The sequence below is a fragment of the Amycolatopsis thermalba genome (assembly GCF_003385215.1).
GTDB classification, from domain to species: domain Bacteria; phylum Actinomycetota; class Actinomycetes; order Mycobacteriales; family Pseudonocardiaceae; genus Amycolatopsis_E; species Amycolatopsis_E thermalba.
Map to the genome: position 1 here is coordinate 1 of NZ_PQHW01000008.1, position 112,357 is coordinate 112,357.

Consider the following 112,357-nt stretch of genomic DNA (forward strand, 5'->3'; position numbering starts at 1 on the left):
GCCGGCGCCGAGAACGTGGTGACCTGCAAGCTGCCCAGCGATTCGACCACCAGCGGCCGGTCCGTCATCTACTACGAGGGCATGTCGTTCGACGAGTTGAAACCGGGCGTCGAGTCCCAGATGGACGGTTCGGACGGCACCCTCGACGGCACCTGGAGCGGTGCCGGGCTGAGCGGCCGGTACCTGTCGGGCACGGCGATCGGGATGGGCATCATGCTGTTCGGCGCGGACGACGCCGAGATCTGCGGCCTGCTGGTGTGGATCGACTTCGGCGGGAGCGGCCCGACACCGCAGGAGATGGTCGACTACTTCGAGCAGAGCCTCAAGCCCGGCGCCTGATCTGGAACAGTGGTAGCCGTGCGGGTGGCACTGCTCGGCCCGGTCCGGGCCCAGGCGGACGACGGCACGCCGATCGACATCGGCGGCCCGCGCCTGCGCATGCTCCTGGCCCGCCTGGCGCTCGACCCCGGCCGCGCGGTCGGCACCGGCGCGCTGATCGACGGCCTGTGGGGCGCCGACCCGCCCGCGGACGCGGCGAACGCCCTGCAGTCGCTGGTGTCCCGGCTGCGGCGGGCGCTGGGCCGCGCGGGCGCCATCACCTCCGGTTCCGGCGGCTACACCCTCGACGCCGACGTGGACGCCCAGCGGTTCGAGGAGCTGGCCGCCCGCGGACGGCGGGAACTCGCCGCCGGACGCCCCGGCGAGGCCGCCGCGGTCCTCGGCGAAGCGCTCGCGTTGTGGCGCGGCGGCGCGCTGGCCGACGTGCTCGACGCGCCGTTCGCGCAGGCCCCGGTCGCGCGGCTCAATGACCTGCGGATCGCCGCGGTGGAGGACCGCTTCGAGGCCGAGCTGGCGCTCGGGCGGCACGCCGAGGTGCTGGCGGACCTGGACGCCGCCGGGCAGGCGCACCCGCTGCGGGAACGGCTGGCGTCGTTGCGGATGCGGGCGCTGGCCGCGAGCGGCCGCCAGGCCGACGCCCTCGCCGTGTTCGAGCGGATCCGCGCCACGCTGGCCGAGGAGCTGGGCGTCGACCCGTCGGCCGAACTCCGCGACGCGCACCTGAAGGTCCTGCGCGGCGAGGTCGCGCCGCCGCGCGCCGAACCTGCGCTGCCGGTGCGGCTGACCAGTTTCGTCGGCCGGGAGCGGGAACTCGACCAGGTCGCGCGGGCCCTGTCGGCGTCGCGGCTGGTCACGCTCGTCGGCCCCGGCGGGGCGGGCAAGACCCGGCTGGCGACCGAAGCGGCGGAACGCCACCCGGCGCGCGCGTGGTTCGTCGCGCTCGCGGGTGTGCGCGACGCGGACGACGTCCCCGGCGCGATCCTGGGCGCGCTGGGCCCGCTGGACCTGCGGACGACCAGCGCGCCGAAGCTGCCGGTGGACGCGATGTCGCAGATCGTGGCGCTGCTCGACGGTGGTGACGCGGTGCTGGTGCTGGACAACTGCGAGCACGTGGTCGACACCGTGGCCGACGTGGCCTTCCAGCTGCTGGCCCGGGTGCCCGGGCTGCGGATCCTGGCCACCAGCCGGGAGCCGCTCGCCATCACCGGTGAGGCGCTGTGCCAGGTCGGGCCGCTGGCGGTCGCCGAGGCGGTGCGGTTGTTCACCGAACGGGCGGTCGCGGTGCGGCCGGGGTTCGTGCTCGACGAGTCCACTTCGGACGCCGTGGCGGAGATCTGCCGGAGCCTGGACGGGATGCCGCTCGCGCTGGAACTGGCCGCGGCGCGGCTGCGGTCGATGACGGCGGACCAGATCGCGCGGCGGCTGGACGACCGCTTCCGGCTCCTGAGTTCCGGCAGCCGCACCGCGATGCCGCGGCAGCGCACGCTGCGGGCCGTCGTCGAGTGGAGCTGGGACCTGCTGGAGAAGCCGGAGCGGATCCTGGCCCGGCGGCTGTCGGTGTTCGCCGGTGGCGCCACCGTGGCCGCGGCCGAAGCCGTCTGCGCCGACGAGCTGCTGCCTGCCGAGGACGTGCTGTACGTGCTCGGCTCACTCGTCGAGAAGTCCATTGTGGACGCGGTCTCGACGGGTGCGGAGCCGCGCTACCGGATGCTGGAGACGATCCGCGCCTACGGCGCCGAGCGGCTCGCCGAGTCCGGCGAACGGGACGACGTGGTGCGGCGGTTCACCGGGTTCTTCGCCGATCTGGCCGAGGGGAACGAACCGAAGCTGCGGGGTCACGAGCAGGTCCGCGCGATCGAGACCTTCGGCGCCGAGCACGACAACATCGTGGCCGCGGTGCGCCGCGCTCTCGACGACGAGGACGCGGGCACCGCCGCACGACTGGTCCTCGCGACGCTCTGGTACTGGGTGATCCGCGGGTTCCACGCGGAACCGGTGCCGCTGCTGGGGGAGGTGCTGCGTCACGACGGCCTGCCGGACCACGCTCACGTGTGCCTCACCGTGATGCACGCGCTCATGACGAGCCAGCCGATCGTGCGCCGGGACGACCTGCCGGAGCTGGCCGACGAGTGCCTGCGCACCGGCGCGGTGCGGCGGTACCCGATGCTGGCGCTGGCCCTGCCGATGACCTGTTTCCTGGGCGGGCACCGGGATCTCGCCGAACGCGAGGTGCGCCGCGTGCTGGCCGGCTCGGACCCCTGGGCGATCGCGTGCGCGAGCTGGGCCGAGAGTTTCATGGCCGACCAGGACGGCGATCTGGACCGCAGCGGGCGCGCCCGGGACCGGGGGCTGGCCGGGTTCCGCGAGTGCGGGGACCGCTGGGGCACCTCGATGACGGTCGCGATGCAGGCGGAGGCGCACTCGCTGCGCGGTAACCACTCCGCGGCCATCGCCGGGTTCGCGGAGGGCCTGCGGATGGCGCGGGAGCTGTCCTCGGCCGACGACGTGGTGCAGCAGCTGGCCCGGCTGGCGGAGGAGAAGTTCCGGGCCGGGGACGCCGAGGCGGCCTGGCACGACGTCGCCGAGGCCGAGCGGCTGGTGACGGACAAGGTCGACCGCCGGGCGATGGTGGCGCTGCGGAAGTTCGAACTGGCCCGGCGGTGCGGTGAGCTGGACGTGGCGCGCGCCGAGCACGCGTGGCTGGCCGCGAACGCGGCACGCGTCCCGTTCCCGATCGACATGGCGGCGGAGCTGGTCGCGATCACCGGGGCTTCGCTGCTCGTCACCGAGGGGCGGGCCGCGGAGGCGTGGCCGCTGCTGGCGAATCCGCTGCGCTCGGCGAGCGAACGCAAGGACCTGCCGGACGTGGCGAAGACGACCGCCGTGATCGCCCGGGTGTACCACGCGGAGGGCGACGCCGAGCGGGCCGCGTGGGCGCTCGGCCTGAGCGAGGCCATCCGCGGCGTCTTCGACTCCGGCGACCCGGAGCTGCGCGCGGTGATCGCCGACTTGCGCGAGAAGCTCGGCGCGGACGCGTACGACGAGGCCTACCAGCGGGGCGCGCGGCTCACCAGCGCGCAGGCGATGGCCGCGATCGGGGCCGCGGTCGCCGAGCGGGCCGGGTGACGGGTCTCCGCCGGCGCCCGTCGGCGGAGACCCGTGCGGATCAGACGACCCGGCGGCGGTAGGCGCGCATCGCCAGCGGGAAGAACACCGCGACGATCCCCGCCATCCAGGCCAGCGCGCCCAGCAGCGGACCGGTGACCGGGCCGCCGTTCAGCAGGCTGCGCATCGTTTCGGTCAGCAGGCTCACCGGGCTGATGTCCGACCACGCGCGCAGCCAGCCGGGCATGGTGTCGGACGGGACGAACACGTTGCTGCCGAAGGTGATCGGCATCATGATCGCGACCATCACGCCCTGCACGGCCCCCGGGCTGCGCATCAGCATCCCGACGAACACCGCGATCCAGCAGAAGCACAACCCGGCCAGCAGCAGCAACGCGACGGCCACCACCAGCGAACCCGGATCGGTGTGCAGCCGGTATCCCATGATCGTGCCGGCGACCAGCAGCACCGCGAGCGCCACCGCGTACCGCACGACGTCCGACACCACCGCGCCGATCAGCGGCGCGGACCGGGCGATCGGCATGGCGCGGAACCGGTCGAACACGCCCTTGGTGACGTCGGTGTTGAGCGACGTCCCGGTCGCCATGCTCGCGAACACCGTGTTCTGCACCATCAGGCCGGGCACCAGGATCTGCAGGTAGGCGCTCGTGCTGCCGGCGATCGCGCCGCCGAACAGGTAGCCGAACATGAGCAGGAACAGGATCGGTTGCAGCGTCACGTCGGCCAGCTGCTCCGGGTTCTTGCGGATCTTCAGCACGCCCCGCCAGGCCAGGGTGAACCCGTCCTGCAGGGCTTTGCCCGGGCTGATGCGCCGGGGCAGGTCGAGCGTGGTCACACCAGGCTCCCTTCACGGGCCGGTTCTTCGGCGGGCTTCCCGGTCAGCGCCAGGAAGACCTCGTCGAGGCTGGGCAGGCGCAGCGCGAGTTCGTCGGCGGTGATGCCGGCTTCGTCCAGTTTGCGGACCAAAGTGGACATCAGGACCGGATCGCCCACCGGTGCGGTCAGCAAGCCGACATCGGTGTCGCGCGCGGGTTCGAACCCGGTCAGATCGGTCAGGATCCTCGCCACGGCGTCGAAATCGCTCCGCGAGCTCGGCCGCACCTGCACGGTCTGCCCGCCCACGCGGCGCTTCAGCTCGTCCGGGCGGCCCTCCGCGACCACCCGCCCGTGGTCGATCACCGTGATCGTGTCCGCGAGCTGGTCGGCCTCGTCCAGGTACTGCGTGGTCAGCAGCACGGTCGCGCCGTCGTCGACGAGCCGCCGCACCACCTGCCACACCTCGTTGCGCGCGTGCGGGTCCAGCCCGGTGGTCGGCTCGTCGAGGTAGAGCAGCTTCGGGCGGCCGACCAGGCTCGCGGCCAGGTCCAGCCGCCGCCGCATACCGCCCGAGTACGTTTTCACCGCGCGGGCGGCGGCGTCGGTCAGCTCGAACTGCTCCAGCAACTCCGCCGCGCGCGCCTTCGCATCGGCCCGGCCGAGCCCGAGCAACCGGCCCAGCAGCACCAGGTTCTCGGTGCCGGACAGGTCCTCGTCCACCGACGCGTACTGCCCGGTCAGGCCGATCAACCCGCGCACCCGCACCGCGTCGCGCACGACGTCGTAGCCGCCGACGGTCGCGTGACCGGCGTCCGGCCGCAGCAGCGTCGCCAAAATCCGCACCGTGGTGGTCTTGCCTGCCCCGTTCGGGCCGAGCACGCCGACCACCTTGCCGGTCGGCACCTCCAGGTCGACCCCGTTCAGCGCGGTGGTGTTCCCGAACCGTTTCACCAGGCCCTCAGCCTGGATCGCCAAGGTCATGACATCCTCCTCCTGTGTCGGAACCGACTCTTCCGGGGGAACCTGACAGCGCGCGCACAGCCGGCTGTCAGCCGCCGCCGAGGCGTGACAGGAAGACTGGGCGCATGGTGTTCTTCGCCGTCCTCGCCGCGGTCTTCGTGGTGTTCGCGGTGATGCGCCTGTCCGGCGTCGACGGCGGGCGGCTGACCGCGTCGCTGATCGCGCTGACGCCGTACTGGATCGTGTGCGGCCTGGTGCTCGCGGCGCTCACCCTCGCGCTCCGGCACTGGTGGATCGGCGGGGTCGTGCTGGTGCTCGCCCTGGTGCTGGGCGGCGTGGTGGTGCCGCGCGCGTTTTCCTCGGCCCAGCCGCAGGTGCACGGGCGGACGCTGCACGTGATGTCGTCGAACATGTACTACGGCGAGGCCGATCCGCAAACCCTCGTGCGGCTGGTGCGGGAGAACCAGGTCGACGTGCTGAACCTGCTGGAGCTGACGCCACAGGGGGTGACGGCGCTGGAGGCGGCCGGGCTGTTCGAGCTGCTGCCGTACCGGGTGCTGGAGCCGGCGCGGCGCGGTGCCGGGTCAGGGTTGTTGTCCCGGTATCCGGTCACGCAGTTGTCGCTGGCCGGGCCGTCGATCTTCGCGCAGCCGAGCGCGCGCGTGGACCTCGGCGGCGGGGTGTCGGTCGAGGTCGTGGCGGTGCACCCGACGGCGCCGGTCGCCGACGCGGGGGCGTGGAAGTCGGAGATCGCGGGACTGCCGCACCCCGATCCGGACGGCCCGGTGCGCATCCTCGCGGGCGATTTCAACGCCACGCTCGACCACGGAACGCTGCGGGACCTGATCGCGACCGGCTACACGGACGCGGGCGACGCGATGGGTGAGGGCTTCACGTCGACCTGGCCGTCGAAACTGTTCCCACCGCCGGTCACGATCGACCACGTGCTGGTCGACCAGCGGGCCGCGGTCACCGCCTACCGCGTGTTCCCGATGCCGAACTCCGACCACAAGGCCGTGTTCGCGTCGATCACACTCCCGTGAGCTGCGCGTGCCGGACGAACCGCGCCACGTCCGGGGACGTCGCGGTGGCCGCCCACACGACGTGCAGCTCGCTGGGTGACAACCCGCTGACCGGCACCACGCTGATGCCCGTGAGCGGCAGCTCCGGCAGCAGCGTCCGGGGCACGAACCCGACCGCCTGACCGAGCCGGACCGCGCTCGCGTACTCGGCGCCGTTGCGCACCAACGGGCCGGGCCGCCACTCGTACGCGACCCGGTCGGTGCCGGTCCAGTACGCCGTCTCCGCGGCTGGCATGCCGACCCACCGCGGGAACGCCTCGCCCGCCAGTTCGGCCCGGTCGACCGACTCCCGGCCGGCGAGCGGGTGCGACCGCGGCAGCAGGGCGACCCGCTCGTCGATCCGCACCGGATCGCTGTCCAGGCCCCGGCTCTCGAACGGGACGCGCAGCAAACCCACGTCGGCCGCCCCGGTGCGCAGCTCGTCCGCCTGGACCTGCCAGTCGGCCACGGTCGCGACGGCGTGCGGTTCGTACTGCTCGTTGTAGGAGTCGACGAGTCCCTGGAGCGTGGCCACGTCACAGGCCCGCGCGGTCACCCGCAGCCGCGGTCCGTCCTGCCCGAACCGCGCCACCCGGGCGATCGCCGCGCGGGCGTACTCGTCGATACCGCGGGCGTCCTCGGCGAGCATCCGCCCGGCGGCGGTCAGCTCCGCGCCCCGGTGCCCGCGGGCGAACAGCGCGGTCCCGACCCCGTCTTCGAGGGCCCGGATCGCGCGCGACAGCGCCGGCTGCGTCATGCCGAGACGCTGCGCGGCCGCGGTGAAGGTGCCCTCGGTGGCGACGGCGAGGAAATACCGCAGGTGCTTCAGATCCACTCCGACAGGCTGCCATGCCGGCCCGGCATGGACCCATGTTCGCGGGGCTTTGGACGGATTCCCGCCAGTCGGCTGAGCTGAACGGCATGACACAGAAGGCAATCGTGACGGCGGGCACCCGGGGACTCGGCTTCGAGGTGGCGCGGCAACTCGCGCGGCGGGACCACGACGTGACGATCATCGGACGGGACCCGGAACACGGCGAGGCGGCGGCGCGGACCATCGGCGGCCGGTTCGTCCAGGCCGACCTCTCGGTGCTGGCGGAGGTGCGCGCGCTCGGTGAGTTGCTCGCCGCGGCGGGACCGTGGCAGCTGCTGGTGAACAACGTGGGCGGTATGTGGTCGAAGCGCTGGGAGACGGCCGACGGCCTCGAAGCCAGCTTCGCGGTGAACCACCTCTCGCCGCTGGTGCTGACCGAAGCGCTGCTGGACTCACTCCGAGCCGGCGCCCCCAGCCGGATCGTCGACGTGACCTCGTCGTCGATCCAGGCCGCGCTGCTCGCCGGGACCCCGTCATACGCGGAGGTCGAGCCCAGCGAGTACTACGGCATGGCGGTGTCCGGGCGGGCGAAGCTCGCGCACCTGGCCTACAACCGGGAACTGGCGCAGCGGCTGCGCGGCAGTGGGATCTCGGTCCGCGCGGCCGACCCGGGCCCGGCGGCGACGCCGAACGCCGCCGAGATGACCCCGGAGATGCTGCCGCCTGCCCTGCGCCCGCAGTGGGCGCAGATCCAGGAGGCGGTGCGGCGCCCGGTCGCGGAGGCCGCTCGGTCGGTCGTGCTCGCGGCGACCGATCCGTCCCTGCCGAGCGGGACCGTGCTCGACGCGGAGGGCAAGCCGTCGGAGGAGTTGACCGGGGCCCTCACCGACGATCTGGTGGCGGCCGCCCGTGACCTGACCGAGCGCGTCCTGAAGCAGTAGCGGCGCGTACCGGATCCGGCCGTTCGGGGGGCGTGACGGCCGGATCCGGTATGCCGGACGACTGCGAGGAGCACGGTGGCGCCCGTGCGGCCGCAGCCGTCTGGTTAGAGGGGCCGACGGGCCCCACGGGACGCGTGGAACCCTCATGTTCACCGGATCGAGTGGTCCGGTCAGTAGTCCTTGACCGAGTACGACGCCACGACCTGCGTGAACTCGTCCACCCCGGTTTCGACCAGGATCTCGGCCGCCGCGCTCGCGTCCTCGGCCTGACCCGCCTGGGCCCGGCGCTCCCGCAGGTTGACGACCGCCATCTCCTGGTTCGCCCGGGCGTAGTCCCGCAGCTCCTTCTCATACGCCGCGAACGCCGCCCGGTGGTCGCCGCCGGCCGCGGCCAGCTCGCCGGCCAGCACGTACGCCCCGATCAGCGCCATGCTGCTGCCCTGACCGGACATCGGCGAACCGCAGTAACCCGCGTCGCCGAGCAGGACGACCCGGCCGCGCGACCACGAGTCCAGGTGGATCTGCGCCGCGGAGTCGAGGTGGAAGTCCGCGGCGGCCCGCGCGTACTCCACCAGCCGCGGCATCTCCCAGCTGTCCCCGGCCAGCGCACGAGCCACGATCTCCTTCTGGCCCTCGACGTCCCGGCGGTCGTAGTCGACCGGCTCCGGGGTGTCGAACATCAGGTACGCCCGCGCCTCGGTGTTGCCCCGCGCGCTCATCACCATCGCGCCGCGCATCCCGCCGCCCGGCATCTGGTGCATGACCTGCCAGTGGTCCAGGCCGAGGAAGTTCGGCACCGTGCACACGGCCATGCTGATGCCCAGGTCCCGGATGAACCGCTCGGTCGGACCGAAGACCAGGCGACGGGTGTTCGAGTGCAGGCCGTCCGCGCCGACCACCAGGTCGAACGTGCGCTCCAGGCCGGACTCGAACACCACGCGGACCTCGTCGGCGTCCTGCTCCAGGGCGGCGATCGAGTCGCCGAACAGGTACTCGACCTCGCCGCTCGTGGCTTCGGTGATGATCCGCGCGAGGTCGTCGCGCAGGATTTCGACGTCCGGGCTGTCCAGGTCGCCGCCGCTGACCGTGCGGTCCTCGGTGCGGTAGATCTCGGTGCCGTCGGCGTCCACCACCGACATCCCACGCATGCCGGTGCCGTGGGCGCGCAGGGTGTCCAGGATGCCCATGCGCTCGGCGACGTCCAGCGCCGGACCGCGCACGTCGACCGCCTGCCCGCCGGGCCGTGGGGCGGGCGCCCGCTCCACGACGGTCACGGTGTAGCCGTAGCGCGTGAGCCAGTGCGCGAGGGCGGGCCCGGCGATGCTGGCGCCGGAGATGAGGATCTTGGTGTTGGTCATGCCGTCACCGTGCCGGGCGCCACTGACCGGCCGCTGACGAACGGCTGTCAGCCGCCGAGCAACGCGGTCAGCGCGGTCAGCGCGGGATAGGGGAGCGACACCCCGCGCCCGTGCCGGACCTCGGGTTCGCGCGGGTTGATGCGGATCAGCGCGCCGGTCACGGCGGAGGCCAGCTCGGCGTAGCGGCGCACGGTGGGCACCGCGCGCCCGGCGCCCAGCTCGACGACGACCGCGCCCCGGTTCGCGCGCCGCCACTCGTCGAGCGCGCGCATCTGGGCGTCCGTGCGGGCGGACACCCAGTCGAAGTCGCCGAACATCAGGATGTTCGGCCGGGCCAGGCCACCGCAGTTCGGGCAGGACGGCAGCGGCGGGCGGGCGCGCATGGTGGATTCGTCGACGCCGGGGGAGAACTCCGCGGGCCAGATGTCCGGGCCGCACGGAACGGTGCACTGCAGGTGGTGGATCGAGCCGTGCGCCTCGGCGACCAGGCCGAACCCGGCGCGCTGGAACTGGCCGTCCACATTGGACGTGAACACCGCGACGCCGCCGGGCAGCCGGGAGCCGTGCCGCAGCAGCAACCCGAACCCGGCGTGCGGTTCGGTCCGGCGGTACAGGTCGAGCCGGTGGCCGTAGAAACCCCAGGCCAGCTCGGGGTCCTCGGCGAAGTGACGCGGGTCGGCGATCTCGGCGAAGCTCAGCCCGAGCCGCGCGTACGGCGGATAGGCCCGCCAGAACCCCTCGTCGCCGCGGAAGTCCGGGAGGCCGGAGTCGACGCCCATGCCGGCGCCCGCGCACACGAGGAGCGCGGACGCGCCGGCGAGCATCTCGGCGGCCTCGGCAAGGCCGTCGCCGGACATCAGTCGAGCGGGACGACCTCGAACTCCAGCAGGTTCGCCCCGCTGGCCACCGGCCGTGAGCTCTGGCCGGCGTGCGCCTCCTTGGCCGGGCCGCTCGCCCAGGCCTGGTAGGCCTCCTCGGACTCCCACTTCGTGTAGACGAAGTAGCGGTTCTCGCCGGCGACCGGGCGCAGCAGCTCGAAGCCGAGGAACCCGGGCTGCCCGTCGACCGAGTGGGCCCGGTTCGCGAACCGCTTCTCCAGTTCGGGGCCCGCGCCCTCGGGGACCTCGATCGCATTGATCTTCACGACTGCCATGGCCTCAGCCTACCCAGCCCACGTGGCTATGCTGGGACGTAATGGGGATCACAGGGGAAGATCGCAAGCTGGCCCGGGGGCTCGCCGGGGACCTGCGGAAACTCGTCCAGACGGCCGCGCTGGTGGTCGAGGAGGACAACCCGGCCGAGGAGCTCATCGGCCGGATCACCGGGCACCTCGGCGTCGGGTTCCGGCAGATCGTGCTGGTCGGCCAGGACTTCTCGCCGTGGGAGCACGTGAACGTGCACCGCGGCGTCGAGGCCTACCTCGCCGAACGCGGCGGTGAGCCGGAGTGGTTCGGCGTGACCGGCGCGAACCGGCTGCACGAGGAACTGACCGGGATGCTGTCGTCCGCGCGGCGGCACGGCGCGTTCGAGCTGGGCGCGGTCGACATGGCGACCGTCGCGATCGGACCGGAGGAGACCGCGGAGGTCGTCCAGTTCGGGCTGGTCCTGACGACGGCCCCGGACGGCGGGCCGGTGGTCGTCGCGCTACGCGGGCCGAACCCGCAGCACGGGCCGTCCGCGCTGTCCAAGGTCGAGGTGCTGGCCGGTGACCGCGCGGCGGCCGGGGCGGTCCGCGACCGGATCGAACAGCTCGCCCGTGAGCACGACGTGCTGCGCGGCCAGGTCCTGGCGTTCGGCAGCAGCGAGTACCGGGGCAACGAGCTGCTGACGTTCCTGCCCCGCCCGAGCCTGACCGCCGAGCAGGTCGTGCTGCCCGAGGGGGTGCTGCCCTCGATCGAGGAGCACATCGTCGGCATCGCCGAGCACGCCGACCGGCTGCGCGCCGCGGGCCAGCACCTCAAGCGGGGGCTGCTGCTGCACGGGCCGCCGGGCACCGGCAAGACGCACACCGTGCGCTACCTGCTGAGCCGCCTGGCCGGCAGCACGGTGATCATCCTCACCGGCGCGGGCATGCGGTTCCTCGACAAGGCGGCCGAGCTGGCCCGGCGGTTGCAGCCGTCGATCCTGGTGGTCGAGGACGTGGACCTGGTCGCCGAGGACCGCACCATGCCGGGCGGTGGCGGCGTGCTGCTGTTCAGCCTGCTGGACGCGATGGACGGGATCGGCGCGGACGCGGACGTCACGTTCGTGCTGACGACCAACCGGCCGGCGGCGCTGGAGGCGGCGTTGCGGGACCGGCCGGGGCGGGTCGACCTGGCGGTGGAGATCCCGCGGCCGGACGCCGAGGGGCGGCGCAAGCTGTTCGAGCTGTACGGCCGCGGGGTGGACCTGGTGGCGGACCTGGAGCCGGTGATCGCCGAGACCGAGGGCGTGACCGCGTCGTTCGTGAAGGAGTTGCTGCGCCGCGCGGTGCTGCACGAGATGCGCAACGGGGTGGACGGCGAGCGGGTGCGGGTGGGCGACAAAGCGCTCGCGACGGCGTTGCGGGCCATGCAGGATTCGCGGAACTCGCTGACCAGGTCGCTGCTCGGCAGCTGATTCAATGGGCGCCGTGAGCGTCGTGGACTTCGGTGGCGAGGGCCGTCCGATCGTGTTGCTGCACGGGCTGATGGGCCGGGCGCGCACGTGGTGGCGGGTGGCTCAGTGGCTGCGCCGGTACGGGCACGTCGTGGGCCTGGACGCCCGCGGGCACGGGCGCGGGCCGCGCGGCGGGCCGTGGACGACCGAACAGTTCGTCGCCGACGCCGCCGAGGTGGCGCGGTCGCTGGGCGAACCGGCCGTGGTGATCGGGCACTCCATGGGCGGCCTGCACGCGTGGGCGCTGGCCGCCGCCGAGCCGGAACTGGTGCACGCCGTGGTGGTCGAGGACATGGCGCCGGACCAGCGCGGCAAGACGGTCGAGACGTGGCGCGGGTACTTCGAGTCGTGGCCGGTGCCGTTCCAGTCGCTCGCGCACGTGCGGGACTTCTTCGGCGAGACGGGCGAGTACTTCACCGAATGCGTGGAGGAACGCGCCGACGGCTACCACCTGATCGCCGAGCTGGACGATCTGTACGAGATCGCCGCGGAGTGGGGGCGGCGGGAGTACTGGTCGCTCGTGGACGGCGTGAAGTGCCCCATGCTGGTGGTGGAGGCCGAGCACACGTTGATGCCGGCCGGGCAGCAGGCGGAAATGGCGCGCCGGGCCCAGCAGGGGCGGCACCTGGTGGTCCCCGGAGCCGGACACGTCGTGCACGACTCGCAGCCGGAGATCTACCGGGGCGCGGTGGAGGCGTTCCTGTCCGAGGTGCTGGGGCGGTAGGCGCGCGTCACCGCGCGGACAAGCGCTCCAGCGCCGCCCGGCTCTCGTCGTCCGCGGGACGGTAGATCACCAGCAGCTGCGCCGCGTCGCGAAGTGGCGTGAGGGTTTCGAACTGCAGGGCGATGTCCCCGGCTTCGGGGTGCCGCACCACCTTCTGGCCGCGGCCGTCGACCTTGACGTCCCGTTCGGCCCACCACCATGCGAAGTCCGCGTCGCGCCTCACGCATTCGGTGATCAGGTCCGTCAACGCCTGGTCGTCCGGATGCGCCGCCCAGGCGGCACGCAGGTGCGCGATCCCCTCCCGCACGACGCGTTCGCGGTCGACGTAGAGCTCACGGGTCTTCGGGTGCAGCAGGCACAACCACATCGCGTTGCGCTGCGACGGCGGAAGGGTGTCGAAATCGAGGAGGAGCTTCGCCATCAGGCCGTTCCAGGCCAGGATGTCGTAGCGGTGGTTCATCAGCATCGCGGGCAGCGGGGCGAGGTCCTCGACCAGCCGGGCCAGCTGCGGCGCGGCGGCGGAGGCGGGTTCGCCGGTGTCGCGGGGGCGCTGCCGGGTCAGGTCGAACAGGTAGGCGCGCTCGTCGGGGGCCAGGCGCAGAGCCTGGGCCAGCGCGTCCACGACCTCCGCCGATGGCCGCAGCCCACGGGCCTGCTCCAGCCGCACGATGTAGTCGACGCTGATCCCCGCCAGCTCGGCGACCTCTTCCCGGCGCAACCCCGGGGTCCGCCGGGCCCGCCGCCCCGGCGGCAGTCCGAAATCGCGTGGCTCCAGCCGTTCGCGACGGCTGCGCAGGAACGCGGCCAGCTCCTGCGCGGGGTCCACGGCGCGAGTGATCACGGACGGTCCAACAGCCCGGGTAGGACCGGTGTTCCCAGGAAACCGGTTCCCTTATCCCCGGCCCGCCGTGCCCACAGACTCGTCCACGGCGACGGATCACGAGCACTGGCGCGCGCAAGTTGTTCGACACCTACGTCGAGCGCGGTGGCAACTTCATCGACACCGCCAACACCTACACCGACGGCAGCTCCGAACGCCTGCTGGGGGAATTCACCCGGGGCAACCGGGAAAGCCTCGTGCTGGCGACGAAGTACACGACGCTGCGCCGTCCCGGCGACCCGAACTCCGGCGGCCCGCACCGGAAGAGCATGTTCACGTCGGTGGAGACCAGTCTGCGACGGCTGAACACGGACTACCTCGATCTGCTCTACCTGCACGTGTGGGACGACACGACTCCGGTGGAGGAGATCCTGCGCGCCATGGACGATCTGGTCCGGCAGGGCAAGGTCCTGCACGTGGCGATGTCCAACGTCCCGGCGTGGCAGGTGTCGCGCATGCAGGCGATCGCCGACCTGCGTGGCTGGTCGCCGCTCGTCGCGCTGCAGATCGAGTACAACCTGGCGCAGCGCACCGGGGAACGCGACTTGATCCCGATGGCACGTGAGCTGGGCTTGGGCGTGATTCCGTACTCGCCGCTGGCGAGTGGGGTGCTGACCGGCAAGTACCGCCGCGACGACGGTGCCGGGGAGAGCACCCGCCGGAGCTTCAACGCCGATCTGGGCCTGGTCACCGAGCGCAACCTCGCCATCGCCGACGTCGTGCAGGAGGTCGCCGCGGAGCTGGGGTGCACTCCCGCCCAGGTCGCGCTCGCCTGGACCCTGCGGACCCCGGGTATCACGGCGCCGATCATCGGCGCTCGCACCACCGCCCAGCTGGAGGACAACCTCGGCGCCCTGGCGGTCGCCTTCAGCCCCGCCCAGCTGGCCCGGCTCGACGAGGTCAGCGCGATCGACCCCGGCTACCCGCACGCCCTGCTCGCCAGTGACCACATCCGCACGGTCACCACGGGCGGTCTGAAGATCGACAACCGCCGCTGAGCTACCGATGTTCGCCGGGGAGCGCGAACCGGCCGTCCGCCGTCTGCTCCACCAGACCGTCCACCAGCAGCGAATCCAGGCAGCGGTCCCGCTGGCCGGTGTCCGGCCAGACCACGTCCAGGCTCGCCTTCCACACCGGCTCCGGCGTGCCCCGCAGGACGTCCAGCAGCAGGCCGCGCACGTGGCGGTCCGTCCCGGCGTACTTCTGCGTCGCCTTGGCGGGACCCTGGTACGCCGGGCGGCCGGCCTTTTGCCAGGCGCAGTCGTCGTACACCGGGCAGTCCGCGCAGCGCGGCGAACGGGCCGTGCACACCACCGCGCCCAGCTCCATCAGGGCCGCCGAGAACCGCGCCGCCCGGGCCTCGTCGCGCGGCAGCAGCACCTCGACGTCGGCCATGTCGCGGGTGTTCGACGGCGGGCCCGCGTCACCGGCGCCGTGCACCGCCCGCGCCACCACGCGCCGCACGTTCGTGTCCACCACCGGCGCCCGCTTGCCGTACGCGAACGCCGCCACCGCCCGCGCCGTGTACGCCCCGATGCCGGGCAACGACAACAGTGTGTCCACATCGGACGGCACCACGTCCCCGTGCTCGGTGGCGATCGCCGTGGCCGCCGCGTGCAGGCGCAGCGCCCGCCTCGGGTAGCCGAGCTTGCCCCACGCCCGCAGCACCTCGCCCTGGCTCGCCGCCGCCAGCGCCGACGGCACCGGCCACCGCACCAGCCACTCGTGCCAGATCGGCTCGACCCGTGCGACCGGCGTCTGCTGCAGCATGATCTCGCTGACCAGCACACCCCACGCGGTGCACTCCGGCCGCCGCCACGGCAGGTCCCGGGCACACGAGTCGAACCAGTCGATCAGCAGTTCGGAGTCGATGGGCACCGAACCAGCGTAAGGGTCACTCCACCTCGGAGATCTTGCCGGTGGTCACGTCGTAGACGAACCCGCGCACCTTGTCCACGTGCGGCAGGTACGGGCTGCGCTTCACGCGCCGCACCGACCGGCGCACGCTGTCCTCGACGTCGCGGAACGCCTCGACCGACCACGTCGGCCGCACCCCGCACTCCGACTCCAGCTCGTCCTTGAAGTCGTCCTCGGTGACCGACGAGACGCCGCAGCCGGTGTGCTGCATGATCAGCACCTCTTCGGTGCCCAGCTTGCGCTGCGACAGCGCGAGCGAGCGGATCACGTCGTCGGTGACCACGCCACCGGCGTTGCGCAGGACGTGCACCTCGCCCTCGCCGAGCCCGAACACGTCGCCGACGCGGATGCGGGCGTCCATGCAGGTCAGGATCGCCACCTTCAGGCCGGGCCGCGCGTTGGAGCGGTCGCCCACGGTCTCGGGGTGGTCCTGGTTGCGCTGGAGCAGGGTGTCGATCGCGGTCAAGAATGCCTCCCGGGAGATTGTCCGGATTTCATTCCACCGGACTCATCAAGACCCCGCAATGAGAGAGATCACGGCCCGAACCAGTGCTGCTCCATCGTGCGCGGCGGCGCGGACGTCGTGCCGATCCGCAGCTGCGTGTTGAGGGTGATGATCCGCGGCTTGACGTGGTCCCCGGAGGACAGCAGCAGCTTGCCCGCCGCGCGGCCCTTCTCCAGCACCGGCTGGTGCACGGTGGTCAGGCCGGCGCGCTCCGCCTCCGCGATGCCGTCGAACCCGGTCACCGTCAGGTCCGCGGGCACCCGCAGGCCGCGGCGGTTCGCCTCGGCCAGCGCGCCGAGCGCGAGGATGTCCGAGGTGCAGATCAGGGCGGTCACCTGGGGATGCGCGTCGAGCAGGTGGCGGGCCGCGGCGGCCCCGTCGTCCACGGTGTGCTCGAACCGCTCCACCACCGGCACGGCCGACCAGTCGACACCGACCTTCGCGAACGCCTTCGCCAGCGCCTCCAGCCGGGCGCGCTGCACGTGGAAGTGCGCGCTCTGCTGCCGGTCCAGGTAGGCGAACCCGTCGTTGCGGTCGCGCGCCAGCCGCATGCACAGCACGCCGATCTGCCGGTGCCCGAGCTGGATGATGTGCTCGGCGAGCGCGGTGACGGCCGTCGTGTCGTCGGGGCCGACCCGGTCCACGCCCTCGATGCGCGGCTGGTCGATGATCACCGTCGGCACCGGGCGGGCCAGCACGGCGCCCAGGTGCGGGTCGTCGTCCGGCACCGAGTACACGACGAAACCGTCCACACCGGCGCGGTGCACGGCGGCCACGTCGTCGCGCCCGGGGCTGGCCGGCACGAGGTGCAGCCCGACGCCGGCGTCCTCGCACGCCAGCGCGAGCCCCTCCAGCACGCCGATCGCGGCCGGGTCGCGGAAGGCGTAGGACAGGTTCTCGGTGAGCAGCAGGCCGACGGCACCGGCCTTGCGGGTGCGCAGCGACCGCGCCACCGGGTCGGGGCCGGGGTATCCGAGGCGGCGGGCGGTTTCCAGCACGCGCTTGCGCAGTTCGGGTGACAGCTGGTCCGGGCGGTTGTAGGCGTTGGACACGGTGGTCCGAGACACGCCGAGCTCCGCGGCGAGCGACGCCAACGTCGCCTGTCGCCTCATGCGCATAGGACGCCCCATGAGGGAACCGTAACGGTTCAGAACGGAGTCGTGAAGTCGAACGCCGTCCGTGCGGCGTGCGCCACTGCGCAACGTCACGTTCAAGCGGCGGTAACCGAGCCGGTGAGATCGTCACCCGTTCAGGTAAGGTGAACCCGAAAACCGTTTCCAATAGCGCTGTCGATGCTTCCCACCTCGTACTTCAGGAGTGCTCGCGATGAGTTTCCCCCGCCTGATCGGTCTCGCGTCCGCCGCGACGGCCCTCGTCCTCGGCCTCACCGCCTGTGGTGGGGGTAACACTGGCAGCGACGACACCGGCGGCTCCGGCGGCAAGATCAACGTGGTCGCCTCGACGAACGTCTGGGGCAGCGTGCTGTCCGCGGTCGGCGGCGACCAGGTCGCGGTCACCTCGATCATCGACGACCCGAGCGCCGACCCGCACTCCTACGAGACCACCCCCGAGGACGCCATCGCCGCGCAGAACGCGCAGCTGACCCTGGCCAACGGCGGCGGCTACGACGACTTCTTCGGCAAGCTCGCCGACCAGGCCGCCAACGCCCGCAAGCTCAACGCCTACGAGATCGGCGCGACCGGCGACGAGAACGAGCACGTCTGGTACAGCTTCGCCACCGTCGCCAAGGTCGCCGACCAGGTCGCCGCGCAGCTCGGCCAGATCAAGCCGGACGCCGCGCAGACCTTCACCACCAACGCCACGAACTTCAAGTCCCAGCTCGACCAGCTCACCACCAAGGCCGAGCAGATCGGCACCGCCCACCCGGACACCAAGGTCCTGGTCACCGAGCCGGTCGCGCACTACCTGATCGAGGCCGCCAAGGTCACCGACGCCACCCCGGCGGAGTTCTCCGAGGCCATCGAGGAGGAGACCGACGTACCGCCGGCCGCGCTGGCCGAGTTCAACTCGATGATCACCGGCAAGCAGGTCAAGGCCCTGATCAACAACGAGCAGACGGTCACCCCGGTCACCGAGCAGGTCGTCGGCGAGGCGACCCGCGCCGGCATCCCCGTGGTGGGCGTGACCGAGACGCTGCCCGCCGGGACGACGGACTACATTGCCTGGATGACCAGCGAAGTCGACGACCTGGCGAAGGCACTGAACTCTTGAGCCCTGCTGTCGAGATCTCCGGCGCGACCCTCGCGTTCGGTTCGCGCACGCTGTGGTCCGGTCTGGACCTCGCGGTCGAGCCCGGCGAGTTCGTCGCCGTGCTGGGGCCGAACGGGTCGGGCAAGACCAGCCTGCTGAAGGTGCTGCTCGGTCTGCAGCACCTCTCGCGTGGCAGCGTGCGCATCAACAGCGATCACCCGGTCGGGTACGTCCCGCAGCAGCGGGCGATGGCCGAGGCGCTGACGCTGCGCGGGGTCGACCTCGTCGGGCTGGGGCTCGACGGGCACCGCTGGGGCACCGGGCTGCGTGGACTGGCCGAGCGACGGCGGCGGGTGTCCGCCGCCGTCGCGGCGGTCGGCGCGCAGTCCTACGCGAAGCAGCCGGTCGGGAAGCTCTCCGGCGGTGAGCAGCAGCGGCTGCGCGTGGCGCAGGCGCTGGTCGGCGAGCCGGACGTGCTGCTGTGCGACGAGCCGCTGCTGTCGCTGGACCTCGCGCACCAGCGCGCGGTGAGCGAGCTGATCGACGCCCGCCGCCGCGAAGCCGGTACCGCGGTGCTGTTCGTGACCCACGAGATCAACCCGATCCTGCCGTACGTGGACCGCGTGCTGTACCTGGTCGACGGCCGGTTCCGGATCGGCCCGCCGGAGGTCGTGATGACCTCCGAGACGCTGTCCGAGCTGTACCGGGCCCGGGTGGAGGTGGTCCGCGTCGGCGGCCAGATCCACGTCGCCGGTGCCCGCAGCGCGGTCTGCGAGGACGAACCCCACCACCTGGACGAGCGCGTTTCGTGAGCACCGAAGGTTCCCGCTGAACATGGACAAGCTCTTCGACTTCGGTCTGACGGCGCAGCTGCTCGGGCTGCCGTTCGTGCAGACCGCCCTGCTCGCCGCGGCCGTGCTCGGGCTCGTCGCCGGAGTGCTGGGCCCGCTGATCGTGACCCGGCGGATGTCCTTCGCCGTGCACGGCACCGCCGAACTGGCCTTCACCGGCGCGGCCGGTGCGCTGCTGCTCGGCGTCGGCGTCGAGTTCGGGTCGCTGGCCGGCGCGGTGATCGCCGCGCTGCTGCTCGGCCTGCTCGGCGGGCGGGAGTCCGATCGCGACTCGGTGATCGGCGCGATCCTGTCCTTCGGGCTCGGTCTCGGCGTGCTGTTCCTGTGGTTCTACCCGGGCCGCGCGGCCAACAAGTTCGGCATCCTGGTCGGTCAGATCGTGTCGATCGAGACGACCAACCTGATCGTGCTGGTCATCGCTGCAGTCGCGGTGCTGCTGATCCTCGCGGCGATCTACCGGCCGCTGCTGTTCGCCAGCGTCGACCCGCACGTCGCGGCCGCGCGCGGAGTCCCGGCGCGGACGCTGTCCGTCGTGTTCGCCGTGCTGGTCGGCGTCGCGACGGCGCTCGGCGTGCAGATCGTCGGCGCGCTGCTGGTGGTCGCCATGATGGTCACCCCGGCCGCCGCGGCCGTGCGGCTCACCGCGAGCCCGTGGAAGGCGACCGTGCTGGCCGTCGTGTTCGCCGAGACGGCCGCGCTGGGCGGCATCGTCCTGTCGCTCGCGCCGGGCGCGCCGGTGAGCGCGTTCGTCACCGCGATCGCGTTCACGATCTACCTGGTCTGCCGCCTGATCGCCTACCTGCGCGACCGGGCCGCCCGCGTCACCGAATCGGATGCTGCTGCAGTTGCGCCTGCAGCGCCGTGAGGAACTCGTCGGTCAGGAACGGCAGCTGACCGCTGGAGACGTTGCGCTCCACGGTCTCCAGCACGATCACGTCCGAGTTGACGAACATCCCGATCGCCTGGTCCCGGCTCGTCTTCGGGGTGAAGTAGGCGAGCATCGTCAGGTTCGCGAACCCGGCCGCCAGGTAGCGCGAGGACGCCTTGGTGAACGAGTCGCCGTAGAACAGGGTCTTCTGGTTCACCGTCGAGGACATCGGTGAGGCGAACCGGTAGGACGGTGTCTCGATGTCGGTGATGGTCTGCCCGGCCCGGTCGACGATGCCGTCCGGGCGCAGGTCGTAGAGCACGTTCGTCTTGTCGGCCTTCTTGCCCAGCAGCGGCGGCAGGTCCGCGGCCACGGTGTAGGTGCCGATCTGCTTGCTCTGCCAGGTCGCGGTGATGCCGGGCTGCACGGCCTCGGCGACCGCGCGGGTCATCGCCAGCGAGCCCTCGTCGGTCCAGTGCGTGTCGTTGGACGGGTAGACCGGCCGGTTGACGCGCCGCGCCTCCGCCGTCAGCGCCGGCCGCAGGTCCACGGCGCCGGCCGCGTCGATCTGCTGCCAGGTGGGCGCCTCCGCGGCCCGGTGGCACTCCCGGCCCGGGTAGCTGGACGGCAGGTTCTCCGGGACCATGGTGGATTTGTCCGGCGCCACGACCCACACGAACTTGCGGCCGGACGCCTCGATCATCGTGCGCAGCCGGCCCATCCGCTCCAGCGTGTCGGACAGCATCCGGACCGGGGAGCACTTGGCCTCGGCGTCGTAGCCGAAGTACAGCCAGCCGTTGCGGCCCTCGATCACCTGCCGGTAGCCGGCCTGGTCGAGCGGGCCCGAGGTGGTGGGCTGGTCGGTTTCGCCCTGCGTCTGCGTCGGCGGCGGGCTGCCGGGCAGGGGACCGGTTTCGGTGGTGCCCGCCTGGTCGCGTGGCGGGGTCTCGCCGAAGAAGGTGCGGCTGACCCAGTCCGCGGCGTCGATCGCGGCGCCGCGGAAGGTGAGCTGGTCGGTGGCCCAGCCGGGCAGGCTGGTGAAGAACGCCCAGCCGTCGCCGATGCTGGGGAAGCTCGCCAGGTGCCGGTTCTCGATCTCGGCGGGGCGGGCGCCGAACACCCACAGCAGCGCTGGGGTCGTGAAGAACACGATCGCGCTGATCAACGCGGTGAGCTGCCGGCCGCCGTGCCGGGGCCGGTGCAGGGAGTGCTCGCGGGGCAGCCACGCCTCGTGCACCGCGGGGAGCTGCTGCGGTTCGTGCGCCACGCGGCCACGGTAACGGTTCACCTAGTGCAGCATCAGCAGAACCTGCAACTCGCCGACCACGAACCCGATCACACCGCCGACCGCGATCAGCTTCCACTCCTCCTGGCGGAACGCCGGGCGCAGCAGGTTCTCGTAGTCCTCGGGCGTGAGCGCGAGCATCCGCCGTTCGACCAGGTTCGCCAGGTCCATCGCCTCCACCAGGTACGGCTCGGCGCTGCGCAGCAGGTACGGCATCTGCGCGAGCGCGCCGGCGGCCGCGGTCTCGGTCATCTCACGCAGCCGCTCCCCGCCGACGGTCGCGGACACCAGCGGCCGGATCAGGCCGACCTGCTCGTCGACGGCCCGTGCCACCACGCGCCGCACGAGCGCGGCGAGCCGGTCGGCGCGCGGGCCGGTGAGCAGCTCGTCGAGGAGGTTGGGGACGGTCAGCACCTCGCGGGCGATGATCTCGCCGTACTGGCGGGCCACCTCGGCCTTGCGGCGCTGGAACTTGCCCTGCAGCGTGATCGGCCCGATCTTCACCGGGCGGCGCGGCAGGAAGATCATCTTGATGGCGAGCCAGTCGGTGAACAGCCCGATGGCCCCGCCGAAGGCGGGCAGCACCCACGGGTTCTTCGTCAGCGCCCACACCACCGCCTGCACGACGCCCAGGACGAACCCGAAGTAGATGCCGCAGCGGGCGATGAACGCCATTTCCGGCCGGGACGTCTCCCGGATGAGCCGCACCAGCAGGGCGCGGTCGCGGGTGAGCCGTTCGACCGTCATGTGCTTGACGTCGAGCACGCCGTCGAGGTTGGTGCGGATCTCCTCCAGCAGCTCCCGCACCAGCTTCGGCGAGCCGGCCTGCAGCTGCTTGACGATCAGGTCCTGCGCCATCGGCGGCAGCGACTCCCACAGCCGCGGGTGGTGCCGGGCGAGCACGTCGCGGGCCAGGGCGTCGATCGCGCGCAGCAGCGGCTGTTCGATCTCCCGCACCAGCCGGTCGGGCTGGATCCGGCCGATCACCTCGCCCAGGTCGATCAGGTTCTTGGTGAGCAGGTCGGTGGCGATCGCCGCCATCCGGCCGCCGTGCTTGGGCACCACGCCCTGCCAGCCGAAGATCGGGCGGATGCCGACGAAGTCCAGCGGGCGGAACATCATCTCGATGGCCACGCGCTTGGTGACGTAACCGATGAGGGCGGCGATGAACGGGATCGCGGTGTAGAGCGGCCAGTGCTGCGCGAAGTCGGCCAGCACCGCGTCCATCCGGCCACCCCCTCGGAAATCCTGGCCGCGAGATTAGTGGAGGAGCAGGATCGCCTGAAGCTCGCCCACGAGCCCGCCGATGATCGCACCCACGGCGATCAGCTTCCACTCGTCCTGCCGGAACGCGGGCCGCAGCAGCTCCTCGAACTCCATCGGGGACAGCTGGCGCATCCGGTCGACGATCGTGTTCCGCACGTCCAGGGCGTTGACCGCGTACTCCTCGGCGTACCGGATGGTGTCCGGCACCCGCTCGGCGGCCTTGAGCGCGGCGGCCTGCTTCATCTCCTGCCACTTGCGGGTGCCCACCGCGGCCGCGACGAGCGGTTTCACGACGCCGGCCTGCGCGTCGATGGTCCGCTGCACCTCGCGGCCGATCAGGTGGAACAGCCGGTCGGCCTTCGGGCCCTTGAGGATGGCCTCCAGGAGGTTCGGGATGGTGATGATCTCGCGGGCGATCATGTCGCCGTAGTCGGCGGCCACCTGGTCGCGGCGTTTCTGGAACACGCCCTGCCAGGTGTAGAGGCCGAAGAACTCGCGCGGCTCGCGCGGCAGGAAGATCATCTTGAGGGCGAGCCAGTCGGTGAACCAGCCGATGCCGAGGCCGAACAGCGGCATCACGATCGGCGACTTGGTCAGCGCCCAGACGACGAGCTGGACGCACCCGAGGGCGAAGCCGAACACCAGGCCGGAGTTCGCGATGAACCGCATCTCGGGGCGGGAGATGTCCCGGATGAGACGGTTGAGCAGGCTCTTGTCACGCACCAGGTTGGTGATGACCATGTTCTTGAGGTCGAGGACGTCCTCGATGTTGTCCGACAGCTCCCGCATGATCTTCGCGATCACCTTGGGGGCCTCGGCCTGGACGCGGCGCAGCAGCAGTTCCTTGGCGCCGGTGGGCAGGGCCTCCCACAGCCGCGGCTGGTACTGCTCCATGACCTCCTCGGTGATCTCCTCGACCACCTGCAGGAGGGGCTGCTCGATTTCCTTGGCGAGCTGGTCGGGGTCGAGCCGGGCGAAGATCTCCTTCGGGTCGACGAGGTTGCTGGTGAGCATGTCGGTGGCGGTGGCTGCCATGCGTTCGGCGTTGGCCGGCAGGACGCCCTGCCACCCGAGGAACGGTTTGATCCCGACGAACTCGATCGGCCGGAACATCATCTCGATCGCGACGCGCTTGGTCACGTAGCCGATGAGCGCCGCGATGAACGGCATCGACACGTAGAGCGGCCAGTGTTCGGCCAGGTCGGCCACGATCTCCTGCAGTTGCACCGGCCCCTCCTCGCGACTCCCGCCGAACCGTATCCCAGCCGTTCCGGGGGAGGCGCGGACCGGATTCAGTTGATCTTCGATAATGTGTCACCCGAAAGTATGGAAACCCAGGTCCAATAGCACTAAGGTGCCCGCATGCCTCCTGCCGAGTCCCAAGATCCCATCGCTGGCAATCCCCTGTTCCCGCTCGTGTTCCGCGGCTACGACCGACCGCCGGTGGACGAGAAGTTCGCCCAGCTGACCGCCGAGCTGAAGGAGACGTCCGTCTCCCGTGACGAGGCCCTGTCCTCGGTCGCCGAGCTGACCCGTGCCCTGTCCTACGCCCAGCAGGAGCTGAGCGAGGCCAAGCAGGCGCTGTCGCGGATGGCGAGCGACCCGTCGAGCGCCGCCACGATGACCGAGCGCGTGCGCACGATGATGACGCTCGCCGAAGAGGAGATCGCCGAGCTCAAGAACCGCGCCGAAGCGCAGGCCGACGACATCCGCGCCGCGGCCGACAAGTACGACCTGGACACCCGCAAGGCGGCCGACAAGATGGTCGCCGAGCGCGAGGCCGAGCTGGCCAAGCGGCGCGACGACCTCGAGCTGGAGTTCCAGGAGCGGCACACCGCGCTCACCACCGAGCACGAGAACCTCATGGAGCAGGGCCGCGCCGAGATCGCGCGCCTGAACGAGGAGGCCGCCGAGGAGCGGGCCCGCCTGGACGCCGAAGCCGCCGACGCGCGTGCCAAGGCCGAGCGGGAGACCGCCGAGGCGCTGGCCCGCAAGACCGACGAGGTCGAGACGGCGCTCGCGCGCAAGACCGAAGAGGTCGAGACCGCGCTGGCCCAGAAGACCAAGGAGGTCGAGGAGCGACTGGCGAAGGACACCCGGGAGACCGAGGAGCGCCTGGCGAAGCTGGTCGCCGAGACCGAGGCGAAGATCGCCAAGGACACCGAGGAGACGGAGACCCGCCTGGCGAAGATCACCGCCGAGACGGAGTCGCGTCTGGCCAAGCAGACGTCCGAGGCGGAGACCCGGGCGAGCACCCTGGTCGCCGACGCGGAGCGCCAGCTGTCCGAGGCGCAGCAGGCGCGCACCGAGGCGTTCGAGTTCCGCCGCGAGGTCACCGAGCGCCTCACGGCCACCCACTCGGCCCTGCAGGAAGCACTGGAAACCCTAGTCCCAGCCGACGACCGCACCCCCGTCGCCTGAGGATTTTTTCAGCTGAAAGCGCTGGCGCGCTGTGCGCGCCAGCGCTTTTTTTCTTCGGCGCGCGCGCCAGGCTTTTTGAACAAACCCGAGCTGGGTGGTCATCCCGTCGCCTGACACCTGACGATCACTTTGAGCCAGGCCCGCAACCCACGCTCTCTCCGGCGGCCGGGTACGCAACCTTGCGGGCCTGGCTCAAAGTGATACACACAAACCGGAAGGCGACGGGATGACCACACAGCGACCACCTGCCCAAGGTGAGCCGACAACGGTCCCCCGTCATCCCGGAGCCTGCCCGTCCGGCGAGGACATCTTTTGATCTTTAGAGGTGACGTTAGGCAGGCGAAGAGCCCGCCCTCCGGGCGGTAAAACCAGGGCGCCTACGGCGCCGAACGGTCACCTTACGACCACCCCCGCCCCCGATGCCTGATTGTGTTTCGGTCGCCGAGCAGGCGTGTCAAGGCGGGAAAGAGTACCTTGACACGCCTGGTCGGCGACCAAAGATCGGCTGTGGATCGGGGGCGGGGGAGGTCTGGTTGGGGTAGTCGGTGCTGTTGCGTTGCCGGCCGCCGGTCGTGCAGGTTGGTCGGCCCATTCGCTAAAAACTCTTCCCTCGCCGACCTCTGCTGCTCCGTCAGCCCCTGTTTCGCCGCCGGCGCTTCTTCCCCCGCCGGCCCCTCTTCCCCTACCTCAAATCCACCCTCTGCTAAGCAATTCCCCCTTGAACCGCTCGTAATTCTCTTCCAGCGCATCCCGTTCCGCCGGGTCTGGCTCGATCAGCGTTTCCTCTCCGCTGATCATCTCCGCGGCCTCGGTCAGTCCTCCCGGCAGTACCGCGGCCGCCGCGAGCATTGCTGCCCCGTAGCCCGTCTCGGCCTGGGGGGAGATCCGCAAGTCCATCCCGTTGACCGTCGCCCGGATGCGTGTCCACAAGGGACTTCGGCTGCCCCCACCGGCAGCGACCAAGGGGCCGCTCACCGGCACCCCCAGCTCCCGCAACCGCTCCAACGCCAACCGCTCGACGAACGCCACGCCTTCCAGCCGCGCGCGGTGCAGTTCCACCTCGTCCCGTGGCTCGCCCAGCACGAAGCCCCGCGCGTCCGGGGTGACGAACGGGAAGCGCTCTCCGGCTCGCTTCAACGGGTAAGCCACCACGCGCGCCGGGCCCAGTCGCGCCGCCGCCTCGTCGAGCTGAGCGAGGTTGGGCACGCCGGCCACCGCCTCGCCGCCGGTGTTCGACGCGCCGCCCGGCAGCCACCAGCCGTCCGGGTGCCGGTGGCTGTACATCGCGCCCGAGGGGTCTCGCACCAGCTGCTCGGTGACCCCCTTCAACACGTACGTCGTGCCCAGGATGCCCACGAAACGGCCCGGCGTCACCGCACCCGTCGCCAGCTGGCCGGCGCAACCGTCGGTCATGCCGGCCACCACCAGGCACCCCTGGGGCAGGCCGGCGACCGCGCGAGGCAGCTCGCCCAGCACGGTCGTCGGCCGCACGACCTCGGGGAGCCAGTCCACCCCGAAGTCGAACACCTCGGCCGCCCACTCCTCGCGCAACGGGTCGTACCCGCTCTTCAGGGCATGCGAGGAGTCGGTCGCCACCGGGCGGCCGAGGAGCTTCTCACCGATCAGATCCGGCGTGTGCCGGACCCCGGCCGCGCCGGGAAAGGCACGCCGCAACCAGTTGATCCGGCCCAGCGCCGCGGTCGGGGACACGCTCATCCCCAGCTCGCGCCACCGCTGCGCGCCCACCGCCGCCGCCTTCGCGTTGTCGTCCGCGCCGCGACGGTCGTCGTACATCAGGGCCGGGCCGAGCGGCTCACCCCGGTCGTCGACCGCGACGATCGTGCCCGACGTGGCCGACACCGCGACCGCCCGCACCGGCCCGGCCTCTGCGGTCACCCGGCACAGCACCGCCTCGACCGCGGGCCACCACGACCGCGCGTCCTGTTCGCTGCGGCCGGACTCGTCCCGGACCGGGGCGGGCAGCGGCGCCGAAGCCGTTGCCCGCACCGAACCGTCGTCGCCGACCGCGAAGGCACGCACCCCCGCGGTCGCGACATCGACACCGACAACCGTCACGGGCGAGCCACCGTCACGTCCTGCAGGCTGACGTCCTCGTCGATCGCCTTCCGCGTGGTCTCCGGCAGCTTCAGGAACCGGGTCAGCACCGCCGCCACGATGTAGAGCGCCGCGAAGATGATCACCACGCCCGCCGCGCCGGCCGGACCGAGGAACAGCGACACGATCGCGGGCCCGACGAACGCCGCGGCACCGGCGCCGAGGTTCAGCAACGCCATCGCACCACCCTTGTTCTCCGGCGCGAGCGACGGCAGCAGCGCCGAGATCGGCACGAACCCGGCCAGCGTCGCACCGTAGAGCGCGCCGACCAGCAGGGCCACCCAGTAGTAGTCCGCGCCCAGGGCCGTCGGAACGAAGTACAGCAGCAGGATCGAGATCGCGCAGCCGATCGCGCCGAACCAGAAGATGGTCCGCTGCCAGCCGATCTTGTCCGAGGCCACGCCGAAGATCAGGTTGAAGAAGATGTTCGTGCCGTAGATGACCGACACCAGCAGCAGCCACCGGCCCTCGCCGAACCCGATCTGGTCGGCGAAGATCGTCGGGAAGAACACCAGCATGCCGAACTCCGGCGCGGTGTTGATGATCCGCACGATCATGCCGACGCCCACCCGCGGGTTCTTCCACGCGATCGACACGCTGGACACCAGGCTCTGCACGGGCTTGACGCCCTCCGGGGCGAGCCGCGTGAAACCGGTCCGCTCGCGCACGCCGAGGACGCACAGCAAGCCACCGGCGGCGAGGATGCCGACGGACAGCCACAGCGTGCCGTAGTGGCCGAGCACCGGGTTGGTGAAGCTCGCGACCAGCGAGCCGAGCGTGGGCAGGCCGCCGGTGAACGCGAAGTAGAACCAGCCGACCGCGGCGCCGAGCCGGGCGACCGGCGCGACCGCGGTGATCCACACCAGGAACCCGAACGCGAACATCGGGTAGCCGAAGCCGCGGATGCCGTAGGTGATCAGCATCAGCGGGTAGTTCTCGCTCGGCACCGCCACGGCGAGGAACAGCACGTCGAACACGAGCCAGATCGCCAGGCCGATCCACATGACCCGGCGCGGTCCCCACAGCTCCGACAACGCGCCGGACAGCCAGGACGCGAGCATCACGGCCACGCCGTATGCGGTGATCACATAGGACGCGTGAATTTCGGTGCCGGCGCCGTGGTCGGCCATGAACGGGGCGATGAACCCGGACTCCACGCCGTCGCCGACCATGAACAGCAACAGGCCGACATAGCCGAGGAACAGCGGGGCCGGCAGCCCCCACCTGGTGAGAAGCCCCCGGAACCCCCTGTCCGGCTGGGACAACCTCGATGTTGCCGTCTGCGTCATCACGCCCTCCATGAGTCTCGAACTCAAGTTATCATGGAGCACGTGAAATTAACACGCAAGGGTGTGATGCGATCAGACCTCGGCGACGGCCACGTTCGTCTGGTCCTGTAGCTCGTTCAGCAGGTAGCCGGAGACCCCGGAGTCGACCACGAGGTGGTGGAAGTCCTCGATCTCGGCCAGCCGGTGCAGCGCGGTGCGCGGCATCTTGCTGGAGTCCATGAGCAGCACCCGGATCTCGGCGCTGGCCAGCATCGCCCGCTTGACCATGACGATCTCGGGCTCCTGGTGGAAGGTCATCTCCGAGTTCATCGCCGAGGTCGACACGAACGTCGCGTCCACCGTAAGCCGCTCGACGGCCTCCAGGCAGGGCATGCCGAGGAACGAGTCGTGGGTGGCGGAGTAGTCGCCGCCGAGGCCGATCAGGCGCAGGTCGTCGATGTGCTTGAGCACCTCGATGATGCGCAGGTAGTTCGTCGCCACGGTGAGCGGGGTGACCTGGTGCAGCAGCCTGGCCAGCGCGAGCGCGGTGGTGGAGTCGTCGAGCAGGATCGACATGCCGGGCTCGACCAGGGACAGCGCCTCCCTGGCGATCGCCGCCTTGGCCTCGACGTGGGCGTTGAGCCGGTACTCGGTGTTGCTCTCGAAGACCGTCGAGGGCTGGGCCGAGACCCCACCGCGGTACTTGCGCAGCAGACCGCGCCGGGCCAGTTCGTCCAAGTCGCGGTGCACCGTCATCACGCTCACGCCGGTCAGCTCGGCCAGCTCCGCGGCGGAGGCCTGGCCCTTCTTCACGACGTAGTCGGTGATGCGCTGCTGCCGGATGTTACGAGAGCGGGCGCTCCCGCTGGACTTGTCTTCCACGCGACCAGGCTAGGACGTGGGCAGGTTGAAGCGCCGCAGGCTCGTCGCGTCGCCGTCGATCCCGATCTCGGTGATCGCCGCGTTCTCCAGTCGCGGGAACACCCGGCGGTAGTCGCGGACCGGGATGCCGAGCAGCTCGCACAGGGTGACCCTGATCAGGGTGTTGTGCGCGACGACCAGCACGCGGCCGCCGTCCTCCCGCGCGGCGATGGCCCGCAGAGCCGCCGCCCCGCGGCGTGCGGCGTCGGCCGTGGGCTCGGCCCCGGGGAACGCGCCGGCCACCGGATCGGCCCGGAACGCGGCCACGACCTGCGGGTCCAGCTCGGACAGCACCCGGCCCTCGGCGATCCCGAAGTGCACCTCGCGCAGCTCCTCGACCACGACCGGCTCGAGTCCGAGCGCCCGCGCGGACGGCTCCGCGGTCACCCGCGCCCGGCCCTGCGGCGAGCGGTAGAGGGCGGTGACCTGCTCTTCCGCCGCCGCCAGGTGTGCGGCGAGCCGCTCGGCCTGGCGCCTCCCGCGCTCGGTGAGGCCCACCTCGCTGGTGCCCGCGTAGCGGTTCTCCGCGTGCCATTCGGTCTCGCCGTGGCGGACCAGCAGCAACCGGGTTCCCATCAGACCTCCCGTGACAAATCTCGGCAGCGGTGTTAATTTAACACCAACGGCGTGAAAGGGGTTGTTGCATGGGTTTCGCCGCGGTGGTGTTCGACCTCGACGGTGTCCTGGTCGAGAGTGAACACCTCTGGGAGGAGAACTGGGTCGCCTACGCGGCCGCCCACGGTGTCGAGTGGACGGCCGCCGACACCGCCACGGTCCAGGGCATGAGCGCGCCCGAGTGGGCCGCGTACCTGGCGGAGCGCAGCGGGACCCCGGAGAGCCCGGAGCAGGTCGAGAAGGCCGTGGTCGACGGGATGATCCGGTCGATCGCGAACGGCGAGGCCCCGCTGCTCGACGGCGCCGACGCGATGGTGCGCGATGTGGCCGCCCGGGTTCCGGTCGCGCTCGCGTCCTCCGCCGCCCGCCGGGTCATCGACGCGGTGCTGGAGACGCACGGGCTGACCGGCGAGTTCTCGGCGACGGTGTCCAGTGCCGAGGTGCCGCGCGGCAAGCCCAGCCCGGACGTCTACGCCGAGGCCGCGTCCCGGCTCGGCTTCCGCGGCGAGGAGTGCCTGGGGGTCGAGGACTCCAGCAACGGCATCCGCGCCGCCGCGGCCGCCGGGCTCACCGTCATCGCCCTGCCCAACCCGACCTACCCGCCCAAGCCGGACGCGCTGGAGCTGGCCGCGCGGATCGCCGAGTCCAACCACGACGTCCGGAAGCTGCTGCTCGCCTACCTCACCGGAGAGCTGGTGCGCTCATGACCACGCTGGGAACAGCCGAGACGTTCAAGCGGGACTGGCTGGACGGCTTCGTCACCGCCTACGGCCGCGAGGTGCGCAAGGTGCCGGACGCCTACGGCGTGCTCGGCCGGAACGTGCCCCGCCAGGGCAAGGTCGCCGTGATCATCGGCGGCGGCTGCGGCCACTACCCGGCGTTCGCCGGGCTCGTCGGGCCCGGCCTGGCCGACGCGGCGGTGGTCGGTGACGTGTTCACCAGCCCGAGCGCCGAGCAGGTCTACCGCACCGCCCGCGCCGCCGAGGGGGGCGCGGGGGTGCTGTTCGCCTACGGCAACTACGCCGGTGACGTCCTGCACTTCGGCCTCGCCGCGCGCCGGCTGGCCGCGGAGGGCATCGAGAGCCGCACCATCCTGATCACCGACGACATCGCCAGCGGCCCGGCCGACGCGCCGGAGAAGCGCCGCGGGGTGGCCGGCGACTTCATCGTCTTCAAGGTCGCGGGTGCCGCGGCCGAGCGCGGGGACGACCTGGACGCGGTGTACGCGGCGGCGGTCAAGGCCAACGCGAACACCCGCACGTTCGGCGTGGCGTTCGGCGGCTGCACGCTGCCGGGGGCCGATCAGCCGCTGTTCACCGTCGGCGAGTCCGAGATGGAGCTGGGGCTGGGCATCCACGGCGAGCCGGGGGTGCGGACCGTGGGCCGTCTCGGCGCGGCGGAGCTGGCCGACGAGCTGGTCGACGGCCTGCTGCCCGAGCTGCCGCGGGGCGACGGCCGGGTCGCGGTGCTGGTGAACGGCCTGGGCCGGACCAAGTACGAAGAGATGTTCGTGACCTACACCCGGATCCACGAGCGTCTCACCGCCGCCGGGCTGACCCCGGTGCACACCGAGGTCGGCGAGTTCGTCACGTCGCTGGACATGGCCGGCGTCTCGTTGTCGGTGCTGGTGCTGGACGACGAGCTGGCCGAGCTGTACGGCGCGCCGTGCGACACCCCGGGCTACCGCAGCGGCGGCGCGATCCTGGAGCCGGTCGAGCTGTCGTCCACCGTGGACAAGCAACTGGACCGGCCGGAGGGCGCGGGCGTCGAGGTCGTCGACCGCCTGCTGACCGCGGCCATGCGCAGCATCGAGGAGAACGAGCCGGAGCTGGGCCGTCTGGACGCGGTCGCGGCGGACGGTGACCACGGCCTGGGCATGACCCGCGGGATGCGGGCCGCCGTCTCGGCCGCGCGCGCGGCCGCCGGGTCGTCGGTGGCCGACACGCTGCTGGCCGCCGGGACCGCGCTCGCCGACGCCGCCGGCGGGGCTTCCGGTGCGCTGTACGGCGTGCTGCTCGCCGAGACCAGCGCCGGGCTGCGGGTGGACGAGATCACGACGGCGGTGGTCGCCGATGCCGTGGACGGCGCGGTGCGGGCGTTCACCGAGCTGGGCAAGGCCGAGCTGGGCGAGAAGACCATGCTCGACGCGATCGAACCGTTCCGGCAGGCGCTGCGCAAGCAGGCCGAAGCCGGTGCCGCGCTGCCGGACGCGTGGCGCAAGGCCGCGCAGGCGGCCACGCTCGCCGCCGAGGAGACCGCGAACCTGGTGCCCGCCAAGGGGCGCGCGGCCCGGCTGGCGCAGCGCAGCAAGGGGCACGCCGACCCCGGCGCGACCTCGTTCGCCCTGATCGTCACGGCGATCGGGGAAGCTCTGAGCAAGGAGGGGAACTGATGCGGGTCGTGGTGGCCGCGGACAACGCCGGCGTGCTGCTGAAGAACGAGGTGCGGGACCTGCTGCGGAAGGACGAGCGGGTCACCGAGGTGATCGACCTGGGCGCGGACAGCCCGGACGACGACCGCGCCTACCCGATCTTCGGCCTGGCGGCCGCGGAGAAGATCGCGAACGGCGAGGCCGACCGGGGTGTCCTGGTCTGCGGAACCGGCATCGGCGTGGCGATCTCGGCCAACAAGGTGCCTGGGGTGCGCGCCACGGTCGCCCACGATTCATACTCGGCCGAGCGGTCCGTGAAGTCGAACAACTGCCAGATCATCACCTTCGGTGCCCGGGTCATCGGAGCCGAGCTGGCGAAGAAGATCGTCACGGAGTGGCTGGGCTACACGTTCGACCCGGGTTCGCCCAGCGCGGCCAAGGTCGCGCACATCACCGAATACGAACAGGTCCACGCGGCCAGCTGAGGCCCGGCGGGTTCAAGGAGGAGCCAGAAGTGCGCGTTCTCTGCGCGGGAGACGAGTTCGTCGGCAACAACCTGCTGGCCAACGCGGTCCGGGCCGAGCTGGCCACCGAGGTCGAGTTCAGCGAGCTGTCGCTGCCCTGGCCGGTCGAGCCGTTCGGGCCGGTCGGCGGGGTGCACGAGGCGAGTGGCACCGAGGAGCAGGTCATCGAGGCGCTGGCGGGGGCCGAGGTCGCGGTCACCCAGATGGCGCCGTTCACGAAGAAGGTGTTCGCCGCCGCGCCCGAGCTGAAGCTGGTGTCGGTGTGCCGGGGCGGGCCGGTGAACGTCGACCTCGCCGCCGCGACCGAGGCCGGCGTCGCCGTCACGTACGCGCCGGGCCGCAACGCGACGGCCGCGGCCGAGTTCGCGATCGGCATGATCCTCGCCGCCATGCGCCGCATCTCGACCTCGTCGGCCGAGCTGCTCGGCGGCACCTGGCGCGGCGACTACTACGCCTACCCGAACGCCGGCCTCGAGCTGGAGGGCACCACGGTCGGCCTGGTCGGCTACGGCGCCATCGGCTCGCGGGTGGCCAAGGTGCTGGTCGCGTTCGGCTCGAAGGTGCTGGTCGCCGACCCCTACGCCAAGCCGGAGCAGATCGCCGCGGACGGGGCCGAGCTGGTCGAGCTGGACGACCTGCTGCGGCGCAGCGCGGTGGTCAGCCTGCACGCCCGGCTGACCGACGAGACCCGCCACCTGATCAACGCCGAGCGCCTGGCCCTGCTGCCCGAAGGCGCGGTGCTGGTCAACTCCGCCCGCGGCGGGCTGCTGGACTACGCGCCGCTGCCCGGCCTGCTGAAGTCCGGCCGGCTGGGTGCCCTGGCGCTGGACGTCTACGACGTCGAACCGCCGCCCGCGGACTGGGCCCTGCGTGACGCGCCGAACGTCATCGCGACGCCGCACCTGGCGGGTGCCAGCCGCCAGACCGCGGAGCGAGCCGCGCGGATCGTCGCCGCCGAGGTGGGCCGCTACGCCCGTGGGGAGAAGCTGGCCAACGTCGCCAACCCGGATGTGCTCCGATGATCATCGGCGTCGACATCGGTACTTCACTGACGAAGGCCGTCGTCTTCGACGAGGCCGGGGTGTCGCTGCACCAGGCCTGCACGCCGTCCGAGGTGCACCACCTGTCCGGCGGCCGGGTCGAGCAGGACCTCGACCAGGTCGTCGGCACGGTCGCGACCGTCGTGCGCGAGGTCGCGGCGAAGCTGGACGCCCCGGTCACCGCGCTCGCGCTGACCGGCCAGGGCGATGGCGTGTGGCTCCGTGACGAGGACGGCAACGCGGTGCGCCCGGCCATCTCGTGGCTCGACGGCCGGGCCAACGCGCTGCTCGCGAAGTGGCAGGCCGACGGCGTTTCCCGGGAGGTGTTCCGGCGCACCGGCTCGGGCATGTTCCCCGGCTGCGCGGCCGCCATCCTGTCCTATCTGGACACCCACGAGCCCGAGGTGCTGGACCGGGCCGCCGTGGCCGGGTACTGCGTCGACGCCGTGGTGCAGCGGCTGACCGGTGAGATCACGGTCGACGTCTCCGACGCGTCCCTGCCGTTCCTCGACCCGAAGACGCGCCGCTACGACGAGGACGCCATCGCCGCCGTCGGGTTGTCCCACCGGCGTAGTCTGCTGGCCGAACCGGCGCCGCCGAAGGCCGTGTTCGCGCTGAACCGCCGCGGCGCCGAACTCCTCGGGCTGTCCGAGGGGCTGCCGGTCACCGCCGGCCCGTTCGACCTGCCGGCCAGCGCGATCGGCGCGGGTGTGCGGGCGCCGGGTGACGGCATCCTCACCGCGGGCACCACCCTGGCCTGCCAGGTGCTCACCGACAACGCCGAGTTCGACGGCGAGGGCGAGCCGGCCGGGATGTTCCTGTCCACGCCCACGCCCGGCGAATACCTGCACGCGATGCCGGCGATGGTGGGCACCGCGAGCATCGACTGGATCTGCCGTCTGCTGGGCATCGAGGTCACCCAGATCGGGTCGCTGCTCGCGCAGAGCCCGCCCGGTGCCGCCGGGGTGCGGGCGCTGCCGTTCCTGTCCGCGTCCGGGGAGCGGGCGCCGTTCGTCGACGCGTCCGCGCGGGCGCAGTTCGCCGGGCTGAGCCTGGAGCACGGGCGGGCGGACATGGTGCGCGCGTTGTGCGAGTCGATCGCGTACGCGGCGCGGCACTGCTTTGAAGCCGCCGGGCTATCCGGCCGGTTGTACGCGTGCGGCGGCGGGGTGCGCTCCGCCGAGTGGACGCAGATCTTCGCCGACGTGCTCGGCCGCCCGATCGTGATCCCGAGCGATCCGGGCGTCGGGGCGCGGGGTGCCGTCCTGGTCGCGGCCGAGGCGCTGAACCAGCCGTACGACGCGGAGCTGTGGGCGAGCAGCTCGCGGACCGTGTCGCCGGTGCCCGAAAATGTCGAGTTCTACCAGGGCGGTTACGCGGACTACCAGGCTTCGCTGACCGCCGCGCGAGGGTTGTGGCGACTGTGATCCTGGCCGACGAACGGCGAGCGGTGTGCGAGTACGCGCGGCGGTTGACCGCCGACGGGCTCGTGGTGGGCACCTCGGGCAACATCTCCGCCCGCTCGGGCGAGCTGATCGCGATGACGCCCACCGGGGTGGACTACGGCGTGCTGACACCGGAGGACATCCCGGTGGTGTCGCTCGACGGGGCCATTGTGGAGGGCAAGCTGCGGCCCACCAGCGAGATGCCGATGCACCTGTCGGTGTACACGAAGGCGACCGATCCGGACGGCGCGCCGATCACCGGGATCGTGCACACGCACTCGGTGCACGCGACCGCGGTGTCCACTTTGGTCGACGAGGTGCCCGCGGTGCACTACATGCTGGCGGCGATCGGCCCGTCCGCGCGGGTCGCCCGGTACGCGACGTACGGCACGGAGGAGCTGGCGGAGTCGATGCTCGCCGCCTTGGAAGGCCGCCGGGGCTGTCTGCTGGGCAACCACGGCACGATCACCTACGGTGACGGTCTGGCGGCCGCCTACAGCCGTGCCGAGCAGCTGGAGTGGCTGTGTCAGGTGTGGCTGCTGGCTCGTTCGGCCGGCAGCCCGCGGTTGTTGCCGTCCGAGGAGATCGCCCACGTGGTCGAGAAGTTGCGGGGGTACGGGCAGAAATAGCTCGCGCGACGCGGGCGCGGACGGCATCCTGGGCCGGGTGGAGGAAATCGTCACCCATCTCGAGATGTCCAGCCCCGCCGACCTGCGCCCGGCGCCGCCCGTGCCGGGGGTGTCGGCCGAGCACGTGCCCGCCGACTCCCCGCTGGTCCGCCCGACGACCGTGCGGATCGGGAAGCCGTACAACTGGCCCAGCTCCCGCTGGTCCGACGACGACTGGGCGTCGTACCTGGCCCGCGAGGGACGGCAGTGCGTGCTGATCCGCTACCTGAGCGAAGTCGCCGGCCTGGCGGACTACCAATCCCACGGCGACGGCGAAGTCGAGATCACCACGTTCGGCCTGGTGCCGGAGTACGTGGGCAAGGGCATCGGCGGGTACGCCCTGACCCTGGCGATCGAGCAGGCGTGGCAGTGCGGCCCGGACGTCCGCCGCGTCTGGCTGCACACCTCGGACCTGGATCACCCACACGCCCTGCCGAACTACCACCGCCGGGGATTCCGCACGTTCCGCACCACACGCGGACAGCGTTAACCGTCCTCCTGCCCCGGCAGGGGTGTGGAAGCCGGTCTTCAGCTGCACGAACATGATCCGCTCGGGCACGGCATCCCCTAAGGGCTGTCTCGTAACTGGTGTTGTGGTTGGTGGGGCTAGTGGTTGGGTCAGGCTGTGAGGATGATGTTGTGGAGGTTCGCGATTCCGGAGACGGTGTCGGCGAGCGTGCTTGCGGCGCGGCGGTAGTCTCGCAGGATTTTGAAGTTCTTTATCCGGGAAAGGACATGTCGACGCGGGCGCGGACCTTGCGGTGGACGGTGTTGAGATGTTCCTTCCAGTGCGGGAGGTCGCTGCCGTCGCGGGGTTTGCGGTAGGGCATGACGACCTCGGGGTTTCCTTGGTAGCCGCCATCGGCAATGATCGGCCGGTCGGCGAGTTGCTCGGCGATGCCGGAGTCGCGGTAGGCAGTGCAGTCGTTGCGGCTGCCTGGTTGCGGGTCGCCGGTGGCGATCACCAGCCGGGTCTCGGGGTCGATCGCGACCTGCACGTTGGTGGAGTACCGGTAGTTCTTCGACGGCGTGGCCAGCCGGTGATCGCGGGTCGGGACGAGGGTGCCGTCCACGATCGCGACCGCATCGATCCGGCGTTTGCGGACCGGGGCCAGCGCCAGCAGCGGTCCGACCGTGTCGATCACCCGATGAGCCGCGGAATGCGACACGCCGAACAGCGGCCCGATCTGGCGCATCGTCAGGTTCGTCCGCCAGTAGGTCGCCACCAGCAGAACGCGGTCGGCCAGCGGCAACGCCCACTGTCGGCCTGGTCGGCCGTCCGCGATTCCGTCCCCGCCTCGCTTGGAGACCAGCCGCACGAGCGTGCGGAACTGGGCCGGCTCCAGCCCGGTGAACGGGCCAATCCACTCCGGCCGCGACGCTGTGATCACCCGCACCACAGCATCATGATCAACTACCGGATCAGCTAGCCCGGCACCGGGTTACGAGACATCCCTTAGCACCGGTGTTACTGGGCAACGTGGCGTTGCCCCGGAGAAGCAGCACTGGTCAAGCCGTGGCCGATTCGGCGTGCACGAGTACCGGAGCGCCCTCGAGCAAGTGCGCGCCAGTCAGAACTGGTAGTACAGGAACGGGCTGAACGTCCCGTTCGCCACCAGGATCGCCGCGTACAGTGCGCCCACCGTCATCACGCCGATGCGCAGCCCCACGGCGCCGCGGGTTCGGGCGGACTCCAGCAGCGGGCCGGTCACCGGGTGGGCCGGCAGCGCGAAGATCGCCAGCGCCGCGATCAGGATGACCACCCGCTGGTTCGTCAGCGCCGCCTCGACGACGTCCGTCAGGCCGTCGAAATCGGGGACCAGCATGTGGCCGATCATGGTGAACGCGTGCCCGATGTCGGCGGACTTGAAGAACACCCACCCGAACACGACGAGCACCAGCGTCAGGATCCGCCGTCCGACCCGCGCCGCCACCGCCGGCGGCGTCCGGTCCCAGCCGAACCGGCGCTCGATGATCAGCAGCAGCCCGTGGTAGCAGCCCCACACCACGAACGTCCAGTTCGCGCCGTGCCAGAAGCCCGTCAGCACGAACACGATGCACAGGTTCCGGTACGTCTTCGCCGCGCCGGCGCGGTTGCCGCCGAGCGGGATGTAGACGTAGTCGCGGAACCAGCGGCTCAGCGACATGTGCCAGCGCCGCCAGAACTCCGTCACCGTCACCGACGAGTACGGCCGCGCGAAGTTCTCCGGCAGCCGGAACCCGAGCATCCGGCCCAGCCCGATCGCCATGTCGGAGTAGCCGGAGAAGTCGAAGTACAGCTGCAGCGTGTACCCGACCGCGCCGAGCCACGCGATCGCGAACGTCATGTCCTCGGCGGAGGTCGCGAAGCACGCCTCGACCATCGGGCTCAGCGAGTCCGCGATGATCGCCTTCTTGCACAGACCGAGCGCGAACCGCGGGAAGCCGGCGGCGATGTCGTCCAGCCGGTGCGACCGCTGCTGCGGCAGCTGGTCCGCGATCTCCCGGTACCGCACGATCGGCCCGGCGACGAGCTGCGGGAACATCGCGATGTAGGTCACGAACGACACCGGGTTCCGCAGCGCCCGCCGTTCCCCGCGGTAGATGTCGACGACGTAGGAGATGTGGTGGAACGTGAAGAACGAGATGCCGATCGGCAACGCGAGCTGCGCCACCGGGAACGAACCGCCGAAGAGCTGGGTGAAGTAGTCGATCTGCTGCGTGGCGAACCCGGCGTACTTCCAGACCACCAGGATGCCGACGTCGAAGCAGATGACCGCGATCAGCAGCAAGCGTTTGCGGCTCGAGCGGGGTTCCCACGCGTTCGGTTCGAGGGCGGTGCCCGCCGCGAAGTTGACCACCATGCAGGCCAGCAGCAGGAGGGTGAACGCGCCCGCGCCGCTGGCGTAGAAGATCAGGCTGGCGACCGCGATGATGCCGTTCCGCCAGCTCCTCGGCAGCACCAGCACGGCGAGCAGCGTCGCCGGCAGGAAGTACCAGAGGAACAGCGGTGAAGCGAACGACATCGACCTGGGGTCCCCCTGTGCAACCGGATCAGCGCACTGACCTTAACCGACGAGGTTGGCCCGAAGGAGTGAAACTCACCGCTTCGCGAGGGGGCGTGTGAAGTTCCCCTCCGACGGCGAGGAGCGGCAGCCGGGGCCGTGCACACGGCGCGGCTGCGCCGGCAACGGCGCACCCTGAAACCACCGAACGGTGGTGGGGATCGGTGGCCCTGCGACAGCTGCGGCGGCACCGCTCAGTGGTGCCGCCGCCAGCCTTGCGGCCGCCGCGGGGGCACTCCACGTGGCGGCCGCGATCGGGGACACCGCTGCCGGGGACGGGGCGTGCGTCAGGCGTGGCCCGTGACGCGGCGGCGCTTGACGACCGCCGCCAGCCTTGCGGGCCGCGGCGGGCACCGCTCAGACGCGGCCCGTCACGCGGCGGCGTCTTGCTACCTCCGCCAGCAGCACCGCGGCCGCGACGGAGGCGTTCAGCGACTCCACCCCGGCGGCCATCGGGATGGACACCGTCTCGTCGCAGGTTTCTCGTACCAGGCGGGACAGGCCGCGGCCCTCGGAGCCCACCACGACCACCAGCGGGTCCGTCGCCAGGGACAGGTCGTCGATGCCCACCGAGCCGTCGGCGTCCAGGCCCGCGATCATCAGCCCCTCCTCCGCCCACAGCTTCAGCTGCCGCGTCAGGTTGGTCGCGATCGCGATCGGCATCTTCGCCGCGGTGCCGGCACTCGTCCGCCACGCGACGGCCGTGATGCCCGCGCTGCGGCGCTGCGGCAGCAGCACCCCGTGCGCCCCGAACGCCGCCGCCGACCGCACCACCGCGCCCAGGTTCCGCGGGTCGGTCACACCATCGAGCGCCACCAGCAACGGCGGCTCACCCGAGTTCTTCGCGATCGCCAGCAGGTCGTCCGGGTGGCTGTACTCGAACGGCGGCACCTGCAGCCCGAGCCCCTGGTGCACCGCGCGGTTGGTCTTGCGGTCCAGCTCCTCGCGCGGGATCTCCAGGATCGAGATGCCCTTGTCCGCCGCCAGCCGCACCGCCTCGGTCACCCGGTCGTCGGCGTCGATGTTCAGCGCCACGAACAGCGTCGTGCCCGGCACGCCCGCCCGCAGTGCCTCGACCACCGGGTTGCGGCCCGCGATGATCTCCGGCCCTTCGCGACGGTCGCGGCTCTTCTCCGCCCGCGCCGCGGCCGCCGCCGCACGCTTCTGCGCCGGGTGCCCCGGACGCATCTCCGCCCGCGGCGTCGGGCCCTTGCCCTCGAGCCCACGGCGACGCTGACCGCCGGAGCCGACGACCGCGCCCTTCTTGGTGCCGGACTTGCGAACCGCACCCCGGCGCTTGGAATTGCCTGCCATTTAAGCTTCTTTCACGGTCCACACCGGACCATCGGGAGTATCTTCGACCGTGATCCCCGCCTGGAGCAGGCGGTCGCGCACGGCGTCGGCCCGGGCGAAGTCACGCGTGGCGCGCGCCTCCTGGCGCTCCACGAGCATCGCCTCGACCAACTCGGCCAGTGCGGCCCTCGCCGGCGTCTCCGCCGCCGAGCTCTCCGCCCATTCCGGTGCCAGCGGGTCCAGCCCGAGCACACCCATCATCGCGCGCACCGAGCCGGCGGCCGCGCGCGCCTTGGCGTCATCGCCCGAGTCCAGCGCCGCGTTACCCTCGCGCACCAGGTTGTGCACGGCCGCGACCGCCGCGGGCGTGGACAGATCGTCGTCCATCGCGGTGACGAACTCGGGCGCCAGCTCACCCGGCTCGACCGGCCCCGTCCGCTGCGCCGCGCGGCGCAGGAACCCTTCGATCCGCCGGTAGCCCTGCGCGGCCTCGGACAGCGCGCCGTCGGAGTACTCGATCGTCGACCGGTAGTGCGGCTGCACCAGGTAGTACCGCAGCTCGGCGGCCCGGTAGTTCTGCAGCATCGCCTCGATCGAGACCACGTTGCCCAGCGACTTCGACATCTTCTCGCCGGACAGCGTCACCCACGCGTTGTGCAGCCAGAACCGCGCGAACGGGTCACCGGCCGCCTGCGACTGGGCGCGCTCGTTCTCGTGGTGCGGGAACACCAGGTCGACGCCGCCGCCGTGGATGTCGAACTCGGACCCGAGGTAGGTGGTCGCCATCGCCGAGCACTCCAGGTGCCAGCCCGGCCGCCCGTCGCCCCACGGCGTCGGCCACGACGGCTCACCCGGCTTCGCGCTCTTCCACAGCGTGAAGTCCCGCGGGTCGCGCTTGCCCTCGGCCAGCGTCTCGCCCTGTTGCACCTCGTCCAGCTTCTGCCGGGACAGCGCGCCGTACTCGGGGAACGTGGACACGGCGAAGTACACGTCGCCACCGGCCGCGTAGGCGTGCCCGGCGTCGATGAGGCGCTGCATCAGCTCCACCATCTGCGTGACGTGCCCGGTGGCGCGCGGTGCGATGGACGGCGGCAGGCAGCCCAGGACCGTGTAGGCCTCCTCGAACGCCCGTTCGTGCGTCGCGGCCCACTCCCACCACGGCCGTCCGGCGTCGGCGGCCTTGGTGAGGATCTTGTCGTCGATGTCCGTGACGTTGCGCACGAACAGCACGTCCAGTCCACTGTGGATCAGCCAGCGGCGCAGGACGTCGTAGTTCAGGGCGCCGCGGACGTGCCCGACGTGCGGGATGCCCTGCACGGTCGCCCCACACACGTACATGGACGCCGTTCCGCTACGGGCGGGGTGGAACTCCCGCACGCTCCTGGTCGCGGTGTCGTATAGGTGTAGGGCCACCCTGAAATGGTACGGGTCACCTCGGCGTCGCTCAGAGCACCCCGTGCGTGCGCAGGGCCGTGAGCAGGCCGTCCGGGCGCTCGGCGGTCGGCAGCGGGTCCACGAGGGCGAACGCGCAGCCGAGCACCTTCGCCCCGCCGTCGGCCTCCTCGCTGTCGCCGACCATCAGCGTGTGCTCCGGCGCGACCCCGAGCCGGTCGACGAGCAGCCGGAAGATCTCGGGCTGCGGCTTGATGAACCCCTCCTCGAAGGAGAGGACGAACTCGTCGACGAAGTCGTCGTAGCCGCGCATGGCGAACGCGGGCCGGATGTCGAAGGCGATGTTGCTCAGCACGCCGACCTTGACGCCCTTGGCCGCGGTGTCCTTCAGCGCCGCCTCGGTGTCCGGGTACGGCGTCCACTCCGCGGGATCGATCAGGCGGTTGTACAGCGCCTCCGCCTGGTCGGCCTTCCCGACGCCGGACTTGCGCAGCACCTCGAGGTAGATCTTGCGGTGCAGGGCAGGGTCGAGGTCCCGGTTCTCCCACGCGTACTGGTACTCCTCGGACAGCTCGACGACCTGCCCGGTCGGGGCGGTCATGCGGCGCATCAGCTCGGTCTGCGCCTCGACGTCGAGCGGGGCGCCGTCGGGGGTGGTGAGGTCGGAGAGCCAGCTGGAGTTCTGCTCGAGCCGGAAGAGGGTGCCGGAGAAGTCGAACATCACCGCCTGAATCGTCACAGACCACAGGCTACCGGCGCGGGCGCCCCGATCCGTGTGACTTAGTCGGCCGGCAGCAGCAGCGCGGTGGCGACCGCCGCGATGCCCTCGCCGCGGCCGGTCAGCCCGAGCCCGTCGGTGGTGGTGCCGCTGACGCTGACCGCGCCGCCCGCGGCCTTGCTCAGCACCTCCTGGGCCTCCTCGCGGCGGGTGCCGATGCGCGGCGCGTTGCCGATGACCTGCACCGACGCGTTGCCCAGCCGCCAGCCCCCGGCCTCGACCAGCCGCCGCGCCTCGGCCACGAACTCGGCGCCGTGCGCGCCCGCCCAGCGCGGGTCGCTGGTGCCGAACACCGCGCCCAGGTCGCCGAGCCCGGCCGCGGACAGCATCGCGTCACACAGCGCGTGGGCGGCCACGTCGCCGTCGGAGTGCCCGGCGCAGCCGTCGACGCCGTCCCAGCGCAGCCCGGCGATCCAGCACTCGCGGCCCGCTTCGATCGGATGGACGTCGACCCCGGTCCCGACCCTCAACCCTGCTCCTCGAGTAGTGCTTCCGCGACGGCCACGTCGAAGGCCGTGGTGAGCCGGAGCGCGGTGGGGTGCCCGGCCACCGTCCGCACGCTACCGGGCAGGTCCGACAGCGGGTCCGCGCCGCGCGCGCAGAGCTTGCCGAGCACGTCGGGCCGGTAGCCGACGGGGGTCTGCACGACGCGCAGCCGGTCCCGGTCCGAGGTGCCGTCGACGAGGTCACCGGAGACGTGTTTGACGGTGTCGGTGACGGGTAGGACCGGGATGATCGCCTCTGCCCCGGCGAACACGGCCTCGGCCACCGCGCGGACGGTGGCGGGCGGCACGAACGGACGCGCGACGTCGTGCACCAGGACGACGTCGGAATCCCCGGCGGCCTCGAGAGCCGCCCGGACGGTTTCGGCGCGATCGGGACCACAGACCAGTACCCGGCACCGGGAACCGGCGCCGGGTACGGCCCGTATGATCACTTCACATTCCCCGAGCACGGGTTCGGGGACCGCCACGACCAGGCGGTCCGCACATTCGGACTCCAGCAGGCCGCGCACGGCGTGCCGCAACACCGGCGCACCGCGCACGAGGGCGCACGGATCCGGCCCCTCGGGGTCGGCGATGAGGACTGTCGCGACCTTCATCGCCGGGGTCTCACTTCGCGGGACGAGCTGTGTCTCATGAGGCACACGTAACGGATGAGCACGCTTGCCTGCTCATCTCGCGAGGTCAGCCTGTGCGTTCTAGACGGCCGCTGTTTCCAGGACCTCGTCGAGCAGCGTCTCCGCCTTGCCCTCGTCGGTGCCCTCGGCCAGGGCCAGCTCGCTGACCAGTATCTGCCGGGCCTTGGCCAGCATCCGCTTCTCGCCGGCGGACAGGCCGCGGTCCTTCTCGCGCCGCCAGAGGTCGCGCACCACTTCGGCCACCTTGTTCACATCGCCCGAGGCGAGCTTCTCCAGGTTGGCCTTGTACCGACGAGACCAGTTCGTGGGCTCCTCGGTGTGCGGCGCTCGCAGCACGTCGAAGACCCGGTTCAGGCCATCCTGGCCCACGACGTCCCGCACACCGACGATCTCGGCGTTGTCAGCGGGCACGCGAACCGTGAGGTCCCCTTGCGCGACTTTGAGGACGAGGTACTGCTTCTCCTCGCCCTTGATCACGCGGGTCTCGATCGCTTCGATGAGTGCGGCACCGTGGTGCGGGTAGACGACGGTCTCTCCGACCTTGAAAACCATGTGTCCTCTGCCCCTTTCGCTGGGTCCATCTTAGCACGCGGCGAGGGGGGTCACCTAGCGGGCCGAGATCGTCGTCGCAGGTCAGGGGCCATCCGGGGGGTTGACAAACCGATAAAGTGCATGCTCATGCAGGTGGTGGGGAACCCTGTCGACATTGCCGAATTGATCCACTGTGGACGGTTTATGGTCCCCTCCGCGCGCCCTCGGTGGCGAGCATTCCGGCCATGGCCAGGTCCCTCCCGCCAGCCCACCACCACCCTCAACGGAGCCGCTTCGCGGCGCAGATAGGATCGGGCCGGTATAGCTTCTAGGAGGGACTGAGACCGTGAGGCTGCAGAAACGTCGTGTGGTCGGCGCGAGCGTGGTCGCCGTGGGTGCCGCCCTGGCTCTCGCCGGGTGCGGGGCCGGGCAGATCACCCAGACCAACACCATGCTGCCCGCGGTCAACGGCGCCATGGCGCAGGCGGGCAAGCTCGTCCTGCGCGACGCCGGCCTGGTCAACCGCAACGACTGCCAGCAGGCGTACGCGAGCGGGTCGAGCGCCCCGCTGACGCTGGTGATCGCCAACGACGGCACCGCCGACGACGAGCTGGTCAGCGTGAGCAGCGCGAACGCCGGGAGCGCGACCATCGAGGGCCAGAAGGCCGTCGTGGCGGGCAGCAAGCTGCTGGTCGGCCCGGCCACCGAGGGCGAGTCCGTGCAGCAGCCCAGCTCCGCCTCGCCGACTTCGCCGACGTCGGGTTCGCCCACGTCGCCGGCCTCGGCCTCGCCGTCGGCGGGCCCCACCGGCCAGCCGACCCGCGTCGGTCACGCCGAGATCGTGCTGCAGGGCATCAAGCAGGTCGTGTGGCCCGGGCAGACCGTCCCGGTGACCTTCACCTTCCGCGACGCCGGCCCGGTGACCGTGCAGCTGCCGATCCACGCGCCCACCGTCGAGCTGAGCTGCCAGCCCAGCGCCTCGCACGAGGCCGGCGGTCACTAGAACTGTCGGTGGTGCCCGCTAGCGTGACCGACCATGGTCAAGAAGGGCACGAGCTACCGCTGCGGTGAGTGCGGGTACGAGGCCGCCAAGTGGGTCGGCCGCTGCCCGGAATGCCAGGCCTGGGGCACGATCGAGGAGCGCGGGGACGCGCGCCCGGCCATCGCCCGCGTGGCCGCCGGTGCGCCCAGTGCCCCGGCCCGGCCGATCGGCCAGGTCGACATCGAGGCCGCCCGCGCCCGCACCACGGGTGTGGGTGAGCTGGATCGCGTGCTCGGCGGCGGGCTCGTGCCGGGGGCGGTCGTGCTGCTGGCTGGCGAACCCGGTGTCGGCAAGTCGACCCTGCTGCTCGAGGTGGCCTACCAGTGGGCCCGCGGCGGGTCCGGTCCCGCGCTGTACGTCACCGGTGAGGAGTCCGCGGGGCAGGTCCGGCTGCGGGCCGAGCGGACGAAGAACCTGCACGAGCGCATGTTCCTGGCCGCGGAAAGCGATCTCTCGGCCATCCTCGGGCACGTCGACGCCGTCAAACCAGGTGTGCTGATCGTCGACTCGGTGCAGACGATGGCCTCGCCGCAGGTGGAGGGCGCGCCGGGCGGTGTGACGCAGGTCCGGGCGGTCACCGCCGGTCTGGTGGCGCTGGCGAAGGAGCGCGGGCTGCCGGTCGTGCTCGTGGGGCACGTCACGAAGGACGGCTCGGTGGCCGGGCCGCGCGTGCTGGAGCACCTGGTCGACGTGGTGCTGCACTTCGAGGGCGACCGGCATTCGACGCTGCGGATGGTGCGCGGGGTGAAGAACCGGTTCGGGCCCGCGGACGAGATCGGCTGCTTCGAGCTGCGTGAGGACGGCATCGCCGGGGTGCCGGACCCGTCGGGGCTGTTCCTGAACCGGCGGGAGGACGCGGTGCCGGGCACCGCGGTGACGGTCACGGTCGAGGGCAAGCGGCCGCTGCTGTGCGAGGTGCAGGCGCTCGTGTCGAGTGCGGGGGCGCCGCAGCCCAGGCGGGCCGTGAGCGGGCTGGACTCCGCGCGGGTGGCGATGATCCTCGCCGTGCTGGAGAAGCGCGGCGGGATCCGGCTGGGCGACCGGGACGTCTACTCGGCGACGGTCGGCGGCATGAAGGTGACCGAGCCGGCGGTGGACCTCGCGGTGATCCTGGCGTTGTGGTCCTCGGTGCGTGATGTGGCGCTGTCGCCGCGGCTGGTGGTCGTCGGCGAGGTCGGGCTGGCGGGGGAGATCCGGCGGGTCTCCGGAGCCGGCCGCCGGCTGGCGGAGGCCGCGCGGCTGGGGTTCACGCACGCCCTGGTGCCGCCCGACCCGGGGAAGCTGCCGGACGGCATCCGCGTGCTGGAGGTGGACTCGGTAGCGGCGGCCCTCCACGCGGCGAACCACGCCTGAGCCGGGGAAGGGGCGGCGGCGACGGGGCGGCGGCGCCGGAATCGCGCGTGGCTCGGTCACAGTGAGGCTGCTGTAGCGGCGGCCATGCATGCGGTGAACCGTGCCTGAGGCGGGAGCCGGGCGGCGGCCCCGGAATCGCCCGTGTCCCGGCCGTGGTCAGGCTGCTGGCGACCGCCGTGCGAGCAATCCGCTCGTCGCTCCCGCCGCGGGGCCGTGCCAGGGCGGTGCGGCTCTCGATGGCCAGCACTCCTCGCAACAATGGCGACCGGAAGGCGCTGCAGATCCTGCTTGGGACCGCGGGAGCAGGCCACCACCGGCACCGCATACACCAGCCGGCCGGCTTGAAGCCCTGTTCCGCGGCAGCTGCGACCGCACCATCCGCCAGGTCGAATCGGTGGCGGTGGCCCAGTGCGCCTGGGGCGGGAATCGGAGCGGCGGTGCCGGGGCCGCCCGTGTCCCGTCGCACTCAGGCTGCGGTGGTGGTGGCCCGGCGCGCGGTGGACCGCGCCTGGGGTGGGGACCGGGGCGGCGGCGCCGGGATCGTGCGTGGCTCGGTCGCAGTCAGGCTGCTGGCGACCGCCGTGCGAGCAATCCGCTCGTCGCACCCGGCGCGGGGCCGTGCCAGGGCGGCGGGATGAATCATCCAGTCCGAGCCTGTCCGGCTCCGCCTGGCAAGCAAAAGGCCCCCTCCGGCAGCCGGAGGGGGCCTTCGTCCAACCGTGCTTACGCGCCCGACAGCAGCTTCGCGCAGCGGATCAGGCCCAGGTGCGAGTACGCCTGCGGGTGGTTGCCCAGCGAGCGCTCCGCCACCGGGTCGTACTGCTCCGGCAGCAGCCCCGTCGGGCCGGCCGCGTCGACCAGCTGCTCGAACAGCTCCTCCGCCTCGGTGCGGCGGCCGGTCAGCAGGTACGCCTCGATCAGCCACGCGGCACACAGGTGGAACCCGCCCTCGCCGCCGGGCAGGCCGTCGTCGCGGCGGTAGCGGTACACCGTGGAACCGCTGCGCAGCTCGGCCTCGATCGCGGTCACCGTGTGCTGGAACCGCTCGTCGGAGGGGTCGATCAGCCCGGCCAGCCCGACGAACAGCGAAGCCGCGTCCAGGTCCGTCCCGTCGTAGGCCGTGGTGAACGCCTGCACCTCGTCGTTCCAGCCGTGGGTCAGCACGTCGTTCGCGATCTCCTCGCGCAGGTCGTGCCACCCGGCCGGGATCTCACGCCCGTACACCTCGCCGAGCTTGATGGCCCGGTCCACCGTCACCCAGCACATGACCCGCGAGTACACCCGGTGCCGCGGCACGTGCCGCTCTTCCCAGATGCCGTGGTCCGGCTCCGACCAGCGCCGCGTCACGGCCTCGGCCATCGCGCGCACCAGCTGCCAGTCCTCGTCCCGCAGCTCGCCGCGCACCTGCGCCAGCTCGGCCACCAGCTCGACGACCGGTCCGAACACGTCCAGCTGCACCTGGTGGTTCGCCAGGTTGCCGACGCGCACCGGGCGCGAACCCGCGTACCCGGGCAGCGAGTCGATCACGGCCTCGGCGCCCAGCTGGGTGCCGTTGATCGTGTACAGCGGGTGCAGCCGCTCCGGGCCGGCCAGCGTCGCCAGCACGCCGTGCAGCCACCGCAGGTAGCCCTCGGCCTCGGCCATCGAGCCCAGCCCGACCAGCTCCCGCACGGTGAACGCGGCGTCCCGGATCCAGCAGTAGCGGTAGTCCCAGTTCCGCACGCCGCCGATCTCCTCCGGCAGCGACGTCGTGGCGGCCGCCAGCACCGCGCCGGTGTCGGCGTTGCACAACCCGCGCAGCGTCAGCGCCGAACGCGCGACCAGCTCCGACTCCACGTTCGGCAGCTTCAGCGTGGTCGCCCAGTCGCTCCAGTACGCCCCGGCGCGCGCCCGCCGCTCCACTTCGGACAACTCGTGCGCGGACAGATCCGTGGTGCCGCAACGAAGTTCGAGCACGACCGGCTCGTCCTGGGTGGGCTGGACCAGTGCCGTGGCGGTGTCGTGCAGGCCGTCGGAGGTGATCTCCCACGCCACGCCCGGCGAGCGGAGCACGAACGGCTCCGACGTGCCCAGCACGCGCAGGCCCTCGGCGTCCGGCACCAGCCGCACCGGCACACCGCCGAACTCCGGCCGCGGCGCGAACACCACGGACGCCGCGGCCGTCCCGGAGATCACGCGCACCAGGTCGGTGCGGTGCGGCGGGCCCTCCGGCTCCAGGTAGTCCGTCACCAGCAGCCGCGACCAGCGGGTCTCGACCGTCATCGTGTTCGGCAGGTACCGCTGGCCCAGCGGCAGGCCGTTGTGGTGCGGCTTGATCGAGAAGTGGCCGGCGCTGGCGCCGCCGAGCAGGTCGGCGAACACCGCGGGCGCGTCCGGGCCGGGGTGGCACATCCAGGTCAGCCGGGCGTCCGGGGTGACCAGGGCGACCGCGCGCTCGTTGGACAGCATCGACAGCCGCTCGATCGGCGGCGCCTGCTCGCCGTAGAGCCAGTTGCGGCGCTCCTCCAGCATGAACGCGAGAACCGTGGCGACGTCGTCGGTGCTGGCCACCCGGTAGCCCGCCAGCGTCTCACCGTCGCCGACCTTGACGCCCACGTCGGGGCCGGACAGCCGCGCGAACGCCTTCTCGTCGGTCACGTCGTCACCGAGGAAGATCGCCGCGGTGGCGCCGACCTGGTGGCGCAGGGTGTCCAGCGCGCGGCCCTTGTCGGTCTGCACGACGGCCAGTTCGACGACCTCCTTGCCGTCGGTGGTCGTCACACCCTCCCACGTGCACGGTCCACTGTGGACCTCGTCGAGGACGCGGCGGGCGGCTTCGCGGTCGGCGCGGCGGACGTGCACGGCGATGCTGCTCGGCTTGACCTCCAGCGACACGCCCGGCACGCCACCGGCGATGCGCTCCAGCTCCTGCTCGACCCGCCGGTGCAGGTCACGGGCCTGCGCGTCGAGCTCGTGCACGAAGCCGATGTCGAATTCGGAACCGTGGCTGCCGACCAGGTGCACCTCGTGCGGCAGTCGCGACAGGATGGCGAGGTCGCGCAGCGCGCGGCCGGAGATGACCGCGGTGGTCGTCTCGTGCAGCCCGGCCAGCGAGCGCAGCGCGCCCACCGACTCGGGCAGCGGGCGCGCCTCGTCCGGGTTGGTCACGATCGGAGCCAAGGTCCCGTCGTAGTCGCAAGCGACCAGCAAACGCGGCGTGCGAGCGATCTGCACGATCGCACGGCGCAGCTCAGCGGGCAGGGACTCGGCGGTCACCACTCCTCCTTAAGGAGCTCAGAAGCGTATTGCTGCAGGTGGGCCACTCAGGCGGCCGGTTCGGACCCGAGTGCCTCGAGGAACGACCGTGCCCACCTGTCGACGTCGTGGGTGAGGACCTGACGCCGCAACGCGCGCATCCGGCGTCTGCCCTCGGCAGGGTCGAGCGTAATGGCCGCCTCCAACGCGTTCTTCACCCCGTCAAGATCGTGTGGATTGACGAGAAACGCGCTGGTCAGCTCGGCGGCGGCACCGGCGAACTCGGACAGCACGAGCGAGCCGCCGAGGTCGTGGCGGCACGCGACGTACTCCTTGCAGACGAGATTCATCCCATCGCGTAGTGGGGTGACGACCATGACGTCGGCCGCACTGTAGAACGCGGCCAGTTCCTTGCGGTCCACCGACTGGTGCAGGTAGTGCACCACCGGATGACCGACGCGGGCGAACTCACCGTTGATCCGGCCCACCATCTGCTCGATCTCGGTGCGCATCCGCTGGTAGTGCTCGACGCGTTCCCGGCTCGGGGTCGCCAGCTGGACGAAGGTGACGTCCTCGGGCTGGACACGGCCCTCCTGGAGCAGTTCGTGCAGTGCCTGCAGGCGCAGGTCGATGCCCTTGGTGTAGTCCAGGCGGTCGACCCCGAGCAGGACGGTCTTCGGATTGCCCAGGTCACGGCGGATCTGGGCGGCCCGCTCCGCGACCTCCTTGGTACGGGCGAGCGTGTCCAGGCCGGCGGCGTCGATCGAGATCGGGAACGCCCCGACCCGGACCGTGCGGTTGCCGACCTGCATCATGCCCGGCCGGGACCGCACGCCGACCGCGCCGCGGCTCGGTTCGAGGCCGAGCAGCGTGCGGGCCAGCCACAGGAAGTTCTGCGCGCCACCCGGCCGGTGGAAGCCGACCAGGTCGGCGCCGATCAGGCCGCGCACGATCTCCGCGCGCCACGGGAGCTGCATGAACAACTCGACCGGCGGGAACGGGATGTGCAGGAAGAAGCCGATGCGCAGGTCGGGGCGCAGCTCGCGGAGCATGCTCGGCACCAGCTGCAGCTGGTAGTCCTGCACCCACACCGTGGCGCCCTCGGCGGAGACCTGCGCGCTGGCCTCGGCGAAGCGGCGGTTGACCTGGACGTAGCTCTCCCACCAGCCGCGGTCGAACACCGGCGGCGCGACGACGTCGTGGTAGAGCGGCCACAGCGTGGCGTTGGAGAAGCCCTCGTAGTAGTCGCGGACCTCTTCGGTGGACAGCGAAACGGGGTAGAGGACCATGCCCTCGTCACTGAACGGGTCGACGTCCACACCGGGCACGCCCGGCCAGCCGACCCAGGCGCCCTTGCGCGAACGCAGGAACGGCTCCAGCGCCGACACCAAGCCACCCGGGCTCGCGGTCCAGCGCTGGTTGCCATCGGCCGTACGTTCGAGGTCGACGGGCAGCCGGTTGGCGACCACGACGAAATCCGCCGAAGCCGTGCCGATCCCTGGTTCGCTCACGTGGCCATGCTCCCTTGTCGTCCCCTCGAACACTATCTCGCGACGGCGAGCCAAGATCCACCGCGCGGTGGCTCATGGACGGCTACTCCAGTCGGCGCTCGGTCGTCCGCAGCGGACCCGCCATCCGGGGGCCCGCGAGCTTCCGTTCGAGGCGGCCGAGACCGGTGCGGACCGGCTGCGCGAGGTACTCGCCGAGTACCACGCCGGCGGCCAGCGCAAGCCCGATCGCCGCGGCTTTGATCAGCGTGGAGAGGTTGCCGTTGCTCTGGGTGGCCAGTTCATAAAGGCCACGGTACGTGGACAGACCCGGCAACAGGGGGGTGATTCCCGACACCGCCACGACCAGCGGCGTCACCTTCAGACGGCGGGCCAGCACGCCACCGGAGAAGCCGATCACGACCGCCGCGACGGCCGAGGAGGTGATGACGTCGAACTGGCCCACGATCACCAGCGCGCCGTACACGCCCGCGCCGATCGCGCCCGCCGCGGCGGCGACGAGCATCGAGCGCAGCGTCGAGTAGCTGGCGATCGCGAAGCAGGCCGCCGCGGCCGCGCCCGCGGGCACGATGACCAGCAGGCTGTTCGCGGTCTGGGCGGGCAGCACCGGTTCGGCCGGGGTGAAGCCGAGCGCCTTGGCGATGTTCAGCGCGAGCGCGACACCGGTGATCAGGCCGGCGGACATCAGGACGGTTTCCATCGTGCGGCCCGCGGCGGTCACGTTGTAACCGGTGATGGCGTCCTGCACCGCGGACACCGTGGACAGGCCGGACAGCAACACGGTGATCGCCGCGGCGGCGACCAGCGTGGAGAACCTCGACGGCACGAGATCGGTGTTCACGGCGACCGTGGCCAGCCCGGTCGCGACCAGCCCGCCGACGGCCTGCTGGAAGAAGAACGGCAGCGCGACGCGGTTGAGGAGGCGGCCGAGCCGGTCGATGAGGGCCGAGATGATCAGCGCGCCGACCGCGACGTCGAGGGTGCCGCTGAGCAGCAGGGTGATGAAGAAGGCCATGCCGCCCCAGGCCAGCGTGGCGAACCAGCGCGGGTACGGGTGCGGGGCGGTGGTGATCTTGTGCAGCTCGGTGTAGGCCTCTTCCGCGCTGAGGTGGCCGCGCAGGATCTGCTGGACCAGCATCTCCGTCTGGGACAGGCGGGTGTAGTCCAGGCTGCGCGAGCGGACCACGCGCAGGGCCGTGATCGGGTTCGCGTCGGTGCCGCGGTGGCAGGTGACGGTGATGGACGTGAAGATGACGTCCACCTCGCAATGCGGGAGACCGAAGGCGGAGGTGAGGGACAGGATGGTCGCGGTCACGTCGGACGCGCCGGCGCCGCTGGCCATCTGCACCTCGCCGACGCGCAGGACCAGGTCGAGGACGAAGTTGACCGTCGCCTCGTCCGGCAGGGCGGGACCGAGTTCGGTGGTCGCGTCCGGCGCCGGCTGCTCTCCGGTGGGCGCTTCCAGGATGTGCCAGGCCCGGCGCCGAGGCTCGGTCGCCCGGCGCCGCCGGTTCGCCTTTTCGACGCCGGGGTCCTCCGGCGCTTCGAGGATGTGCCAGCCGCGCCTGCGGGTCACCGGGCCCCGGACGCGCTGGGTGCTGTTCATACGGCCGTCACCTCCTTGATTTGGCCTCCCGGCAGGCCCATCGCCTGGATCAAGCCGGTCGTTGCAAAGGGGCAACCGTGGCGTGCACCACTCCGCCGATCATCCACGAAACCGGAGGGCCCGGCAGCGGTTGCTAGGATGACCCCGATCAGGCCGACTTAGCTCAGCTGGTAGAGCAGCTGTCTTGTAAACAGCAGGTCAGGGGTTCGAGCCCCCTAGTCGGCTCCCCGGCCGACCAGGGTGTTCCCCTGTGGTGGGAAACACCCTGGTCCGGGCCCGTCTCAGTGGTTCGTTCCGGTACCGAAGCGGCGGCCGGCTCGTCGTTTGTCGGTGCCGATGGCCTCGCCCCACCGCGCACGCCGTTTCGCCGCCCGCGAGCCGACGCCGAAGATCGCCATCGCGTCGTCGACGGTCAGAGGTTCGATCTCGGCCTCTTCGATCTTCGGCGCGAGACGCGGAGTGCGACGTGGAGCTGTTGCAGATTGCCGGCTTGGTGCCTTCCTGCCGCAGGCACCGCCGTGGATGAGGCGAGGTTGCCAACCGTCCCTGCGTCAGCAGGGGGACCACGGACGTGCGCACGGTGGCGGCGAGGACTGCCTGCAGCGGGTCGCGCTGCTCCGCAGCCGAGGACAGGCCCTCCGGCACCGGCAGGAGCAGATGATCAAAAGGCATTCCCGCGGTCTCGCTCGCCTCGGCTGGCTTGGGCACCCCGGCCTCACGCCAGCAGGAAGTACCGCAGCCACAGGTACGGCGCCGCGAGGGTGACGGTGATCAGCGTGACCACCGCGCCCTTGCGGGTGAACTCCCAGAACGTGATGGGCGTTCCCTCGCGCGCGGCGATTCCCAGCATCACCACGTTCGCGCTGGCGCCGATCGCTGTCAGGTTGCCTCCGAAGTCCGCGCCCAGCGCCAGCGCCCACCACAGCGCCTGGCCCTGCCCGGGGTCCGGCAGGTCCGCCACCATGCCCGCGACCAGCGGGCTCATCGTCGCCACGTAGGGGATGTTGTCGATGATCCCGGAGAGCACCGCGGAGACCACCAGGATCAGCATCACGGCCAGCAGGGCGTTCCCGCCGGTCGCGTCCGCCGCGAGTCGCGCCAGGTGGCCGATCACGCCGGTGTGCACGAGCGCTCCGATCATGATGAACAGGCCCGCGAAGAACAGCAGCGTCTCCCACTCGACCGCGGCCAGGTAGTCCTTCGGCCGGCTGCCCGAGACCAGCACGAGGATCCCGGCACCCAGCAGCGCCACGACCGACGGGTCCAGGTGGAACACCGAGTGCCCGATGAAGCCGGCGAACACCAGCGCCAGCACGACGCCGCACTTGACCAGCAGCCGCTTGTCACGGATGGCTTCGCGCTCGGAGAGGGTCAGCACCTCGGCGATGCGCTGCGGGTCGGCGTCGAACGAGCCGCGGAACAGCCACCGCAGCACCAGTGCCAACACGGCGACCTCGACCACCACGATCGGCGCCATGTGGACGAGGAAGTCGTTGAACGTCAGCCCGGCCCGGCTGCCGATGATGATGTTCGGCGGATCGCCGATCAGCGTCGCGGCGCCGCCGATGTTCGACGCGAACACCTCCGCGATCAGGAACGGCACCGGGTTGATCCCGAGCCGGTCGCAGACCAGCAGCGTCACCGGCGCGATCAACAGGACGGTGGTGACGTTGTCCAGGAACGCCGACGCCACGGCCGTGAGCAGCACCAGCAGGACCATCACCCGCAGCGGCGAGCCCTGCGCGCGCTTGACCGCCCAGATCGCGGTGAACTCGAAGGCACCGGTGCGGCGCAGGATCCCGACGATGATCATCATCCCGAGCAGCAGGAAGATGACGTCCCAGTCGACGCCGGTGTCGTGCGAGTAGAACGCCTCGTCCGAGCCGACCACGCCGGCCGCCAGCACGATCCCGGCGCCGCCCAGCGCCGCGGCCGTCTTCGGGATGCGTTCCGTCGCGATGAGCAGGTACGCCACCGCGAACACGGCGATCGCGAGCACGGTCACCGCGCACCGCCTGGCGCGGAGCCAGCCCCAGCAACCGGGCCGCCGCGAGAGCGCACGAATTCGACGCGACCAGCGGGGTCCCCGGTCGTTGCCGGAATCCTGACGAGCACCACCGAGCCACTCCTGCCGTCGACCGACCGCCCGGCCCTGCTGGGGACGGGTGTGCCGACCAGACTTCCCGGCGCGCCGCCCGTAAAAATGCCGTACGGAGGCGGGCGGGGCAAACGAGGGTGACCTCGCTCACCGGCGGGACACCAGGGGCGGCTCAGCCGTGTTCGAGCAGGCGCCGGGCACGTTCGACGATCGGCTTGTCGATCATGTTGCCGTGCACATCGGTGCTCGCGCCGTCGGTGGCCGATTCGAGCACTCCGCGCGCCCACGCGAGGGCCTCCTCGGTCGGGGCGAGGACCTCGTGGATCACGGAGATCTGGGCCGGGTGGATGCACATCCGGCCGGTGAAGCCGAGCCGCGCGGCGTGCCGGGTGTCCTCGACGAGCTTGCGTTCGTCCCGGATGGCGATAGTGACGCCGTCGAGCGGGGGTGCGACCCCCGCCGCGGCAGACGCGAGGACGACGGCCGACCGAGCGTGCGCCAGCCCGAGATGATCGCCGTGGTCGACGCCCAGCTCCTGCGCGAGATCCCCGTTGCCGAACGCGACGCGGACGACTCCCGGCACCGAGCAGATCGCCCGTGCCTCGAGGATGCCCGCGGCCGTTTCCAGCGTTGGCACCACGCAGGAACCCTCCGGCAGGCGATCGATCAGGTCGCGGACCTGGTCCGGTCCCGTGGCCTTGGGCAGCACGACCGAGCAGGGCCCGTCCTTGAGGGCGGCGACGTCGTCCTCGTACCAAGGGCTCGTCGCGTCGTTCACGCGTACCAGGCCCGGCCCGCCCGTGGCCCGCCATTGCCGGACGTTCTCCCTGGCCTCGTCCTTGCGGCCGGGTGCGACGGCGTCCTCCAGGTCGAGGACGATGCCGTCCGCGCCGCTGGTCGCGGCCTTGCCGAACCGGTCCGGGCGATCGCCGGGTACGAACAGGATGGTGCGCGCGGAGGCGATCCGGCCGAAATCCGCCGAGAAGTCCCTGTCTCGGTGCTCGTTCATCGGCAAACCCCTTCGAACCGGTCAGCGAACTGATCATGCCGTCTATTGAAACGATGGTAGGTGCGCGACACGTGGTGGGACAAGCCGCGTTGCGGTCGGACGCGTCGGGCGGATCGGTTGAAATCGGTTCCGGGAAACGTTCGCGAAAATCGACGGCCGACATTTCCCGGAATGTGTCGGTTGAATTCACCGTGGCCGACTCTGGGTGTTCGAGCTGCGGTGACGCGCTCGGAGTCGGTGGAACGAAACTCGACTCCATGGCCCGCGGAAATCTCGCGATGACATTCTTCGGTATCAACGGAAATCCCGACGGAGGTTGTGTCATGACGGCGATGTCCGAATCCCTCGCACGGGCGCGATCGGTGCTGTTCGTGCCTGGCCACCGGCCGGACCGCTTCGACAAGGCGGCCGCGACCACCGCCGACACCATCGTCCTCGACCTGGAGGACGCGGTCGGTCCCGACGAGAAGCCCGTCGCGCGCAAGAACGTCGCCGAGTGGCTCGCCGGTGGCGGACAGGGCATCGTCCGGATCAACGACGCCGACACCTCCTGGTACTCCGACGACGTCGCGATGCTCGCGGAGCGGCAGGCAGCGGTGATGCTGCCGAAGATCACCCACCCCGGTCAGGTGGTCGACCTGGTCCGCGCGCTCGCGCCTGGTTCGTGCGTGATCGCGATCCTGGAGACCGCGGCGGGAGTGCTCAACGCGCAGTCGATCTGCTCCGTGCCAGGCGTGGTCCGGGCCGCGTTCGGGAACGCCGATCTCGGGAGTGAGCTGGGGTTGGACCCGGCGCACCAGGCGTCGCTGGTCCACGCCCGCGCGCAGGTCGTGCTCGGGTCCGCGGCCGCCGGGATCGTGCCCCCCATCGACGGCGCGACGCTCGACCTCACCGACCGGGACGTGATCACCGCCGACGCGACACATGCGGCGGAGCTGGGCTTCACCGGCAAGGTCTGTCTGCACCCCAGGCAGGTCGACGTGGTCAACGCGGTCTTCACGCCCTCGCCCGAGGCGATCGAGTGGGCCCGCCGGGTTCTCGCCGCCGCGGACAGCGGTGGCTCGATCAAGGCCGTGGACAACCAGATCGTCGGCAAACCGATCATCGACCGGGCCAAGCGGTTGCTGGCGCAGGCCGGTTGCTAGCCGGGGAGGTCGGATGCACCAGGGCGTGTTCGAACGTCGGTCAGGACACGAGCAGGTGGTGTTCTGCCAGGACAGCGAGTCGGGGTTGCGGGCGATCATCGCCATCTATTCGACCGCGCTCGGACCGGCGTTGGGCGGGACCAGGTTCCACCCGTACCCGTCGGAGGAAGCCGCGCTGGCCGACGTTCTCGAGCTGGCCAAGGGCATGGCCTACAAGAACGCCGTGGCCGGGCTTCCCCACGGTGGCGGCAAGGCCGTGATCATCGGCGACCCGCGAGTGGACAAGTCAGACGCCCTCCTGCGTTCGTACGGCCGGTTCGTCGAGTCTCTGCACGGCACGTACATCACCGCCTGCGATGTCGGCACCACAGTGCGGGACATGGACGTCGCAGCTCAGGAGTCGCATTACGTCCTCGGCCGCTCACGAGCCGACGGTGGTGCCGGCGACTCGTCGGTGCTGACGGCGTTCGGGGTCTACCGAGCGATGCTCGCGTGCGCCGAGTACCGGTGGGGCACGCCGTCGGTGAAGGGGCTGCGGATCGCGGTCTCGGGTGTCGGCAAAGTCGGATCGCTGCTCGCCAAACTCCTCGTCGAGCAGGGCGCGCGGGTGGTCGTCCACGACGTCGACGACGAGGCGGTGCGGCGCCTGCGCCTGGCTCGTCCCGAGATCCGCGCCGCGGTCGACGGGCCTGCCCTCATGCGCACGAAGGCGGACATCTTCGCACCCTGCGCCCTGGGCGGGGTCCTCGACGAACAGGCGGTGGGACTGCTGGGTTCGGAGATCGTCTGCGGCGCGGCCAACAACCAGCTCGCCGAGCCGGGAATCGCGAAGGAGCTGCACGATCGCGGCGTGCTGTACGCGCCGGACTACGTGGTGAACGCCGGCGGGGTCATCCAGGTGGCGGACGAGTTGCACGGGTTCACCTTCCAGCGGGCCAAACGCCGCGCCGCGAAGATCTTCGAAGCGACGCGGTACGTGCTGGAACTGGCCGACGAGGAGGGCTTGCCGCCTGCCGCGGCGGCGGACCGGGTCGCGGAACGCCGGATGGCGGAGGCACGACAGCGCACCGCACGGGCCCGGGAGCGGGTCGAGGCACCCACGGGCACCGGGTAACACCGCCCGCCGGCGGGGCGACTTCCGGCACTGGCCGGGCCCGAGCGGAGGTGCCATGCGGAAGCGACCCGCGACGCGGAAAGTGGTGGTCGGGCGCTGGGCGTGGGTGCTCAGCCCGGCCACCCACAGCCTCGGGCCACTGGCGCTGGCCGTGCGCCGCATCGGACACCACCGCCCGGGTGGGGCGATGAAGAGCCCAAATCCTCTGGCCGCCATGCGCGCCGCGGGTGTCCACTGCGGGACGCGGCCGCGGCAGGAGTCAGCGGGCGCCGCCCGCTCGGGCGCGGCCGGAAGGAGGCAGCTCGATGACTTCCGACGAGCGGCGGGAGCGCTTGCGCCGCGTGCTGGACCTGACGTGGAACCAGGGCGAGCTCGACGCCTGCGAAGACCTCTGCGCGCCGCACTGCACGTTCCACGATCCGAACTTCGAGGTGGACGGGGTGGCCGGGTTCAAGCGCCAGGTCAGCGACCTGCGCACGGCCAACCCCGACCTGCACATGGACATCCACGACGTGCTCGTCGACGGCGACCTGTGCGCGATGCGGTTCACGGTGGGCGGCACGTCGCGGGCGGAGTTCCGCGGCCTGCCCGCCACCGGCAAGACGTACGTGATGACCGGCATGATGTGCGGCAAGTGGGCCGACGACCGCCTGGTCGAGATGTGGGTCAACTACGACCTGCTGGGCGCGTTGCAGCAGCTCGGCATCATCTCGGAGATGGCGCCGCGGGAGACGGCGGGCTGAAGTGGTGGGCGCTGCGCGGTCCGTGCAGCGCCCACCAGCCTCAGCGCAGCCGCACCAGCGCCTGCACCGGCACGTGGTCGGACGGGTAGCGGCCGTCCACGCGGAACGTGTTGATCGCCGCCGCCAGGACCGACACCCGCGAGTTCGCCAGGACCCAGTCGATGCGGTTGGCGCCCAGCACCGGCTCGCGGTAGTTCGGGAACGTGCCCCACTCCGGCGTCAGCTGCTTCGCCGCGGTGCGCCACGTGTCGGACAGCCCGCCCTCGACCAGCGTCCGGTACGACACCGAGTCCGCCGGGGTGTTGAAGTCGCCGGTCAGCACCACCGGCAGCGCCGGGTCGAAGCCGGCGATCCGGTCGCGCACCAGGGCCGCGCTGCGCTGCCGCGCGTTCTCCGACTGGTGGTCGAAGTGCGTGTTGACGTGCACGAACTCCTTGCCGGTGCGGGCATCCCGGAACCGCACCCAGGTCACCATGCGCACCACGTTGTTGCCCCAGGTCTTCGACCCGATCACGTACGGCGTGTCGGACAGCCAGAAGTGGTCGAAGTCGATCGGCTCGACGCGGCGGGTGTCGTAGTAGATGCTCATGAACTCGCCGCGCCCACCGCCCTCACGGCCCAGCCCGATCCACTCGTAGTGCTTGGGCAGGTCGGCCGCGATCTGCTTGACCTGGTGGTACAGGCCCTCCTGGATGCCCAGCACGGTCGGCTGCTCGATCTCCAGGAACCGCGCGATCACCGGCCGCCGGTCGGTCCACGAGTCCGGCGTGCCCGGCGCGGCCTTGGTGTCCAGGCGGATGTTGAACGTGGTCACGTGCAGGGTGTCGCCGGACGCGCGGCCGATGACCGCCTCGTCGGTCCGGGCCTGCGCCCGTTCGCGGTCATCAGCGTCACCGCACCCGCGCCGGCGAGACCAAGTGCACCCCTTCGAGTGATGTCAGACATGTGGCGCACTTTGTCCGTTCCGCGTGTGGCGGCGCCGACCGTCAGGCAACACCCGGGCGAACAACGCGCGTCGATCTCACTCGAGTTCGGTGCCCCGGGTCTCGCGCAGGAACCAGACGCACACCGCGCAGATCACCGCGATCAGCGCGACGTACCCGGAAACCGGCAGGGACGAACCCGTCGAGGCGATGAGCTGCGTGGCCAGGATCGGGCTCACCCCGCCGCCGATCACGCCGCTGGCGTTGTACGCGATCGACGCGCCGGTGTAGCGGTAGCGGGTCGCGAACAGCTCCGGCAGGAACGCGCCCATCGGGGCGAACAACGCGGCGAACGCGATCATCCCGACGGCCATCGCGAGCGCGATCAGCACCGGCTCGCCCGTGTTGATCAACGCGAACATCGGGAACGCCCACACCACCGCGAGCACCGCGGCGCCCAGGCACACCCGACGCCGGCCGACCCGGTCCGACCAGGTCGCGAGCAGCGGGGTCGCCAGGCCCATCACCAGCGCGCTGATCATCGCGCAGATCAGCAGCATGTTCTTGTCCAGCTCCAGCACCGTCGTGCCGTAGGACAGCGAGAACGTGGTGATCGTGTAGAAGAGCGTGTGCGCCAGGATGAACGCGCACGTGCTCAGGAACAACGTCTTCGGCTGCCGCTGCACGACCTCGACGATCGGCACCTTCGCCTTGTCGTGCTCGGCCATCGCGCGCTCGAAGACCGGCGTCTCCGCGATCTTCATCCGGATGTAGTAGCCGATGACGATCAGCAGCGAGCTGGCCAGGAACGGGATCCGCCAGCCCCAGTCGTCGAACGACTCCTGCGACATCGTCTGGCCCAGCACCAGGAACGCGCCGCCGGCGATGATGAACCCGATCGCCGGGCCCATCTGCGGGAAGCTCGACCACAGCCCGCGGCGGTTGCGCGGCGCGTACTCGGTGGCCAGCAGCACCGCGCCACCCCATTCGCCGCCGAGCCCGAAGCCCTGCAGGAACCGGCACAGCACGAGCAGGATCGGCGCGCCGATGCCGATCGCGCCGTAGGTCGGCAGCACCCCGATGGCGACCGTGCCGGTGCCCATGACCAGCAGCGACGCGACGAGCATCGCCTTGCGCCCGACCCGGTCGCCGAAGTGCCCGAACACCACCGCGCCGACCGGTCGCGCGATGAACCCGACGCCGAAGGTCGCGAACGCCGCCAGCGTGCCGGCGAGCGCGGAGAACGTAGGGAAGAACTGGTGCCCGAACACCAGCGCCGCGGCCGTGCCGTAGAGGTAGAAGTCGTAGAACTCGATGGCCGTGCCGATGAAGCTGGCGACAGCGATGCGCGAGGCCGACACCGGGGCGGCGGACGTCTGCGCGGCGGTACTCATCGGCTGCTCCTTCGGGGCCTGGTGATCCGGGTCGGAGTATCGGTGCCACCCCGCCCGCTGACGACCTACGGTGGTCGGGTTTTGCCGGCCGTCTTTCCTCATCCTGTCGAAACGGCCAGGTCAGTCCCGCACCAGGGGGAGCAGCCGCAGGCCGAGGTGCAGGGTGAGGCGGTGCTCCCCGTCGCCGAGGTCGAGGCCGGTGATCTCCTCGATCCGGTGCAGCCGGTAGTACAGCGACGTGCGGTGGATGTGCAGCGCGGCGGCGGTGTCCAGGCTCGACCCGGCGTGGTCGAGGTAGGCGGCGAGGGTTTCCACCAGCCGGCCGCTGGTGTCCTGCGCGAGCAGGTCGAGCAGCGGTTCCGGCAGCTGGGCGCGGGCCGGGGCGGGGATCTGCAGGAGTGTCGCGTAGGCGCCGAGGTCCTCCCAGCGCGCGATGCCGCCGAACCGGGGCAGCGTCGCCGCGGCCCGGACGGCGGTGGCGGCGCGATCCCGGGCGATCCAGGGGCGGCCGCCGCTGCCGATGCCGGCCACGCAGCGCGCGGAGCCACCGAGCACGTCCTGAACCTGCCGGACGATCATCTCCGGATCGCCGCCGCCCAGCAGCACGCCCTGGTGACCGGAGACGTAGAAGGACGGTTCGCGCCCACGGGTGGCGGCCTCCAGCGCGGTGCGCAGGGCGACCTCGGTCCAGGCGCTCTCCCCGTCGATGACCTCGGCGATCAGCACCGTCGCGGAGTCGTGCGCGAGGCCGGCACGGTCGGCCGGCTCGCCGCTGAGCAGCTTGCGGAGGTTGTCCTCGCGGGCCGCGCGTTCGGAGTCGGCGACGAGGAAGTCCCGGTACAGCAGGGCGGCCATGGGTTCGGCGGCGGCCTTGATCGCCGCCAGGTCGGCGGCGGTGAGCGAGCCGTCCGGGTCGATGACCATCAGCAGGCCGAGCAGGGTGCCGCGCCAGCGCAGCGGCATGCTGACGCGGGCGAGCATGTCCAGGTCGGGGCGTGGCGGGATGACGCCGGGGCCGGTCCAGCGGGTCACCCCCTGCGCGAGGATGTGACCGATCGCCTCGCTGCCCGCGCTGCGCTGCAGCATCGCCCGCACCCGCACGGCGTCCTCGTCGCCGAAGTGCCTGCTCGCGCAGAGCAGCCGGACCGACGGATCGTTGATCGCCACCGACCGGCCGAGGGCTTCGGCGAGCGCGTCGACCTTCCGCTGCAGTTCGCTCTCGACCATGGATACATGATCCACCAGCCCGTTTCTCTGGTTTTCGGAACGGCCGCCGGGCGATCTTCGACGCCCGGCGGTTCCCGGTGGGCCGGTGGCGTGCCGATACTGCGGCGCATGGGGAGACTGGACGGCAAGGTGGCGCTCGTCTTCGGCGCGGGCTCCAGCGGCGACGGGATGAGCAACGGCAAGGCGGCGGCGCTCGCGTTCGCGCGGGAGGGGGCGCGGGTCGCGGCGATCGACATCCGCGCCACGGAGGCGGAGCGCACGGCCGCGGACATCGCGGCGGCGGGCGGTTCGGCCGTGGCGCTGACCGCGGACGTCACGGACGAAGCGCAGGTCGCCGCTGCCGTCGAGGCCGCCTCGGTGCTGGGGCCGCCGTCGGTGCTGCACAACAACGTCGGCGCCACCCGGGTGGGGGACGTGGTGGACCTGTCCCTGCCGGAGTGGGACGCCGCGCTGGCGGTGAACCTCCGGCCGGTGTTCCTGACCTGCAAGTACGTGGTGCCGCGGATGCTCGCGGCCGGCGGCGGCGCGATCGTGAACGTCTCGTCGATCGCCTCGATCCGGGACACCGGTTACGTCTACCCGGCCTACAGCGCGGCGAAGGCGGCGGTGAACCAGCTGACGGTGTCGCTGGCGCTGCACTACGCCGCGAGCGGGATCCGGGTGAACGCGATCCTGCCCGGCCTGATCGAGACGCCCCTGGTGACGCGTGGCATCGCGGCCGACCCCGCTGAGCTGGCGCGGCGGCACGCGGCCAGCCCGACGGGACGGATGGGCAGCCCGTGGCACGTGGCCGCCGCGGCGGTGTTCCTCGCCTCGGACGAGGCGGCCTACGTCAACGGGGTGTGCCTGCCGGTGGACGGCGGGCTGACCGCGCGGTGCGCGTGAGTCACTTCCGGATGCGGCCGAGGGCGCGGACCACCGCGATGCACCGGTCCTCGACGTAGTTCAGCCCGCCGCCCTCGGCGATGCGCCGGGCCTCCGCCGACACGATGCCCTGCTGCAGCCACAGCGTCTTCGCCCCGATGGCGACCGCCTGCTCCGCCACGCCGGGTGCCTCGCGCGACGGCCGGAACACGTCGACGAGGTCCACCGGTTCCGGGATGTCGGCCAGGGTCCGGTAGACCTTCTCGCCCAGGAGCTCGTCCGCCGAGGGGTGGACCGGGATCACCCGGAATCCGGCGGCCTGCATCGCGGCCGGGACCGAGTGCGCGGCCTTCGCCGGGTCGCGGCTCAGCCCCACCACGGCGATGGTCTTCGCGGCTTTCAGGACTTCTTCGGCTAGGTCGGCCATACCTCGTGAAACCCCCGGCGAGCAGGCGCTATTCCACCGCGAGCCCGCGGGCGGCGCGGACCGAGGCGAGCAGGTCCATCGACACCCGCGGGTCGAACGCCATCTGCTGCCGGGCCAGCGCGAGCAGCTGCGGCTCGCCGCCGGGCACGCCGTACAGCCGGTCACGGGTGAGGTCGTCGGTGAACACCTCCAGGATCGTCGCGCTGAACAGCAGGTACGCGGCGGCCTGCGCGCGCAGCGCCGCCAGCCCCTCGCCCGAGGTGATCCTCGCCGCCAGCGCACGCAGTTCGCCGGGCCCGCGCACGGCCGGGATGCGCACCAGGTCCGCGATCAGGCTCGACCGCTCGGGCGAGGGCTCGACGGTGCGCGCGGCTCCGGTGAACGCGTGTGCCTTGCGGTCCAGCTCGCGCCGGACCAGCAGCTCGACGACGGCGCTCAACGGCTGTCCGGCGGGGAGGTCGAGCAGTTCGACGACGGTGCGCCGCAGGTCGCGGGGCAGGCCGCCGGACAGGCAGTGGCACAGGCAGACGAACTGCTCCGGCAACCCGGGCACGCGGCGGCTGATCCAGGCGCGCGTGTCGTCCGGCGTGAAGTTGTCCAGCCGGACCATCTCGGAGAACGCACTGTCGAACGCGTCCCGCGCCGGGATGCCGCGGCGCTCGAACGAGACGATCGCGTCGTCGGACACCGACACCAGGAACAGGCAGCCGGGCACGTCGAAGACGCCCTTGATGTCGTTGATCAGCTCCTGGGCCTTCTCCGGCTCGGCGATCTTGTCCAGCTCGTCGATCGCGATCACCAGCCGGTCGGTCACGTGCGCGGCCCGCAGCACGCCGGCCGCGTACTCGGCGAAGGCGCGGAACTCGTCGACCACCTCCGGGTAGCTGAGCTGCTGCTCGGCGCTCTGCGTGGAGCGGGTCCACCCGGCCTCGCCCTTGAGCGGCAGGGTGAGCTTGCCGGACCAGCCGGTGGTGTAGGTCTGCAGGAACCGGATGCGGCGCAGCTGCTGCCCGGCGACCGCCCGCAGCTCGCGCAGGCGCGGGTCGGCCCGCCGCGCCGGACGCAGCCCGCGCGCCGTCCGCCACACCGACGCGGCGAGGTCCACCACGACCACGAGCGCGACCAGCGCGGCGGGCACCAGGACGGCGATCCGCCAGCCGGTCAGGCCGGTGAACAGCGGGGGCGGATCGGTGACGAACCGCAGCGGTGGCCGGCCCCACGCCCACGCCCCGAGCAGCACCGGCACCGCGATGGCCACGAGGTGGGCGAGCAGGGAGCGGACCAGCTGCGCGGCCCGCTCCCGCCGCCGGACCGGGGCCACCAGGCGCGCGAAGGTCGCCCAGCGTCGTGGCCGGCCGGTGCCGTGGGTGCGGGTGATGACCTCCTTGCACAGCAGGGCGTGCAGGTACAGGACGAAGTCGCGGGCGTCGTAGCGGGCGGGCGCGGAGGCGATCACCGCGAGCGGCGGCCGGTCCGGATCACCGAGCACCCCGTCGGCGACGAACCGGATCGCGGTGGTCTTGCCCACGCCGCGGTGCCCGGCGAGCGCGATCGCCCCGGTCGCCGACCGCGCGACGGCGGTGCGCAACCGCTCCCCGGCGCCCGTGATCACCGGGGTCGCGGTGGGGGATTCGGCGTGCAGACCGTCGACCGCGCGGTAGGTGAACTGGGTGCTGTCCGGCGGAGTCCGCTTCGCCTCGACGAACCGGACCAGGGCCGGCCACACGATCCGCTCGACCGCGTACACGCGCCAGAGGTCCTCCACCGGCAGCGTGCCGACGCGGCGGAACAGCCGCCGCAGCGGCGCGATCCAGCGGTACCCGATGCGGCAGGCGATCGCCAGCACGGCGAGGTAGGCGGCGACCCCGAACACGGCGAACCCCCACGGCAGGTTCGGCCACGCGCGGACCAGCAGCAGGTGGTAGCCGAACACCACGGCGAAGGCGGCGGCGAGCCGGAGGTCGGCCGGCCGGTGCCCGGGCAGGCGCGACGCGATCACGCCTTGGAAGGCAGGGTCGCGCAGGAAGGTGGCGCGTTCGGTGTCCAGCCGTTCCCGCAGCTCCGGGTCCCCGGCCAGCGCCTCGTGCGCCTCCCGCACCGGGATCCGCTCGGCGGCGAGCAGCTCACGCGCGTCGTCGGTCACCAGGACGTTCGCGATCAGCCCGTCGTCCCCCACGGCGATCAGACTAGATCAGCGCACCACCACGACGTGCTCCCCGCGGGGGACGAACTCGCCGATCACCGGGGCGCCCGGGATCTCGCCGGCCAGCAGGAGGCCGCCCGAGGTCTGGGCGTCGGCCAGCAGCAGGGCCTCCTCCTCGCGCACCGCGGACAGGTCGGTGTGCGGCCGGACCCAGTCGAGGTTGCGTCGCGTGCCGCCGCTGACGTAACCCGCCGCCAGCGCCGCCCGTGCTCCCTCCACATAGGACACCGCGGCGGCGTCCACGACGGCGGTCACCCCGCTGGCGCGCGCCATCTTGTACAGGTGCCCGAGCAGGCCGAAGCCGGTCACGTCGGTCGCGGCCGGGATACCGGCGTCGAGCGCGGCCCGGGCGGCCGGGGCGTTGAGGGTGGTCATCACGTCGATGGCGTCGGGGAAACGCTCGCCGGTCGCCTTGTGCCGGGAGTTCAGCACGCCGATGCCCAGCGGCTTGGTCAGCGACAACGCCATCCCCGGCCGGGCGGAATCGTTGCGCAGCAGGCGGTCCGGGTCGCCGACGCCGGTCACCGCGAGCCCGTACTTCGGCTCCGGGTCGTCGACGCTGTGCCCGCCGGCGAGGTGGCAGCCGGCGTCGGCGCAGATGTCCGCCCCGCCACGCAGCGCCTCGGCCGCCAGCTCGAACGGCAGCACCTCCCGCGGCCAGCCCAGCAGGTTGACCGCCACGACCGGGCGGCCGCCCATCGCGTAGACGTCGGACAGCGCGTTGGCCGCCGCGATGCGCCCCCAGTCGTAGGCGTCGTCGACCACCGGGGTGAAGAAGTCGGTGGTGGCGATCAGCGCGAGCCCATCGGAGATCCGCACCGCGGCGGCGTCGTCCCCGTCGTCCAGGCCCACCACCAGTTCGCCCACCGGATCGGACGGCCGCCTGCCGACCAGCCCGCGCACCACGTCCTCCAGCTCGCCGGGCGGGATCTTGCACGCGCACCCGCCGCCGTGCGCGTACTGCGTGAGTCGATGGCCCATGCCCTCATCGTGCCGCCTTCGCGCTGCGGCGGCCGCGCGAAGTTGCGATCATGGGGTATCCCGCAGGGAGGCGTATCCGGTCTGGTGGCCGGCGCGGTCTTCAAAACCGTTGAGCGGCAGGCGCTGTCGCTGGCGGGTTCGATTCCCGTCCGCCTCCGCCACCCAGGGAGGAGCGAGGAGTGGCGGACCCCCGTCGCCGCGTGCCGCGTACCGACGTGCTGCTCGCGCACCCGCGCCTGGCCGAGGCGGAGCGCGTGCTCGGCCGCGCCCTGGTCAAGGCCGCGGTGGTGGCGGCGCACGACCGCGCCCGCGCCGGGGAGATCGAGCCGGAACAGGTCGCCGAGCAGGCCATCGCGGCGCTGCCGGTGGCAGCCACCACGCTGCGGCCGGTGGTCAACGCGACCGGCGTCGTCGTGCACACCAACCTGGGCCGGGCGCCGTTGTCGCGGGCCGCGCTGGACGCGGTGGTCACGGCCGGGCGGAGCACCGACGTCGAGTTCGACCTCGCGACCGGCCGCCGCGCGCGCCGTGGCCGCGGTGCGCTGGCCGCGCTCGCCGACGCGGTGCCGGCCGCGGGCGGGGTGCACGTGGTGAACAACAACGCCGCCGCCCTGCTCCTGGCCGCGTCCGCGCTCGCGCCCGGCAGGGAGATCGTGATCAGCCGCGGCGAGCTGGTCGAGATCGGCGACGGGTTCCGCATCCCCGAACTGCTGGCGTCCACCGGCGCGCGGCTGCGCGAGGTCGGCACGACGAACCGGACGAGCCTGCGCGACTACGCGGCCGCGCTCGGCCCGGACACCGGGTTCGTGCTCAAGGTGCACCCGTCGAACTTCCGGGTCACCGGCTTCACCGCGGAGGCGTCGGTGCGTGAGCTCGCCACGCTGGAGGCGCCGCTGGTCGTCGACATCGGGTCCGGGCTGCTGGCGCCGCACCCGGTCCTGCCGGACGAACCGGACGCGACCACCGCCCTGCGCGACGGCGCCGATCTGGTGACCGCGAGCGGGGACAAGCTCCTCGGCGGCCCGCAGGCCGGGTTGCTGCTGGGCTCGGCCGGCCTGGTGGAGCGGTTGCGCCGCCATCCCGCCGCCCGGGCGCTGCGGGTCGACAAGCTGACCCTCGCCGCGCTGGAGGCGACCCTGCGCGGGCCGGAACCGCCGGTCGCGCGGGCACTGGTCGCCGATGTCGCGGAGCTGCGCCGCCGGGCGGAAGCGCTGGCCGCGCGGATTCCCGGCGCGAGCGTGGTGTCCTGCCGGGCGGCGGTCGGTGGCGGTGGCGCGCCCGGGGTCGAGCTGCCGTCGGTCGCGGTGAGCCTGCCCGAGTCGTGCGCGGAGCCGCTGCGGACCGGGACGCCGTCGGTGGTGGGCCGCGTCGAGCACGGCCGGTGCCTGCTGGACCTGCGCACGGTCGGCCCGGACGAGGACGAACTGCTGCTCGCGGCGGTGCGCGCGTGTACGTCGTAGCGACCGCGGGGCACGTCGACCACGGCAAGTCGACGCTGGTCGAGCGGCTCACCGGCACCTGGCCCGACCGGCTGGCGGAGGAGCAGCGGCGGGGGCTGACGATCGAGCTGGGGTTCGCGTGGACGGAGATCGACGGGCGGCGGCTGGCGTTCGTCGACGTGCCCGGGCACGAGCGGTTCGTGCCGAACATGCTCGCCGGGGTCGGACCGGTGCCGGCCGTGGTGTTCGTGGTCGCCGCGGACGAGGGCTGGATGCCGCAGTCGGCCGAGCACCTGGCGGCGCTGGCGGCGCTCGGCGTCCGGCACGCCCTGCTGGTCGTGACGAAGGCCGACCTCGCCGATCCGGGGCCGGCGGCGGAGGAAGCGCTTTCCCACCTGGCGGTGCTGGGCCGGGTCGACGCGGTGTCGATCGGGCGCGGCGGCGACCTCGCGCCGGTGCGGCGGGCGCTGTGCACGCTGGTCGACCGGCTGCCCGCGCCGGATCCGGCGGCGGACGTGCGGCTGTGGGTGGACCGGGCGTTCACTGTCCGCGGCGCCGGGACGGTGGTGACCGGGACGCTCGCGGGCGGCACCCTGCGCGCCGGGGACGAGCTGGAGCTGGGCGGCGAGCGGGTGAGCGTGCGTGGCCTGCAGTCGCTCGGGGAGGCGGAGACCGAGGTGACCGCGGTGGCGCGGGTCGCGGTGAACCTGCGTGGCGTGGACCGGGACCGGGTGCGGCGCGGGGACGCGTTGCTGACGCCCGGCGCGTGGGTGCACACGTCGGAGGTGGACGTGGCGGTGCGCGCGCAGGGGGAGTTGCACCGGGAGCTGGTGCTGCACCTGGGCGCGGCGGCGGTACCGGTGCACGTCCGTCCACTCGGGACGGACGCGGCGCGGTTGCGGCTGCGCGTGGCGTTGCCGCTGCGGATCGGGGACACCGGGCTGCTGCGGGACCCGGGCGAGCACCGGATCGCGGCCGGGATCACGGTGCTGGACGTGCGGCCGCCGCCGCTGGGGCGTCGCGGGGCCGGGCGGGCGCGGGCGGCGGAGCTGGCGTCCGGGCGGGTGCCGCCACCGCCGATCGCGCGTGCGAGCGAGCTGCGCGCGATGGGCTTTCCGTTGGCCGGCAAGCGGATCGGCGAGTGGGTCGTGGATGGCGACGCGCTCACCCGGGCGCGCGAGAAGGCCCTGTCGCGGTTCGACGAGTGGTCATCTCGTCATCCGGTGGCGGCCGGGATGCCGGTGGAGGCGCTGCGGCAGGTGGTGGGCCTGCCCGCGGCCGAGCTGGTGCCGGCCGCGCTGGACGGCACGGGGCTGGAGATCACCGAAGGGATCGTGCGGCGCCCGGGTGCGGGGCTGCCGGCGCGGGTGCTGTCGGCACTGGGGCGGCTGGACGAGCGGTTCCGGGCACATCCGTTCCGCGCTCCCGAGGCCGACGAGCTCGCGGAACTGGGATTGGGCCAGCGCGAGCTGGCGGCGGCGGTGCGGGCGGGACGGCTGGTCCGGATCGGGGAGGGTGTGTTCCTCGGTCCGGACGCGCCGGCCCGCGCGGCGGAGGCGCTGGTGACGCTGCCGCAGCCGTTCACGGTCAGCGAGGCCCGGCGCGCCCTGGACACGACCCGCCGGGCGGCGGTGCCGTTGCTGGAGCTGCTCGACGCCCGCGGGATCACGGTCCAGGGCGCGGATTCCCGCCGCCACCTGCGCTGAGCTGGAGCGACACGCGGGTTTCGCTCGGAAGCGTGACGGGTACTCGACTCACGGTGAGGAGAGGAGCTCGTCATGGACACGAACGCCTATGTGGCCTTCCTGGTGATAGGCGCGCTGATCGTCTTGGTCGACGGCCAGTTCGTCTACCACAGCGGGAAGCGGTACCTGGCGAACGGGCAGGGCGAATCGGAATCGGGGGCGTCCATGGCCCGGCTGGTCGCGGTGTTGTTCCACATCGCGACGCTGGGTGTGCTCGCGCTCATCTCGACGATCGACTTCCCCGGCGGCACCACGCCGACGGCGATCGTGGGACGCGTCGGCGTGTTCCTGCTGGTACTGGCGCTGGCCCACGGCATCACGATCGCCGTGCTGTCGCGTCAGCGCGAGGAACAGGTCGTCGAGCAGATCAACACGCGGATGAACACCCCGCGCCCCGCGGACCATTCGCTGAACGACCCGGTCGTCTCCCCGGTGCCTGGTCAGGAGGGCCGCGACCCGCGCGTCAGCCCCAGCATCGAGAGCGGCACCCCGTACACGACCGACCGGTACTAGCGGTTCAGGCTCCGCAGCAGTTCCAGCGTGCGGGCCTGCTCCGCCGGTGACCCGGCGAGCGCGGCGGCGAATTCGGTGGCTCCGGCGTCCAGGTGGCGCCGGAGCTGCCGTTCGAGCGCATCCTCGTCCCCGGCGACGACCGTCTCCGCGACCTCCCGCACCCCCTCCCGATCGAGGACCGCGCGGTACGCGGGCATCGTCGCGGCCATGCCGTACTCCCGCGTGATCCGCGCGCGGACCGCGGCCGGATCGTCGGTCACCGCCACGATCACGCCGGCGACCACCCGTGGTTCCGCCCGTCCCGCCGCGGCTTCCCGGATCTTCGGGACGATGTGGTCGCCGAGCGTCCGCGGTCCGGCCCAGGTGGTGATGGTCCCGTCCGCCAGCTCACCCGCGATGCGCAACGTCAGGTCGCCGAGCGCGGACACCAGCAGGGCGGGCGGCTGCGCGCCGGTGACCTCCACCTGTGCCCGCGCGGCCAGCGTTTCGCCTTGGTAGGCAACGGATTCCCCGCGCAGCAGCGGGCCCAGGGCGGTCAGGTACTCGCGCAGGTGCCGCGCCGGCTTGTCGTAGGAGAGGCCGTACTGGTCCTCGATCATCACCGGGTGGCTGAGCCCGACGCCGAGGCTGAGCCGGTTGCCGGTGACCGACTGGGTGCTCAGCGCCCGCGTGGCCAGCGTGATCGGGTGCTGCGGCCAGGTCGGCACGATCGCGGTGCCCAGTTCGATCCCGGGCACCTCTCGCCCGGCCACGGCGAGCGCGGTCAGCGGGTCCCAGCTGAACCGCTGGCCCAGCCATAGGGCGGGCAGCCCGGAGCGCGCCGCCGCGACGATGTCGTCGATGGTCTTGCTCGCGGTGTCGACCATCAGGCCGATCCTCATGGTTTTCCCCCTTCGTAGGCGGCGCGGTGCTGGTTCCCGATCTCGGTGAACAGGTCGGCGACCCGGGGCGCCAGCTCGGCCAGCACCGCCGGGTCCGGTTCGGCCGCCGGTTCGAAGGCGCCGCGCACGGTCGCGGCGAGCAGATCCGCGGCGCCCGGGTGCGGCGGGGACAGGAAGAAGCCTTCGAGCGTGGCGTGCCAGGCGTAGCGCAGGTCGTCGAACGGCAGGTCGGTGCGCACCAGGTCGTGCTCGGCGAGCAGCCGCAGGTAATCGGCGAAAGCCTCGTCGTGCCGCGACTCCGCCCGGTCGCGAGCCAGCTTGCCGAGCACGGCGGGATCGGCGCGCACGTGGGCGCGCAGCAGGGGACGGCCGGCGACCGACTCGAAGTTCACGCGGGTCAGCTCGTGCAGCAGAACCGTGCGCGGGTCCGCGCGGATCGCGGCCACCAGCTCGTCGGCGGCCGCGGCCAGCTCGCGCCGGAACACCGCGCGGAACAGGTCCTGCCGCGACTTCCAGTGCAGGTAGACGGTGCCCTTGCCGATACCGGCCCGCTCGGCCACGTCGTCGACGGTCACCTTCTGGTAGCCCCAGCGCAGCAGCAGGCCGGCGGCCACGTCGAGGATGCGTTCCGCCCGCTCCCGCCGATCCATGCCGGTGATCTTATGACTGATTTTGAATTTCAGTCAACGGTCAGCAGTGTCCGGTCGTCGGAGTGGCCTCGTCCGGCGTGCCGGGCCAGGGTGGGGCGGTGGCCGCGACGACCTCCAGGCCGTCCGGGCCCGCGCGGAACTGGAAGGTCGTGCCGAGCGGGATCGTCAGGCACGCGCCCGGCGTCAGCTCGGTGAGCGGCGTTCCGCAGGTGCGAGGTCTGGAAGGGCTGCACGGCATCCGGCAGTTCGTCGGCTGCCGCTAGGAACAGATCGCGCCCTGGGCCGCGGACCCGACCAGCCGCGCGTACTTCGCCAGCACGCCCGTCCGGCGCGGCAGCTCCGGCGGTTCCCAGCCGGCGCGCCGCGCCTCCAGTTCCTCGGCGGAAATCCCCACGTCGAGCGTCCGCGTCTCCATGTCCAGCACGATCGGGTCGCCGTCGCGGACGAAAGCGATCGGGCCGCCGTGCGCGGCTTCCGGGGCGACGTGCCCGATGCACAACCCGGTGGTCCCGCCGGAGAACCGCCCGTCGGTGAGCAGCAGGACGTCCTTGCCCAGCCCGGCGCCCTTGATCGCGCCCGTCACGGCCAGCATCTCGCGCATCCCGGGCCCGCCGCGCGGCCCCTCGTACCGGATCACCACCACGTCGCCGGGCTGCAGTGTCGGCAAAGCGTCCATCGCCGCCTGCTCCCCGTCGAACACGCGCGCCGTGCCCTCGAACCGCGACGAGTCGAACCCGGCGCTCTTCACCACCGCACCTTCCGGCGCGAGGCTGCCGTGCAGGATCGTCAGCCCGCCGGTCGGGTGGATCGGGTTCGACAGCTTCCGCACCACCTCGCCGTCCAGCTCCGGCGGCGCCAGCTCGGCCAGGTTCTCCGCCAGCGTCTTGCCCGTCACCGTCAGGCAGTCGCCGTGCAGCAGACCGGCGTCGAGCAGGGCCTTCATCACCACCGGCACCCCGCCGACCCGGTCCACCGCGGTCATCACGTGCCGCCCGAACGGCTTGACGTCGGCCAGGTGCGGCACCCGGTCACCGATCCGGGTGAAATCGTCCAGCGTCAGCTCGACCTGCGCCTCGTGCGCGATCGCCAGCAGGTGCAGCACCGCGTTGGTCGACCCGCCCAGCGCCATCACGACGGCGATCGCGTTCTCGAACGCCTCGCGCGTCAGCACGTCCCGCGCGGTGATCCCGGCGGCGAGCATCCCGACCACGGCCTCGCCGCTCTCCCGCGCGAACCGGTCCCGCCGCCGGTCCACCGACGGCGGGCTGGCCGACCCGGGCAGCGACATGCCCAGCGCCTCCGCCGCGCAGGCCATCGTGTTGGCCGTGTACATGCCGCCACACGCGCCCTCGCCAGGGCAGATCGCGCGTTCGATCTTGTCGACCTCCGCGCGCGAGATCAGCCCGCGGGCACACGCGCCGACGGCCTCGAACGCGTCGATGATCGTCACCTCGCGTCCGTCGACGTTGCCCGGCAGGATCGACCCGGCGTAGAGGAACACCGCGGCGACGTCCAGACGGGCGGCGGCCATCAGCATCCCGGGCAGGCTCTTGTCGCAGCCGGCCAGCAGCACCGCGCCGTCCAGCCGCTCGGCCTCCATCACGGTCTCCACCGAATCGGCGATGATCTCCCGCGACACCAGCGAGAAGTGCATGCCCTCGTGGCCCATCGAGATCCCATCGGAGACGGAGATCGTGCCGAACTCCATCGGGAAGCCGCCGCCGGCGTGCACCCCCTGTTTGCTCGCCTGCGCCAGCCGTTGCAGGGACAGGTTGCACGGTGTTATCTCGTTCCATGACGAGGCGATGCCGATCTGCGGTTTGGCGAAGTCCTCGTCGCCCATTCCGACCGCACGCAGCATGCCCCGCGCCGCCGCGCGTTCCAGCCCATCCGTCACGTCCCGCGACCGGGGTTTGAGGTCAGCCATGGTGAGCACGATAGGCCGGAGATCCATTATCTACACAACGTTGACGACCGAGAGCAAGTTGTAGAGAATCGAAGTCATGACGACGGTGTCATTCGATCGGCGACCGGATTCCTACCGGCACTGGCGGCTCCGCATCGAGCCGCCGCTGGCCTGGCTGGAGATGGACGTCGACGAGAACGGCGGCCTGGTTCCCGGCTACGAGCTCAAGCTCAACTCCTACGATCTGGGCGTCGACATCGAGCTGTACGACGCCGTCCAGCGGCTGCGCTTCGAGCACCCCGAGGTGCGCGCGGTCATCCTCACCAGCGCCAAGGACAAGGTGTTCTGCGCCGGCGCGAACATCCGGATGCTGGCCGGCTCCTCGCACGAGTGGAAGGTGAACTTCTGCAAGTTCACCAACGAGACCCGCAACGGCATCGAGGACGCCACCGAGAACTCCGGCCAGACCTACCTCGCCGCGGTCAACGGCAGCTGCGCCGGCGGCGGCTACGAGATCGCCCTGGCCTGCGAGAAGATCCTGCTGGTCGACGACAACTCCTCGACCGTCGCGCTGCCCGAGGTGCCGCTGCTCGGCGTGCTGCCCGGCACCGGCGGCCTCACCCGGGTCACCGACAAGCGCCGCGTCCGCAAGGACCGCGCCGACGTGTTCGCCACCCGCCCGGACGGCGTGAAGGGCCGAACGGCGGTCGACTGGCGACTGGTCGACGAGCTGGTCCCGCGCCAGGAGTTCCGCGCGGTCGTCGAGCAACGCGCCCGGGAGCTCGCCGCCCGCAGCAACCGTCCGCAGGACGCGCAGGGCATCGTGCTCGAACCGCTCGACCGCACCGAAGACGACGACCGCATCACCTACCCGAACACCACCGCCGAGCTGGACCGGGCCGCCGGCGTCGTCACCATCACCGTCCACGGGCCACACGGGGACGGCTGGCTGCTCGCGATGACCCGCGAGCTGGACGACCTCATCCTGCGCCTGCGCACCAACGAACCCGAGCTGGGCACCTGGGTCTTCCGCACCGAGGGCGACCCGGACGCCGTGCTCGCCGCCGAACGCGAGGTGCTCACCGGTTCCGACTGGCTGTCCAACGAAATCCTGCACTACTACAAGCGCACGCTGAAACGGCTCGACGTCACCAGCCGCAGCCTCATCGCCCTGATCGAACCGGGCAGCTGCTTCGCCGGGGTGCTGCTGGAACTGGCGCTGGCCTGCGACCGCCAGTACATGCTGGACGGCCCTCCGATCGACGACGAGGACAGCGAGGAGCGCGCGTGCCTCGTGCTGTCGGACGCGAACTTCGGCGCGTTCCCGATGGGCAACGGCCTGTCCCGCCTGGAATCCCGGTTCTACGGCGAGCACGACCACCTCGACTGGCTCAAACGCGAACGCGACCGGCGCCTGTCCGCGGGCGAGGCCGTCGAGCTGGGCCTGGTCACCGAGGCCCCGGACGACATCGACTGGGAGGACGAGATCCGGATCGTGCTGGAGGGGCGCGCCGCGCTGTCGCCGGACGCGCTCACCGGCATGGAGGCCAACCACCGGTTCGTCGGCCCGGAAACCATCGAGACCAAGATCTTCGGCCGCCTGACGGCCTGGCAGAACTGGATCTTCACGAGACCGAACGCCTCGGGCCCGGACGGCGCGCTGCGCCGCTACGGCACGGGCCAGAAGGCGACCTTCGACCGCAAGCGGGTGTGAGATGCCGACCAGGATCGACTACGACGCCAAGATCCCGAACAACGTGGAGCTGTCCGACAACCGGCGCCTGCAGCGGGCGCTGGAGGGCTGGCAGCCGAAGTTCATGCACTGGTGGGCCGAGATGGGCCCGGCGCTGGAGACGCAGGGCGTGTACCTGCGCACGGCGGTCAGCGTCGGCCGCGAGGGCTGGGCGCACTTCGACCACGTCGTGCCGCAGGACTACCGCTGGGGCATCTTCCTGTCCGAGCGCGACCCGGACCGCCGCATCGCCTTCGGCGAGCACCGCGGCGAGCCGGCGTGGCAGCAGGTGCCCGGCGAGTACCGCGCCGACCTGCAACGGCTGATCGTCATCCAGGGCGACACCGAGCCGGCGTCGGTGGAACAGCAGAAGCTGCTCGGCCTGACCGCGCCCAGCCTGTACGACCTGCGCAACCTCTTCCAGGTCAACGTGGAGGAGGGCCGTCACCTGTGGGCGATGGTCTACCTGCTGCACGCCTACTTCGGCAAGGAGGGCCGCGAGGAGGCCGAAGCGCTGCTCTACCGCAACTCGGGCAGCCCGGACACGCCGCGCATCCTCGGCGCGTTCAACGAGGAGACCGCGGACTGGCTCGCGTTCTACATGTTCACCTACTTCACCGACCGCGACGGCAAGTACCAGCTGGGCACGCTCAAGGAGTCCGCGTTCGACCCGCTGTCGCGGACCTGCGAGTTCATGCTCAAGGAGGAGGCGCACCACATGTTCGTCGGCACCACCGGTGTCGACCGGGTGGTCACGCGCAGCGCCGAGCTGATCCGCGAGCACGACACCATGGACATCGCCGCGCACGGCGGCATCCCGCTGGACATCATCCAGCGCTACCTGAACTTCCACTACACCGTCTCGCTCGACCTGTTCGGCAGCGAGACGTCGACCAACGCGGCCAACTACTACACCTCCGGCCTCAAGGGCCGCTGGATGGAGACCCGCCGCAAGGACGACCACCAGCTGACCGAAGACGCGGCGCTGCTGGAGAAACCGCAGGACGACGGCACCTGGACCACCGAGGAGATGCAGAAGATCCTGCTGCTCAACCTCGACCTGCGCACCGAGTACATCGCCGACTGCGAATCCGGGGTCAAGCGGTGGAACAAGATCCTCGCCGAGGCCGGCATCGACTTCCGGTTCCGCCTGCCGCACCCTGGTTTCAACCGGAAAGTCGGCATAAACTCCGGCCACCACATCACGCCGGACGGGACGATCGTGGACGAAGCGACCTGGGAGCGCAGCCGCAGGCACTGGCTGCCCACCGACGAGGACCTGGCGTTCGTCCGCTCGCTCATGCACCCGGTGTACGAGCGGGGCAAGATCGCGAGCTGGGTCGCGCCGCCGCGGCAGGGCATCAACGGGAAGCCGTTCGACTACGAGTACGTGTACCTGTGAATCCTGCGAAGGGCGGGCGCGATGGCCGAGTTCAACGCCGCGGACTACCTGGTCGACCGGCACGTCCGGGACGGTGACGGCGCCCGCACCGCGGTCGTCACGGTCTCCCACACGCTCACCTACGCGGAACTGTCCGAAGCGGTGCACCGCGTCGCGGGCGGGTTGACCGGCATCGGTGTGCGGCCCGAGGAACGGGTCATGTTGTGCATGGTGGACGGCGTCGAAATGCTCACCGGCATCCTCGGCGCGATGTGCGCCGGGGCGGTGCCGGTGCCGGTGTCGACCATGGTGACCGGGCCCGAGCTGGGCCGGGTGCTCGCCGACTCGCGGGCCCGCGTGCTGTGCGTGTCCGGCGAGTTCGCCGCGGCCGCGAAGGAGGCGGTCGAGCTGGCGCCGGAGGTCACCGACGTCGTCCTGGACCGGGCGGACGCGGCCCAGTTCTCTTCGATGTCCACACACGACTGGTCGCGTCTGTCCACGGCGGACCCGCGGGAAACCTACGCCACCTGGGAGGATTCGCCCGCGCTGTGGCTGTACACCTCCGGCACGACCGGCCGGCCCAAGGGCGCGATGCACCGGCACGCGAGCATCCGCGCGGTGTGCGAGACCTACGGACGGCAGGTGCTCGGCATCCGGCCGGACGACCGGTGCTTCTCGGTCGCCAAGCTGTTCTTCGCCTACGGCATCGGCAATTCCGCGTTCTTCCCGCTGTCGGTGGGCGCGAGCACGGTGTTCGAACCGGGCCGCCCGACGCCGCAGCTGGTGGCCGACCGGGTGCGCGCCGAGCGGCCGACGTTGTTCTTCGGCGTGCCGACGTTCTACTCCGCCCTGCTGTCCGCCGACCTGCCGCGCGACACGTTCTCCTCGGTGCGCCAGGCGGTTTCCGCCGGTGAGCCGCTGCCCGCGGTGCTGTTCGAGCGGTTCCGGGAGCGGTTCGGGGTGGAGATCCTGGACGGCATCGGGTCCACCGAGGCGCTGCACATCTTCCTGTCCAACCGGCCGGGCGCGGTGGTGCCGGGCACGACGGGCGTCGCGGTGCCCGGGTACGACCTGGAGATCCGCGATCCGCTGGGCACGGTGATCGAGACCACCGGGCAGCCCGGCGAGCTGTACGTGCGCGGGCCGTCGACGGCGTTCGGGTACTGGAGCCGGTACGAGACGTCGAAGCAGGTGTTCCAGGGCGAGTGGCTGCGGACGGGCGACAGCTTCGTGCGCAACCCGGACGGCACCTACACGTGTCTCGGCCGGTTCAACGACATGCTGAAGGCGGGCGGGATCTGGGTGTCGCCGGCGGAGGTCGAGCAGCGGTTGCTGCAGCACCCCGACGTGGCCGAGGTGGCGGTGGTGGCGGCGCCGGACTCCGACGGCATCGAGAAGCCGGTGGCGTGCGTGGTGCCGGCCGCCGGGCGGACCGTCGACCCGGACGCGCTGATCGACTTCTGCCGGGAGGGGCTGGCCGCGTTCAAACGGCCGCGCGCCGTGGTGGGGGTCGAGGAGCTGCCGAAGACCGCGACGGGCAAGATCCGCCGGAACGTGATCCGCGAGCTGGTGCGGGATTCGCTGCGGCCGGGAGCCCTCACGTGATCGACGGGTATGCGGTGGTCGACGCGCACGTCCACGCGCCGCGGCTGGGCACGTTGAAGCCGGCGTGGCTGGAGTGGGCGGAGCGGTTCTCCGGGCCGCACGACTGGCGGTCGGCGTACGACGCGGAGGGGAACGTCGTGCCTTCGCGGCTGGATGCGTTGTTCGAGTCCGAGGGCGTCGACCGCGCGTTGTTGTTCTGCGAGTACAGCCCGCGCGCGACCGGGATCCAGCCGATCGAGGACAACCTGCCGCTGGTCGCGGAGAACCCGACGCGGTTCCGGCTGGTGGCGAACGTGAACCCGTACCTGCACCACCCGGTGGCGGCCGAGGTGGAGCGGCAGCTGGACCTGGGTGCGGTGGCGTTGAAGATCCACCCCGTGCACGGCGCGTTCTCGCCGGGGGACAAGGAGTTGTACGCCGCGTACCACGTCTGTGCGGAGCGCGGGGTGCCGGTGATCATCCACTCGGGCACGAGCAGCTTCCCCGGCGCCCGCGCGAGCTTCGGGAACCCGGAGCTGATGGCGGACGTCGTCGAGGACTTCCCGTCGGTGCAGTTCGTGTTCGCCCACGGCGGCCGCGGGTGGTGGTACGACGTGGCCGCGTTCCTGGCCCTGGCGCGGGACAACGTGTGGCTGGACCTGTCCGGGCTGCCGCCGCGGAAGCTGCCGGAGTACTACGCGCGGTTCGACTTCGTGCGGCTGGCCGGCCGGTTCGTGTTCGGCACGGACTGGCCGGGCGTCCCGGGCGTCGCGCGGAACGTCCGGGCGCTGATGGAGCTGGACCTGCCGGAGCCCGTGCTGCGCGACGTGCTGTCCGCCAACGCGGCGAAGATCTACCCGGGCTTGGGAATCTGACGCAGCCGCGAGTCCCGCGCTCCCGCTCGCGAGTCCCGCGCTCCCGCGCGCGAGTCCTGCGCTCCCGCGCGCGAGTCCCGCGCTCCCGCGCGCGAGTCCCACACTCCGGCCCGCGAGTCCTGCGCTCCCGCGCGCGAGTCCTGCGCTCCCGCGCGCGAGTCCCACACCCGATGCGGTTCCGGGCAGGTCGGACTCTCAGCGCCGAAGGTGGGACTCGCGGGCGCCGGGGTCGGCTAGCGCATCACCTCGTGGAGGCAGAGCCAGTTGCCTTCGGAGTCGGAGAACCACGCGGCTTTCTCGTTGCCCAGCGTGGCGATGTGGCCTTCGGTGCGGAGGTCACCGGAGTCGTAGTCGGCGAAGCGCACGCCGCGGGCCTCCAGGTCGTGCACCTCGGCGGAGATGTCGCCGACCTCGAAGCTGAGCACCGTGTTCTCGCTCGGTGCGGTGTCCGGCAGCGGGCGCAGGCCGATCACGTGCCCGGAGCCGGCTTCGAAGTAGCAGGTGCCGTCCGGGCCGGTTCCGGTCTGGCGCAGGCCGAGCTGGTCACCGTAGAAGTGCCGGGCGCGGTCGGTGTCCTGCGCGGGGAGCATGTGCGTGATGGTGGACGTGGTGAGCATGGCCGCCTCCTTCACGAGAGCACCCATGGTGCGCCGCGGATCCGGTCGAGGCAACGGGGGTTTCAGCTGGTGCCGTTCACCTCGCGGAGCGTGCGCATCGCGTCGGCCAGGGCTTCCGACGCCTCCGGGCCAAGCGGCTCCAGCACCCGGCGCCGCAGGATCTCCGCGCACGCCTGGCGCGCCTTCTCCGCCACCTCGCGGCCGTGCTCGGTCAGGCACGCGAACGTCACGCGCCGGTCGTCCGGGCTCGGCTTGCGGGTGATCAGCCCGGCGGCGACCAGCCGGTCCGCCACCTTGGTGAACCCGCCGCTGGACAGCGCCGCCTCGGTGGCCAGGCGCGTCATCGGCATGCGGTGACCGGGCGTGCGCACCAGCCGCAGCAGGATGTCGAACGGCGCCGGCGCCAGTCCGAACCGCTCGGCGATCTCGCCCATGAGTCGATCCTGCGTGGCGAGGTACCCCTCGATCACGAGGCCCCACCAGGTCACGATCTCGTCATCGCCGGGAGTGGTCACGCCATGACTATACCGCCCAGAACTCTTCCTGGAATATATCTTGCTGGCGAGAGGTTCTCCGGGTTACCTTGAGGCCCCGGCGAAGGAGCAGACGGATGTCCATCAAGACGAGCGGCTTGCACCACGTGACCGCGATCGGCGGCGACCCCCAGCGCAACGCCGACTTCTACCTGCGCACGCTCGGCCTGCGCCTGGTGAAGACCACGGTCAACTTCGACGACCCGGGCACCTACCACCTCTACTACGGCGACCAGTCCGGCAAGCCCGGCACGCTGATGACCTTCTTCCCGTGGCCCGGGGCCCCCAGGGGCCGCCTCGGCACCGGCCAGGCCACCACGACCGCGTTCTCCGTGCCGGCGAACTCGATCGGCTGGTGGAAGGACCACCTCGCGGAAGCCGGCCTCACCACCGGTCGCATCGCCAACCGGGCCGGCGAGGACGTCCTGACGTTCCGCGATCCGGACGGCCTCCAGCTCGCCCTGGTCGCGCACCCGCAGGGCGACCCACGTGACCCGTGGGACAACGGGCACGTCCCGGCCGAGCACGCGATCCGCGGCCTGCACTCGGTGACCCTGTCGGTCGCCGAGGAGGACGCGACCGCCGAGATGTTCGGCGACCTGGGTCTGACCTTCAGCAGCCAGGACAGCAACCGCCTGCGCTTCAAGGCCGGCGCGGGCGGGCCGGGCGCGCTGGTCGACGTCCTGGTCACGCCGGACGTGCCGCGCGGGCTCGTCGCCGCGGGCACCGTCCACCACGTCGCGTGGCGCGCGCCGGACGAGGACAGCCAGGCCGCGTGGCGCGCGGAGCTGGCCGACCGGGGCGTGCACGTCACCTCGATCCTGGACCGGCAGTACTTCCGCTCGATCTACTTCCGCGAGCCGGGCGGCACGCTGCTGGAGATCGCGACCGACCAGCCCGGGTTCGCCATCGACGAGCCGCTGCTGGAGCTGGGCCGTGCGCTCAAGCTGCCGCCGTGGCTGGAACCGGACCGCGAGCAGATCGAGCGCGCGCTGCCGAAGCTGGACATCCCGGGCGAGAACAACCGTTGACGCTGGAGCACGAGTTCACCGAGGGGTGCGCCGGTGGCGTAACGACCGGTTTTGTCGGTGCCTCCTGGGAAGATCACGGCAACTTCGAGGAGGCGCCAATGGGCACAGGGGGAATCGGGCACTTCGACAACGACGAGGCCGCCGACTTCGCGAACGAGCTGGACGACCTGCCGGCTGGTGAGCGGGTGGCGCTGATCCGCACGACGCTGGAGACCGCCGCGGACGATTCCGGGTATCTCGAGGCGCCGGAGGGGATGCTCGCCGTGGCGGCGGCCGCGCTCGTGGCGTCACAGGTCCCCGACGGCGATCCGGTGGACGACAGCTACGGGCCGGCCGCGCCGCGGCCCGCGCTGCCCGCCGAGCTGAGACCGCTCGCGGTGCGCGCGATCGACCGCGTCCTGGGCGAGAAGTCCGAACTGGACGAACTGCGGGAGGAGCCGGACCGGCCGTCTTGGCTGGCCGAAATCGACCGGCTGCGCACGGTACTGGCGGCCGGTTGAGCGGAAGGAGCCCGCGGGAAGTCATGCGGTGCGGCGCCAGCGGCCGGGTTGTGGGAAAGGCGCGACGGCGGGCGTGGGCTGTGGTGCTGGCGGCCGGTTGCGCGATCCAAGCGCTCACGGGAAGTCTCGCCGGTGTGCCGTCCCGCGGTGCCGGCGGCCGGGGCGCGGAACGAGCCACGAAGAAGGTCTCGACCGCGTGCGGTGCCGCTCCCGTCCGCGGGAGCCGACGCGGCGGGTGAGTCCACCCGCACCCCTGCGCTGTCCGGCTCGCCCGGCGGCTGCGTGCCTAGAACTCCGTGGGCCGCAGCAACGCGTCCGAGCCGCCGTCGATCAGGAACTGGGCGCCGTGGATGTAGCCCGCCTCCGGGCCGAGCAGGTAGCGGATCAGCGACGCGATCTCCGCCGGCCGGCCCCGCCGCGCGATCGGGGCCTGGTAGCCGCGGATCGCGTCGCCGAAGCGGGAGTCCAGGCCCGCCTGCAGCAGTGGCGTGTCGACCGCGCCGGGGGCCACCGTGTTCAGCCGCACGCCCGCCGCGCCCCACGTGGCGACCCGTTGCCGCACCGCGACCGTCAACGCGTTCTTCGACCACGAGTAGGCCAGGTGCCCCGCGTACTCGCCGGCGTCGGCCAGCGCCGCGGCCTCCTCGCCGCGCGAGATCGGGTTGTCCGCCCACTTCACCATCGTCGACGCCGAAGACGACACCGCCACCGCCGCCCCGCGCAACACCGGGAACAACCCGTCCAGCACCTCGACCGCACCGCGGTAGTTCACCTCGACGATCTGCCGCGGATCCGGGACGTGCGGCCCCAGCCCCGCGCACACCACCAGCCCGTCCAGTTCCGGCGCCAGCCCGCGCACCACGTCCACCGCCGCCCGGCGACCGTCCGCAGTGGACAGATCCGCGCACACCTCCGCGTCACGCAGGTCCACGCCGATCACCTCGTGCCCGTCCGCCCGCAGCGCCGCCACTACCGCGGCCCCGATCCCCGACGCGGACCCCGTCACAGCGATCACGTCAGCACACATCGCGTCCCCCGGTAGATCGTCGGCATGCAGCGGTTGCAGTGCACGCACAGCGAACGCGCCCCGGACCGCAACCGCCGCGGCAGGTCCGGCTCACGCAGCAACGCGCGCGCCATCGCCACGAACTGGAAACCCTCGGCCACCGCCCGCTCCATCGTCTCCAGCCGCGTGATCCCGCCGAGCAGGATCAACGGCAGCTCCAGCGCCGCGCGGAACTGGCGCGCCCGGTCCAGCAGGTAGGCCTCCTGGAACGGGTAACTCTTCAGGAACGCCCCGCCACCCGCGCGGATGCCCCATCGCACCGGCGCCGGGAACGCGGCCGCGAACTCCCGCACCGGCGCGTCCCCGGTGAACAGGTACATCGGGTTCAGCAGCGAACTCCCGGCGGTCAGCTCCAGCGCGTCGACCGTCCCCTCCGCCTCCAGCCACCGCGCGACCTGCACGCTCTCGTCCAGCCAGAACCCGCCGGGCACGCCGTCGTCCATGTTCAGCTTCGCCGTCACGGCGATGCGTGAGCCGACCGCGTCCCGCACCGCCCGCGCGACCTCCAGCGCCAGCCGCGCCCGGTTCGCCAGCGACCCGCCGTAGGAGTCCCGGCGCCGGTTCAGCCGCGGGCTCAGGAACGAGCTCACCAGGTAGTTGTGTCCGAAGTGGAGTTCCACGGCGTCGAACCCGGCGTCCGCCGCCAGCCGGGCCGCCGAAGCGTGCGCCCGCACCACCCGCGCGAGATCGTCCACAGTGGCCGCTCGCGTCATCCGCATCCCCAGCGGGTTCGGGAACCGGCCCGGAGCCAGCGCCGGCAGGCGGTTCGACGCCGCGTTCGCCACCGGACCCGCGTGCCCGATCTGCGCGCTCACCGCCGCCCCTTCGGCGTGCACCGCGTCGGTCAGCCGCCGCAGCCCGGGCAGCGCCTCCGGGCGCATCCAGATCTGGTGCCGGTCGGTGCGTCCCTCCGGCGACACCGCGCAGTACGCCACGGTCGTCATGCCCACCCCGCCGCGCGCCGGCCGCCGGTGGAACTCGATCAGCCGGTCCGTGACCAGCGCGTCCGGGGTCGCGCCCTCGAACGTCGCCGCCTTGATGATCCGGTTGCGCAGCCGCACCGGCCCCAGCCGCGCGGGCGCGAAGACGTCGGTCATGACCCCGCCAATCCCGCCGCGACGAACGCCCGCAGCGTCTCCACCGGCACCTCGCCGGGCATCCCGTCGGCGAAGAACTGCAGCACCAGCCCGAACGCGAGCAGCCAGCGCTGCGCCGCGCCCGCCTTCGACAGCTCCGGCCGCGCGTCCCGCAGCAGCTCGATCCACGGCCCCAGCCCGAACCACCGGGATGTCCACGCCGGTTCCCGCCGCCCCAGCACGAACCGCGCCAGCAGCCGCAACCGCAACTGCCCGACCGGATCCGCGGCCAGCCCGGCCAGCGGGGTCACGACCAGGTCCACCAGCTCGGGCACGGTCGGCGCCCAGCCGTCGCGCCGCCGCTCGGTGACCTCGTCCAGCCGCTGCTGCCACACCGGCGCGAGCCGGGCCTCCAGCAGCGCCGCGATCAGCGCGTCCTTCGACCCGAAGTGGTAGTGCACCGCCGCCGGGTTCATGCCGGCCGCGCTGTTGATCGCCCGCACGGACACCGCGTCGTAGCCGGATTCCAGCAGCAGCCGCTCGGCGACGGTCAGCAGTCGCTCGCGGGCGTCGGTGCTCGGCACCCGTCCAGCACACCACACTTCCATCACCGAATCAATCACTGATTGACCGGCACAATCGAGGGCATGGCGGACGCGGTGCGCAGGTGGTCGGAGCAGCTGGCCGGCTGGGCGATCCCGGAGCACATCCTGTCCGCGGCCCCGGAATCGCCCTGGTTCGTGCCGCCCCGGGCGTTCGCGCGCCGCGCCGACCGCCTCATCGCCGGACCCGCCACCCCGACCCACGACGCGGTTCTCGCGGCCCTTCCGGGTTCCGTGCTCGACGTGGGCGCGGGGGCGGGCGCGGCGAGCCTGCCCTGCGCGCGAGCCATCACGCGGGTCACGGCGGTGGACACCAACGCCCGCCTGCTCGCCGAGTTCGCCAACCGCGCGAAAGCGCTGTCCGTGCCCTGCACGACGATCGAGGGGCGGTGGCCGGACGTCGAGGCCGAACCCGCCGACGTCGTGGTCTGCGCCCACGTCCTCTACAACGCCCCCGACCTGGCGCCGTTCGCCGGCGCGCTGACCGCCCACGCGCGCCGCCGGGTGGTCGTCGAACTCGCCGCCGTCCACCCGATGACCAGCCTGAACCCGTTGTGGCGGCGGTTCCACGGCATCGCGCGCCCCGACGGCCCGACGGCCGACGACGCCGTCGCCGCGCTGCGCGAACTCGGCGTCGAGCCGGAGATCGTGCGGTGGCACCAGCACGCGAAGCCGGAGTACCAGCGCTTCGACGAGCTGGTCGACGTCACCCGCCGCCGGTTGTGCCTGCCCCCGGACCGCGCCGGTGAAGTGGCCGAAGCGCTGCGCGGCGCACCCGACTTCGGTTCCGCGGGTCGCGATGTGGTCACGCTCAGCTGGCCGGTTGGCCGTTCCGGGTGATTTCGACCTGCGGAGACCTTCGCACCCGAGCACAATCGGTGTATGACTCACGCGCAGGGGGACGAACCGGTCACCGGCACCCCGCCCCAGCCGCCCGTGGCGGAGCCCGCGCCCGCGAAGCCGGTCAAGATCAAACGGACCCGGGTCAGCGGCACCTGGGTCGCGATCATCGTCGCGCTGATCATCCTGGTGTTCCTGCTGATCTTCATCCTGCAGAACCTGGCCTCGACGACGGTGGCCTTCCTCGGCATGGAGGGCAGCATGCCGCTGGCCGTGGCCATGCTGTTCTCCGCGATCGCCGGCGCACTGCTGGTCGCACTGGTCGGCGGCGCGCGCATCGTCCAGCTGCGGAAGGCGACGCGGAAGGCGAACAAGGCTCTGCGCTGATCCGGCCGTACCATCATCCCGGGAAACGGGGTGATGTGGTTGACCAGCGAGAACCTGCCGAGTTCGCCGGAGGGTGGCGACGAGAACCTGCTGCGCCGCGCGGGACGGCTCGCCGGGTGGGCCGCGCGCACCGGGTTCACGATCGGACGCCGTCTGCCGTTGCCCGGCCTCGAACTGGCTGGTGAGGGGCTGCGGCAGGTCGAGCGGCAGGTCCTGACCGGCCTGCGCCGCCGTCTCGACGAGGTCGACGACCCGTACGTGGTCGCGCTCAGCGCGGCCGGCTCCGAGCACACCCCCAACGGCGCCGGCGAACTGGTCCCGGCGCGGGAACCGCTGCGCGCCGCGATGAAGGAGCTGCTCGACCGGTCCGTGGGCTTCGGCCGGGAGCAGGCCCGCGAGTACCTCTACGCGACCGTGCTGCGCCAGCTCACCCCGGACGAGGCCCGCATCGTCGCCACGCTCGCCAGCGGCACCGCGTTCCCTGTGATCGACGTCACCGAGCGCGGATTCGGTGGCGGCCGGACGATCTTGCGCAACGCCTCGACGGTGGGCAAGACGGCCGGTGTCACGCTGCCCGACGAGGTGCCCGGCTACCTGACCCGGCTGGCCGGGTTCGGCCTGGTCGAGCTGGACGCCGAATCCGCCGAGCTGGAATCGCAGTACGAGATCCTGACCACCGAGGACCTGGTCCGCACGGCCGTGAAATCGGCCCGGCGGGCACGGCTGGTGCGGCGCACGGTTCGCCTGTCGCGGTTCGGCGTCCGCTTCTGGGCGGCGTGCGATCCCGGCGAGTGGACTCGCATCCTGTGAGCGCTGCCACTACCGTGTAACGGACGGCGCGCATCGAGCGCTCTACGTGATAAGGCCCCGCCCAGGCTGGGGCCATACCACACCTGGGCTCCGCAGCGCCAGCTTCCTGTTGTCATTCTCACGTGTGTTTCGCCGTTGTTGCAGGTAGTTCGCCTGCCCGGTCCGCGATGCGCTGAACGACCCAAACAACTCTGTTAGGTTGTTTTGACATGTCCGGAAAGCACTTGATCGAAAATCCGACCAAGGCCGACGGGGCTGCGCTTTGGCGAATCGCACGCGATTCGCAGAAGCTCGATCTCAACTCGCCTTATGCATATCTGTTGTGGTGCCGCGATTTCGCCGACACCTCGGTGGTGGCGCGGGTGGACGGTGACGCGGTCGGATTCGTGATCGCTTATCGCCGTCCCTCGGCGCCGGACACCGCGCTCGTCTGGCAGGTCGCCGTCGATGCGTCGCAACGTGGGCAGGGGCTGGCCGGAGCCCTGCTCGACAACCTGTTCACGCGGCTGGTGGCCGACGGGGTGCGACACCTGGAGACCACCATCACGCCCGACAACAAAGCGTCCATCCGCCTGTTCACCTCATTCGCCGAGCGGTGGGGCGCGGAGCTGGAGTGCACCGAGCTGTTCGGCTCGGCGGACTTTCCGGACGACGGCACGCGGCACGAGCCGGAAGACCTTTACCGAATCGGCCCGCTGAGCCCCAGATAACGCCGGAATTGGGCGAGGACGCCCGTGCGATCAGCTGTCGACAAGCACCAGTGAGGGGAAAACCCAAAGTGAGCATCTTCGAAAAGCTCGAATCCGAAGTGCGCAGCTACAGCCGGGGATGGCCGGTCGTGTTCGACCGCGCGCAGGGCAGCCGCCTCTACGGCGAGGACGGGCGCCCGTACCTCGACTTCTTCGCCGGCGCCGGGGCGCTGAACTACGGCCACAACAACCCCGTGCTCAAGAAGGCGCTGATCGACTACATCGAGCGCGACGGCGTCACGCACGCGCTCGACATGTTCACCGTCGCCAAGCGCGACCTGCTCGAGACGCTCGACGAGAAGATCCTCAAGCCGCGCGAGCTGGACTACAAGGTCATCTTCCCCGGCCCGGGCGGCGCCAACGCCGTCGAAGCCGCGCTGAAGCTGGCCCGCAAGGTGACCGGCCGCGAGTCGGTCATCAACTTCACCAACGCCTTCCACGGCATGACGATCGGCGCGCTGTCGGTCACCGGCAACTCGATGAAGCGCCACGGCGCCGGCATCCCGCTGGTGCACGCCACGCCGATGCCCTACGACCAGTACTTCGACGGCGCCTACCCGGACTTCCTGTACTTCGAGCGGCTGCTCCAGGACTCCGGCAGCGGGCTCAACGAGCCGGCCGCGGTGATCGTGGAGACCGTGCAGGGCGAGGGCGGCATCAACGCCGCCGGCCTGGAGTGGCTGCGCGGCCTGTCCGACCTGTGCAAGCGGCACGACATCCTGCTGATCGTCGACGACGTGCAGATGGGCTGCGGCCGCACCGGCCCGTTCTTCAGCTTCGAGGACGCCGGCATCAAGCCGGACATCGTCTGCCTGTCCAAGTCGCTGTCCGGCTACGGGATCCCGATGGCGCTCACCCTGATCCGCCCGGACCTCGACGTCTGGGAGCCGGGCGAGCACAACGGCACGTTCCGCGGCATCAGCCCGGCGTTCGTCACCGCCGCCGAGGCGATGCGCACCTACTGGAGCGACGACGAGCTGGAGAAGTCGGTCCGGGCCAAGGGCGAGCGCATCGGCGCGGCGCTGCAGGGCCTGGTCGACGCCTACCCCGACGCGCAGCTGACCGCCAAGGGCCGCGGCCTGGCCCGCGGTCTGGAGTTCCAGAACGGGGAACTCGCCGGCAAGGTCTGCGCCGCCGCGTTCGAACGCGGCCTGCTCATGGAGACCTCCGGGCCGGACGGCGAGGTGGTGAAGCTGCTGCCGCCGCTGACGCTCACGGACGCCGAGGTCGGCGAGGGGCTGGAGATCATCGACGCCTCCGTCAAGGCCGTGCTCGGTAAGTAGAAGAACGAGAAGGGGAAGAGTTTTGATCGTCCGGACCCTCGACGAGATCACCGACACCGACGCCGACATCAAGACGCCGAACTGGCGCTCGAAGCGGATCATCCTGGCCAAGGAGAAGGTCGGCTTCTCGGTGCACGAGACCACGCTGTACGCGGGGACCGTCAACGACTTCTGGTACGCCAACCACATCGAGGCGGTCTTCGTCTACGAGGGCGAAGGCGAGATCACCAACAAGGCGACCGGCGAGACGTTCCAGCTCAAGCCGGGTTCCCTGTACCTCCTCAACGACCACGACAAGCACCAGGTCCGGCCGAAGACCGACATGAAGACCGTGTGCGTCTTCAACCCGCCGGTCACCGGCCGGGAGGTGCACGACGAGAACGGCGTGTACCCGCTGGTCGTCGAGGAGGACGAGGCGGACGAGAAGTCCGCCTGAGCCACCACGGAGCGAGGCCCCTACCGAAAGGCAACGCATAAAAGGAGGCGAACCGATTTGACGATCATGGAAACCGGTGTCGAGGACAGTTACCCGACCAGGGTTCCCGTCCCGGCCGAGCCCTTCGATCGTGTCGACCCGACTGTCTGGGGCAGCGAGGCCGACGGTCCGATCGATGCGGCGACACTCGCTTCGCACGACGCGAAGGGGTACCACATCGTCGAGGGCCTGCTGTCGCCCGCCGAAGTGCAGGGCTACTGGCAGGAGCTCGTCCGGCTCTCCAGCGACGAGCAGCTGAAGGCCGACGAGCGGGTCATCACCGAGAAGAAGACCGGCAGCGTCCGGTCCATCTTCGAGGTGCACAAGATCAGCGAGCTGATCGCCGAACTCGTGCGCGACCCCCGCGTCCTCGACCGGGCCCGGCAGATCCTCGGCTCCGAGGTGTACATCCACCAGAGCCGGGTGAACTACATGCCGGGCTTCAAGGGCACCGGGTTCTACTGGCACTCCGACTTCGAGACCTGGCACGCCGAGGACGGCATGCCGCGGCCTCGGGCGGTGAGCTGCTCGATCGCGCTGACCGACAACTACCCCTTCAACGGCGGCCTGATGGTCATGCCGGGTTCGCAGCGGACGTTCGTCCCGTGCGTCGGCGAAACCCCGGAGGACTACTACAAGTCGTCGCTGAAGGAGCAGGAGATCGGCGTTCCCAGCGAGAACGACATCACCAAGCTCGCCGCGGAGTACGGGATCGACCAGTTCACCGGGCCGGCCGGCTCGGCGCTGTGGTTCGACTCCAACATCATGCACGGGTCCGGCAACAACATCACGCCGTACCCGCGCTCGAACATCTTCCTGGTGTTCAACAGCGTCGAGAACGCGCTCGTCGAGCCGTACGCGGCGACGAAGCCCCGGCCGACCTTCATCGGCAGCCGGGACTTCACGCCTGTGACGCGATAGACACCGGAAGAAGTGCGGGTCGGGTGTAGCCGGTCCATCGCGCCCTGTTACAGTGCCGCCACTGCGAACGGCGGCAGCATGGGTCTTCCTTGCTCGGGGTGAATCCCGTGTGACGCCGGTAGCGATGGGCGAGGCGAACCCGGCCCCGTCACTTGTTTCACCGAGTGCGGCCCCGCACCATCAGATCGGGACTGATGGTGCGGGGCCGTACTCGTTTCCTCCGGCGCGGTGCTCGGGGAGGGGCCTGTGCTCAAGGGTTTGCGCATCCAGCTGCTCGGTCCCGTCCAGCTCTTCGCCGGCGACCGGCCGGTGCCGATCGGCGGGACCGGGGCGCGCGGGCTGCTCGCGATCCTGGCGCTGAGCCCGAACCGCGTCGTCGCGCTCGACGACCTGATCGACGCGCTGTGGCACCACGACCCGCCGCCGACGGCGCGGACGATCGTGCACGGCAACGTCTCCCAGCTGCGCCGGGCACTGCGGTCGGTCGACGCACCGGCGGCCCGGATCGACACCGCCGCGCCCGGCTACCGGCTGACCGTCGACCCGCTGCTGGTCGACGTGCACCGCGCCCGCGCGCTGTTCGAGCGCGCCGAGGCGGCGCCGCTCGGCGAACGTGCCGCGTTGCTGGCCGAGGCGTGGGCCCTGTGGCAGGGGCCGGAGCTGGGCGGGGTGCCGGTGCGCGCGCCCGAGCTGGCGGAGCTGCGGATCGCGGTGCACGGCGCCCGGGTCGACGCCGACCTGGCGCTGGGCCGGCACGAGGAGCTGATCACCGAGCTGACCACGATCGTCCGGGACGATCCGCGGCGCGAGCGGACCGTGGGCCAGCTGATGCGCGCGCTGTACTACTCGGGTCGCCGGGCCGACGCGCTCGAGGTCTACCGAGAGGCGGCGCGGGTGACGTCGGAGAAGCTCGGCCTCGACCCCGGGCCGGACCTGCGCGCGCTGCACTCGCACGTGTTGCACGACGACCTGGCGCCGGTGGTGTCGGCGATCGACGTGACCCGGGTGGTGCCGCGCCAGCTGCCGCCCGCGGTGCCGATGCTGGCCGGGCGGGCCGCGGACCTGGCGTGGCTGGACGGTGCCGGCGCGGTCGGGGTGATCACCGGGCCGCCCGGGATCGGCAAGAGCGCGCTCGCGGTGTCGTGGGCGCACCGGGCGGCTTCGCGGTTTCCGGACGGGGTCCTGTTCGCCGCGCTGCGCGGGTTCGACGCGCCGGTGCCGGTGGCGGAGGTGCTGGCGCGGTTCCTGCTCGGGCTCGGGGTGCCGGCGGCCGAGGTGCCGGAGCCGGAGGGGGAGCGGCTGGCGCTGTACCGGTCGCTGGCCTGCGGGCGGCGGATGCTGGTGGTACTCGACGACGCGCGGTCGGCCGAACAGGTGCGGCCGTTGCTGCCGCCGGGGCCGGGCTCGGTGGCGGTGGTGACCTCGCGGGCGCGGCTGGACGGGCTGACCGTGTCGCACGGGGCGCGGGTGCGGGCGCTGGAGCCGTTGGCGCGGCGGGACTCGGTGCGGCTGATCGCGGATGTCGCCGGTGGGGCGTTCGCGGAGTACCACTCGCGGGTGGCGGGGTTGTGCGGGGACCTGCCGCTCGCGTTGCGGATCGCGGGGGCGCGGCTGGCGGCCGGCCCGGCGTGGACGGTGCCGGAGTTCGTGGCCGAGCTGGCGAGCGAGCGGACGCGGCTGGTGGCGCTGGACGTGGACGACGCCGGGGTGCGGGCGACGCTGGACGTGTCGGTGCGGGGGTTGCCGGACGAGGTCGCGGCGATGTTCCGGGCGCTGGGGGCGTTTCCCGGGCCGACGGCCGGACCGTTCGTGGCGGCGGCGTTGTGCGGGGTGCAGGTCGCGTAGGCGCGGCGGCGGTTGCGGGTGCTGGCGGCGCACCACCTGCTGACCGAGAGCGGGCCGGAGGTGTTCACGCGGCACGACCTGGTGCGGTTGTACGCGCATGAACTGGCGGATTCGTCGGGGCTGTCGCGGGCGGTGCGGTACTACCAGGCGGCGGCCGACGCGGCGCGGCGGCGGTTGTTGCGGGTCGTGGACCCGCTGGACTTTTCTGCTGTTGCGGTGCCGGTGCCTTCGCTGGAGGGCTTCGACGACGCGCTGGCGTGGTTCGTGGCTGAGTGGCCGAACCTCTTGGCCGTGCTGGAGGCCGCGGCGGCGGCCGGGCTGGACGAGGACGTCTGGCGGCTGGCGCGGGTGGCGCACACGTACCGGGTGGTGCGCCCGCTGTGGGGCGAGTGGCAGCGGCTGGTGGCGCTGGGGATGGCGGCGGCTCGGGCGTGCGGCGGTGCCGAGGCGCGGTTCTGGATGCTGATCTCGCGTTGTGCGATGTCGCTGACGTTCGACCTGGGTGCGGCGTCGCTGGCGGACGCGGCCGAGGCGTTGTCGATCGCGGCGGACGAGCGGAGCCACACCTGCGCGATGATCCACCTGGGGTGCGCGCTGAACAGCGTGGGCCGGCACGACGAGGCGGTGGAGTGCCTGACGAAGGCGGTGGCGGCCGCGGGTTCGGACGAGCTGCGGGGGCAGGCGCTGGCGAACTGCGCGGAGGCGGAGAAGGCGCGGGGCAGGTATGCCGAGGCGATCGCGCACCAGCTGTCGTCGCTGGAGATCGACCGCCGTCTCGGGGACGACAGTTATGTGGTGGTGTCGCTGAACAACCTGGCGGAGTCGTATTTCGGGCTCGGTGATGCCGGGATGGCGGCGTCGTACGCGGCCGAGGCGGTGGACCTGGCGGCCCGGCGGGGATTCCTGTTGCAGGAGGCCGTCGGACGGCTGACGCTCGGCCGGGTGTGCCGCCGCCGAGGCGATCTCGAGGAGGCGCGGTTGCAGGTCGGGCTGGCGGCGGAGCTGTACCAGCGGGTGGGCCCCGGGCTGCCTGCCGAGGTGGCCCGGGAGCTGGAGGAGCTGGGCCTGCCCGCCGAGGCACCCAGCACGGATGCCGCTGGTGAGGCCTGAGGTTGCTCCCCCGATCGGACAATCGAACTGACGCTTTCGAGTAGAAGAAACCCCGCACTTAGCGAATCCTTAGCGATGGATCTTGCCGAGGGCGTATGGTGCCGCTTGGCTGTCTGGCGCAGTGGGGGAGCGCCAGACGGCCGTCTCGCTTCCGCTGGACGGCCCTGTCGTTGACCCGCGCGCGGACGAATGGTCCATTCACCCGGCGGCGATCACCAGAACCAGCGACGGGTACCAGCCACCGGGCTCCCGGGCCCCCGGAGCACAGCTACCTGGCTTTCCGGGCGCCAGCCACCCGGTCCCGCTGGCGCCAGCCGGGAGCCCCGGGGGCGCTAGCCGACAGCCCCCGCTGGCACCTGCCACCCAACCACCGGGCCGCCGGCCCCTACGGGCACCGAGCGCCAGGACTGCCCCCTGGGAGTCACTGGTCGAACAGGTTCACTTCCGGCGTGATCTCCAGCAGCTCGTGCACCGGGCGGCCGCGGCGGCCGTCGATCGTTGTTGTGCGCACCACGCGTAGCCGGGCGGTCACCGGGCGGTCCAGGTTCTCCTTGATCTGGTCCAGCAGGTCCGGCGCCACCGCCCCCTGGATCGTCCCCCCGGACTCGCGCTCCAGGTAGAAGATCCGGCGGCGCGTGCGGACCCCGTCCAAGCGGCCGGACACCGTCTCGTAGCCGACCTCTTCGCGCGACTCCCGCAGGCTGTTGTGCAGCACCTTCGCCTGGTCGGTCGTCATGCTGCGCGTCACGTCCTCGCCGGCCGTCGGGGTCAGCTGCAGCCCGATGCCGGTGTTCTTCACGACCGCGCTGACGATGTCGCTCACCGCGTTGCGCACCGTGTCCCGCTGGAGCAGCACCGCGTCCAGGGCGCCGTCGTCGGAACCGTTCGCCGGCAGGAAATCGCACAGTTCCTTCACCGCGCGCTCGGACAGCGTCTCGATCCCGTCGTGGATCAACGCGTCGTCCGGCGCCGGCTCGGGGAAGCCGAAGAAGATCGTGTTGCCCGCCTGCCCGCGCTGGATCAGCGGCGCCTTGTCCCGGTCGGCCTGCTGGACGTAGGTGATCTCACCCTGCGGGTTGCGGATGATGTGCCCGACCTTCGCCGTCGCGTCCTGCAGCGCCCGGCTGATGTCGGAGAACGTGTACGCGTCCAGGTTCGTCGGCCCCAGCATCGACACCCGCAGCAACGGCGACCGCGCCGTGCGCTCGAACTTCGCGTGCGCGGCCATCGCCGACGCGCGCGCCAGGTCGTCGAGCCACGTGCCGCCCGGGATCTCGTCGGCGATCCGGCGGAAGTCCATCATCACCACACCACCTCGGGGAACCCGCGGCGCCCCTCGTAGGACCAGGTGTTCGCCCACGTTTCCTCGTCACCGGGGAAGCACAGGAACCCGTCCAGCAAACCGCCGACGGGTTGTACCTGATCGAGGTACATCGCGGGCTGCCCGACGATGACCCCGCGCAGGGTCAGCAACCCGTACAACGAATCCCGCACCCGGCCCGTCATGCGCTTGAGACCGCCCCAGTCGTCCGGGAGCAGCACGACGTCGAGCCCGCTGGGCACGTCCGGGGTGCGCGTGATGAACTGCCCGCCGATCCACGCGCGCCCGCTCGGGATGATGCGGGCGACCGCGCCGAGATAGCTGTTGAGGGCGCTGAACAGGATCTCGCGGGCGTTCTGGTGCGGCGCGTCGAAGACGAGACGTTCGTAGATGTCGGCCACGTCCGCCGGAAGCCGCCCAGGCGGCAGAACCCCCTCCGGGGTCCAATGGGGCAGCGGCATGCCCAGAAACTATCAGCGACGCGCGGCGTCTCCATTGAGGGTGGTGGTGGCCGATGGGCGGGCACTCGGCGAGGCGTGGCTGGGCGGCGCGTGGATTGTTGAGCGCGCGGTGTCCGTCTGGAGGCGACGGGTGGGTGCGCGCCGAGACGAGGTCGGGTTTCTCGATCGCGCGTGGGCACCGCCATTCACCCGCGCACGGCGAAACGGCGGGGCGAACGAATCGCCCCGCCGAGGGAGCCGGCTTGCCTCAACTCGCCGGGGCGCGGTCCTCCGATACGGGGGGCCGCGCCACGAACGGGGTCAGCTGCGGGCGCTTCGGGGACAACCCGTCGCCCATCGACTCGCCGCGTAGCTGGCGCCGGATCCACGGCAGCAGGTGCGTCTTCGTCCACGCCAGGTCCGATCGCCGCATCGCGATCCAGTCCGCGCGCGTCTCCGTGAGCGGCCACGGCTCGCGCCAGTCCTCGGCCGTCGGCACGCCCAGCACCTCCGCCGCGCGCAACGCGATCCGCCGGTGACCCTCGGCCGTGAAGTGCAACCTGTCGTCGCTCCAGGCGCGCGGGTCGTGCAGCGGGTCCATCGCCCACAGGTCGACGATCTTGGCGCCGTGCCGGAGCGCGCTCGTCCACAGGTGCGCGTTGTAGATGCCGATCTTGCCGCGCAGCACGCTCATCACCGGCAGGTGCTTGGTGTCCGGCCCGTTGAACACGAGCACGTCGATCCCCGCCGCGCGCAGCTTGCCGATCACCTCGTCCAGCTGGGCCGCGATCTCGTCCACGTCCGAACCGGGCACGATCACGTCGTTGCCCCCGGCGCACAACGTCACGAGATCGGGTTTGAGATCGAGAGCGAGGGGAACCTGCTCTTCGATGATTTCGGCGAGCATCTTCCCCCGCAACGCCAGGTTGGCGTATTGGAAGCCGGGTTGTCCTTCGGCCAGGATCTCGGCGAGCCGGTCGGCCCAGCCTCGGAAGGTCCCGTCCGGGTTGAAGTCGTTGAGACCTTCGGTGAAGCTGTCACCCAGTGCGACATAGCTGTCGTACGCACGCACGCTGCCGTCCCCTTTCGCCAGCACCTGTTGATCGCCCCTAGAACAACTCAGCAGGATGCACCTGTAGTCCCGACCTACGCCACCGTCGGTTCAGAGCAAGGTCACAGTCTCTTACGTTGTCGGCCTCCTGAGCTTCCTTATTACCGCTCTTCGCCGGATGGTGTGGCGAAGATCTCGATGGTAGCTGCCCCCACCGACAGTTTTGGGGCACGCTGTAAGGGTGACCGAACAAGCCACGCCGCAGCGGGAGTCCCTGGGCAGCATCCTCGGTGGGCGCAAGGGCGCGATCGACGCGAGCCTGCCGCCGCTGGCGTTCGTGGTCGGCTGGCTGGTCGCGGGGAACTCGATCGCCTGGGGCGCGGCCGCGGCGATCGCCACCGCCGTCGTGGTGGGCGTGCTCCGCCTGACCCGCGGCGACAAGGCGCGCGCCGTCGTGGTCAGCCTCGCGGCGGTGATCGTGGCCGCGTTGATCGCGCTGCACACCGGTCGCGCCCAGGACTTCTTCCTCATCCAGGTGCTGTCCAACGTCGCCAGCGCGTTGCTGTGGGTGACCAGCGTCGTCGTCCGGTGGCCCCTGCTGGGTGTCGTGGTCGGGCTGCTGCTCGGCCAGAAGACCCGCTGGCGCACGGACCCCGACCTGATGCGCGCCTACTCGCGGGCGAGCCTGGTGTGGTCGCTGCAGTACGTGCTGCGCGTGGTCGTCTACCTGCCGCTGTGGTGGGCGGGCGAGCTGGTCGCGCTGGGCGTCGCGCGCACGGTCCTGACCTGGCCGTTGCAGGCGCTGACGATCGCGGTGAGCGGCTGGGTGCTGTACCGGACGCTGCCGAAGGAGCACCCGGGGCTGCGGGTCGTGCGGGGACCGGGGCACGAGTAAGAGCCCCCGGCGAGGGGGAGGTCCGGGGGCCGTCCACACCGTACGCCCGGCGGCGCACCCGGGCATTCGTGCTGCGCGCACGAAAAATGTCCGGTTCTTTGGTCCGGTCAGGCCGGGCGGTGTGCCGCGGCCTCCCCGAACGCCTCCACCGCGGCCAGCCAGGCCGCCCCGAACACGCCGTCCGAGCTGGTCCGGACCTCGAGCCCGGCCAGCTTCGCCCGCACCCGCTCGCCCACCCGGCTGCCCTCGCCGAGCACGCTGCCGACCAGCACGACCGGCGTGTCCTCGCCCGGCTCGCGGGTCGCCAGCGCGGTCGCGACCAGCAGGTCCGCCGCGCGCTCGACGATGTCCGCGGCGGCCGGGTCGTCCACCGCGACCAGCGGCGCGAACCGGGCGAGGCGGACCGGCGGCTCGGCGTTGGCGACCGTGATCAGCCGCCGCCACGCGTACCTCCGGTCGGTCGCGTCGATCCCGGCCTCGGCGAGCACCGCGGTGGCCAGCGGGCCGAGGTCGCCGTCCCGGCCCAGCGCGGCCAGCGTGCCGCGCACGGCCTCCCGCCCCAGCCAGAACCCGGAGCCCTCGTCGCCGAGCAGCCAGCCGTAGCCACCCTCGGTCGCGACCATGCGGCGCTTGCGGATCCGGCCCGCGATCGAGCCGGTGCCGGCGATCAGCACCGTGCCGTCGGGCGCGTCGGTGGCGGAGGCGAACGCGACCTCGGCGTCGGTCAGGACCACCACCCGGTCCAGGCCCAGGTTCCGCCAGGTGGCGTCGAACAGGGCCGCGACCGCCGGGTCGGTCAGCTTCGAGGTGCCGGCCATGCCGATGACGCAAGCGCTTGCCCGGCCCGGGACCTCGGCCGCCGCGCGGATGGCCGCCGCGAGGTTGGCGACCGCCTCCGCCGGCGGGTGCGAGTTCGGGTTCGCGCCGCCCGCGCGCCCGGTGCCGAGCACCGTGCCGTCCGCGGCGACGGCCAGCGCGCGCGTGGACGTGCCACCCGCGTCGACGCCGAGGACGAACCTCATCGCGTCCGGGTCACCTTGTTCAGCCCGCGCGGGCGGTCCGGGTCGAAGCCGCGGGCCAGGGCCAGCCCGAGCGCGATCCGCTGCACCGGCAGCACCTCCAGCACTGGCGCGAGTTCCTCGGCCACGGACGGTACCGGGATGCGCACCGCGGCCGGCACCGCGTCGGCGGACGACCCGAGCGCCAGCACGTCGGCGCCCCGCTCGGCGACCGCGGCCAGCACGTCGCGCTGTGCCGCGCCGCCCCGCCCGGCGCCGGTGATGGCGAGGACCGCGGTCTCCTCGTCGACGGCGGCGACCGGCCCGTGCAGCAGGTCCGCGCCGCTGTACGCGCGGGCGGCGAGGTAGCTGGTCTCGGCGAGCTTGAGCGCCGACTCCAGCGCGGTGGCGTAGGAGTAGCCGCGGCCGGTGGTGATGATCCGGTCGACGAAGCGGTAGCGATCCACGGCGCGGTGCACGTCGGCCTCCAGCGCCTGCCGGGCCAGCGGCTCGATCTCCGCGGCGGCCGAGCCGTCACCACCCCGGACGGCGTCGATGAGCAGGTACAACGCGAGCAGCGTGGCCGAGTACGTCTTGGTCGCGGCCACCGCCGTCTCGGTGCCGGCCCCGATGTCGACGGCCAGCTCGGCGGCCCCGCCCAGCGGTGAGGCGGGCGTGTTGGTGACCGCGACGGTCAGCGCGCCCTGCTTGCGCGCGGTCTGGGTGAACTCGAGCAGGTCGGGCGAGCCGCCGCTCTGGCTGACCGACACCAGCAGCACGTCCCGCAGGTCGGGACGCGCGCCGTAGAGGGTCACCGTGGAGGGTGAGACGAGCCCGGCGGGCAGCCCGAGCAGGACCTCGATGAGGTATTTCGCGTACAGCGCCGCGTGGTCGCTGGAGCCGCGCGCGGCCAGCAGGGCGAACCGCGGCGGCCGCCGGGAGATGGCGGCCGCGACGTCGGCGATGTCCCCGCGGCGGGCCACCAGCCCACCCAGAACGGCGGGCTGTTCGGCGATTTCCGCGGCCATGTGCTGTCCGGGGTTGCTCATCCCTGATCCCTTCGGAGGTCTAGACCAATGCTACCCCGGGCGAGGTTCCATCCGGAAAGGGTAGTTTCATCCTGCGCCACGGGCGCGGTTCGAGGAGGAGTCGGTCATGTTGGAGTCAGCCACGCGCGGTCAGCGCGAACCGAAGTACTGGGCGTTGAAGCAGCATCTGCTCGACCTGCTGGAGACGATGCCGCCGGGTTCGCCGATTCCCACCGAACGCTCGCTGGCCACCGAGTTCGCGGTCTCCCGCACCACGGTGCGGCAGGCGCTGGCGGACCTGACCGCCGAGGGCAGGCTGCACCGGGTGCAGGGCAAGGGCACGTTCGCCGCCGAGCCGAAGCTGGCGCAGCGGCTGCAGCTGTCGTCGTACACCGAGGACATGCGGGCGAAGGGGCGCGAGCCGTCGTCGAAGCTGCTGGAGGTCGAGGAGCTGACGGCCGAGCCCGAGCTGGCGAAGCTGCTCGGCATCCGCAACGGCGCGAAGGTGCTGCGGATGCGCCGGCTCCGGCTGGCCGACGGCGAGCCGATGGCGCTGGAGACCACGCACCTGCCGCTCGGGCGGTTCCGTGGCCTGCGCAAACACGTGTCGGCCGGCGGTTCCCTGTACGCGGTGTTGCGGGAGCAGTACGGGGTGGAGATGGACAGCGCGGAGGAGACGATCGAGACCGCGCTGGCCGGGCCGCAGGAGGCGGACCTGCTGGGCGCCGACGTCGGCACCCCGATGCTGCTGCTGTCGCGGCATTCGTTCGCCGCGGACGGCAAACCGGTCGAATTCGTGCGGTCGATCTACCGCGGTGACCGGTACAAGTTCGTGACCACGCTGCGACGTCCGTAACTCCGGCAAGATCCCTTGCCGTGTCAAGGGATCGTTAAGCTCGTCGTGTCCACTGTGGACGATGGAGGTGTCCTGCGTCACCTTCCGGCAACGCTGGGAGCATCTCAATCGACAAACACGTTGGACACGATGGGGTTAACACGAGAGGGAGAGCGAACACACCGCGATCATGACCGAGGAGAAGGAAGCAAGCGGCGAGAAGAAGACCGGGCTGTCTCCGGCGCAGGTGGTGGCGTCGGCGCTGGCCGCGGTGACGGCTGCCTTCCTGGGCTCCACCCTGGGCGTGGCGGGGACGGTCATCGGCGCCGGTGTCGCGAGCATCGTGACGACCGTGGGCGGCGAGGTCTACCTGCGGTCGCTGCGGCGTACGCGGCAGGCGGCGCGCAAGACCGCCGAGCTGCTGGCCGTGGCCGAGACCCGGCAGCAGACCAAGGTGGTCCCACCCGCCGTCGCACCGCGTTCGACGCACCCGTTGATCAGGCACCAGCAGCAGAACGGGACGACGGTCGCCAGACCGGCGGCCCAGCTCACCGACGTGCAGCGGACCCGGGTCATCCACCCGATCACGCCGCCGCTGTCGGGCACGACGCGCCGGATGCCGATCGCCGGGCAGGGTGGTTCCCGGGGTGGCGAGAAGACGGTGTTCATCCCGAAGCCGGTGGACCCGCCCGCGGCCGAAGCGGCGCCGCCGGCCGGGAAGAAGCCCTGGTGGAAGAGCCGGTGGACGCTCGCGGCGGCCACCAGCGTCGTCGCGTTCGTGGTCGGGATGCTGGCGATCACCGGCTTCGAGGCGGCGACCGGCAGCACGGTGTCCGGCGGGAACGGCACGACGCTGGGCCGGGTGGTCGGCGGCAGCGGCCCCGCCGAGAAGACGACCCCGCAGGTCTCGACGGTGACGGAGAGCTCCTCCGCGGACGAGCAGGCGCCGGCGAGCACCCGCAGCAGCGCGCCCACGACGTCCTCCAGCGCCGAAGAGACGCAATCGCCGGTGACGACCACGCCGAGCACCAGCGTGCAGGAGACCCCGTCGCAGGCGTCCGAGACCGCCACGACGGCGCCGAGCAGCCCGTAAGAGCCGAGACGGAGAAGGGCCCTTCGCGAGTTTTCGCGAAGGGCCCTTTTCGTGGGGGCAGGAACGACTGGGCCGGCTCCGGGCCCAGGAAGCAGCCGAGGACGCTCGGCCGCGGTGTGCCGCGCGGTTGCGCGTCCAGGTCAGTCCAGCTGTGCCCGCAGTGCGCGGGCTGCCGCCGCCGGGTCGTCGGCTTCGGTGATCGCACGCACGACCACGATGCGTGACGAGCCCGCCGCGAGCACCTCCGGCAGCCGCTCCGCGTCGATACCGCCGATGGCGAACCACGGCCGCGGGGTGCCGAGCGCGGCGGTGTCACGCACCAGCTCCAGGCCGGGCGCCGGGCGGCCCGGCTTCGTCGGCGTCGGCCAGCAGGGGCCGGTGCAGAAGTAGTCCACACCTTCTTCCACAGCCGCCGCCTGGGCCTGTGGAAGGTCGTGCGTCGAGCGGCCGACCACCGGCTCCTCGCCGATCACGCGCCGCGCCAGGGGGACCGGCAGGTCGTCCTGGCCCAGGTGCAGCACGTCCGCATCGACAGCCGCCGCGATGTCCGCCCGGTCGTTCACCGCCAGCAGCGCCCCGTGCCGCGCGCACGCCTCGGCCAGGATCTCCAGCGCGGCCAGCTCCTGACGGGCCTCCAGCGGCGCCCCGTCCCGCTTGTCCCGCAGCTGGATGATGTCCACCCCGCCGGCCAGCGCGGCATCGGCGAACTCCGCCAGATCCGGCCGGTCTCCCGTGCACAGGTAGAGCCGCGCCGCGTCGAGGCGCTTCCTGATCTCGTCACCACTGAGCCCTGGCATGGCCCGAACCCTATCTCGCACGTTAGGGTGGGGGTGTCCGCACGGGAGCCCGAGCCACGGGCTGAGAGGGAGCTGTCAGCGCTCCGACCGTGGAACCTGATCCGGATCATGCCGGCGCAGGGAGCGTGATTCCTCATGAGCAACCAGCACGTGGCCGTCGTCGGCGGCGGGGTCATCGGCCTGTCCGTGGCCTGGCGCGCCGCCGCGGCCGGGCACCGCGTCACCGTCGTCGACCCCACGCCGGGCCGCGGCGCGTCCTGGGTCGCCGGCGGCATGCTGGCCCCGGTCACCGAGGCCTGGCCCGGCGAAGAAGAGTCCCTCGCACTCGGCGAGGAGTCCCTGAAGCGCTGGCCGGCGTTCGCGCAAGCGCTTGCGCACGACGGTGGCGACCCGGGGCTGTCCACCGCGGGCACGCTCGTCGTGGCGCTGGACCGCGCCGACGCCGACCAGCTGGACATCGTCGCCGGCTACCTGCGGTCGGTCGGCCGCGACGTCGAGCAGGTCACCGGCCGACGGCTGCGCTCGCTCGAACCGGGCCTGGGCGCAGTCCGCGGCGGCCTGCTCGTGCCCGGTGACCTGGCGGTCGACAACCGCAAGCTGCTCCGCGCCCTGGAAGCCGCCGCACTCCGGCGCGGCGCGGAGTTCACCGGAGACGCCGCGCAGGCCGTCGAACCCGGCCGTGTCCGCACGGCCCATTGCGAGGTCCACTGCGACGTGGTCGTGATCGCCGCGGGCGCCCACAGCGCGCGGCTCCACCCGCTGCTCGCGCGAAGTGTCCGTCCGCTCAAGGGCGAGATCCTCCGCCTGCGTGCGCGGCGCACGAGCCTGCCACCTCCCACGCGCACGGTGCGCGCGGTCGTCGAGGGGCGGCCGGTGTACCTGGTGCCGCGCGCGGACGGCGAACTCGTCCTCGGCGCGACCCAGTACGAGGCCGGTTTCGACGACACCGTGAGCGCGCGCGGCGTGCGCGAGCTGCTGGAGGGCGCCGAGCGGATCTTCCCCAGCATCGACGAGTACGAGCTGGTCGAGACCGCGGCCGGGCTGCGCGCGGCCAGCACCGACACGCTCCCGTTCATCGGTGACCTCGGCGACGGTGTCCTCGCCGCCACCGGTCACCACCGCAACGGTCTGCTCATGGCGCCGGCGACCGCCGACGCCGTCGTGGCTCGCCTGGCCGGGGAGAAACCGCCCGAGGAGGCGCTCGCGGCGGACCCGGCCCGGCTCGGAACAGGAGGGGTCTGATGGAAGTGCAGGTCAACGGGGACTGGCGGGAGGTCCCCGACGACGCGACGGTGACCGACGTGCTCAAGGCGATCGACGCGCCCGAGCGCGGGGTGGCGGTCGCGCTCAACGGCGAGGTCGTGCGGCGCGGCGAGTGGGCGGCCACGGCCGTGCCCCCGGGGGCGCGGCTGGAGATCCTGACGGCGGTGCAAGGTGGGTGAGGTCATGTTCGACGGCGACCAGCTCGTGATCGGCGAGCACAAGCTCGGCTCACGGCTGATCATCGGAACCGGTGGCGCGGCGAACCTGTCCGTGCTGGAACGGGCGCTCGTCGCGTCCGGCACCGAGCTGACGACGGTCGCGCTGCGCCGCGCGGACGCCGAGGGCGGTTCCGGTGTCCTGGACCTGGTGCGGCGCCTGGGCATCCGGCTCCTGCCGAACACCGCGGGCTGCCGCAGCGCCGCCGAGGCGGTGCTCACCGCACGGCTGGCGCGCGAGGCGCTGGAGACCGACCTGATCAAGCTCGAGGTGCACGCCGACGACCGGACCCTGCTGCCCGACCCGGTGGAAACCCTCGACGCGGCCGAGCAGCTCGTCGCCGACGGGTTCACCGTGTTCGCCTACACCAACGACGACCCGGTGCTCGCGCTGCGCCTGGAGGAGGCCGGGTGCGCGGCGGTGATGCCGCTGGGCGCGCCGATCGGCACCGGCCTCGGCATCCGCAACCCGCACAACATCGAACTGATCGTGTCCCGCGCCGGCGTGCCGATCATCCTCGACGCGGGGATCGGCACGGCCTCCGACGCGGCGCTGGCGATGGAGCTGGGCTGCGACGCGGTGCTGCTGGCCACGGCCGTCACCCGCGCGCAGGACCCGGAGCGGATGGCGTACGCGATGCGCTCGGCGGTGGTCGCCGGGCGGCTGGCGCGGCAGGCGGGGCGGATCCCGCAGCGGTTCTGGGCGCAGGCGTCCAGCCCGCCGCGCTGAATTGACCGCCTTCACCTCGGTTTACCGCGGCGAGCACGTATGGTTTACCGCACCCGAGCGGTCGGCGAGGCGAAGGAGCTCGAGAGTGGTTGAGTCAACCGAGGATGTCGCTGGGCGGTTGTTCCTTGCCGTCGGCCGGCTGTCCCGGTCGCTGCGGCAGGCCGGCACACCCGGTCCCGGCCACGGCTCCATTTCCGCGCTGTCGACGCTGGTCGCCTTCGGACCGATGCGGCTCGGTGACCTGGCGGCGAAGGAGGGCGTGGCGGCCGCGACGATGTCGCGGATCGTCGCCTCGCTGGTCGACGCGGGCTGGGCCAGCCGCGAGCCCGACCCGATCGACCGCCGCGCCTGGCTCGCGACGGCCACCCCGTCGGGCGAGCGCATGCTGCTCGACCTGCGGTCCACGCGGGTGCACGAGCTGCAGAAGCGGATCGACCGGCTGTCGCCGGAGCACCAGGCCGCGCTCGGCCAGGCGCTGCCGGCGCTGGAGGCACTGCTGGCCGGCGACGAAAGCTGACGGACCGGCGCCCTGGCCACGAGCGTGGAACTCGCGTGCGGGAGCGTGGGACTCGCGTGCGGGAGCGTGGGACTCGCGTGCGGGAGCGTGGGACTCGCGGGTCAGCGGTTCTCCGGCGCCAGCCGCCAGAACGCCGACACCGGGCCGACCTTCGCGCCCATCGGGTAGGAGTTCGCCACCGCGTTGCTGACGAACCACTTCCCGAACCGCGCCGCCTCCGGCACCGACATGCCCCGCGCCAGGCCGGCGGTCAGCGCCGACGCCATCGCGTCCCCGGCGCCGTGCGTGTGCGGCGTGGCGAACCGCGGCCCGGGCAGCTCGACGAACGAGCGGCCGTCGTAGAGCAGGTCCACGCATTCCGGATCAGTGGTCAGGTGACCGCTCTTGACCAGCACGTACTTCGGGCCCAGCTCCTTCAGGGCCACCGCCGCGTCGTGCATGCCGGCGCGGTCGGTCACCTCGAGCCCGGTCAGCAGGCGCACCTCGTCGAGGTTGGGCGTGATCACCGCGGCCCGCGGCAGCAGCAGATCGCGCAGCGCGGCCAGCCCGGCCGCGTCGAACAGCGGGTGCCCGTGCATCGACGCGGCCACCGGGTCGACCACGAACGGCACCTTCGTGTCCCGGCCGATCTCCGCCCGGTCACACGCCCGCGCGACCGCCTCGATGATCTCCGCCGAGGCGAGCATGCCGGTCTTCGCCGCCTGCATGCCCATGTCGGCGGCGACGGCCTCGATCTGCCCGGCCACGATCCGCGCCGGGATGTCCGACCGGTCGTGCACGCCGAGGGTGTTCTGCACGGTCACCGCCGTCACCGCGACCAGTCCGTGCACCCCACAGGTCAGGAACGTGCGCAGGTCCGCCTGCAACCCCGCCGCACCACCGGAGTCGGATCCGGCGATGGTCAGGGCGGCAGGCGGACTCGCGTTCTGGCTCATGCCTCCAGTGTCGCAAACCCGTCGATCAAGCGAGCCGCCAGAACGGGGACACCGGCCCGACGCCCTCGCCCAGCGGGTACGCCTCGGCGACGCACCGCTCGATGAACCGCTTGCCCTCGTCCACCGCGTCCGGCACGCCCAGGCCCTTGGCGAGGAACGCGGTGATCGACGACGCCAGCGTGTCGCCGCCGCCGTGGGTGTGTTTCGTGTCGATCCGGCGCGCGGACAGCTCGATGAACTGCACGCCGTCGGAGAGCAGGTCGACGCACTCCGGGTCGTCGTAGAGGTGCCCGCCCTTGACCAGCACCCACATCGGCCCCAGCGCCAGCAGCGCCCGCGCCGCGTCGCGCTGGCTGGCCCGGTCGGTGACCTCCACGCCGGTGAGCAACCGGACCTCGTCGAGGTTCGGCGTCACCAGCGTCGCGCGGGGGAACAGCTCCGTGCGGATGGCCGCCAGGGCCTCCTCGCGCAGCAGGGAATCCCCGTGCATCGAGGCCGCGACCGGGTCGACCACGAACGGCACGTTCGTCGCGCGTCCGATGTGGACCTCGTCGAGCGTCTTGGCGACCTCGCCGATGATCTCCGCCGTGGCGAGCATGCCGGTCTTGGCCGCGTCCACGCCCATGTCGCCGGCGACCGCCTTGATCTGCGCCGACACCACGTCCGGCGGGATCTCGGTGAACCCCTGCACGCCCAGCGAGTTCTGCACCGTGACCGCGGTGACCGCGGTCATCCCGTGCACCCCGCAGGCGAAGAACGTGCGCAGGTCCGCCTGGATCCCCGCGCCACCGCCGGAATCGCTCCCGGCGATGGTCAGCGCGGTCTTCGGGGTGACGCTCATTACGGCTGGACCACCGGGAGGTAGACCTGCTTGCCGCCCTGCTGGAACTCGGCCGACTTCTCCTGCATCCCGGCCTCGATGGCATCCACAGTGGACAGCCCGTGCTCCTCGGCGTACTTGCGCACGTCCTGGGTGATCCGCATCGAGCAGAACTTCGGCCCGCACATCGAGCAGAAGTGCGCGGTCTTGGCCGGCTCCGCGGGCAGGGTCTCGTCGTGGTAGGAGCGCGCGGTGTCCGGGTCGAGCGAGAGGTTGAACTGGTCGGTCCAGCGGAACTCGAACCGGGCCTTGGACAGCTCGTCGTCCCACTCCTGGGCGTACTGGTGGCCCTTGGCGAGATCCGCGGCGTGCGCGGCGATCTTGTACGCGATCACCCCGGCCTTCACGTCGTCGCGGTTGGGCAGGCCCAGGTGCTCCTTCGGCGTGACGTAGCACAGCATCGCGGTGCCGTACCAGCCGATCTGCGCCGCCCCGATGGCCGAGGTGATGTGGTCGTAGGCCGGCGCGATGTCCGTCGTGAGTGGACCGAGCGTGTAGAACGGGGCCTCGCCGCAGAGCCGTTCCTCCAGCTCCACGTTCTCCTTGATCTTGTGCATCGGCACGTGGCCGGGGCCCTCGATCATCACCTGGACGTCGTGCTCGCGCGCGATGTGCGTCAGCTCGCCGAGCGTCTCCAGCTCCGCGAACTGGGCGCGGTCGTTGGCGTCCGCGATCGAGCCCGGGCGCAGGCCGTCACCGAGGGAGAAGGTGACGTCGTAGGCGCGCAGGATCTCGCACAGCTCCGCGAAGTGCGTGTAGAGGAACGACTCCTTGTGGTGCGCCAGGCACCACGCGGCCATGATCGACCCGCCGCGCGAGACGATGCCGGTGACCCGGTTCGCGGTCAGCGGGATGTAGCGCAGCAGCACCCCGGCGTGCACGGTCATGTAGTCCACGCCCTGCTCGCACTGCTCGATCACGGTGTCCCGGTAGACCTCCCAGGACAGCTTCGCCGGATCGCCGTCGACCTTCTCCAGCGCCTGGTAGATGGGCACCGTGCCGACCGGGACGGGGGAGTTGCGCAGGATCCACTCGCGGGTTTCGTGGATGCGCTTGCCGGTGGACAGGTCCATGATCGTGTCGGCGCCCCAGCGGGTCGCCCACACCATCTTGTCGACCTCCTCCTCGACCGAGGACCACACGGCCGAGTTGCCCATGTTCGCGTTGACCTTCACCAGGAAGTTCTTCCCGATGATCATGGGTTCGCTCTCCGGGTGCCGCCGGTTCGCCGGGATCACCGCGCGGCCCGCGGCGACCTCGTCGCGCACGAACTCGGGGCTCACCCGCTCCCGGGCCGCGACGAACTCCATCTCCCGGGTGATCACGCCGGCCTTCGCGAAGCCCAGCTGGGTGTTGTGCTCGCGGCCGTCCAGCCAGCCGGACCGGAGCGGAAAGAGTCCATTGTGGACGTCGATCGGGGCGTTCGGGTCGGTGTACGGGCCGGAGGTGTCGTAGACGTCGAAGTGGTCGCCGTTCGTCAGCTCGATGCGGCGGGCCGGGACCTTCAGCCCGTTCTCGGTGTGGTGGTAGACCTTGCGGGAACCGGTGATCGGCCCGGTGGTCACGGTCGGTGCGACGGTCTTGCCGTTTTCCAGCGTCGTCACGCGAAAATTCACTCCCTACGCCGGCATTACCCGGTCAGGTTCGGCGGTCGGCGGCGCCGGGTCCCAACGGACACCAGCCGCCCTCTCAGCCCGCCAAGGCGCGAGCTCCCGCGTTGTTCGGTTGTCCGTCCGACCATGCCATGCGGGACCGCAGACCTCAACCCCGCGACGGCGGTGTCACACCCGCAGACCGGCGACGAGGAAGCCGACCAGGCGGCGCGTGTCGTAGGGGTGCTTCCGGCTCGCGCCCGCGCAGAGGCCGCCGATGCCGCGCAGGAGTTCATAGGCGTCCAGGCCGTCGTGGATCTCCCCGGCGGCGGCGTCGAGCAGCTGGGTGCAGACGGGGACGAGCCGGTCCAGGAAGTAGGAGTGCAGCGGGTCGTAGCAGGGATCGTCGGACTGCAGCACCGCGGCGAGGCCCTGTTTGGTGATCACGAAGTCGACGAACTGGTCGAGCCACTTCGCGAGGGCGTCGTACGGGGTGGTGCTGGAGGCGAGCAGCTCGGGGCCGGCTTCGGCGAGGGCCTCGACCTGGTGCCGGTAGACGGCGACGATCAGGTCCGCGCGCGTGGGGAAGTGGCGGTAGATGGTGGCGGTCCCGACGCCGGCCTTGGCCGCGATGTCGCGGATCGGCGCCTCCACCCCGGACGCGACGAAGACCGCGGCGGCCGCGTCGAGCAGCGCCTTCTGGTTGCGCCGCGCGTCGGCTCGCTTGGGTGCGCTGTCGTCCACCAGCCCATTGTCGCACCCGGTGATGGCTAAGCGGGACAGTGTCCCGTATCGTAAGTGGGACAGTGTCCCGTTTTGGTTGGAGGGCTGATGACGACGTATCTGCTGGTGCACGGCGCGTGGCACACCGGACAGGCCTGGGCACGGGTGGTGCCGCTGCTGGAGGCGGCCGGGCACCGGGTGCTCGCGCCGACGCTGACCGGCTACGGCGAGACGGTGCACCTGGCCGGGCCGGAGGTCGGCCTGGACACGCACGTCGGCGACGTCGTCCGGCTGATCCGCGCGGAGGGCCTCACCGACGTGGTGCTCGTGGGGCACAGCTACGCCGGGCTGGTCATCTCCTCGGCGGCCAACGAGGTGCCGGACCGGATCGCGCGGCTGGTCTACCTCGACGCGATGGTCCCCGAGCACGGCGAATCCGCGGCGGACGTCCTCCCCGTCTCCCAGGGGCTGATCGAGGCGGCGCTGGCGTCCGAGAGCGGCTGGCGGGTCCCGCCGATGCCTGAGCTGCCACCACCTGCGGGTCTGTTCGGCGTGACCGACCCGGCCGACGTGGCGTGGCTGCGCACGATGCTGTCCGACCAGCCGGTGCGCTGCCTGCAGCAACCGGTGCGGCTGGACAACCCGGCGGCGCGGCGGATCCCGCGCACGCACATCCACTGCACGATCAAGCCCGAGGGCTTCGAGCGGCGCCCGGTGCCCGCCGTGCAGCCCAACGGAACGCCCGCGGAGGTCTGGGAGCTGCCCACCGGCCACGACTGCATGATCACGGCGCCCGGAGAGCTCGCGGAGCTGCTGCTGAAGCTCGCCTGAGGGCCGCGGACTGGAGCGCCGGACCGCGGTTGACCACGGAAAACGCACTTCTAGGCTGCGGCACGTGAGCAACTGGGATACCCGGCTTCGCGAGTGGCAGAACCTCGACGTGCCCGAGGGCTGGCGGGCGGAGATCACCGCGGCAGGGGTGCGCTTGACGCCGCCCGTCGACAACGGGCACAGCAGAATCGCTGCGTCGATCCATCGTGCCTTCGCGAGAGCGGTGCCGGAGGACCGGGCCATCCTGCAGACGCTCGGCATCGCCATCCGGGGCGCGAGCCGGCTCTACCTGCCCGACTTGGTGGTGGTACCCGAGCGGGAGCTGTCGCGCCCGGACAACGTGCCCGTTCCGGCGGAGGCCGCGGAACTGGTGGTGGAGATCGTCTCCCAGGGCAACGCCCGCACGGATCGCGTCGAGAAGCTGTGGGCCTACGCGCAAGCGCCGGTGCCCCTCTACCTCCTGATCGACCGCTACGCGGAGCCGAAACCGTCGGTCACCCTGTTCTCGGATCCCGTCGACGGGCACTACCGCCGCTCGGAGCAGGTCTCGTTCGGCGAGGAGATCCGCCTGCCCGCGCCGTTCGATCTCGTGCTCGCGACCGCGGCCTTTTAGCTCACCAGCTCGCTCGGTGTCGCGAACACGTCGACCATCGCGCCGTTCCGCAGCACCGTGATGGCCAGCCGCGTGCCGATCACCTCGGCGAACAGCTGCCGCTGGATGTCCTGCGCGTCCGTGATCCGCGACCGCCCCACCGTCAGCACCAGATCGCCCGGCCGCAGCCCCGCCCGCTCGGCCGGTCCGCCGCGCACCACCTCGGCGATCCGCAGCCCGGCGCGCTGCCCGGTGTGCTCGGCGACCTCGTCCGGCAGCGGCGCCGGCACCCCGACCAGCCCGAGGTACGCCCGCCGCACCCGGCCCTCCACCAGCAGCGTGTCGATGATCCGCCGGGTGGTCTCGTTGACCGGCACGGCCAGCCCCAGCCCGAACCCGGCGACCGCCGTGTTGACCCCCACCACCCGGCCCGCCGAATCGGCCAGCGCACCGCCCGAGTTGCCCGGGTTCAGGGCCGCGTCGGTCTGGATCACGTTCTCGATCACCCGCCCGGCGCTGCGCGTGCGCACCGGCAGCGACCGGCCCAGCGCGCTGACCACCCCGGCGGTCACCGACCCGGCCAGCCCGAGCGGGCTGCCGATCGCCACCACCAGCTGCCCGACGACCAGCTTGTCCGCGTCCCCGAGCCGGGCCGCGGGTGGCGCCTCCGACGCGCGCAGCACGGCCAGGTCCGACAGCGGATCCGCGCCGACCACCGTGAACCGCGCCTCGGTGCCGTCGGCGTACGTCGCCGTGCCGTGCGAGCCGTCGCCGACCACGTGGGCGTTGGTCACCAGGTGGCCGTCGTCGGCGAACACGACCGCTGAACCGCTGCCCCGGGACAGCCGCACGCTCGCCACGTGCGGGGTCACCTCGGCGGCCACCGTGCTCACCGCGCGTGAGTAGGCGTCCAGGGCATCGGTGTCATCCACCACGACCACCACCCCTGCGATTACACGGTTACGCCCACCCGTCAGCCCGGCCACCACCCCTGATGGAAGCCGCTGCGCGGCTGCTGCGCTTTTCCAGTGTGCGCTCGCGGGCACGTGGAAAAGCGCCCCGTTCACCGAGGGCGAAAGCTCACTCCGAGCCGGGCAGCCAGGACAGCCCGGGCACGCCCCACTTGTTGCGCTTGAGCATGCGCTTGGCGTCCCGCGCGTGGCGGCCGACCAGCCGGTCCAGGTAGAGGTAGCCGTTCAGGTGGTCGGTCTCGTGCTGCAGGCAGCGCGCGAAGTAGCCGGTGCCCTCGACCTCGATCGGGTTGCCGTCCAGGTCGAAGCCGGTGACCTTGGCCCAGCTCGCGCGCCCGGTGGGATACGACTCCCCGGGCGCGGACAGGCAACCCTCCCAGTCGTCGTCCGGGTCGGGCATGGTCTCCGGGATCTCGGAGGTCTCCAGCCGCGGGTTGACCACCAGGCCCTTGTGCCGGACGCCCTGGTCGTCGGGGCAGTCGTAGACGAAGACGCGCAGGTCGACGCCGATCTGGTTGGCCGCCAGCCCCACCCCTTCGGCGGCGTACATGGTCTCGAACATGTCGTCGGTGAGGGTGCGCAGCTCGTCGTCGAACTTCTCCACCTCGCGGGTGGGGTTGTGCAGCACCGGGTCGCCGGCGATCCGGATCGGGTGGATGGTCACAATCCGCGATCGTACCCAGCGGACGAGCCGTGACGCGCCGGGCCGTGATCCCACAACCGGACCCTCGACCCGTGGTTGAATGACGCCCGCGGGATCACAACCGTGTGGTTTGCGAGTTGAGGAGTCAGATGGACGCCGCGGAGTCGATGGCCGAGGGCGACCGGCCGTCGCCCGAGCCCACCGGCGACGAGGGCGGGCTCACGCCCCGCGAGCTCAAGGTGCTGGCGTTCGAACGCCAGTGGTGGCGCTACGCGGGCGCGAAGGAGCAGGCCGTCCGCGAGGAGTTCGGCCTCTCGCCCACCCGCTACTACCAGCTGCTCAACCAGCTCCTCGACAAAGAGGAAGCGATGGCCGCCGACCCGATGCTGGTCAAGCGGCTGCGCAAGATGCGCACCGCGCGGCAGCGCAAACGGGTCGCCCGCCGACTGGGGATCGAGG

104 protein-coding genes, 2 tRNA genes, 4 pseudogenes and 1 riboswitch (1 of these 111 cut by a window edge) are annotated in these 112,357 nt (G+C 71.8%); of the genes and pseudogenes, 53 read left to right on the forward strand and 57 right to left on the reverse strand.

The annotated features are described in order from the left end of the window. Together D0D15_RS05365 and D0D15_RS05370 are read left to right on the forward strand one after the other, a co-directional pair. Window positions 1–339, forward strand: a pseudogene (locus D0D15_RS05365) (Hsp70 family protein); the annotation flags it as partial. Between the two features lie 18 nt (window positions 340–357). Further along, entirely contained in the window at window positions 358–3,465 is a 3,108-nt protein-coding gene (locus D0D15_RS05370) for an ATP-binding protein (protein WP_094005639.1), read from the forward strand. A gap of 40 nt (window positions 3,466–3,505) precedes the next feature. Here the strand turns inward: D0D15_RS05370 and D0D15_RS05375 are convergent, their stop codons facing one another. After that, window positions 3,506–4,300, reverse strand: a complete 795-nt coding sequence (locus D0D15_RS05375) for an ABC transporter permease (RefSeq protein ID WP_094005640.1) — start codon at window positions 4,298–4,300, stop codon at window positions 3,506–3,508. After that, on the reverse strand, window positions 4,297–5,262 hold the full coding sequence (locus D0D15_RS05380) for an ATP-binding cassette domain-containing protein (protein WP_094005641.1): 966 nt from the start codon (window positions 5,260–5,262) through the stop codon (window positions 4,297–4,299). Before D0D15_RS05380 ends, D0D15_RS05375 begins: the two co-directional genes overlap by 4 nt. Before the next feature lie 104 nt (window positions 5,263–5,366). Between D0D15_RS05380 and D0D15_RS05385 the strand changes: the two genes are divergently transcribed. Then, window positions 5,367–6,284, forward strand: coding sequence for an endonuclease/exonuclease/phosphatase family protein (locus tag D0D15_RS05385; RefSeq protein WP_094005642.1), 918 nt, complete (start codon window positions 5,367–5,369; stop codon window positions 6,282–6,284). On the opposite strand, the gene D0D15_RS05390 is transcribed toward D0D15_RS05385, so the two are convergent. Next, complete coding sequence (locus D0D15_RS05390; RefSeq protein WP_094005643.1) at window positions 6,271–7,137, reverse strand: LysR family transcriptional regulator; 867 nt, start codon at window positions 7,135–7,137, stop codon at window positions 6,271–6,273. The two genes, D0D15_RS05385 and D0D15_RS05390, sit on opposite strands and share 14 nt — an antisense overlap. Before the next feature lie 86 nt (window positions 7,138–7,223). Between D0D15_RS05390 and D0D15_RS05395 the strand changes: the two genes are divergently transcribed. Further along, on the forward strand, window positions 7,224–8,057 hold the full coding sequence (locus D0D15_RS05395) for an SDR family NAD(P)-dependent oxidoreductase (protein WP_094005644.1): 834 nt from the start codon (window positions 7,224–7,226) through the stop codon (window positions 8,055–8,057). A gap of 170 nt (window positions 8,058–8,227) precedes the next feature. Here the strand turns inward: D0D15_RS05395 and D0D15_RS05400 are convergent, their stop codons facing one another. Genes D0D15_RS05400 through D0D15_RS05410 form a run of 3 tightly spaced genes read right to left on the reverse strand, consistent with a single transcriptional unit; the run spans window position 8,228 to window position 10,568 of the window. Beyond that, the gene (locus D0D15_RS05400; RefSeq protein WP_094005645.1) at window positions 8,228–9,415 is read right to left on the reverse strand and encodes an FAD-dependent monooxygenase; all 1,188 of its coding nucleotides are present in this window, start codon (window positions 9,413–9,415) and stop codon (window positions 8,228–8,230) included. Window positions 9,416–9,462: 47 nt separating this feature from the next. Continuing rightward, a complete protein-coding gene (locus D0D15_RS05405) occupies window positions 9,463–10,272 on the reverse strand; it encodes an SIR2 family NAD-dependent protein deacylase (RefSeq protein WP_094005646.1) in 810 nt (269 codons plus the stop codon). Then, window positions 10,272–10,568, reverse strand: coding sequence for an antibiotic biosynthesis monooxygenase family protein (locus tag D0D15_RS05410; protein WP_020417072.1), 297 nt, complete (start codon window positions 10,566–10,568; stop codon window positions 10,272–10,274). The genes D0D15_RS05405 and D0D15_RS05410 overlap by 1 nt, the downstream gene beginning before the upstream one ends. Before the next feature lie 41 nt (window positions 10,569–10,609). On the opposite strand from D0D15_RS05410, the gene D0D15_RS05415 reads away from it, so the two are divergent. Both D0D15_RS05415 and D0D15_RS05420 read left to right on the forward strand, forming a co-directional pair. After that, the gene (locus D0D15_RS05415) at window positions 10,610–12,013 is read left to right on the forward strand and encodes an AAA family ATPase (RefSeq protein ID WP_094005647.1); all 1,404 of its coding nucleotides are present in this window, start codon (window positions 10,610–10,612) and stop codon (window positions 12,011–12,013) included. Window positions 12,014–12,017: 4 nt separating this feature from the next. Continuing rightward, window positions 12,018–12,776, forward strand: coding sequence for an alpha/beta fold hydrolase (locus tag D0D15_RS05420; protein ID WP_094005648.1), 759 nt, complete (start codon window positions 12,018–12,020; stop codon window positions 12,774–12,776). 7 nt (window positions 12,777–12,783) lie between these two features. On the opposite strand, the gene D0D15_RS05425 is transcribed toward D0D15_RS05420, so the two are convergent. Then, window positions 12,784–13,617, reverse strand: coding sequence for a helix-turn-helix transcriptional regulator (locus D0D15_RS05425; RefSeq protein ID WP_094005649.1), 834 nt, complete (start codon window positions 13,615–13,617; stop codon window positions 12,784–12,786). A gap of 110 nt (window positions 13,618–13,727) precedes the next feature. On the opposite strand from D0D15_RS05425, the pseudogene D0D15_RS05430 reads away from it, so the two are divergent. After that, window positions 13,728–14,654, forward strand: a pseudogene (locus tag D0D15_RS05430) (aldo/keto reductase); the annotation flags it as partial. A 1-nt stretch (window position 14,655) separates the two neighbouring features. Here the strand turns inward: D0D15_RS05430 and D0D15_RS05435 are convergent. The 3 genes from D0D15_RS05435 to D0D15_RS05445 form a co-directional block, all read right to left on the reverse strand. After that, window positions 14,656–15,534, reverse strand: a complete 879-nt coding sequence (locus D0D15_RS05435; RefSeq protein WP_094005650.1) for an HhH-GPD family protein — start codon at window positions 15,532–15,534, stop codon at window positions 14,656–14,658. 16 nt (window positions 15,535–15,550) lie between these two features. Continuing rightward, on the reverse strand, window positions 15,551–16,039 hold the full coding sequence (locus tag D0D15_RS05440; RefSeq protein ID WP_094005651.1) for a beta-class carbonic anhydrase: 489 nt from the start codon (window positions 16,037–16,039) through the stop codon (window positions 15,551–15,553). A 68-nt stretch (window positions 16,040–16,107) separates the two neighbouring features. Then, a complete protein-coding gene (locus D0D15_RS05445) occupies window positions 16,108–17,208 on the reverse strand; it encodes a LacI family DNA-binding transcriptional regulator (protein ID WP_094005652.1) in 1,101 nt (366 codons plus the stop codon). Between the two features lie 196 nt (window positions 17,209–17,404). On the opposite strand from D0D15_RS05445, the gene D0D15_RS05450 reads away from it, so the two are divergent. Genes D0D15_RS05450 through D0D15_RS05460 form a run of 3 tightly spaced genes read left to right on the forward strand, consistent with a single transcriptional unit; the run spans window position 17,405 to window position 20,005 of the window. After that, a complete protein-coding gene (locus D0D15_RS05450; RefSeq protein ID WP_094005653.1) occupies window positions 17,405–18,310 on the forward strand; it encodes a metal ABC transporter solute-binding protein, Zn/Mn family in 906 nt (301 codons plus the stop codon). Then, window positions 18,307–19,101, forward strand: a complete 795-nt coding sequence (locus D0D15_RS05455; protein WP_094005654.1) for a metal ABC transporter ATP-binding protein — start codon at window positions 18,307–18,309, stop codon at window positions 19,099–19,101. The genes D0D15_RS05450 and D0D15_RS05455 overlap by 4 nt, the downstream gene beginning before the upstream one ends. Before the next feature lie 22 nt (window positions 19,102–19,123). Next, window positions 19,124–20,005 carry a metal ABC transporter permease gene (locus D0D15_RS05460; RefSeq protein ID WP_094005655.1) on the forward strand — a complete coding sequence of 294 codons (882 nt, stop codon included), beginning with the start codon at window positions 19,124–19,126 and terminating at the stop codon, window positions 20,003–20,005. On the opposite strand, the gene D0D15_RS05465 is transcribed toward D0D15_RS05460, so the two are convergent. From D0D15_RS05465 to D0D15_RS05475, 3 genes are read right to left on the reverse strand one after another with little or no spacing between them, the layout of a single operon-like run. Continuing rightward, complete coding sequence (locus tag D0D15_RS05465) at window positions 19,962–21,275, reverse strand: alginate O-acetyltransferase AlgX-related protein (RefSeq protein WP_167481458.1); 1,314 nt, start codon at window positions 21,273–21,275, stop codon at window positions 19,962–19,964. The genes D0D15_RS05460 and D0D15_RS05465 overlap by 44 nt on opposite strands. Window positions 21,276–21,296: 21 nt before the next feature. Next, entirely contained in the window at window positions 21,297–22,520 is a 1,224-nt protein-coding gene (locus tag D0D15_RS05470) for a DUF445 family protein (RefSeq protein ID WP_094005657.1), read from the reverse strand. Between the two features lie 33 nt (window positions 22,521–22,553). Next, complete coding sequence (locus D0D15_RS05475) at window positions 22,554–23,786, reverse strand: DUF445 domain-containing protein (RefSeq protein ID WP_094005658.1); 1,233 nt, start codon at window positions 23,784–23,786, stop codon at window positions 22,554–22,556. 135 nt (window positions 23,787–23,921) lie between these two features. Here D0D15_RS05475 and D0D15_RS05480 point away from each other — a divergent pair, with 135 nt between their 5' ends. Then, a complete protein-coding gene (locus D0D15_RS05480; protein ID WP_233157281.1) occupies window positions 23,922–24,980 on the forward strand; it encodes a coiled-coil domain-containing protein in 1,059 nt (352 codons plus the stop codon). Window positions 24,981–25,667: 687 nt separating this feature from the next. Here the strand turns inward: D0D15_RS05480 and D0D15_RS05485 are convergent. The 4 genes from D0D15_RS05485 to D0D15_RS05500 form a co-directional block, all read right to left on the reverse strand. Then, entirely contained in the window at window positions 25,668–27,056 is a 1,389-nt protein-coding gene (locus D0D15_RS05485) for an FGGY-family carbohydrate kinase (RefSeq protein ID WP_094005660.1), read from the reverse strand. Continuing rightward, window positions 27,053–28,384, reverse strand: coding sequence for an MFS transporter (locus D0D15_RS05490; RefSeq protein WP_198958234.1), 1,332 nt, complete (start codon window positions 28,382–28,384; stop codon window positions 27,053–27,055). The genes D0D15_RS05485 and D0D15_RS05490 overlap by 4 nt, the downstream gene beginning before the upstream one ends. A gap of 72 nt (window positions 28,385–28,456) precedes the next feature. After that, a complete protein-coding gene (locus D0D15_RS05495) occupies window positions 28,457–29,245 on the reverse strand; it encodes a DeoR/GlpR family DNA-binding transcription regulator (protein ID WP_094005661.1) in 789 nt (262 codons plus the stop codon). A gap of 9 nt (window positions 29,246–29,254) precedes the next feature. Further along, entirely contained in the window at window positions 29,255–29,860 is a 606-nt protein-coding gene (locus D0D15_RS05500) for a histidine phosphatase family protein (RefSeq protein WP_094005662.1), read from the reverse strand. A gap of 68 nt (window positions 29,861–29,928) precedes the next feature. Here D0D15_RS05500 and D0D15_RS05505 point away from each other — a divergent pair, with 68 nt between their 5' ends. The 7 genes from D0D15_RS05505 to D0D15_RS05535 are packed head-to-tail and all read left to right on the forward strand — an operon-like array spanning window position 29,929 to window position 36,437. After that, a complete protein-coding gene (locus tag D0D15_RS05505; RefSeq protein ID WP_094005663.1) occupies window positions 29,929–30,606 on the forward strand; it encodes an HAD family hydrolase in 678 nt (225 codons plus the stop codon). Continuing rightward, entirely contained in the window at window positions 30,603–32,291 is a 1,689-nt protein-coding gene (gene dhaL / locus D0D15_RS05510; RefSeq protein WP_115944284.1) for a dihydroxyacetone kinase subunit DhaL, read from the forward strand. The genes D0D15_RS05505 and dhaL overlap by 4 nt, the downstream gene beginning before the upstream one ends. Further along, on the forward strand, window positions 32,291–32,755 hold the full coding sequence (locus D0D15_RS05515; protein WP_094005665.1) for a ribose-5-phosphate isomerase: 465 nt from the start codon (window positions 32,291–32,293) through the stop codon (window positions 32,753–32,755). Before dhaL ends, D0D15_RS05515 begins: the two co-directional genes overlap by 1 nt. Before the next feature lie 29 nt (window positions 32,756–32,784). Beyond that, the gene (locus D0D15_RS05520) at window positions 32,785–33,816 is read left to right on the forward strand and encodes a 2-hydroxyacid dehydrogenase (protein WP_115944285.1); all 1,032 of its coding nucleotides are present in this window, start codon (window positions 32,785–32,787) and stop codon (window positions 33,814–33,816) included. Next, complete coding sequence (locus D0D15_RS05525) at window positions 33,813–35,261, forward strand: FGGY-family carbohydrate kinase (RefSeq protein ID WP_094005667.1); 1,449 nt, start codon at window positions 33,813–33,815, stop codon at window positions 35,259–35,261. Before D0D15_RS05520 ends, D0D15_RS05525 begins: the two co-directional genes overlap by 4 nt. After that, window positions 35,258–35,908, forward strand: a complete 651-nt coding sequence (locus D0D15_RS05530; RefSeq protein ID WP_094005668.1) for a class II aldolase/adducin family protein — start codon at window positions 35,258–35,260, stop codon at window positions 35,906–35,908. Before D0D15_RS05525 ends, D0D15_RS05530 begins: the two co-directional genes overlap by 4 nt. A gap of 37 nt (window positions 35,909–35,945) precedes the next feature. Continuing rightward, window positions 35,946–36,437 (forward strand): GNAT family N-acetyltransferase, encoded by a 492-nt coding sequence (locus D0D15_RS05535; RefSeq protein ID WP_162830503.1) that lies wholly within the window; start codon window positions 35,946–35,948, stop codon window positions 36,435–36,437. Between the two features lie 128 nt (window positions 36,438–36,565). Here D0D15_RS05535 and D0D15_RS05540 read toward each other — a convergent pair. From D0D15_RS05540 to D0D15_RS05575, 8 genes and pseudogenes are all read right to left on the reverse strand, one after another. Further along, window positions 36,566–37,344: pseudogene (locus D0D15_RS05540) on the reverse strand (transposase family protein). Between the two features lie 174 nt (window positions 37,345–37,518). Beyond that, window positions 37,519–38,952 (reverse strand): MBOAT family O-acyltransferase, encoded by a 1,434-nt coding sequence (locus D0D15_RS05545; protein ID WP_094005678.1) that lies wholly within the window; start codon window positions 38,950–38,952, stop codon window positions 37,519–37,521. A 396-nt stretch (window positions 38,953–39,348) separates the two neighbouring features. Continuing rightward, entirely contained in the window at window positions 39,349–40,305 is a 957-nt protein-coding gene (gene rlmB, locus D0D15_RS05550; protein WP_094005679.1) for a 23S rRNA (guanosine(2251)-2'-O)-methyltransferase RlmB, read from the reverse strand. Then, a complete protein-coding gene (gene cysS, locus D0D15_RS05555; RefSeq protein WP_094005680.1) occupies window positions 40,306–41,697 on the reverse strand; it encodes a cysteine--tRNA ligase in 1,392 nt (463 codons plus the stop codon). A gap of 31 nt (window positions 41,698–41,728) precedes the next feature. After that, the gene (locus D0D15_RS05560) at window positions 41,729–42,415 is read right to left on the reverse strand and encodes an HAD family hydrolase (RefSeq protein ID WP_094005681.1); all 687 of its coding nucleotides are present in this window, start codon (window positions 42,413–42,415) and stop codon (window positions 41,729–41,731) included. Between the two features lie 41 nt (window positions 42,416–42,456). Beyond that, window positions 42,457–42,924, reverse strand: coding sequence for a 2-C-methyl-D-erythritol 2,4-cyclodiphosphate synthase (gene ispF, locus D0D15_RS05565; RefSeq protein WP_094005682.1), 468 nt, complete (start codon window positions 42,922–42,924; stop codon window positions 42,457–42,459). Beyond that, window positions 42,921–43,556 carry an IspD/TarI family cytidylyltransferase gene (locus tag D0D15_RS05570; protein WP_094005683.1) on the reverse strand — a complete coding sequence of 212 codons (636 nt, stop codon included), beginning with the start codon at window positions 43,554–43,556 and terminating at the stop codon, window positions 42,921–42,923. The genes ispF and D0D15_RS05570 overlap by 4 nt, the downstream gene beginning before the upstream one ends. Window positions 43,557–43,655: 99 nt before the next feature. Further along, on the reverse strand, window positions 43,656–44,147 hold the full coding sequence (locus tag D0D15_RS05575; RefSeq protein ID WP_020417039.1) for a CarD family transcriptional regulator: 492 nt from the start codon (window positions 44,145–44,147) through the stop codon (window positions 43,656–43,658). Window positions 44,148–44,472: 325 nt separating this feature from the next. On the opposite strand from D0D15_RS05575, the gene D0D15_RS05580 reads away from it, so the two are divergent. After that, a complete protein-coding gene (locus tag D0D15_RS05580) occupies window positions 44,473–45,129 on the forward strand; it encodes a copper chaperone PCu(A)C (RefSeq protein ID WP_167481459.1) in 657 nt (218 codons plus the stop codon). A 33-nt stretch (window positions 45,130–45,162) separates the two neighbouring features. Continuing rightward, the gene (gene radA / locus D0D15_RS05585; RefSeq protein WP_094005685.1) at window positions 45,163–46,521 is read left to right on the forward strand and encodes a DNA repair protein RadA; all 1,359 of its coding nucleotides are present in this window, start codon (window positions 45,163–45,165) and stop codon (window positions 46,519–46,521) included. 723 nt (window positions 46,522–47,244) lie between these two features. Here the strand turns inward: radA and otsB are convergent. The 3 genes from otsB to D0D15_RS05600 form a co-directional block, all read right to left on the reverse strand. Further along, entirely contained in the window at window positions 47,245–49,776 is a 2,532-nt protein-coding gene (otsB, locus tag D0D15_RS05590; RefSeq protein WP_162830504.1) for a trehalose-phosphatase, read from the reverse strand. Between the two features lie 47 nt (window positions 49,777–49,823). Next, complete coding sequence (locus D0D15_RS05595) at window positions 49,824–51,266, reverse strand: alpha,alpha-trehalose-phosphate synthase (UDP-forming) (protein ID WP_017985373.1); 1,443 nt, start codon at window positions 51,264–51,266, stop codon at window positions 49,824–49,826. Between the two features lie 82 nt (window positions 51,267–51,348). Then, entirely contained in the window at window positions 51,349–52,869 is a 1,521-nt protein-coding gene (locus tag D0D15_RS05600; protein WP_094005687.1) for a threonine/serine exporter family protein, read from the reverse strand. Window positions 52,870–53,021: 152 nt separating this feature from the next. Here D0D15_RS05600 and D0D15_RS05605 point away from each other — a divergent pair. Next, window positions 53,022–53,094 (forward strand) — tRNA-Thr (locus D0D15_RS05605). Window positions 53,095–53,584: 490 nt separating this feature from the next. On the opposite strand, the gene D0D15_RS05610 is transcribed toward D0D15_RS05605, so the two are convergent. Then, window positions 53,585–54,874, reverse strand: coding sequence for an ArsB/NhaD family transporter (locus tag D0D15_RS05610; RefSeq protein WP_094005688.1), 1,290 nt, complete (start codon window positions 54,872–54,874; stop codon window positions 53,585–53,587). 265 nt (window positions 54,875–55,139) lie between these two features. Beyond that, window positions 55,140–55,976 carry an HpcH/HpaI aldolase/citrate lyase family protein gene (locus D0D15_RS05615; protein ID WP_094005689.1) on the reverse strand — a complete coding sequence of 279 codons (837 nt, stop codon included), beginning with the start codon at window positions 55,974–55,976 and terminating at the stop codon, window positions 55,140–55,142. Between the two features lie 332 nt (window positions 55,977–56,308). Here D0D15_RS05615 and D0D15_RS05620 point away from each other — a divergent pair, with 332 nt between their 5' ends. The 3 genes from D0D15_RS05620 (at window position 56,309) to D0D15_RS05630 (ending at window position 58,978) form a co-directional block, all read left to right on the forward strand. Beyond that, window positions 56,309–57,121 (forward strand): HpcH/HpaI aldolase/citrate lyase family protein, encoded by an 813-nt coding sequence (locus D0D15_RS05620; protein ID WP_198958238.1) that lies wholly within the window; start codon window positions 56,309–56,311, stop codon window positions 57,119–57,121. 13 nt (window positions 57,122–57,134) lie between these two features. After that, complete coding sequence (locus D0D15_RS05625) at window positions 57,135–58,235, forward strand: Glu/Leu/Phe/Val family dehydrogenase (RefSeq protein WP_094005691.1); 1,101 nt, start codon at window positions 57,135–57,137, stop codon at window positions 58,233–58,235. A 305-nt stretch (window positions 58,236–58,540) separates the two neighbouring features. Next, on the forward strand, window positions 58,541–58,978 hold the full coding sequence (locus D0D15_RS05630) for an ester cyclase (RefSeq protein WP_094005692.1): 438 nt from the start codon (window positions 58,541–58,543) through the stop codon (window positions 58,976–58,978). Between the two features lie 40 nt (window positions 58,979–59,018). Here the strand turns inward: D0D15_RS05630 and D0D15_RS05635 are convergent, their stop codons facing one another. The 3 genes from D0D15_RS05635 to D0D15_RS05645 form a co-directional block, all read right to left on the reverse strand. Further along, a complete protein-coding gene (locus D0D15_RS05635) occupies window positions 59,019–59,792 on the reverse strand; it encodes an endonuclease/exonuclease/phosphatase family protein (RefSeq protein ID WP_233157283.1) in 774 nt (257 codons plus the stop codon). A gap of 207 nt (window positions 59,793–59,999) precedes the next feature. Next, the gene (locus D0D15_RS05640) at window positions 60,000–61,295 is read right to left on the reverse strand and encodes an MFS transporter (RefSeq protein WP_094005693.1); all 1,296 of its coding nucleotides are present in this window, start codon (window positions 61,293–61,295) and stop codon (window positions 60,000–60,002) included. A gap of 120 nt (window positions 61,296–61,415) precedes the next feature. Then, window positions 61,416–62,522 carry a PucR family transcriptional regulator gene (locus tag D0D15_RS05645; protein WP_094005694.1) on the reverse strand — a complete coding sequence of 369 codons (1,107 nt, stop codon included), beginning with the start codon at window positions 62,520–62,522 and terminating at the stop codon, window positions 61,416–61,418. 108 nt (window positions 62,523–62,630) lie between these two features. Here D0D15_RS05645 and D0D15_RS05650 point away from each other — a divergent pair, with 108 nt between their 5' ends. Then, window positions 62,631–63,407, forward strand: coding sequence for an SDR family NAD(P)-dependent oxidoreductase (locus D0D15_RS05650; RefSeq protein WP_094005695.1), 777 nt, complete (start codon window positions 62,631–62,633; stop codon window positions 63,405–63,407). A gap of 1 nt (window position 63,408) precedes the next feature. Here D0D15_RS05650 and D0D15_RS05655 read toward each other — a convergent pair whose 3' ends face one another. Genes D0D15_RS05655 through selD form a run of 3 tightly spaced genes read right to left on the reverse strand, consistent with a single transcriptional unit; the run spans window position 63,409 to window position 66,997 of the window. After that, window positions 63,409–63,813, reverse strand: coding sequence for a CoA-binding protein (locus D0D15_RS05655; protein ID WP_094005696.1), 405 nt, complete (start codon window positions 63,811–63,813; stop codon window positions 63,409–63,411). A 28-nt stretch (window positions 63,814–63,841) separates the two neighbouring features. Further along, window positions 63,842–65,989, reverse strand: a complete 2,148-nt coding sequence (locus D0D15_RS05660) for a P-loop NTPase fold protein (RefSeq protein ID WP_115944287.1) — start codon at window positions 65,987–65,989, stop codon at window positions 63,842–63,844. Between the two features lie 15 nt (window positions 65,990–66,004). Then, a complete protein-coding gene (gene selD / locus D0D15_RS05665) occupies window positions 66,005–66,997 on the reverse strand; it encodes a selenide, water dikinase SelD (RefSeq protein WP_094005698.1) in 993 nt (330 codons plus the stop codon). Between the two features lie 66 nt (window positions 66,998–67,063). Between selD and D0D15_RS05670 the strand changes: the two genes are divergently transcribed. The 4 genes from D0D15_RS05670 to D0D15_RS05685 all read left to right on the forward strand — a co-directional run bounded on the left by D0D15_RS05670 (window position 67,064) and on the right by D0D15_RS05685 (window position 70,694). After that, window positions 67,064–67,158: transfer RNA gene (locus D0D15_RS05670), tRNA-Sec, on the forward strand. 18 nt (window positions 67,159–67,176) lie between these two features. Then, complete coding sequence (selA, locus tag D0D15_RS05675) at window positions 67,177–68,457, forward strand: L-seryl-tRNA(Sec) selenium transferase (RefSeq protein ID WP_115944288.1); 1,281 nt, start codon at window positions 67,177–67,179, stop codon at window positions 68,455–68,457. Next, a complete protein-coding gene (locus D0D15_RS05680; protein WP_094005700.1) occupies window positions 68,445–70,142 on the forward strand; it encodes a SelB domain-containing protein in 1,698 nt (565 codons plus the stop codon). The genes selA and D0D15_RS05680 overlap by 13 nt, the downstream gene beginning before the upstream one ends. A gap of 72 nt (window positions 70,143–70,214) precedes the next feature. Next, on the forward strand, window positions 70,215–70,694 hold the full coding sequence (locus D0D15_RS05685) for a hypothetical protein (RefSeq protein ID WP_094005701.1): 480 nt from the start codon (window positions 70,215–70,217) through the stop codon (window positions 70,692–70,694). Here the strand turns inward: D0D15_RS05685 and D0D15_RS05690 are convergent. The 4 genes from D0D15_RS05690 to ilvD are packed head-to-tail and all read right to left on the reverse strand — an operon-like array spanning window position 70,691 to window position 74,152. Continuing rightward, window positions 70,691–71,575 (reverse strand): TIGR03564 family F420-dependent LLM class oxidoreductase, encoded by an 885-nt coding sequence (locus D0D15_RS05690; protein WP_094005702.1) that lies wholly within the window; start codon window positions 71,573–71,575, stop codon window positions 70,691–70,693. The genes D0D15_RS05685 and D0D15_RS05690 overlap by 4 nt on opposite strands. Continuing rightward, a complete protein-coding gene (locus D0D15_RS05695; RefSeq protein WP_094005703.1) occupies window positions 71,572–72,225 on the reverse strand; it encodes a TetR/AcrR family transcriptional regulator in 654 nt (217 codons plus the stop codon). The genes D0D15_RS05690 and D0D15_RS05695 overlap by 4 nt, the downstream gene beginning before the upstream one ends. A gap of 40 nt (window positions 72,226–72,265) precedes the next feature. Beyond that, a complete protein-coding gene (locus tag D0D15_RS35835) occupies window positions 72,266–72,463 on the reverse strand; it encodes a hypothetical protein (protein WP_143266196.1) in 198 nt (65 codons plus the stop codon). A 21-nt stretch (window positions 72,464–72,484) separates the two neighbouring features. Continuing rightward, the gene (gene ilvD, locus D0D15_RS05705; protein WP_094005779.1) at window positions 72,485–74,152 is read right to left on the reverse strand and encodes a dihydroxy-acid dehydratase; all 1,668 of its coding nucleotides are present in this window, start codon (window positions 74,150–74,152) and stop codon (window positions 72,485–72,487) included. A gap of 76 nt (window positions 74,153–74,228) precedes the next feature. Between ilvD and boxC the strand changes: the two genes are divergently transcribed. Genes boxC through D0D15_RS05725 form a run of 4 tightly spaced genes read left to right on the forward strand, consistent with a single transcriptional unit; the run spans window position 74,229 to window position 79,703 of the window. Then, window positions 74,229–75,845, forward strand: a complete 1,617-nt coding sequence (gene boxC / locus D0D15_RS05710; protein WP_094005705.1) for a 2,3-epoxybenzoyl-CoA dihydrolase — start codon at window positions 74,229–74,231, stop codon at window positions 75,843–75,845. Between the two features lies 1 nt (window position 75,846). Then, the gene (boxB, locus tag D0D15_RS05715; RefSeq protein WP_094005706.1) at window positions 75,847–77,265 is read left to right on the forward strand and encodes a benzoyl-CoA 2,3-epoxidase subunit BoxB; all 1,419 of its coding nucleotides are present in this window, start codon (window positions 75,847–75,849) and stop codon (window positions 77,263–77,265) included. 21 nt (window positions 77,266–77,286) lie between these two features. Beyond that, window positions 77,287–78,849, forward strand: coding sequence for a benzoate-CoA ligase family protein (locus D0D15_RS05720; RefSeq protein WP_094005707.1), 1,563 nt, complete (start codon window positions 77,287–77,289; stop codon window positions 78,847–78,849). Beyond that, window positions 78,846–79,703: an amidohydrolase family protein gene (locus D0D15_RS05725; protein WP_094005708.1), complete on the forward strand. Its 858-nt coding sequence runs from the start codon at window positions 78,846–78,848 to the stop codon at window positions 79,701–79,703. The genes D0D15_RS05720 and D0D15_RS05725 overlap by 4 nt, the downstream gene beginning before the upstream one ends. Before the next feature lie 233 nt (window positions 79,704–79,936). Here D0D15_RS05725 and D0D15_RS05735 read toward each other — a convergent pair whose 3' ends face one another. After that, window positions 79,937–80,320, reverse strand: a complete 384-nt coding sequence (locus D0D15_RS05735; protein ID WP_094005780.1) for a VOC family protein — start codon at window positions 80,318–80,320, stop codon at window positions 79,937–79,939. A gap of 62 nt (window positions 80,321–80,382) precedes the next feature. Beyond that, entirely contained in the window at window positions 80,383–80,835 is a 453-nt protein-coding gene (locus tag D0D15_RS05740; RefSeq protein WP_094005709.1) for a MarR family winged helix-turn-helix transcriptional regulator, read from the reverse strand. A 95-nt stretch (window positions 80,836–80,930) separates the two neighbouring features. On the opposite strand from D0D15_RS05740, the gene D0D15_RS05745 reads away from it, so the two are divergent. Together D0D15_RS05745 and D0D15_RS05750 are read left to right on the forward strand one after the other, a co-directional pair. Beyond that, window positions 80,931–81,884 carry a ring-cleaving dioxygenase gene (locus D0D15_RS05745; protein WP_094005710.1) on the forward strand — a complete coding sequence of 318 codons (954 nt, stop codon included), beginning with the start codon at window positions 80,931–80,933 and terminating at the stop codon, window positions 81,882–81,884. Between the two features lie 98 nt (window positions 81,885–81,982). Further along, the gene (locus D0D15_RS05750; protein ID WP_115944289.1) at window positions 81,983–82,384 is read left to right on the forward strand and encodes a DUF4259 domain-containing protein; all 402 of its coding nucleotides are present in this window, start codon (window positions 81,983–81,985) and stop codon (window positions 82,382–82,384) included. 286 nt (window positions 82,385–82,670) lie between these two features. Here the strand turns inward: D0D15_RS05750 and D0D15_RS05755 are convergent, their stop codons facing one another. Genes D0D15_RS05755 through D0D15_RS05765 form a run of 3 tightly spaced genes read right to left on the reverse strand, consistent with a single transcriptional unit; the run spans window position 82,671 to window position 85,110 of the window. After that, complete coding sequence (locus tag D0D15_RS05755) at window positions 82,671–83,399, reverse strand: SDR family oxidoreductase (RefSeq protein WP_233157284.1); 729 nt, start codon at window positions 83,397–83,399, stop codon at window positions 82,671–82,673. Continuing rightward, window positions 83,396–84,547 (reverse strand): NADH:flavin oxidoreductase, encoded by a 1,152-nt coding sequence (locus D0D15_RS05760; protein ID WP_094005713.1) that lies wholly within the window; start codon window positions 84,545–84,547, stop codon window positions 83,396–83,398. The genes D0D15_RS05755 and D0D15_RS05760 overlap by 4 nt, the downstream gene beginning before the upstream one ends. Continuing rightward, window positions 84,544–85,110: a TetR/AcrR family transcriptional regulator gene (locus D0D15_RS05765; protein WP_115944290.1), complete on the reverse strand. Its 567-nt coding sequence runs from the start codon at window positions 85,108–85,110 to the stop codon at window positions 84,544–84,546. Before D0D15_RS05765 ends, D0D15_RS05760 begins: the two co-directional genes overlap by 4 nt. A gap of 63 nt (window positions 85,111–85,173) precedes the next feature. On the opposite strand from D0D15_RS05765, the gene D0D15_RS05770 reads away from it, so the two are divergent. The 8 genes and pseudogenes from D0D15_RS05770 (at window position 85,174) to D0D15_RS05805 (ending at window position 93,548) form a co-directional block, all read left to right on the forward strand. Then, complete coding sequence (locus tag D0D15_RS05770) at window positions 85,174–85,968, forward strand: class I SAM-dependent methyltransferase (protein ID WP_094005715.1); 795 nt, start codon at window positions 85,174–85,176, stop codon at window positions 85,966–85,968. A gap of 42 nt (window positions 85,969–86,010) precedes the next feature. After that, entirely contained in the window at window positions 86,011–86,355 is a 345-nt protein-coding gene (locus tag D0D15_RS05775) for a LapA family protein (protein WP_094005716.1), read from the forward strand. Window positions 86,356–86,388: 33 nt separating this feature from the next. After that, window positions 86,389–87,165 carry an Abi-alpha family protein gene (locus tag D0D15_RS05780; RefSeq protein WP_094005717.1) on the forward strand — a complete coding sequence of 259 codons (777 nt, stop codon included), beginning with the start codon at window positions 86,389–86,391 and terminating at the stop codon, window positions 87,163–87,165. 209 nt (window positions 87,166–87,374) lie between these two features. Beyond that, a complete protein-coding gene (gene ectA / locus D0D15_RS05785) occupies window positions 87,375–87,875 on the forward strand; it encodes a diaminobutyrate acetyltransferase (protein WP_162830505.1) in 501 nt (166 codons plus the stop codon). 68 nt (window positions 87,876–87,943) lie between these two features. Next, window positions 87,944–89,197 (forward strand): diaminobutyrate--2-oxoglutarate transaminase, encoded by a 1,254-nt coding sequence (ectB, locus tag D0D15_RS05790; RefSeq protein WP_094005718.1) that lies wholly within the window; start codon window positions 87,944–87,946, stop codon window positions 89,195–89,197. A 22-nt stretch (window positions 89,198–89,219) separates the two neighbouring features. Next, the gene (locus tag D0D15_RS05795; RefSeq protein ID WP_020416992.1) at window positions 89,220–89,633 is read left to right on the forward strand and encodes an ectoine synthase; all 414 of its coding nucleotides are present in this window, start codon (window positions 89,220–89,222) and stop codon (window positions 89,631–89,633) included. A gap of 66 nt (window positions 89,634–89,699) precedes the next feature. Next, complete coding sequence (thpD, locus tag D0D15_RS05800) at window positions 89,700–90,593, forward strand: ectoine hydroxylase (protein ID WP_369806799.1); 894 nt, start codon at window positions 89,700–89,702, stop codon at window positions 90,591–90,593. A 246-nt stretch (window positions 90,594–90,839) separates the two neighbouring features. After that, window positions 90,840–93,548: pseudogene (locus D0D15_RS05805) on the forward strand (AfsR/SARP family transcriptional regulator). 421 nt (window positions 93,549–93,969) lie between these two features. Here the strand turns inward: D0D15_RS05805 and D0D15_RS05810 are convergent. From D0D15_RS05810 to D0D15_RS05820, 3 genes are all read right to left on the reverse strand, one after another. Then, window positions 93,970–94,848 (reverse strand): hypothetical protein, encoded by an 879-nt coding sequence (locus D0D15_RS05810; RefSeq protein WP_198958241.1) that lies wholly within the window; start codon window positions 94,846–94,848, stop codon window positions 93,970–93,972. A gap of 2 nt (window positions 94,849–94,850) precedes the next feature. Continuing rightward, a complete protein-coding gene (locus D0D15_RS05815; protein WP_162830506.1) occupies window positions 94,851–95,330 on the reverse strand; it encodes a DUF6932 family protein in 480 nt (159 codons plus the stop codon). 247 nt (window positions 95,331–95,577) lie between these two features. Further along, a complete protein-coding gene (locus D0D15_RS05820; protein ID WP_167481460.1) occupies window positions 95,578–96,381 on the reverse strand; it encodes an SGNH/GDSL hydrolase family protein in 804 nt (267 codons plus the stop codon). Window positions 96,382–96,601: 220 nt separating this feature from the next. Here D0D15_RS05820 and D0D15_RS05825 point away from each other — a divergent pair, with 220 nt between their 5' ends. After that, window positions 96,602–97,255, forward strand: a complete 654-nt coding sequence (locus D0D15_RS05825; protein ID WP_094005723.1) for a DUF3159 domain-containing protein — start codon at window positions 96,602–96,604, stop codon at window positions 97,253–97,255. 107 nt (window positions 97,256–97,362) lie between these two features. Here the strand turns inward: D0D15_RS05825 and D0D15_RS05830 are convergent, their stop codons facing one another. Both D0D15_RS05830 and D0D15_RS05835 read right to left on the reverse strand, forming a co-directional pair. Continuing rightward, the gene (locus D0D15_RS05830; RefSeq protein ID WP_094005724.1) at window positions 97,363–98,277 is read right to left on the reverse strand and encodes an N-acetylglucosamine kinase; all 915 of its coding nucleotides are present in this window, start codon (window positions 98,275–98,277) and stop codon (window positions 97,363–97,365) included. Beyond that, window positions 98,274–99,281, reverse strand: coding sequence for an SIS domain-containing protein (locus D0D15_RS05835; protein ID WP_115944292.1), 1,008 nt, complete (start codon window positions 99,279–99,281; stop codon window positions 98,274–98,276). Before D0D15_RS05835 ends, D0D15_RS05830 begins: the two co-directional genes overlap by 4 nt. Before the next feature lie 127 nt (window positions 99,282–99,408). Here D0D15_RS05835 and D0D15_RS05840 point away from each other — a divergent pair, with 127 nt between their 5' ends. Beyond that, window positions 99,409–100,137, forward strand: coding sequence for a GntR family transcriptional regulator (locus D0D15_RS05840; RefSeq protein WP_094005725.1), 729 nt, complete (start codon window positions 99,409–99,411; stop codon window positions 100,135–100,137). 169 nt (window positions 100,138–100,306) lie between these two features. Further along, window positions 100,307–101,209, forward strand: a complete 903-nt coding sequence (locus D0D15_RS36535) for a hypothetical protein (protein ID WP_094005726.1) — start codon at window positions 100,307–100,309, stop codon at window positions 101,207–101,209. Between the two features lie 140 nt (window positions 101,210–101,349). On the opposite strand, the gene thiE is transcribed toward D0D15_RS36535, so the two are convergent. Continuing rightward, window positions 101,350–102,006 (reverse strand): thiamine phosphate synthase, encoded by a 657-nt coding sequence (gene thiE / locus D0D15_RS05850; RefSeq protein WP_094005727.1) that lies wholly within the window; start codon window positions 102,004–102,006, stop codon window positions 101,350–101,352. A gap of 31 nt (window positions 102,007–102,037) precedes the next feature. Continuing rightward, window positions 102,038–102,146: riboswitch (TPP riboswitch) on the forward strand. Between thiE and thiO the strand changes: the two genes are divergently transcribed. The 4 genes from thiO to D0D15_RS05870 all read left to right on the forward strand — a co-directional run bounded on the left by thiO (window position 102,142) and on the right by D0D15_RS05870 (window position 104,731). Further along, the gene (gene thiO / locus D0D15_RS05855; protein ID WP_094005728.1) at window positions 102,142–103,248 is read left to right on the forward strand and encodes a glycine oxidase ThiO; all 1,107 of its coding nucleotides are present in this window, start codon (window positions 102,142–102,144) and stop codon (window positions 103,246–103,248) included. It overlaps the preceding riboswitch by 5 nt. Further along, the gene (gene thiS, locus D0D15_RS05860; RefSeq protein ID WP_094005729.1) at window positions 103,248–103,448 is read left to right on the forward strand and encodes a sulfur carrier protein ThiS; all 201 of its coding nucleotides are present in this window, start codon (window positions 103,248–103,250) and stop codon (window positions 103,446–103,448) included. The genes thiO and thiS overlap by 1 nt, the downstream gene beginning before the upstream one ends. Window positions 103,449–103,452: 4 nt before the next feature. Further along, window positions 103,453–104,214 carry a thiazole synthase gene (gene thiG / locus D0D15_RS05865; RefSeq protein WP_094005784.1) on the forward strand — a complete coding sequence of 254 codons (762 nt, stop codon included), beginning with the start codon at window positions 103,453–103,455 and terminating at the stop codon, window positions 104,212–104,214. Between the two features lie 85 nt (window positions 104,215–104,299). After that, window positions 104,300–104,731: a MarR family winged helix-turn-helix transcriptional regulator gene (locus D0D15_RS05870; RefSeq protein ID WP_094005730.1), complete on the forward strand. Its 432-nt coding sequence runs from the start codon at window positions 104,300–104,302 to the stop codon at window positions 104,729–104,731. Window positions 104,732–104,832: 101 nt separating this feature from the next. Here D0D15_RS05870 and thiD (D0D15_RS05875) read toward each other — a convergent pair whose 3' ends face one another. The 4 genes from thiD (D0D15_RS05875) to D0D15_RS05890 form a co-directional block, all read right to left on the reverse strand. Then, window positions 104,833–105,666, reverse strand: coding sequence for a bifunctional hydroxymethylpyrimidine kinase/phosphomethylpyrimidine kinase (thiD, locus tag D0D15_RS05875; protein ID WP_094005731.1), 834 nt, complete (start codon window positions 105,664–105,666; stop codon window positions 104,833–104,835). Window positions 105,667–105,691: 25 nt separating this feature from the next. Further along, a complete protein-coding gene (gene thiD / locus D0D15_RS05880; protein ID WP_094005732.1) occupies window positions 105,692–106,507 on the reverse strand; it encodes a bifunctional hydroxymethylpyrimidine kinase/phosphomethylpyrimidine kinase in 816 nt (271 codons plus the stop codon). Continuing rightward, complete coding sequence (thiC, locus tag D0D15_RS05885; RefSeq protein ID WP_162830507.1) at window positions 106,507–108,150, reverse strand: phosphomethylpyrimidine synthase ThiC; 1,644 nt, start codon at window positions 108,148–108,150, stop codon at window positions 106,507–106,509. The genes thiD (D0D15_RS05880) and thiC overlap by 1 nt, the downstream gene beginning before the upstream one ends. Before the next feature lie 177 nt (window positions 108,151–108,327). Further along, window positions 108,328–108,882 (reverse strand): TetR/AcrR family transcriptional regulator, encoded by a 555-nt coding sequence (locus D0D15_RS05890; protein WP_094005733.1) that lies wholly within the window; start codon window positions 108,880–108,882, stop codon window positions 108,328–108,330. An 87-nt stretch (window positions 108,883–108,969) separates the two neighbouring features. Here D0D15_RS05890 and D0D15_RS05895 point away from each other — a divergent pair, with 87 nt between their 5' ends. Further along, on the forward strand, window positions 108,970–109,692 hold the full coding sequence (locus D0D15_RS05895) for an alpha/beta fold hydrolase (RefSeq protein WP_094005734.1): 723 nt from the start codon (window positions 108,970–108,972) through the stop codon (window positions 109,690–109,692). Between the two features lie 64 nt (window positions 109,693–109,756). Further along, entirely contained in the window at window positions 109,757–110,305 is a 549-nt protein-coding gene (locus tag D0D15_RS05900; RefSeq protein ID WP_094005735.1) for a Uma2 family endonuclease, read from the forward strand. Here the strand turns inward: D0D15_RS05900 and D0D15_RS05905 are convergent. Both D0D15_RS05905 and D0D15_RS05910 read right to left on the reverse strand, forming a co-directional pair. Then, on the reverse strand, window positions 110,302–111,216 hold the full coding sequence (locus tag D0D15_RS05905; RefSeq protein WP_094005786.1) for a S1C family serine protease: 915 nt from the start codon (window positions 111,214–111,216) through the stop codon (window positions 110,302–110,304). The genes D0D15_RS05900 and D0D15_RS05905 overlap by 4 nt on opposite strands. Before the next feature lie 148 nt (window positions 111,217–111,364). Next, window positions 111,365–111,919, reverse strand: coding sequence for a peptide deformylase (locus tag D0D15_RS05910; RefSeq protein WP_094005736.1), 555 nt, complete (start codon window positions 111,917–111,919; stop codon window positions 111,365–111,367). A 128-nt stretch (window positions 111,920–112,047) separates the two neighbouring features. On the opposite strand from D0D15_RS05910, the gene D0D15_RS05915 reads away from it, so the two are divergent. Beyond that, window positions 112,048–112,357, forward strand: the 5' portion of a protein-coding gene (locus tag D0D15_RS05915) for a DUF3263 domain-containing protein (RefSeq protein ID WP_094005737.1). Its footprint extends 8 nt past the window's final position; 310 of the gene's 318 nt are visible here — the first part of the coding sequence; the start codon lies at window positions 112,048–112,050; its stop codon lies off the right edge, out of view.

Coding starts and splice junctions, on each gene's coding strand:
- D0D15_RS05380 (WP_094005641.1), bottom strand. CDS start 5,262: ATGACCTTGGCGATCCAGGCTGAGGGCCTGGTGAAACGGTTCGGGAAC.
- D0D15_RS05385 (WP_094005642.1), top strand. CDS start 5,367: ATGGTGTTCTTCGCCGTCCTCGCCGCGGTCTTCGTGGTGTTCGCGGTG.
- D0D15_RS05395 (WP_094005644.1), top strand. CDS start 7,224: ATGACACAGAAGGCAATCGTGACGGCGGGCACCCGGGGACTCGGCTTC.
- D0D15_RS05400 (WP_094005645.1), bottom strand. CDS start 9,415: ATGACCAACACCAAGATCCTCATCTCCGGCGCCAGCATCGCCGGGCCC.
- D0D15_RS05405 (WP_094005646.1), bottom strand. CDS start 10,272: ATGTCCGGCGACGGCCTTGCCGAGGCCGCCGAGATGCTCGCCGGCGCG.
- D0D15_RS05410 (WP_020417072.1), bottom strand. CDS start 10,568: ATGGCAGTCGTGAAGATCAATGCGATCGAGGTCCCCGAGGGCGCGGGC.
- D0D15_RS05415 (WP_094005647.1), top strand. CDS start 10,610: ATGGGGATCACAGGGGAAGATCGCAAGCTGGCCCGGGGGCTCGCCGGG.
- D0D15_RS05420 (WP_094005648.1), top strand. CDS start 12,018: ATGGGCGCCGTGAGCGTCGTGGACTTCGGTGGCGAGGGCCGTCCGATC.
- D0D15_RS05445 (WP_094005652.1), bottom strand. CDS start 17,208: ATGGGGCGTCCTATGCGCATGAGGCGACAGGCGACGTTGGCGTCGCTC.
- D0D15_RS05450 (WP_094005653.1), top strand. CDS start 17,405: ATGAGTTTCCCCCGCCTGATCGGTCTCGCGTCCGCCGCGACGGCCCTC.
- D0D15_RS05460 (WP_094005655.1), top strand. CDS start 19,124: ATGGACAAGCTCTTCGACTTCGGTCTGACGGCGCAGCTGCTCGGGCTG.
- D0D15_RS05470 (WP_094005657.1), bottom strand. CDS start 22,520: ATGGACGCGGTGCTGGCCGACTTCGCGCAGCACTGGCCGCTCTACACC.
- D0D15_RS05480 (WP_233157281.1), top strand. CDS start 23,922: ATGCCTCCTGCCGAGTCCCAAGATCCCATCGCTGGCAATCCCCTGTTC.
- D0D15_RS05490 (WP_198958234.1), bottom strand. CDS start 28,384: ATGACGCAGACGGCAACATCGAGGTTGTCCCAGCCGGACAGGGGGTTC.
- D0D15_RS05500 (WP_094005662.1), bottom strand. CDS start 29,860: ATGGGAACCCGGTTGCTGCTGGTCCGCCACGGCGAGACCGAATGGCAC.
- D0D15_RS05505 (WP_094005663.1), top strand. CDS start 29,929: ATGGGTTTCGCCGCGGTGGTGTTCGACCTCGACGGTGTCCTGGTCGAG.
- dhaL (WP_115944284.1), top strand. CDS start 30,603: ATGACCACGCTGGGAACAGCCGAGACGTTCAAGCGGGACTGGCTGGAC.
- D0D15_RS05515 (WP_094005665.1), top strand. CDS start 32,291: ATGCGGGTCGTGGTGGCCGCGGACAACGCCGGCGTGCTGCTGAAGAAC.
- D0D15_RS05525 (WP_094005667.1), top strand. CDS start 33,813: ATGATCATCGGCGTCGACATCGGTACTTCACTGACGAAGGCCGTCGTC.
- D0D15_RS05545 (WP_094005678.1), bottom strand. CDS start 38,952: ATGTCGTTCGCTTCACCGCTGTTCCTCTGGTACTTCCTGCCGGCGACG.
- rlmB (WP_094005679.1), bottom strand. CDS start 40,305: ATGGCAGGCAATTCCAAGCGCCGGGGTGCGGTTCGCAAGTCCGGCACC.
- D0D15_RS05570 (WP_094005683.1), bottom strand. CDS start 43,556: ATGAAGGTCGCGACAGTCCTCATCGCCGACCCCGAGGGGCCGGATCCG.
- D0D15_RS05575 (WP_020417039.1), bottom strand. CDS start 44,147: ATGGTTTTCAAGGTCGGAGAGACCGTCGTCTACCCGCACCACGGTGCC.
- radA (WP_094005685.1), top strand. CDS start 45,163: ATGGTCAAGAAGGGCACGAGCTACCGCTGCGGTGAGTGCGGGTACGAG.
- D0D15_RS05600 (WP_094005687.1), bottom strand. CDS start 52,869: ATGAACAGCACCCAGCGCGTCCGGGGCCCGGTGACCCGCAGGCGCGGC.
- D0D15_RS05615 (WP_094005689.1), bottom strand. CDS start 55,976: ATGAACGAGCACCGAGACAGGGACTTCTCGGCGGATTTCGGCCGGATC.
- D0D15_RS05620 (WP_198958238.1), top strand. CDS start 56,309: ATGTCCGAATCCCTCGCACGGGCGCGATCGGTGCTGTTCGTGCCTGGC.
- D0D15_RS05625 (WP_094005691.1), top strand. CDS start 57,135: ATGCACCAGGGCGTGTTCGAACGTCGGTCAGGACACGAGCAGGTGGTG.
- D0D15_RS05630 (WP_094005692.1), top strand. CDS start 58,541: ATGACTTCCGACGAGCGGCGGGAGCGCTTGCGCCGCGTGCTGGACCTG.
- D0D15_RS05640 (WP_094005693.1), bottom strand. CDS start 61,295: ATGAGTACCGCCGCGCAGACGTCCGCCGCCCCGGTGTCGGCCTCGCGC.
- D0D15_RS05645 (WP_094005694.1), bottom strand. CDS start 62,522: ATGGTCGAGAGCGAACTGCAGCGGAAGGTCGACGCGCTCGCCGAAGCC.
- D0D15_RS05650 (WP_094005695.1), top strand. CDS start 62,631: ATGGGGAGACTGGACGGCAAGGTGGCGCTCGTCTTCGGCGCGGGCTCC.
- D0D15_RS05655 (WP_094005696.1), bottom strand. CDS start 63,813: ATGGCCGACCTAGCCGAAGAAGTCCTGAAAGCCGCGAAGACCATCGCC.
- selD (WP_094005698.1), bottom strand. CDS start 66,997: ATGGGCCATCGACTCACGCAGTACGCGCACGGCGGCGGGTGCGCGTGC.
- D0D15_RS05685 (WP_094005701.1), top strand. CDS start 70,215: ATGGACACGAACGCCTATGTGGCCTTCCTGGTGATAGGCGCGCTGATC.
- D0D15_RS05690 (WP_094005702.1), bottom strand. CDS start 71,575: ATGAGGATCGGCCTGATGGTCGACACCGCGAGCAAGACCATCGACGAC.
- D0D15_RS05695 (WP_094005703.1), bottom strand. CDS start 72,225: ATGGATCGGCGGGAGCGGGCGGAACGCATCCTCGACGTGGCCGCCGGC.
- D0D15_RS35835 (WP_143266196.1), bottom strand. CDS start 72,463: ATGCCGTGCAGCCCTTCCAGACCTCGCACCTGCGGAACGCCGCTCACC.
- ilvD (WP_094005779.1), bottom strand. CDS start 74,152: ATGGCTGACCTCAAACCCCGGTCGCGGGACGTGACGGATGGGCTGGAA.
- boxC (WP_094005705.1), top strand. CDS start 74,229: ATGACGACGGTGTCATTCGATCGGCGACCGGATTCCTACCGGCACTGG.
- boxB (WP_094005706.1), top strand. CDS start 75,847: ATGCCGACCAGGATCGACTACGACGCCAAGATCCCGAACAACGTGGAG.
- D0D15_RS05720 (WP_094005707.1), top strand. CDS start 77,287: ATGGCCGAGTTCAACGCCGCGGACTACCTGGTCGACCGGCACGTCCGG.
- D0D15_RS05735 (WP_094005780.1), bottom strand. CDS start 80,320: ATGCTCACCACGTCCACCATCACGCACATGCTCCCCGCGCAGGACACC.
- D0D15_RS05745 (WP_094005710.1), top strand. CDS start 80,931: ATGTCCATCAAGACGAGCGGCTTGCACCACGTGACCGCGATCGGCGGC.
- D0D15_RS05750 (WP_115944289.1), top strand. CDS start 81,983: ATGGGCACAGGGGGAATCGGGCACTTCGACAACGACGAGGCCGCCGAC.
- D0D15_RS05760 (WP_094005713.1), bottom strand. CDS start 84,547: ATGACCGACGTCTTCGCGCCCGCGCGGCTGGGGCCGGTGCGGCTGCGC.
- D0D15_RS05770 (WP_094005715.1), top strand. CDS start 85,174: ATGGCGGACGCGGTGCGCAGGTGGTCGGAGCAGCTGGCCGGCTGGGCG.
- D0D15_RS05775 (WP_094005716.1), top strand. CDS start 86,011: ATGACTCACGCGCAGGGGGACGAACCGGTCACCGGCACCCCGCCCCAG.
- D0D15_RS05780 (WP_094005717.1), top strand. CDS start 86,389: ATGTGGTTGACCAGCGAGAACCTGCCGAGTTCGCCGGAGGGTGGCGAC.
- ectA (WP_162830505.1), top strand. CDS start 87,375: ATGTCCGGAAAGCACTTGATCGAAAATCCGACCAAGGCCGACGGGGCT.
- thpD (WP_369806799.1), top strand. CDS start 89,700: ATGGAAACCGGTGTCGAGGACAGTTACCCGACCAGGGTTCCCGTCCCG.
- D0D15_RS05810 (WP_198958241.1), bottom strand. CDS start 94,848: ATGGACTTCCGCCGGATCGCCGACGAGATCCCGGGCGGCACGTGGCTC.
- D0D15_RS05815 (WP_162830506.1), bottom strand. CDS start 95,330: ATGCCGCTGCCCCATTGGACCCCGGAGGGGGTTCTGCCGCCTGGGCGG.
- D0D15_RS05830 (WP_094005724.1), bottom strand. CDS start 98,277: ATGAGGTTCGTCCTCGGCGTCGACGCGGGTGGCACGTCCACGCGCGCG.
- D0D15_RS05835 (WP_115944292.1), bottom strand. CDS start 99,281: ATGGCCGCGGAAATCGCCGAACAGCCCGCCGTTCTGGGTGGGCTGGTG.
- D0D15_RS05840 (WP_094005725.1), top strand. CDS start 99,409: ATGTTGGAGTCAGCCACGCGCGGTCAGCGCGAACCGAAGTACTGGGCG.
- D0D15_RS36535 (WP_094005726.1), top strand. CDS start 100,307: ATGACCGAGGAGAAGGAAGCAAGCGGCGAGAAGAAGACCGGGCTGTCT.
- thiE (WP_094005727.1), bottom strand. CDS start 102,006: ATGCCAGGGCTCAGTGGTGACGAGATCAGGAAGCGCCTCGACGCGGCG.
- thiO (WP_094005728.1), top strand. CDS start 102,142: ATGAGCAACCAGCACGTGGCCGTCGTCGGCGGCGGGGTCATCGGCCTG.
- thiS (WP_094005729.1), top strand. CDS start 103,248: ATGGAAGTGCAGGTCAACGGGGACTGGCGGGAGGTCCCCGACGACGCG.
- thiG (WP_094005784.1), top strand. CDS start 103,453: ATGTTCGACGGCGACCAGCTCGTGATCGGCGAGCACAAGCTCGGCTCA.
- thiD (WP_094005731.1), bottom strand. CDS start 105,666: ATGAGCCAGAACGCGAGTCCGCCTGCCGCCCTGACCATCGCCGGATCC.
- thiD (WP_094005732.1), bottom strand. CDS start 106,507: ATGAGCGTCACCCCGAAGACCGCGCTGACCATCGCCGGGAGCGATTCC.
- D0D15_RS05895 (WP_094005734.1), top strand. CDS start 108,970: ATGACGACGTATCTGCTGGTGCACGGCGCGTGGCACACCGGACAGGCC.